Consider the following 85,680-nt stretch of genomic DNA (forward strand, 5'->3'; position numbering starts at 1 on the left):
GTCTTTAATACTGAGCGCAAATTTTATATGATTGTCTATAGGGTTCACGGTTTTCTCATATCCTTTCAAATGATACTGTAGTGGGTGGATTTTTTGGATGAGGGCTGTGAGCTCTTTTTCTGTCCTTAAATTGTAAATTCAAAGGCACAAAAAATCCTGTTAATAGTTTACCATTTGTAAACTATCAACAGGAAAAAGTATAGAGCCACACTTGCTAGATTTGACCATAAAAAAAGCCCACCACAATGTGGTAGGCTTTTTTCTCGTCAAGATTACAATAATTGGTTATAGTATTCAACGACAAGGGTTTCATTGATATCTGGTTCAAGTTCTTCACGTTCTGGAAGACGTGTTAATGAACCTTCAAGCTTGTCAGCGTCAAAGCTTACAAAAGCAGGACGACCAACAACAGCTTCAATGGCACCTTGGATAATAACTAAGTTCTTTGATTTTTCGCGAACAGAGATAACTTGGCCAACTTCAACTCGGTATGAAGGAATATCAACGCGTTTGCCATCAACCAAAATATGGCCGTGGTTAACTAATTGACGTGCTTGTGGACGAGTTGTTGCTAAGCCTAAACGGAAAACCATATTGTCTAAACGACGTTCAAGCAAGATCATGAAGTTAACACCTTGTTTACCTTCTTTAATCTTACCAGCGGCCTCAAATAAGTTTGAGAATTGGCGTTCGTTTAAACCGTACATGAAACGTAATTTTTGCTTTTCACGTAATTGAACACCATATTCAGATAACTTACGACGATTGTTAGGACCATGATCGCCAGGGGCATATGGTCGACGAGATAATTCTTTACCAGTGCCAGAAAGGGAGATTCCCAAACGGCGTGATTGTTTCCACTTTGGACCTGTATAACGAGACATAAATGTAATCCTCCAATAAATAGTTTTGGAGTAAAATAAGCTGAGTGCAAGCTCAGTATACGTGCAGTTTATTTTGCAATTTTCACCATTTGCAGCCGTAGGTTACTTATTGAACGAAGAGTAATAAACTGTTGACGTGTTTACCGCTTGCTGCTGCGTATTTTACACAAAGACCAGTATAGCTTAGCTGCTCAGTTAAAGTCAATGCTAATTGTTTAAATAGTGAGATGTGCCACTAAGGCGTGAGCGAATTCTTCTAAATCATTCTGGTCTTTAGAACTAAAACGGTCGAATTCTAAAGAATCAAGGTCTAACACACCGATTGGTTGGCCCTTTTTAATTAAAGGGACAACCATTTCAGAATTAGTCGCAGAATCACAAGCAATGTGACCCGCGAATTGGTGAACATCAGGGACAATTTGCGTTTGTTGTGTTGAAAAAGCAGTTCCGCAAACGCCCTTACCGAGAGCAATGTGCATGCAGGCTACTTTGCCAGCAAAGGGACCTAAATAAAGGTCATTTTGCTCTTGATCGTATAAATAAAAGCCGGCCCAACTGATATTTGGCAAGCTATCCTTCAATAACGCGGCGGCATTAGCCAAGTTAGAAACGTTGTGAGTTTCGTGATATAAGAGGGCGTCAACTTGTTGAGCAATGAGTGCTGTTTGGTGTTTTTCTGACATTTTATCTGTCCTTTCGTAAGGTAACTGTTCGAAAATTTTGCAATAGTAGTGAAGCGACCCCTTCACTATGCTATAATTTAGATTAGATTTTAGCCATAATTATTGGCAAATGCAAGACAAATAACTTTAATGGCGAAACGTGACGGGGGTTTTATTGATGGAGTATATCTTGATAGGCATTATTATTATTGCGCTACTGGCTTACGTCAGTGTTATTTTATACCAGCGCCGTAATTCAAAAGCCATCGATCAATTACAAACAAAGGAACAGTCATTAAATGATATTCCGGTGAAACAAACACTTAATGAAGTGCGCAAGATGAAGCTTGCAGGTCAGAGTATGACGGCTTTCCAGAAGTGGGAAAAGGCTTATCAGAAGCTTAGTCACGATTCGATTGCAAAAATGGATCAGAAATTATTGGCTGCTGAAACGGCCAATAATCACTACCACTTTTTTGAGGCACAAAAATTAATTAATGGTTTGAAACAAGAGCTTGATGATCTGCGGCAGCAACTTAATGAAATCTTAGCAGGTTTCCAACAATTAAAGAAGCGCCAAGAAAAGAATCAAGAGCAAGAAAAGACGCTTGAGGCAACTTACCAAAAATTACGCAAACAATTGTTAACCAAGAGTTTTGCGTTTGGAACGGCGACCGAACAGTTGGAAGCTAAATTAAGTTATTTGGAAAATGCACATAATAAGTTTGCTAAATTAGCCAAGCATGGCGATCATGTTGAGGCTGAGGGCGTTTTGAAACAACTAGACAAAGATACGACTGAGCTTAATGATTTAATGACTCGTATTCCCCCGCGCTATAAAGAGATCAAGACAGAATTTCCCGATCAGCTTCGCGAATTAAGAAATGGTTACGAACAGCTTGCCCAACAGCGTTACGCTTTTTATGATATTAATATTCCCGATGAATTGGATCAGCTAGATCATGATATCAGTGCAACGAATGATGATTTTGCGACCTTAGATTTAACTAAGATTGAGGCCGGTAATAAGGCAATTGAACAACGAATTGATCACCTTTATGATGTAATTGAGGCCGAAATGTCCGCGCGGCAGCAAGTGGAGAAAGATCAAGCCGATTTAGAAGAATTTATAATGCACGCCAAACGGCAGAGCCACGCATTACTAATTGAATTGGATCATTTGGATCAAAGTTATCATTTAACCCACAATGAAATTACTGACGCAGAAGAACTAAAGAAGCAAATTGATGAGATTGAGGTCAATTTTGCTGAAAACAGTCAAAAAATTTCCGATCATAAGGCCGTTTACTCAATGGTTGCGGATGACTTCAAAAATGCCTTTACGGTTCTAACTAACATTGAAGAGAAACAAAAGTCGATTAATACCAGTGTTCAGGGATTACGTAAAGGAGAGCAGGAAGCTCAAAAAAGTTTACAGTCCTTTGAATTTGAAATTAGAAATATTAAACGGCAAGTTGAAAAATTACGTTTGCCTGGGTTAGCAAAACCATACTTAGACTTTTTCTTTGTTGTAACGGATGAAATAAATCAATTGGCCGATGACCTTAATCAGGTCAAAATCAATTTAGATGATATTACAAAACAATTAATTGCAACGCAAGAGGATCTTAATAAATTAAAAGAAGAAACTAACGATTTGATCGATAGTGCACTACTTACGGAACAACTTTTACAATATTCAAATCGTTACCGCCATAGTCATGCCGAAGTTGCTCAGGCGGGTGACCAAGCATTTCAGATTTTTAATCAGCAGTATGAGTACAAGCAGGCCTTGGAGACGATTGCAACTGAGTTAGAAAAAGTTGAGCCTGGTAGCTACAAGAAAGTTGAAGATAGTTATTACAGTAGCAAACAGGACGATTTATTAGATTAAATAATGTGGGATAAGGAATAATTTTTGAGTGGGACTCATCAATTTATTCTTTATCTCATATTTTAATTGCCCATTTATCACTGCGGATAAGTGCCTTAATGAATTACTTATTTTTAGTTAGCCGTTGTGCTTTAGGTTAATTCTGCTATAATGGGAAAGAATTTTGTTAAAAAGGAAGAGTGGCAACATGATATATTTTGATAATAGTGCAACAACGGCGGCTGCACCGGAAGTTTTAAAAACTTATCAAACCGTAAGTGAAGATTTTTTCGGCAATCCATCAAGTTTGCATGCCATTGGCAATAAGGCTGATAATTTACTGACCCAATCGCGTAAACAAATCGCTAGTTTAATGAAAGTTAGGCCAGATGAAATATATTTCACTAGTGGTGGTACTGAAGGTGACAATTGGGTTGTTAAAGGAACTGCAATTGAAAAGCATCAATTTGGTAAGCATTTAATTACAACTGAGATTGAACATCCGGCCATTAAAAATTCAATGGCGCAATTAGAAAAATTAGGTTTTGAAGTTACCTATTTACCAGTAGATAAAAGGGGCTTTATTAATCCAGCTGATTTAAAAGCTGCTATTCGTTCTGATACTATTTTAGTGTCAATAATGGCAGTTAATAACGAAATTGGCAGCATTCAACCAATTAAAGAAGCGGCCACAATTTTGGAGGATTACCCTAATGTTCATTTTCATGTTGACGCCGTGCAATCAATTGGCAAAGGGCTAGAAGCATTATTGCAAACGCCGCGGATTGATTTCTTAACTTTTTCGGCACATAAATTTCATGGTCCGCGGGGAACTGGTTTTATTTACGCCAAGAAAGGCCGCATGATTGCACCATTACTAACTGGTGGTGGTCAAGAGAATAATTGGCGAAGTGGCACCGAAAATTTACCGGCAATTGCTGGAATGGCAAAGGCCTTACGCCTGTTACTAACTAATGAGGCGGCAAAGGTGGTCCAACAACGTGCGATTAAGGAAAAAATTTATCAGCACGTTAAGCAGTTACCGAAAGTGACGCTTTTTTCAGAAGATGCACAGGATTTTGCCCCACACATTCTTTGTTTTGGGATTGAGGGAGTTCGTGGCGAAACCGTTGTTCATGCTTTTGAGGATCATGATATTTATTTATCAACGACAAGCGCTTGCGCATCAAAAACCGGCGCCATTTCCGGCACATTGGCCGCAATGCACGTCCCAGAAAAGATTGCAACCAGCGCTGTTCGGGTTAGTTTGGATGAAAATAATACAATGGCGGAGGCCGACGCGTTTATTAAGGCCTTTGACCAAATCTATCATCGTTTTGAAATTATAAATTCTTAAAAGTCTGAAAGGAAGAACATTATGCAATATACAGAGATCATGGTTCGTTATGGCGAGTTGTCCACCAAAGGTAAAAACCGCCGTGATTTCATTAATCGGTTATTTGGTAACACGATGAAGGCACTTCAGGCATTTCCGGCATTACAAATTCACGCCAAACGTGATCGGCTACACATCATTTTGAATGGTGAAGATAGTCAGGCAGTTATGGCAAAATTGGGTTTAGTCTTTGGTATTCAAAATTATTCACCAACGATTCGTGTTGAACGTGATATGAATGCTGTTCGCCAGACGGCGATTGCCATGTTAAAAGAACAAGTACAGCAAGGTGCGACGTTTAAGGTTAACACGCGCCGGGCTGACCATAATTTTGAAATGGATACCAACGAAATTAATGCTGATTTAGGTGACATTATTTTAAACGCAATTCCTGAATTAACCGTGCAAATGCATAAACCAGATATTACCTTGCGCGTTGAAGTTCGACTTGATGGTATTTACCTTTCAAGTCAAACAATTCTTGGTGCCGGTGGTTTACCGGTTGGAACGGCCGGTCGTGGTATGTTAATGCTATCTGGGGGGATTGATTCACCAGTTGCAGGTTACTTAGCAATGAAGCGCGGTGTTGATTTACAAATGGTCCACTTCTTTAGCCCACCATATACAAGTGAAAAGGCGTTGGCCAAAGCAAAAGAACTAACCGCTAAAATTGCTCCTTATGCAGGAAGTATTCAGTTTATTGAGGTACCGTTTACTAAGATTCAAGAAGAAATCAAGAATAAGGTGCCCGAAGGTTATTTGATGACCATTCAGCGGCGAATGATGTTGCGGATTACGGACAAAATTCGTGAAATGCACCATGGCCTGGCCATCTTTAATGGTGAGTCATTAGGTCAAGTGGCCTCGCAAACAATGCAAAGTATGGCCGCAATTAATGATGTGACAACAACACCAATTTTACGGCCCGTTATTTCAATGGACAAAAATGAGATTATTAAGATTGCTGAGGACATTGACACTTTTGATTTGTCAGTTATGCCGTTTGAGGATTGCTGTACAATCTTTGCACCACCGGCACCAAAGACACACCCTAACATGGAAAAAACGAGAAACTATGAGAAATTAATCGATGTTGAAGGCTTGATGGCGGAATCAATTGCCGGAATTAAAACTAGTGAAATCAGACCTGATCAGCATTTCTTGGAACAAGATCAGGCAGAAATTGCTGATTTACTTTAGGCAAGTATGTGAATAAGCACAGAAAGTCGCTTTTTAAATGCGATTGGCCTAATTTGATTATGGAATACGAATCAAAATAGTTTTCCAACTCAGACTTATGGCTATTGACCTGCTCATTAATTTTTGCTACAGTAACATCAAAGCATTGAGCAAGAAAGTAACGTCTAAATTTGGGGCTAAGAGATAAAGTTCATTGGCTGAGAGAACTTTACCCACTTAAACGTGAAGGTAACTTGTGAGCTGTTAGACTGAAGTGAGTAGGTCTAGCCGGACAAGTAGTTCGTTAACGTGATGAAGTGGCGCAATAGCGCAATTTAGGTGGTACCGCGAATTTAAGCATTCGTCCTATTAATTAGGATGAATGCTTTTTTGTTTGAGTTTTTAATTATCGAGGAGATGATGGATTTGGCTGATAAAAAAGAAATGTCAACGAAGTATGATCCACAACAAGTTGAGCCCGGTCGGTACGATGAATGGCTCAGCGAAGATTTATTTAAACCATCTGGCAATCCAGATGCAAAACCTTACTCAATTGTCATTCCACCGCCAAATGTGACGGGAAAGCTACATCTTGGTCACGCTTGGGATACAACTTTGCAGGATATGATTATTCGCCAAAAGCGGATGCAAGGCTATGATGTGCTTTGGTTACCAGGAATGGATCACGCCGGGATTGCGACACAGGCTAAAGTAGAGGCCCATTTACGTGAAAAGGGTATCACCCGTTACGATCTTGGACGGGAAAAGTTTATTAAAGAAGTGTGGAACTGGGTTCATGAATATGGTGATATTATCCACCAACAGTGGGCCAAGTTAGGAATTTCCGTGGATTATTCCCGGGAACGTTTCACGCTGGATGACGGTTTATCCAAGGCCGTTCGTAAGGTCTTTGTTAATTTATATAAAAAGGGCCTAATTTATCGTGGGGAATACATCATCAATTGGGATCCTCAGGCGCGAACTGCGTTATCCGATATTGAAGTTATCCATAAGGATGATCAAGGGGCCTTTTACCACGTTAAGTACCCATTTGTTGACCCTGAGTACACTTTTGCTGGCAAACACTACATTGAAATTGCAACCACACGTCCAGAAACAATGTTTGGTGATACTGCGGTTGCTGTAAATCCTAAAGATGAACGGTACAAGGATTTGGTTGGTCGCGAAGTTGTTTTGCCATTACAAGGTCGGCACATTCCAATTATTGCTGATCAATACGTTGATATGGATTTTGGAACTGGGATGGTTAAAATCACACCGGCGCATGATCCTAATGATTTCTTGGTTGGTAATCGGCATGATTTAAAACGAATTAATACGATGAACGAAGATGCCAGTATGAATGAAAATGCTGGCAAGTATGAAGGCATGGATCGCTTTGAAGCGCGCAAGGCAATGGTGGCCGATCTAAAGGATCAAGACTACATGTTAAAAATTGACCCAATTGTTCATAGTGTTGGTCATTCAGAACGGACTGGTGTTCAAGTTGAGGCTCGTTTGTCCACGCAGTGGTTTGTTAAAATGAAACCATTAGCTGAAGCAGCTCTCAAGAATCAGGCCAGTGATCAGAAAGTTAATTTTGTTCCCGAACGATTTGAACATACCTTCACTCAGTGGATGGATAACGTTCACGATTGGGTCATCTCCCGCCAATTATGGTGGGGCCACCGAATTCCGGCCTGGTATAATAAGCAAACTGGTGAAACGTACGTTGGGATGGAAGCACCAGAAGATGCTGAAAATTGGGAACAAGATTCCGATGTTTTAGATACCTGGTTTAGTAGTGCTTTATGGCCATTTTCAACGATGGGCTGGCCGGATACAGATGCCGCCGATTTTAAACGTTATTTTCCAACTAGTACTTTAGTGACCGGCTACGACATTATCTTTTTCTGGGTTTCCCGGATGATTTTCCAAAGTCTCGAATTTACTGGTCAACGGCCATTTAAAAATGTTTTGATTCATGGCCTCATTCGTGATGAACAAGGTCGCAAGATGAGTAAATCATTAGGTAATGGGATTGATCCAATGGAAGTTATCGAGAAGTATGGTGCGGACGCCTTACGCTGGTTCTTAACCACTGGATCAACACCAGGCCAGGATATTCGTTTTTCTTACGACAAAATGGACGCGGCCTGGAACTTCATTAATAAGATTTGGAATGCAAGTCGTTTTGTAATCATGAACCTTGGTGAGATGACTGTGCCAAGTTTGCCGGATAAGGCTGATCGTGATTTGGCTGACCGCTGGATTTTAAGCCGGCTAAATTCAACCATTAAAGATGTGACACGACTATTTGACGATTTTGATTTTGGTGAGGCTGGTCGTTTGTTGTACAACTTTATTTGGAACGATCTTTGTGATTGGTATATTGAGATGAGTAAGGAAGTTCTTTACGGTACTGACGAGACAGCTAAATCTGCTAAACGGCACGCACTTGCTTATGTTCTCGACCAAACCTTAAAATTAATGCACCCAATCATGCCATTTGTGACTGAAGAATTATGGCAGAACATGCCACATGATGGTGAGTCAATTGTCACTGCGGCCTATCCAGTGGAACACGCTGATTTGGCTGATGAGGCGGCCGTTAGTGAAATGTCACGGTTAATTGATTTAATCCGATCGGTTCGAAATATCCGTTCAGAAGTGAATGCACCATTATCCAGCCCAATCGATGTCTTAATTAAGACCACCGATAAGGCCACGGAACAAACTTATCAGGCCAACCGTGAGTATATTGAGCGTTTTGTTCATCCAAAGGAATTACAAATTGGGGATGACGTTAAATCGCCTAAGTTAGCAATGTCTGCGGTTATAACTGGCGCCGAAATCTACGTGCCACTTGCAGAATTAATCGATCTTGATCAAGAAATTGTTCGATTACAAGGTGAGGCCAAAAAATTACAGGCCGAAGTTGATCGGGCTGATAAGAAATTAGGTAATGAGCGTTTCGTTCAAAGTGCTCCCGAAAAAGTTGTTAATGAACAACGAGAAAAACGTGCAGACTATTTGAATAAGTTAACTGCAACTAATGAGCGAATTAATGAATTGAAAGCAAACAAATAATGATCCTAATTTAAAGTCGAAGATAAAATTAACATTTCATCTGCGGCTTTTTATGTTTTTCAAAATAACCTTCAATTATTTTTGCGGCTAACTGCTGTTAAATTTATGAGGGAGTGAGGCAAAGGTCGGCTTTTAGTTTACTGCGTAACGTAGACCAGTCCAGTAATCGTACTGTGGTTATTGGAAGGTACGTGAACCCAGACCTTTGGTGCGCGTTTTAAAGTGATGCTCGGAAATAGTAAGCGGCTAGGACTTTTGCCCCGGCCGCGTGTTAAACTAAACTTAATTCGGAATTAGAGGAGCCAAAATAATGTACGCAGAAACATACGAAGCCGCCTTAACCATAATTCACAATCGACCAAAAATGCATAAAGAAGGCAGCCTAAAGCGGATTAAACGTGCTGTGGCCGCCTTTCAGCATCCTGAAAAAAAACTACGAGTGATCCACGTTGCCGGAACAAACGGTAAAGGGTCAGTTGTTAATGATTTACGTTGTCTTTTAGAGGAACAAGGATTAACGGTTGGAACTTTTACATCACCATTTCTAATGCGTTTTAATGAACGAATCAGTCTCAACGGTCAACCAATTAGTGATAAAGCACTTTTAGATTTGGTTAATTTGGTTGGTCCTAAAATAACTGAACTAGATGCCGTTGATCCAACCAATCAAATCACCGAATTTGAGTTTATTACGCTATTAATGCTAGTTTATTTTGCTGAAAAACAACCCGATGTTGCGATTATCGAAGTTGGTATCGGCGGTCTGACGGATGCAACTAATGTTGTTACACCAATTGTTTCAGTGATTACAACAATTGGTTATGACCACATGGCGTTGCTGGGCGATACACTTCCCAAAATTGCTAAGCATAAGGCTGGGATTATAAAAGAACGGCGGCCAGTCGTTGTTGGTGATATTGCGGCCGAACCGTTGGCAGTTATTAAGCAAAAAGCAGCTAGTTTGGCCAGCCCCATAAGTTGTTTGGGTGGTGACTTTAAAGCAATTAATCGCAACACACTACCAACCTGGGCGGAATCCTTTGACTTTATTAGCGATCAACAAGTAATCAAAAATTTAGTGTTGCCAATGCTAGGTGATTATCAAATTGATAATGCAGCAGTGGCAATTGCCGCATTTTTGATTTTTGCTAAAGAAACTAGTTTAAAAGTGACTGAACGTAGTGTGCGTCACGGGTTGGCTAAATCGATCTGGGCCGGCCGTTTGGAAAAAATTAATGATGAACCGTTAATTATTTTAGATGGTGCTCACAATGAACCTGCAGTGCGTGCCCTAGCTGCAACTTTACGGCAGGATTTTACACAGCAAGAAATTTATTTGATTTTTGCTGCGTTAAAAGATAAAGATACGGTAACGATGCTTAAATTGTTGGAAGGACTACCAAACGTTCACCTTGTTTTAACGCAATTTCAAGGTGCAAGAGTTGAAAGCGTGGCTGAATTGGCTGCGGATAGTGCCAAAAAAATACCGATTTTTGAACACTGGCAGGAGGCCTTTCAAGCGGTAGTTCAACAATCATCCACGGAGGACGTTATTTTATTGACTGGCTCACTGTATTTTGTTTCAGAAGTTCGCCAGTACTTTAAGGCTTAAGGGAGGTTATTATGGTAGTTCACGGAATTATTTTTGATATGGATGGTCTAATGTTTGATTCGGAAAAGCTCTATAACCAAGCAAATATTGAAGCGGCCAAGGAAATGAAGTTACCATTTCCTGATGATTATTACCAGCGGTTTATCGGAGCGTCGGATGATGACATGATGGCGTTTTTTGATGAGGCCTTTGGCGGCAAAGAACAGACCGAACGTTTTATGGAGTTAACGTATCAAAGAATAAATGAATTAGTTCGCACAGGACATTTAAAGAAAAAACCAGGTCTAGATGACTTACTTGATTATTTGGATCAACAGAGAATTGCTAAAATTATTGCCTCCAGTAACTTTAAATCTAAAATTACTGAGTTTTTAGTTGCTGGTGGCATTAGTGATCGCTTTTCAAAGATTGTTTCCGTTGATAAAGTTAAAGCTGGCAAACCTGCACCAGATTTATTTTTGCGGGCCCAAACTGAATTAGCACTTCCTAAAGAACAAGTTTTGATCTTGGAAGATTCACCGAATGGATTGTTAGCGGCTAAGGCGGCAAACATTAATTGTTTGATTGTTCCTGATTTAATTCAACCAACTGATGAAATGCGGCAACAAGCCCTAGCAGTGTTACCTAATTTAGGTGCGGTAAAAGATTACCTTGAAAAAATAAATCACTAAGATTGCGTACTTTACCTTTGTAGAAGGAGCGTGATCGAGTGTTAGTACAAACAGAATTAGAAGTTAGACCGCGAGAACAACTCTTACAAACTAGCGCGGCTACTTTGTCCAACCAACAGTTATTGGCAATCTTATTAGGGACAGGGACGAAACAGCAGCCAGTGATGATGGTTGCCGCGACACTTTTAAGTCGTTACCCTAACTTAACCAATCTAACGTTGGCCACTCCGGCTGAATTGCAGACGGTTACGGGTGTCGGGGTAACAAAGGCAGTTTTATTAAAGGCGGCAATTGAGCTTGGCCAGCGGGTCTGTCAGGCGGCAACCTTTCGCTATGGGGTCATTGTTTCCAGCAGACAAATTGGTGAATTGATGATTAAAAAATTAGCGGGAATGACGCAAGAACGACTGATTGTTTTGTATTTAGATACTAAGAATCAAATCTTGTTAGAAAAAACAATTTTTACGGGAACTTTAAATTCATCAGTTGCTCATCCACGGGAAATCATGGCACCAGCGCTTGATGTTTCTGCGGCTCGTTTTATTTTAGTACATAATCATCCCAGCGGGCAGACGGAACCGTCCAGTTACGATATTAAGTTTAGCCAGCGAATGGCCCATTGTGGTCAATTAATGGGAATTGAGTTACTTGATCACCTCATTGTTGGGAAAGATTATTTAAGTCTGAAAGAACGCGGAGATCTTTAGTCGTGTTCGCTTGTTATTGTAAATTTGGCATGGTAAAATTACTTTGTATTCTTATTAGGTAGTGGATCGAAGTTTCATTAGTAGGGCTTTCCCCATCGTACCAATCGGAATTACAAATTTATAGTGTCTTATTGGCACGAGGAGGATTTTATACTATGGAACACGGTACAGTTAAATGGTTCAATCCCGAGAAGGGCTTTGGTTTTATTTCACGAGAAGACGGCAGCGATGTATTCGTTCATTTCTCCGCAATTCAAGATGAAGGTTTTAAGACACTTGATGAAGGTCAGGCAGTAACTTTTGATGTTGAAGAAAGCGATCGCGGCCCACAAGCAGTTAATGTTGTTAAAGCTTAATGATGATTAGATTAAGAGTTTGGGGGTAAGCCCTAGACTCTTATTTTTTTGAGGTGAAATTGCAAGTCGATTTCTACAAGTAGTACTAATTTTTAATCAATTTTTAAATGGTAACGTTTGCTTTATCTAAAAAAGCTTTAAGTTTTGAAAAGGGCTTATCATTCTTACTAATATTCGGTATGATAGACCATAGGTGAAGAACCAATCGGTGGTTGAAGTGTGTTATAATGCCACTAACTTATACTAAATTGATAATAATGAATGCACTAATTAAGCGATCATTGAAGGAGAGAATATTGTGTTCGGATTAGGAACAAAAAATCTAGGGATCGACCTTGGTACTGCCAATACATTAGTTTACATTGACGGTAAAGGAATCGTACTCCGTGAACCGTCAGTCGTTGCCAAGAATACAAAAACAGGTGACGTTGTTGCCGTTGGTACGGAAGCACGTGATATGATCGGTAGAACACCGGGCAGCATTGTTGCCATTCGGCCGATGAAAGATGGCGTTATTGCTGATTACGATACAACCGCGGCCATGATGAAATACTTTATGGAAAAGGCTTTAGGGCGCTCAAATGGTAAACCTTACGTGATGGTTTGTGTGCCGAGTGGCGTAACCGAGGTTGAAAAGCGGGCGGTTATCGATGCAACTCGCGTGGCTGGTGCACGTGATGCTTACGTAATCGAAGAACCATTTGCTGCTGCAATCGGGGCCGGGCTACCCGTAATGGATCCAACTGGTAGCATGGTTGTTGATATCGGCGGTGGGACAACGGATGTTGCCACGATTTCTTTAGGCGGCATTGTTTCAAGTCGTTCGATTCGAATGGCTGGCGATAAAATTGATGAGGCCGTTATTTATTATATTCGCCAAAACTTTAATTTATTAGTTGGTGAACGCACTGCCGAAGATGTCAAGGTCCAGGTCGGTTCGGCTTCCGTTGAGAAGGCTGCTAAGGGCGATAATATTACCGTTCGTGGTCGTGATCTGATTTCTGGTTTACCCAAGACAGTTGAAGTGAGCGCTGTTGATATTGCTAAGGCGATTCAAGAAGTTGTGGCAGAGATTATTGTGGCAATTAAAGAAACCTTAGAAGAGACTTCACCAGAAATTGCGGCGGATGTCATTGACCACGGAATTGTATTAACTGGTGGTGGCGCTCTGTTGAAGCACCTACCAGAGGTTATTGCTGATGAAACTAAAGTACCAGTCTTTATTGCGCAAGACCCATTGGATTGTGTTGCAATTGGAACCGGTGAATCACTTAAGAATATTGATGTGATGAAGAAACGTTAGCCGATACTAGGCCATGTTTGGAAAATACGGTCCAGGCTGCAATTCGGGCCTTGGTCTATCTTAGTCCGATCAACATCGTCGATGAGGCCAGTAATAGTCCTCAAGTGCGAAGTAGAACCTGAACGCTTTTCCAAACACTCTCTAGGCGGGAAAAGATTCCCGCCTTCTTCATGTCGATTTTATGGGGGTAAACCAATGCAGAAGTTTTTTTCAAACCGAAAATTAATTATTGTCATGATTGCAATCATTATCAGTATGGGCCTCATGGCGTATTCGGTTACTGTTCGTAATAATCAGAAGACGCCACCCCTGGTTCAACAATTTGGGAATGATGTTGTTGGTGTTTTGGACCACGTTGTCGCGGTTCCAACTAATGGAATCAAGGACGGATTTACTTCGGTGGGAACATTAATTAATACTTATCAGGAAAATGCGCAATTAAAAACGCAAGTTGATGATTTAGCGCAAACCAAAATTCAAAACCAAACGTTACAACACGAAAATAAAGAACTAAAAAAGCAGCTGAAACTTAATAAAACTTTGACGGATTATAGCCAAATTTCCGCCGCCGTTTTAACACGTTCGCCAGCAAGTTGGCAAAACTACGTTATTATAAATCGTGGTCAAATTAATGGGATAAAAAAAGATATGCCAGTAATGGCGGGCTCAGGATTAATCGGTCGGGTAGTCGAAGTCAATAAAACCAATTCTAAGGTTCAACTGATTAGTACTGATAGTCAGACTTCTAATCGTTTTGCAGCTGAAATTACGACTAAAAATGGCGGGACAGTTAACGGTGTTATTTCTGGTTATAATGGTCGAACAAGACAAATTACGATGACCCAGTTGAATTCCAACGCAAAAGTCGCCAAGGGTGATACTGTCGAGACTTCTGGCTTAGGTGGTTTAACACCACGGGGGCTTTTCATTGGGAAAGTTAATTTGATTAAGCATGATGATTATGGTCTAGCTTTGTCTGTTGGGATTGAACCAGCTACTAATTTAAATAATTTCACGGTTGTTACGGTTATTAATCGCCAGATTAAGGGGGATTAATAATGCGATCAAAAATTCAGATTTGGGTACCAGTACTGCTTTTTGGATTGATGTTATTTGATGGTAGTTTGAGTACTATTTTTACTAGCCATTTTTATAATTACCCAGATGTTATGATTAGTCGGTTGGTATTATTAGGTTTAGTGTTAGTTTCCTTTTTCTTGCCGGATATGAAACATTTATTATTATGGGCGTTTATTATCGGTTTGTTCTATGATAGTTTCTATACTGGTATTTTAGGTGTATATACGTTTTTATTTCCTTTAATTGTCTATCTAACACGACAAATTCGGGTTTATTTTACACCTACAGCGATCGCAATTGGGGCTATTTATTTAATTGAACTAACGATTTTAGAAAGCTTTGTTTACGGTATGAACCGTTTCATGGGACTAACAACGGCTACTTTGGCTAACTTTATTCCGGATGTTTTAGGTCCAACTTTACTGCTAAATTTAGTGTACTTTGTAATTCTCTATTTTCCTTTAAGACAGTTATTGCTAAAATTAGGTGGAACAACAGTTTAAAGTTAAATTTGGAATTATTTGAAATTAAGAAAATTGTTTTAAAATGGGGAGTGGCAGGATGCAAGATGTCATTTTAAAAGGCCGTCAGGATGGTTATCAGATTACGTTAAAACAAGATAGCGCAATTTCAGGGATTATGACGGAATTGACTGATTTATTTGTTCGTTTAAATCAGGAAAAAAAGGTACCAGGTAATAAAATTATAAATTTTACGATTAAAACCGAGAATCGGTTGTTAACGGAAAAGCAGCAACAGCAAATTTACGCCTTGATTGAACAGTACCCTCAATTTCAAGTAACAACAATTGAGGCCAGTGTTATGACGCACCAGGCTGCACAAAATTGGAAACAACAAGATAACGTGCATTTAAATCGTGCAATTATTCGTAGTGGTCAAGAAATTGACGTTGAAGGTGACGTGCTCTTTATTGGTCAGATACATAATGGCGGTATTTTAAAAGCAACTGGCAGTGTTTTCCTGTTGGGTGTTTGTGAAGGTGTTGTTCAGGCGGGGTTCCCAGATAATGAAGATGCTTTGATTGTCGGAGATTTAACTGATGCTTTTCAGGTTCGTATTTCTGGTAGTGTGGGCATTATTGCGGATGAAGAACGACATTTTGACGGTCGTTCGGTTGCGTACATTAATGATTTACATTTGTTGGACTATTCAACCTTGGATAATCTGAAAGCAATTCGACCACGACTGTACAATAAGATTGGGGAGGCATAATTATGGGAACGGCAATTGTAATCACATCAGGCAAAGGTGGTGTGGGTAAAACAACTTCCAGTGCTAATATCGGAACTGCTTTAGCATTGTTAGACAAGCGTGTTTGTTTAATGGATTTAGATATTGGGTTACGTAACCTAGATGTTGTTTTGGGCCTAGAAAACCGAATTATTTATGATATTGTTGACGTTGCCCGTGGTCGTGCAAAGCTCCACCAGGCTTTAGTTAAGGATAAACGGTTTGAGGATAATTTATATTTATTACCGGCCGCTCAAAACACGGATAAGGATGCATTATTACCCGATGAAGTTAAAGCAATAGTCGATGAATTAAAGGATGAGTTTGATTTCATTATTCTAGATTGCCCAGCCGGTATTGAACAGGGATTCCAAAATGCTATTGCCGGGGCTGATGGTGCCATTGTCGTAACGACTCCCGAGATTTCGGCCGTGCGTGATGCTGATCGTGTGGTTGGCTTGTTGGAGCAAAAGGAAATGAAACAAGAACCACGGTTGATTATCAATCGAATTCGGACACACATGATGGACGATGGAGAAGTTATGGATATTGATGAAATCACCAAACATTTATCAATTTCACTATTAGGAATTGTACTTGACGATGATGGTGTCATTTCTAGCTCTAATCACGGGGACCCAGTTGTTTTAGATCCTAAGAATTTGGCCAGCAAGGGGTACCGCAATATTGCCCGGCGAATTTTAGGGGAGACTGTTCCTTTGATGTCCATCAAAGAAGAGAAAGTTGGCTTCTGGCAACGATTATTTGGTCATAAAAAAAGTCACAATTAATATTTTGAGTTGACAGTTAGATTAAATACTGCTAATGTTATTCTCATAATATAAAAACAGTGAACGGATAAGTAACCCTGATAGTTCTGTAGAGAGTTTCTGGTTGGTGTAAAGAAATGACTATTGGTGGTGAAAACACATCTGGGAGTTTACCTGCTGAAGATAGTAAGCAAGTACGGGATAAGCCCGTTATAGCTGTAGTTACTAATAAACTACTTGAGGTAACTGGTGTGAGCTAGTTACGAACTTGAGGTGGAACCGCGATAATTTTCGTCCTCTTAGCATCGTTTGATGTTAAGGGGACTTTTTTATTTTTTAGTGTTTATTGGCAACTATTTGAGGTGATTATTGTGAAGTAATCACGAATTGGGGTGGAACCGCGTTAACTCGTCCTCGAAAGCAGAGACTGTTTTCGAGGACTTTTTTATTACCGTTAATTATGAGGAGGGAATATTATGAATTTAGCTGGTCAGTGGCACTACGCAATGCAAATCATGCCATCATTATTGTCAGGCGTTCAAATGACGTTATCAATTTTTATTTTTACCTTAATTGGGGCCATTCCGTTGGGGATTATTGTTGGATTAGGGCGTGCTTCTCACTTTAAACCACTAAAGGATTTACTGGGAATTTACGTTTGGATTATGCGGGGGACGCCGTTGTTATTACAGTTAATCGTTGTTTTCTACGGCCTACCAATTATTGGAATTGTTTTTCAACGTTACAACGCGGCCTTATTCGCTTTTATCATTAATTACGCTGCCTACTTTGCCGAAATCTTTCGTGGTGGCCTTCAATCGATTGATCGTGGGCAGTATGAAAGCGCACGGGTTTTAAGGCTAACTTACTGGCAAACAATTCGAAAAATTGTCTTACCCCAAGTTATGAAGATTGTTTTACCATCTATTGGTAATGAAGTCATTAATTTAGTGAAAGATTCTTCGTTAGTTTACGTGATTGGACTGGGTGATTTACTCCGAGCAGGTAATGTTGCAACGTCGCGGGATGTTACCTTGTTACCGTTGCTTTTAGTTGGCATTATTTACTTATTGTTGACGGCGGTTTTAACGTTTATCCAACAACGAGTCGAGAATCACTACAGTTATTTTAAATAGGGGGTGGCCGAAATGTTAGAGCTTAAACAAGTATCAAAACGTTATGGACGAAAAACAATTTTAAATGATTTTAATTTAACGGTTAATCAAGGCGAAATCTTAGCAATTGTTGGTCCATCAGGTGCTGGTAAAACGACACTTTTACGTTGTATTAGTGGCCTAGAACGAATTGATTCTGGTGAAATACAGTTGGATGGTAAGCCATTTGATCCCTACATCAATCGTGACAATGACAGTGTTACTGGGGTTGTTTTTCAGGACTTTCAGCTTTTCCCGAATTTAAACGTTTTAGAAAATATTACTTTGGCACCAATGCTGGCCTTAAAAAAGGATAAGGATGCAGCACGTAAACAGGCATTGGACTTGTTGAAGCGCTTGGGGTTGGACGGTAAAGAGCAGCTTTATCCTTATCAGTTATCTGGTGGCCAAAAACAACGAGTTGCGTTAGCACGAGCATTAGCAATGCAACCTCGAATTCTTTGTTATGATGAACCAACAAGTGCCTTGGATCCTGATTTACGGCAAGAAGTCGAAAAGATGATTTTAGGATTGAAGGCCGACGGAATGACTCAGTTAGTGGTTACCCATGATTTGGACTTTGCCAAACAAATTGCTGATAATATTAAACGGGTTGAAGCACTATAGGAGGTAAGCGATATGCGTAAACGAGTAAGTTTAATTATTCTGAGTCTCCTGATGCTTTTTTCGTTGGCTGGTTTAAGTGGGTGTTCCCAAAAGAAAATGACATCTGATAGTTGGTCAACCATTAAACAAAACAAGCGCGTTGTTGTGGGGCTTGATGATAGTTTTGTACCAATGGGTTTTCGGGCCAAGGATGGTCAATTAAAAGGATTTGATATTGATTTAGCCCGGGCAGTTTTCAAACGTTACGGAATCAAAGTTGATTTTCAAACAATTGATTGGTCAATGAACGCTACTGAATTACGGAACCACACCATTGATTTAATTTGGAATGGTTATACCGTTACGCCAGAGCGTAAACGTGTGGTGCGTTTTTCCGATGATTATTTGCAAAACAAGCAAATTCTTGTGACCTTAAAGAAAAATAACATCAATAGTTTTCAACAAATGCAGGGAAAAGAATTGGGTGTTCAAACGGGCTCATCGGGTTATAGCAGTCTTGAAAGTAATCCTAAACTGTTAAAGCAGTACATCCATAAGCAAACACCAGTTTTGTACGATACCTTTAACGAGGCCTTTATTGATCTAAATGCTGGCCGAATTCAAGGGATGCTAATTGACCGCGTTTACGCCAATTATTATATTGCCCACCAAGCAAACCGCAAAGATTATCAAGTCACACAAGGCAATTTTGCGCCAGAAAACTTTGCGGTAGGAATGCGTAAGTCTGATAAAACGATGCAAAAGAGAATTAATGCGTCGCTGCGAGCTTTATATAAGGATGGGACAATCGCTAAGATTAGTCGTAAGTGGTTTGGCGAGGATGACACCATTAACCCCGCTAATTACGGCAATTAAAAAACGACTGAGTTGGTTTGCCAATTAAAAAGTGACCCTAAGGCTGAAATAAACAGTCTTAGGGTCACTTTTTAATTGCTTTTATTTATCTGCTTTAAAGAATGTTTTGTACAAGCCGCGAACGGTGTTTTGGGCGTCTTTTTCACGAACACCGAACATAATTGAAACGGGTGAAGCACCGTGGTCAAGCGTAACGATAGAGACCCCCGATTGAGCGATACTATTGGTTGCCTTGGCCATCATTCCAATATGATCTTGAATACCTTCACCGACAATCATAACTAAAGCGTAGTTATGAATGATTCGCAGATCGTCTGGATGAATGGCCTCACGAATATCATGCAGTACTTTTGGTTCGAGCTCAGGTGTCAGCTCACTTTCACGAATGATGACGGTGAGATCATCAATTCCGGAAGGGATATGTTCAAAACTGACGTGATGTTTAGCCAAGATTTGCAAAATAGTTGCAACAAAGCCAACTTGTTTATTCATGAGGTATTTGCGAATATAAATACCTAAAAATCCGGCGTCACTTGCAATTCCAGAAATCGGTTTTTTGGCATCGTAGATTTTACGTGCGGAGATTAGCGTACCAGGTTTTGTTGGCTGATTCGTATTTTTCACGCGGACAGAGATTCCACCTTCAATAGCAGGAATTAATGCTTCATCATGAAAAACAGAGAAGCCAGCGTAAGATAGTTCACGCATTTCACGGAAAGTTAGGTGATCAATTGGTTCAGGATTCGGGACAATGTGGGGATCCGCGGCATAAATTGCGTTAACGTCCGTAAAATTCTCGTACAATTCAGCCTTAAAGGCACGACTGAAAATGGCACCGGTAATATCGGAACCACCACGTGAAAAAGTACAGATATCACCGTTTTCGGTGTAGCCAAAAAATCCGGGAATGACAAGGATTTTTTTACTCTTTTTAAAGGTAGCGAGTTTTGCGTAACTTTCTTCTAGTACTTGGGCATCGCCGGGGTGATCGCTAACAACTAGGCCAGATTCGCTTGGGCTAAGGTAGTGACTAGGCACACCAAGGTGATTTAAAATTGCGGCAATTAATTTGGCGTTATTATCTTCACCAGCCGCTTTAAAAGCATCCAACAAGTAGGCATCATTTTTATAAGTTTGGTTAGGTAAATTTAAGATATGTTCACTAATTGGTTGAAACTCACTTGCGGGTAAGTCAAAGCCGGTGGCAATTTCCTGATAGCGGGCCAAGATTTGTTGCTGAACCTCTGTAACAGGTTCTTTTGCGAGTACCAATTGTGCGTATTTAATTAATAGATCGGTTACTTTTTGGTCACCGGAAAAACGTTTACCAGGCGCCGAAACAATAATTGCCTTTCGTTTACTATCTGCCCGGATGATCTTAATGACTTTTTGGAGCTGCGTACTTGTGGCTAGCGAACTACCCCCAAATTTTGCGACTTTCACAACCAATCCACTTCTTTCCCTAAGGTTAAAATAAAATTAGTATTAGCATAGCAAAAACTCATAAGAAACGCAATTGGGATTAGAATACGATTAGTTATTTTAGTTGACAAATGGCCAGCTAAGCAATATCATAAAAGCGGTTTAATAATTAAATAAAGCAACACCACAGAGGGGAGCCTTTTTGGCTGAGAGTGATTCGTTCAGACCCTTAGAACCTGTTATGTTAGTACATGCGAAGGAATTTGTGGCTAGTTAGTGTTTCCCCTCTTGTGGTTTGTTTTTAGTCTAAGGGAGGATTTTTTTATGTCAGATCGACGGTTACATATTTGGGTAGAAGGTGCAATCATTGCTGCAATGGCGATGGCCTTAGAGTATTTTCCACATTCAATTGGACCTTGGATTAATTTATCGTACGGTGTAATTCCAGTTGCAATTTTTAGCCTGCGGCGCGGGGCCAAAGCGGGACTGGCAACCGGGTTAGTTTGGGGATTGTTAGATTTATTTTTACGTGGCTTTGGTGATGGTGGATTTTTGAACCCACTACAAGGCGTTTTGGAATATCCAGTTGCTTTTAGTGTTGTTGGCCTGATTGGTCTCGGAGCGGCACCACTGCGACGTGCTATTACGGCTCAGGCACATAATCGTATTATCGGTATTGCACTGGGGTACACATTACTAGGCGTAATCGTTAAGTATTTCTGTCATTTCTTGGCCGGTGTCATCTACTGGGGATCATACGCACCTAAAGGAATGAATCCTTGGCTTTATTCCCTGGCCGTTAACGGTGGGAGTGCTTTGGCCAACACAATTCTGTCAGGTGTTTTAATTGTTCTATTAGCCAGAGCTTCGGCACGATTATTTTCACCACGAGATACCTTTAAAGCTTTTACAGGCACTAATTAACAGTTATCGTGGATTCTTTGTAATTATAAAATATTTGAAGACATAAAATTAAGGGATTACAGCAAACGCTAGTGTTTGCTGTAATCCCTTTAATGTACTGCATAAATTATGATTTTCAATCAGATAGCCTAAAAGCCAATTATAATAAGCCTAGTGAACCGACCGCGCCAAGAACAACACCGCCAACGGTTGCAAAAAGCATGATCCAAATAATAACTTTCGTCAACTTTGTAAATGTACTGGTTTCCTTTTTCATTTAGGTTCCACCTCATAGCTTAATTTTACCAACAGTTTAACGTGTTTAACCTTAGAATGCAATGGATTAAAAGAAATTTCGCTTTCGTAGCCAATAGCCCGATAGCCAGCAAATAATCAAGGTGATAAGCATGATTAGGCTAAAGGCGTGGGCTAATGCGGCGCCAGGAAGTCTAACGTTCATCCCGTAAATACCCCCGATTATCGTTGGAATTGTTAAGATGATTGTGATCGATGTTAAAACTTTCATAATAATATTGAGGTTATTGGAGACGACTGAGGATACCATATTATTGTATTCATCGAGAATGGATTTTTGCCGGAAAGTCATCGTTTGGGCCTGGTCGCTTTCAATCATAACGTCTTGGAGTAACGCTGAAAATGGATCACTTTCAAAATAGAATTCGGTTGTTTGTAGTTCATTTAATAAATGTTGATTTCGTTTTAAGGCAATTTGAAATTGAATCAGACTTTTTTGCATGGCAGTTAGTTGATAAAGCTCATTGTTACCACTGGCAACTGATAAAGATTTCTCAAGGTGTGCCATTTCGCTGCCGATTTGTTCTAAGTAACTAACGTAACTATGACAAATATACCATAACAAATGTAACGCAAAATTTTCGTGTTCATTAGTGTTAACGTGATGTTCCTTGCGAACAATAAAATCCTGAACAAATAGTGCCGGACGGTTAGTTACGGTAATTAGTGCTTGCGGTGTTAAAATGATCGCAAAAGGGTAGGTTGTTAGTTCGCGATAACCTAAGGGACTAATCGTTTCATGGGGAAAATGAAGTAAGATCAAGGCCGGCTTTTCATCGGTGGCTTGTTCGATACCCTCAGCACGTGGATTTTCACGGTCATCCAAAACGGCGGTTAAGTAGTCGCGGGGGACAGCAAAATGGTCAACTAGACTTTCAATCTCTGCAGGTGTTGGTGCCTCAACGTGTAGCCAGCAGTTTTTTTGTAAGGTGGTGGTTGGTCTTAGTGTACCATCAGTGGCTGTATAAAAACGTTCAATCATTGGTAACCCTCCTTGTTTCTTTTTACCATTATAACTAACTATTCAAGAAAAGACTTTACGTTAAGAAAAACAACGGTAAAATTATAGCTAGAAAGTAGGTTGATGATGGTAACAATAATTTTTCTTATTTTGCCGGAAGTTGTCTTGATTCTCGGTTTAGTTGTTCACCACTTATTACCACGGGTACGGATTAACCCGATTGATTTAATGACACCTTTCTTGTTAATTGCCTGTGACCGAGCGATTAAGCTACAGCTAAATTACACTGCCACTAGCTTAATTGTCATCTTGGTCATGTTAGTCGGTATCTTTGCAGCAATCTTTTTGGCCATTCAGCGTGGCGAAATTATTTACCGTACCTTTTTTAAACTTTGGTGGCGGTTGGTGTTCATTTTAGGCTTCATTGGTTATTTAGGCTGTCTATTGTTATTTTTAAGGTGAAGCGTGTTCAAATAGGATTCCCGCTGCTTTTAGCGGGGGTCCTATTTTTTTAGGCGTTCGCTAATTACGGGGGCAATAATTAAGTTTGCTAATTATTACTTAAATTTATTTAAAAGGGGTTTTGGTTTAGCTAAAAATGCGGGTAAAACCCTATTAACACTAGATTTAACAATTTTAGGTATGGGTATGGTAGAAAGTGGGGGGATGTGGTAGACTAAATTTGTGCACAAATAGAGGTGAAGGCAATGTTCATGGGCGAATTTCACCATACGATTGATCAAAAGGGACGATTAATTATTCCGGCGAAATTTCGTGATGGTTTAGGGACAAATTTCATTCTTACACGTGGTATGGATGGTTGCCTATTTGGGTACCCAATGGATGAATGGCAGATTTTAGAAGGAAAATTAGGAAAGTTGCCATTAACTAAGAAAGATGCCCGTGCCTTTGTCCGTTTCCTCTATTCAGCAGCAACGGAATGTACACTTGATAAACAAGGCCGAATTAATATTCCGCAGGCGTTGACCAAGCACGCAGGTCTAACTAAAGCATGTGTTCTAATTGGTGTTTCTAACCGAATTGAAGTTTGGGATGAAGCCAAGTGGGAACAGTTTAGCGATGACGCCGAAGAGAATTTTGATGATATTGCCGAGAATTTATTGGATTTTGACTTTTAATTTTTAGGAGTAATTAGAATGGCCTTTACGCACGAAACAGTTTTATTAAACGAAACGGTTGCTAGCCTGCAGCTTAAGCCCAATGGCGTTTACGTTGACGCAACATTAGGTGGCGGTGGACATAGTGAATTGATTCTTTCTAAGTTAGCTAAGAATGGTCATTTATTTGCTTTTGATCAGGATGAAGAGGCAATTACCAATGGAAAAAAGCGATTGGCGCCTTATGTTAATAGTGGTCAGGTAACTTTTATTAAGGATAATTTTCGTAATTTAAGTCAGGCTTTGGCCCAACACCAAGTAAATCAGATTGATGGTATCATCTATGATTTAGGTGTTTCTTCACCACAGTTTGATGAGGCTGCGCGTGGGTTTAGCTATAAGCTAACGGCGCCGTTAGATATGCGGATGGATCAAAGTGCCGCTTTAACGGCCCGCGAGATTGTTAATGATTGGCCTTACGCCGACTTGGAACGGATTCTTTATCGTTACGGTGAGGATAAGTTTGCTAAGCGAGTTGCACGAGCGATTGAGCGTGATCGAGCAGTGACACCAATTGAAACGACAACTCAGTTGGCAGAAACTGTGAAACACGCAATTCCAGCGGCTGCCCGGCGAAAGGGTGGTCATCCAGCCAAACGGACATTTCAGGCAATTCGAATTGCCGTTAATGATGAGCTGGGTGCCGCTGAAGAATCACTTGAAGCGGCAATTAAGCTATTAAACGTTAATGGTCGAATTGCGGTTATTACGTTCCAATCGTTAGAGGATCGTTTGGTCAGGACCATTTTTCGTGATCACGCGCGGACACCAGAAATTCCTCGTGGGTTGCCAATTATGGGTGCCGGGGAACAGGCTGAGCTTAAAATCATTACCAAAAAGCCCATCTTACCGACGGCTACGGAAATAGAAAAGAATCGGCGTTCAAGAAGTGCACAGTTGCGTGTAGCAGAAAAACAAGTACAAAAATAAACGAATTTGAATCAAGGATGTGGATGAGTATGGCAGATGAAAGTGCAGCAAGAGATTTCTCTTCATTAGCGGACCCGGTAGCCCCAAGTGTGACCCAACCAGATATACATATACAAGAAACACCACAGGTACAGCCAGTTGCAACGCCAGCGAGTCACGTCGCCATTTCCGCTTTTGAGCGGACTTTGATGGTTACGTTAGGCATTGTCTTGGTATCGCTTTGTACGATGATTGTTTCTAGTAAAATTGCGGTGTCTTCAGCACAACAACACCTGCAAGATATTGGTCAGTCGGTTACGGCACTCCAATTACAAAATACGAATTATAAGCAAGAAATTAATGAGTTGATGCAGTCTAATCATTTAAACGATGTCGCTGCACGTGATGGTTTGTCCTTAAATGAAGCAAATATAAGGAATGTTAAATAGATGAAGTCTTCCAAAAATAAACGATTGATAAATAAAAGGAATCCACGCCGCAACCGCCAAATCATTGGTGGTGCGTTTCTTTTCGCCGTGGTAGCCATCTTCCTTTTATTTATCTTTCGTTTTTCTTATATCGTAGCAAGCGGCAAAATTGATGACCAGAATTTAACTAAAAAGGCTGAAGCTCTTTACCAAGATGACAGTGTCCTCAAGGCAAATCGCGGGACTATTTTTGATGCCATGGGAAACCCGATTGCGGAGGATTCAACCTCTTATTCGATCTATGCCGTTATTGATCACCGGTATACGGGGTCAAATGATAAGAAGTTGTATGTAACCGATAAGAATAAAGTAGCAACTGTTTTAAGCCAGTACTTACCCATGAGTAAAAAAGATATTTTAAAAACTTTGAATCCACAAAATAAAAAAACGTTCCAAGTGGAGTTTGGGACTGCTGGTCAGGGGTTATCCTTGGCCATTAAGCAAGAAATTGAAAATCATAACTTGCGGGGCGTTTATTTTACCGAAACACCGGCACGTCTATACCCTAATGGCACCTTTGCGTCGCACCAAATTGGATTGGCCCAGCAAAGTACAACCAGTAAGGCGGGGACTAGTACGACCGCCTTAACTGGTGTAATGGGGATCGAAAAAAGTTATAATAAAATTCTTAGTGGTACAAATGGGGTTAAACAAGTTAAGAAGGATTCTTATGGCTACCAGCTGCCTAATACAAAAGTTAAACAAAAGGCCGCCAAGAATGGTAGTGACGTCTATTTAACAATTGATTCACGTTTGCAATCATATTTGGAAACACTATTGACTAAAGCACAAACTAAATATGATGCTAAGGGTTTTAACGCCATTTTAATGAATCCCAAAACTGGTCAGATTTTGGCTGCTTCCCAACGACCAACGTTTAATCCACAAACGGGTGCTAGTCTGGGAAGTTTTTGGCGGGATACGCTTACTGAGGATGCCTACGAACCTGGCTCAGTTATGAAGGTCTTTACACTGGCGTCGATTATTGATGCCGGTAAATATCCACCTAATTCGTACTATACTTCTGGTCAAGTACAAGTCGGTGGTAGTACCATCCATGATTGGAACACAACTGGTTGGGGATCAATCCCTTACGCCCAGGCATTTCCACGTTCTAGTAACGTTGGCTTTGTTCATCTAGAACAAATTCTTGGAGAAAAAGAGTGGTTGGAGTACATTAAGAAATTTAAGTTCTTACAATCAACTAATTCTGGCTTGTCCGGTGAATCTTCAGGCAGTATTCAATTTAAGAGTGCCTCTGATCAAGCAATCACATCATTTGGTCAAGGAATTAATGTAACGGCGATGCAAATGATGCAAGGTTATTCGGCAATTGCTAATGATGGTAAAGAAATGAAACCACAGATAATCGACAAGGTTGTTAATCCGACGACCGGTAAAACGACGAAGTATAAGCCAGTAACGGTTGGTCATCCAGTTAAAAAGAGTACCACAAAGCAAGTTTTAAAGGATATGCAGGATGTTGTTTATAAGAATTATGGGACGGGTGCAGTTTATAAAATTCCTGGTTACCGAATCGCGGCAAAAACTGGGACCGCTCAAATTAGTACGGCCAATGGTGGTGGCTACTTAACGGGAGATAATAACTACATTTTTTCCGTTGTTGGTATGGCGCCGGCAAAAAATCCGCAATATGTCCTTTACATTACGATGAAACAGCCGCAAAATATGACAGAGTCACCTGAAAAAATTCTATCGGAAATCTTTAATCCAATGATGAAACGAGCATTGGAATATAATCAAGGCAAGACAACTAAAACGGATCAGGCGACAATGCCAAAAATTAGTGGGGAAGCCGTAAACGATAGTGTGTCTACTTTGACCAAGGCGCAATTAAAACCGGTTCAGATTGGTACCGGGAATACGGTTGTTCAACAATTACCACAAGCAGGTGAAAAGGTTCTGAGCAATCAGCATGTTTTTGTTATGACTAATGGTGCTATGACAATGCCAGACATGACCGGCTGGTCTAAGAGTGATGTTCTAAAATTTGCGGAAATTACGGGTAAATCGGTAAAAATCAGTGGAACAGGCTACGTTACAAAGCAAGATCTAGCCGCAAAAAGTCTACTAGATTCAACCAAGGAAATTACAGTTACACTACAACCATGATAAATTAGGGAGTTTTAAAACGTATGCAATTTACAAAGATGTTAATACCAGTTGTTAGTAGTTTTGCGTTAACTTTCATTGTAATGCCGTTATTTATTGGCTATTTTAGAATGAAAAAAGAAGGGCAAGTTATTCGAGAAGAGGGCCCTTCTTGGCACGAAAAAAAATCAGGGACACCAACTATGGGTGGCCTTGTTTTCTTAATTGCAAGTGTTATTTCAACTATTTGGGTTAGTTTATGGCAGCATCAAATGACCCTGAGTAGCTGGATTACCTTGTTTATTCTTGTTTTATATGGCGGTCTGGGCTTTATGGATGATTCAATTAAGCTATTTGAAAAGCGTAATCTAGGGTTGCGTGCTTGGCAAAAGCTATTGGGTCAGATTATTGGTGGCGTTATTTTTCTTATTGTCTACGTTCACGAAGGTTTTCCACTCGCAATAAATGTTCCTGGCCTTGGATCATTGCACTTAGGCGTTTTATACTTATTCTTCGTCTTATTCTGGTTGGTTGGGTTTTCGAACGCGGTTAATTTAACTGATGGTCTAGATGGCCTAGTGGCTGGTACAGCGGCGATTGCCTTTGCAACTTACGCAATTATTGCACAGCATGAAGGCCGGACGGATATCTTGATTTTCTGCTTAACAATTTTAGGTGGTCTAATTGCGTTTTTCTGGTTTAATCATAAGCCGGCCAAGATATTTATGGGGGATGTTGGCTCACTAGCATTGGGTGGTGCACTTGCTGCTGTATCAATCTTACTGCACCGTGAACTGTCCTTGCTTCTTATTGGTCTGATCTTTGTGATTGAAACGGCAAGCGTGATGATTCAGGTCTCCGTCTTTCATTTAACGGGTAAGCGCGTCTTTAAAATGACGCCCATTCATCATCATTTTGAAATGCTAGGTTGGTCAGAATGGCGTGTTGTTTTGACGTTCTGGGCTTTTAGTCTAGTTTGTTCAATTATATACTTAAGTTTGTTCTTATAATTAAAATGTAAAAGGGAGTCTTAATTTTGAAACGTGTAACGGACTATAAAAATAAAAAAGTCCTTGTCTTAGGATTGGCCAAAAGTGGGGTTAATGCAGCACGCTTGTTAGCTAAACTAGGCGCGTTAGTCACCGTTAATGATAAAAAAAAGTTTGATGATAATCCTGACGCCCAATCCTTATTAGCAGAAGGAATTCGGGTTATTACGGGGAGTCACCCATTAGCCTTATTAGATGAAGACTTCGTACTGATGGTAAAAAATCCTGGTATTCCGTACACTAACCCGTTAGTCGCTGGTGCCATTAAAAAGAATATTCCGATTATTACTGAACCTGAACTTGCCTATGAGGTTTCCGAGGCGCCATTAATTGGTGTTACGGGGACAAATGGTAAAACAACAACAACGACAATGATTTCATTGATGCTGAATTACGGCCGCCAAAAGGGACAAGCCTATGTTGCTGGTAATATTGGTGTTCCAGCAAGTGCGGTTGCACAAAAAGTAACGCCAGATGATGTGATGGTGACCGAGCTTTCAAGCTTTATGTTGATGGGAATTACTAAATTACGCCCGCAGATTGCTGTTTTGACTAATATTTATACTGCCCACATTGATTACCACGGTAGCCGTGCTAACTACGTCAAAGCAAAAATGCGAATTGTAATGAACCAAACTGCCGCCGACTTCTTTGTTGTCAATTGGGATAACCCCGAGTGGCGAGAATTAAGCAAACAAACAAAGGCACAAGTAGTACCGTTTTCACGTCAGGATCTTAGTGAAGATGGTGCCTATGAAAAAGACGGGGTTCTTTATTTTCGTGGCGAAGCAATTCTAAAGGCTAGTGAAATCAAGGTCCCTGGTGAACACAATGTTGAAAACGCACTGGCGTCTTTGGCAGTTGCTAAGTTGATGGGTCAAAGTAATGAGGCAATCGCTGAAGTTTTACGAACCTTTAGTGGTGTTAAGCATCGCTTACAATTTTTAACTGAATGGCAGGGTCGTCGTTTCTATAATGATTCTAAGGCAACTGACATTGAGGCAACTCAAATGGCCTTAAATGGTTTTAAGCAGCCCGTTGTGTTATTGGCCGGCGGACTTGACCGTGGTTTTAGTTTTGATCGACTAGTTCCGGAACTCAAAGAGCACGTTAAGGCAATGGTTCTTTTTGGCGAAACCGCGGAGTTGTTGAAAACTGCTGGTGAGCAGGCGGGGATTAAAAACATTAAGTTAGTTCACGATGTTGAAACTGCATTGCCAGTTGCTTACGCGCAGAGTCAACCTGGTGATATCGTATTGCTTTCTCCAGCTAATGCTAGTTGGGATCAATACCCTAACTTTGAGGTGCGTGGACAACTATTTATAGATGGTGTGACCAAATTGATTAAAGAAAATGGAGGACACTAAGATGCGAGTTATTTTCTCCGGTGGCGGCACAGGCGGCCACATCTATCCTGCCCTAGCCGTCATTGAGCGAATGAAAGAACGTCATTTAATTGATGAATTATTATACGTTGGTACAAAAAAAGGCTTAGAGAGTAAAATTGTACCTCAAAAAGGAATTCCCTTTACGGCAATTGAATTACAAGGCTTTAAGCGTTCGTTGTCACTAGATAACATTAAAACAATCACCTTATTTTTAAAGAGCGTTCGGACGGCCAAAAAGCTGATTCGCCAGTTTAAGCCTGATGTTGTTGTTGGCACAGGCGGCTACGTTTCAAGTGCCGTATTATATGCGGCGGCGCGGTTACATATTCCGACGGTTATTAACGAGCAAAATAGTGTTGCTGGTATTACCAATCGTTTTTTAGGTCACTTTGTTGATAAAGTATCAATTTCATTCCAAGCGGTTGCTGATCAGTTCCCGGCCACCAAGATTGTATTGACGGGTAATCCGCGGGGACAACAAGTTGCTGGCATTAAGCCTAATGATCGTTTGAAAGATTTTGGTTTACAACAAGCACCAACGTTGCTGATTTTTGGTGGTAGTCGTGGTGCCGAGCGAATCAACCAGGCATTTTTAAGTGCGTTACCACAATTGAATGAAAAAAAATATCAAGTGCTGTTTGTTTCTGGACAAGTACATTTTGCCAAAATTCAGGCGAGTTTGAAGGGTAAGCAGGTCAATTCAAATATTGCAATTGTCCCTTACATTGATGATATGCCCACTATTTTGCCTGATGTAGCGGTAATACTTGGTCGGGCAGGGGCAACTTCACTGGCCGAAATTACGGCACTTGGTATTCCTTCGATTTTAGTTCCAAGTCCTTACGTGACAAATGATCACCAGACTAAAAATGCTCAAAGTCTAGTTGACAAAAACGCAGCACGTCTGGTGACTGAAGAACAATTAACGGGGGAAACATTAGTGACGGTTAGTGATGATTTAATGCAAAATGAAGCTAAACGTCAAGAAATGGGACAGAATGCTAAAGCGATTGGTGTACCAGATGCGGCCGATCGTTTTATTAAGGTTATGCAAGATCTAATTTAAGGATGTGATGCAGATGAGGAAAAAATGGCTAAAAAAGAATAAGCAAAAAAAGACACCAGATGATCCAGCATCTGCATTAACACCCTGGGAAACTTACCAAAAAAAGCAGAAACAGCAATCTAAAAAAACAAATACAATCGAAAGTAAATTACCACGATTGAAGGAGCTGCGCCACCATCATTTAGTCAATCGCTTAGTAGCGTTGCTCGTTACTTTTATCATTATCATATTGATTGCTGCTTACTTTGCATCACCGATAAGCAAAGTTGGAAATTTACAAGTTGCTAATAGCGGTAAAACAACCCTTTCAACGCAAAGTGTTATTGACGCAAGTGGGATTAAGTCAAGTGATCTTGTTATTAATACTCTGCTACATCAAACCAAAATTAGTCAGCGGGCTAAGCAGGCAGAACCAAAAATAAAACAATTCAGTTTGTCAATAGCTGGGCTGCATAGTGTTACGTTGCACGTTACAGAATATAAAACGGTTGGGATCTTATTAAAGAACAATCGGTATTACCCAATCTTGGCAAATGGGCGCGTAGCAAGTTCAGGCAGTGGCCATCAGATTGCGGGTAATTATTCCGTTTATAGTAATTTTCAACATAAGCAAACTTTACAGAAGATGGTTCAGCAATATAATCGATTGCCAAGTGATGTTCAAAATGGAATTTCCGAAATTCATTTTGCTCCAACTAAGTTAAATCCAAAACGAATTCATTTATACATGAACGATGGTAATCAAGTTTATGCGACCCTAGAAAGCTTTAGTAAAAAAATGCGCTATTATCCTTCAATTGCCAAGCAAATGAAGAAAAAGGGTGTTGTTAATTTAGAGGTCGGTGCTTATTCATACCCGTTTAAATAAAGAAACGTTTTAACACGCATGCTAACGCGAAATAGGACTTTTAAAAAGCGGTTTAAATGTGTTAAAATTTAACTATATAGTATAAATTAAATAAATTTGAAAGTAATTAATTTCAAGGAGGTTCCACAACTTATGGGAAACACTGGCATATATGTTGGGCTTGACATTGGAACCACCTCAATAAAGGTCATTGTCGCAGAGTATATTAAAGGGCAAATGAATGTTATTGGTGTGGGGAGTGAACGCTCCGAAGGCTTGAGTCGAGGTGTTGTAGTAGACATCGATAAGGCCGTAACCGCCATTCAAAAAGCTGTAAAGCAAGCCGAACAAAAAGCAAATATTGATATTCATGAAGTAACGGCTGGCATTCCAGCCAACCTATTAGAGATCGAGCCCTGTCAAGGTATGATCGCGGTAGCAGATGAATCAAAAGAAATTAATGATAGTGATGTTAAAAATGTGGCGGCCGCTGCATTAGTTCGTAACTTACCACCTGAACGCGAGATCTTAACGGTTTTGCCGGATGAATTTGTGGTTGACGGTTTTGATGGAATTAAGGATCCACGGGGAATGCTAGGCGTGCGGTTAGAGATGCATGGCATGTTATTAACGGCACCTAAGACCGTTATACATAATATGCGTAAATGTATCGAACGAGCTGGTTTAACGCTGGTGCAGTTAGTTGTTAATCCACTGAGTTTGGGCCGGTTGGCACTTAGTGATGGGGAACAAGATTTTGGAACTGTCTTAGTTGATCTTGGTGGTGGTCAAAGTACAGCTGCTGTTATTCATGATCACAAGTTAAAATATACTTATGTTGATCAAAAAGGCGGCGACTACATTACCAAAGATATTTCGGTCGTTTTAAACACTTCCTTTGATAGTGCTGAAAAAATCAAGCGGGATTATGGCTACGCGGATTCATTGCAGGCTTCTGAGGGGGAATCATTTCCGATTGAAGTTGTCGGTCAGGATGCACCAGTTACGATAAGTGAAAAATATTTGGCAGAAATTATTGAGGCCCGTTTGACTCAAGTTTTTGAGCGAATGAATAAGGCACTAGAAAAGATTGGCGCGTTTGATTTACCTGGTGGTATCGTTATGACTGGTGGCGTGACGGCGTTACCTGGCATTGCCGAATTGGCTAGCGATATTTTCAAGCATAACGTTAAACTCTATATTCCTGATGAGATGGGGTTACGTCACCCCTCTTTTGCACAGGCTTTGAGTCTGATCAGTTATACGGCAAACCTCAGCGAAATTGATTTGCTTGCACAAAGTGCTTTAGGTGGTAATCTAAAGGCAGTAACAAAAACAACAGTGAAAAAACAGGAAGAGCCGGTTGTGGAAACGACAACAACTGAAAAACAAACGACGGAAAAGAAAGAAAGCTTTTCTGGTATTCGTAAGTTTTTAAGCAATTTCTTTGAGTAGATGACAGCAGAACCTTATAGGAGGAACAATTTATGGAATTTTCTTTAGATTCAAATCAAAATACAGGCGCCATAATTAAAGTCATTGGCGTTGGTGGTGCCGGTGGCAATGCTGTCAACCGGATGATCTCAGAGGATGTCAAGGGCGTTGAATTCATTACGGCTAATACTGATGTTCAGGCGTTGGATAGTGCTGATGCCGAAACAAAAATTCAATTAGGACCGAAACTAACGCGGGGACTTGGCGCAGGCTCAACACCTGAAATCGGCCAAAAGGCTGCCGAAGAAAGCGAAGAATCATTAGCGGAAGCTCTAAAAGGTGCAGATATGATTTTCGTTACCGCTGGTATGGGTGGTGGTACCGGAACTGGTGCGGCTCCAATTATTGCTAAAACGGCTAAAGATTTAGGCGCTTTGACAGTTGGTGTTGTAACGCGACCATTTAGTTTTGAAGGACCAAAACGGGCTAAAAATGCCGCTGAGGGAATCGCTGAAATGAAGCAACACGTTGATACTTTAGTCATTATTTCTAATAATCGATTACTAGAAATTGTTGATAAAAAGACACCTATGTTGGAGGCTTTCCATGAAGCCGATAACGTATTGCGTCAAGGTGTTCAAGGTATCTCTGATTTAATCACATCACCTGGCTACGTTAATTTGGATTTTGCTGATGTTAAAACGGTTATGCAAAATCAAGGATCTGCACTGATGGGGATTGGTTCGGCAACCGGTGAAAATCGTACGGCTGAGGCAACTAAAAAGGCTATTTCATCACCATTATTGGAAGTTTCAATTGATGGTGCTGAACAAGTATTATTAAATATTACCGGTGGCCCAGATTTATCATTATTTGAGGCGCAGGATGCTTCCGATATTGTTTCACAGGCTTCAACAAGTGACGTCAATATCATTTTTGGGACTTCAATTAATGAAAATCTTGGTGATGAGGTCGTAGTTACTGTCATTGCAACTGGGATTGATACCAATAAAATTCAAGGAAATCGTCGTGGAGAACAGCGGTCTGAACAGGCTTTACGGTCAACGAATAATTCAACTGATAAACAAACCCCATCAGAACAAAATAAGACCCAAACAACTCGAAGTCGCCAAACATCAAGTAAAAGTGATGATCCGTTTGGTAACTGGGATATTCGTCAGGAACCAACACGGCGGCAGTCAACTAATAATGATGACAGTCTAAATGATGCACAAAAACCAGATTTTGATGTTTTCCGGCGGACGGATACAGCAAATGATGATCAAGACAACTCTAAGGATGATGGTAATGGTCTAGATACACCACCATTCTTCAAGCGGCGGCGCAATTAGATAAAATTTGGATTATTTAAGGTTTAGCCAGATTTAATTTTGTTCTCAGTAATAAGGGATGAGTTTCATGACAATTAGCAAAAATATCATGGCAGTTAAGAAATCAATTGATCGGGCAATGGCGGTGGCTAACCGGCAAGATCAAGTTACTCTAATTGGTGTAACAAAATATCATTCGGTTAGTGAGGCCCAACAGGTAGTTGCCGCCGGAGTAACCAATCTTGCTGAGAACCGGCCGGAAGGTTTGGCTGAAAAACAATTGGCCTTTAAAGAAAACCACGATTTAAAGTGGCACTTCATTGGTTCGTTACAAAAACGTAAGGTTAAAAAGGTTATTAATCAGATTGATTATTTGCATTCACTTGATCGCCTGGAACTGGCAACAGAAATTCAGAAACGGGCAAATCAACCCGTCAAATGTTTTATTGAGGTCAATGTATCTGGGGAAGAGAGTAAATCTGGTGTTTCGTTGGCTAACGTTGTACCATTAGTGCAGGAAGTCAAGGTAGATGACAAGGTTCTAGTTGTCGGTTTAATGACAATGGCTCCCAAGGATGCGAATGATGAGCAGTTACATCAACTTTTTCATCAACTTAAGTTAAAACGGGATGAAGTGCAAGCTTTAGAATTGCCAACTGCGCCTTGTCGTGAGTTAAGTATGGGGATGAGCCATGATTATCAGATTGCAATTCTTGAGGGTGCAACTTTTGTCCGTGTTGGCACGGCTTTATTTGATGCATAAACTCACTATTTAACTAAAATTGGGGAGGAACCGCGATGGCTAGTAAATTTAATTTAAGTAAGTTTTTTGGAATGACGGATGATGCAGATGATTATATCGCACCAGCACCCAAAACGACTGTTAGTACCAAAACTAATCAAGCACTTCAGCCCCAAACGCCGAATTTACGGACAACTAATAAGCAAAAGGTCGTTCCAATTACAGCTGGACCGGCCAAAGCAAGTAAAATAGTTATTTTTGAGCCCCGAATTTATTCGGACGTTAAGGAAGTTGCGACACATTTAATGAGTAATCGAGCAGTTGTACTGAATTTTAAACGAATTGATCAGGCACAAGCAAAACGGATTGTTGATTTCTTAAATGGAACTGTATTTGCAATTAATGGTGAAATCGAGCGGGTTGGTGAAGAGATTTTTCTTTGTACTCCGGCTAATTTTGAAGTTGATGGCAATCTGTCCGATGTGTTACGCCAAGATGGTTTAAGTTAGTATGCTCCTCAGGCTAAATTAAAGGAGGAACAGAATTGGTAGCTTTCATTAGCGGACTTTATTATATCTTGGATCGGGCAATTTACCTATATATGATCCTTTTAATGATTTATGTTTTAATGTCTTGGTTCCCGGGCGCTTATCAATCACGCTTAGGCCAACTAATGGGGCGGATATGTGAGCCCTTTTTAAACATTTTTTACCGTATTATTCCGTCAATTGGTGGGATTAGTTTTGCTCCTTGGGCCGCTTTCATTGTACTTTGGCTGGTCCAACGAGGGTTATATTTTTTGGCAGTTGTTTTGATGCGACTTTTCACGTAAGAGAAGGGGTTGAAAAAGATGGATAGCGTGGTCTATCAGCATTTTCGTAAAGAAGAGGCACCATTCATTGACCAGGTTGCCAGTTGGGTGCAAGACGTTGAAGATCAGTACCGGCCCTATTTATCTAATTTTTTAGATCCACGACAACAATTTATTGTTGAGTCGCTAATTAGTGTCAAAAGTGATTTGCGTTACCAATTTGAGGGTGGCTACACCGATGCCGAGCGTAAGCGGGTTCTAATTTATCCGGATTATTTCGAACCCACAAGTGATGATTTTGAAATTCAATTATTTGAAATTCGTTATCCACAAAAATTTACGCAACTTTCTCACGGAAAAATATTAGGGACTTTAGTCAATGCCGGTATCAGTCGTGATGTCTTTGGCGATATCATGACGGATGGTGTTCGGTGGCAGTTTTTTGTTGAAAAGAGCATGGTGGATTACGTAACGCTTCAGATTACTAAGATTGGTCGCGTGACTGTTCATTTGGAGACCGAGGATTACACGGAATTATTGATTCCAAAGGATGCTTGGCAAATCGAACAGGTAACAACTAGTTCTTTACGAATTGATGCTTTAATTTCGTCAGTCTATAATATTTCACGACAGCGTTCGAAAGAATTAGTAGAAAATGGTAAAATAAAACTGAATTGGCAAGCCTTTGAACGGCCTGATTTTGAACTTGGTTTACTAGATATTATTTCCGTACGTGGATTTGGACGAATTCAGTTACGTGAAATTGAAGGTAAAACTAAAAAAGAGAAATACCGTTTACAACTTGGCATTTTAAGAAAATAGTTTTTTTGGAGGTATTTTTTATGGCATTAACCCCGTTAGATATTCACAATAAAGAATTCAATGTTAAAATGCGCGGCTACGATCAAGATCAAGTTAATGATTTTCTTGATCAAATTATTAAAGATTATGAGGCAGCGTTGAAGCAAAAGGATGATCTGGAAACTGCCTTAAAGGCTAGTGAAGAGAAAGTCACTTACTTTAATCAATTAAAAGATGCCTTGAATCAATCAATTATTGTTGCCCAAGAAGCAGCGGATAAAGTTAAAACAAATGCGCAAAAAGAAGCCGACATTATTAACCAAGAAGCACAAAAAAATTCGCAAAATCTACTTAATGAATCGACAGAAAAATCTAACCGGATTTTGGCCGATGCCTCACAAAAAGCTAAGCAGATTACGGCAGAAACCGAAGATCTTAAGAAACAAACTCGTGTATTCCGGCAACGATTACAAGTTATGTTGGAATCGCAGTTGGAGATCGTTAAGAGTAAGGATTGGGACGAACTCTTGGCGCATGAGGATATGCCAGTACGTAACACACGCGTAAATGCACACCAACCTGCGCTTGACAAAAAACAGGCTAGTAGCGTAAACTCAAATCATTCACAAAAAGCAGCTACTAATGATGTACCAGCAACTGCGGCTAAACAACAAGATTCTGGAGAAACAATGATTATTTTTCCAAATGATGAAAAACAACCAGTTACTAAAGATGGTGCACCAGCTTTAAATACCACCGTAGCCGAGGCAACTAAGCAAAAGAATACGGATAAATAATATTTTTATTGAGAACAGCAAGTTTATTAACAACACAAAAGCGAGTTAGTAGTAGGTGAAAGACTAACAGTGCGCTATTAATAAACAGATCATCTCGATTTCTGCACCTCTGAATATTTAGTAAGAGGCGTCGGTTTTATGACCGTTATCATAAGTTGAGGAGAACACTGTTTCTCAAAACTGGGTGGTACCACGACGACTTCGTCCCAATAGGAACGAGGTCTTTTTTTATACTCATTTTTAAAGTTCGAGTGTGTTTGTAAATAACAAAAAGGAGTGTTGGATAGATGCGAGTTAAAGATACTTTGAATTTAGGAAAGACCAAGTTTCCAATGCGTGGTAATTTACCAGTTCGTGAAGCACAATGGCAAAAGGCTTGGGAAGAAAATAAATTATATGAAAAACGGCAAGAATTAAACGAAGGTAAGCCAACCTTTATTTTACATGACGGGCCACCATACGCAAACGGTAATATTCATATCGGGCATGCGCTAAACAAAATTAGTAAAGATATTATTGTACGTTTTAAATCAATGTCAGGTTACCGTGCGCCATACGTACCTGGTTGGGATACGCATGGCCTCCCAATTGAACAGCAATTAACGAAGCAAGGCTATGATCGTAAAAAAATGTCAACGACTGAATTTCGTGAATTATGCCGTAAATATGCGTTAGAACAGGTTGAAAAACAAAAGACTGACTTTAAACGTCTCGGTGTTTCCGGTGAGTGGGATAATCCTTACGTAACACTGGCACCAGAATTTGAAGCCCAGGAGGTTCGTGTCTTCGGTGAGATGGCCAAAAAAGGTTATATTTATCGTGGCAACAAACCAATTCACTGGTCACCATCCTCTGAATCTGCTTTGGCTGAGGCTGAATTAGAGTATAAGGATATTGAATCACCTTCGGCCTACTTTGCTGAACAAATTATTGATGGTAAGGGACTTTTGGATAACAATACTTATTTTGTTGTTTGGACAACAACACCATGGACTATTCCTGCTAGTGAAGGGGTTGTTGTTGCGGCTGACTATGATTATTCGGTTGTTCAACCTGCTGGCGAAACACGCCAATTTGTTGTTGCTACAGAGTTAGTGGCAACAGTTGCTGAAAAGGCCGGCTGGGAAGACGTTCAAACGGTTAAAACTATTAAGGGTAAGGATATGGAACGGATGACTGCTCGCCATCCATTTTATGATCGTGAATTATTAGTTATGTTAGGTGATTATGTCACTTTAGATTCTGGTACTGGTTTAGTTCATACGGCGCCTGGATTAGGTGATGATGACTATAACACTGGTAAACGTTATGGTCTTGATATCTTGTCGCCAGTTGATGCTCAAGGTAAGTTAACTGCAGAAGCACCTGGTTTTGAAGGCTTATTTTACGAAGAGGCCAACAAATTAGCACTTAAAAAGGTTAGTGATGCCGGTCTGCTTTTAAAACAAGAACCATATTTGCATAGTTACCCAATGGATTGGCGCACTAAAAAACCGGTTATTTTCCGTTCAACACCCCAGTGGTTTGCTTCCGTTGATGCTTTCCGGGACCAAATTTTAGCCGCAATTAAAGAGGTTAAGTTCTTGCCTGGTTGGGGTGAAACACGACTCTATAATATGATTCGCGACCGTGGTGACTGGGTTATTTCGCGACAGCGTGTTTGGGGCGTGCCGTTACCAATTTTTTACGCGGAAGATGGGACAGCAATCATTACGCCAGAAACAACTAACCACGTCGCGGATTTATTTGCTAAATATGGGTCAAACATCTGGTTTGATCGTGAGGCTAAAGATTTATTACCAGAGGGATTCACCGATGAACATTCGCCTAATGGTCAGTTTACTAAGGAAACCGATATTATGGATGTCTGGTTTGATTCCGGTTCATCCCATCAAGGTGTCTTAGCTGAACGTGATTATTTAACTTATCCTGCTGATCTTTACCTAGAAGGTTCTGATCAGTATCGCGGTTGGTTCAATTCTAGCTTAATTACAAGTGTGGCCGTTTCTGGGCACGCACCGTATAAACAAGTTATTTCACAGGGCTTTACCATGGATAAAAATGGTAAGAAGATGAGTAAGTCACTTGGTAACGTTATTTCACCAGAAAAAGTCATTAAACAAATGGGTGCCGAAATTATTCGTTTGTGGGTATCAACCGTTGATACCTCTGCTGATGTGCGGGTTTCAATGGATGGTTTTAAGCAGGTTTCGGATAGTTACCGTAAGATTCGTAATACGTTACGTTTTATGTTAGCCAATACGACTGATTATGATCCAAAAGCAAATGAAGTTGCTTACAAGGACCTACAATCCGTTGATAAGTACCTCTTGGTTCGCCTGAATCAATTAAAAGAAACCGTTTTGAAGGCGTACAATAACTATGACTTTGCAACTGTTTATAAAGTGGTTAATGGTTTTATTATTGCTGATTTATCAGCCCTTTACTTAGATTTTGCTAAAGATGTTATCTATATTGAGGCTGAGAATGATCCTAAACGCCGTTCAATGCAAACGGTAATGTACCAGGTTTTAGTTGTCCTCGCCAAATTATTAACCCCAATTTTGCCGCATACAATGGAAGAGGTTTGGTCATACCTAAAGGAAAATGACGAATACGTGCAATTAGCGGAAATGCCCGAAGTTGATCATTTTCCTAATAAGGCTGCGCTATTAGACCATTGGGAGAGCTTTATGGCGGTTCGATCGGACGTTTTAAAGGCCTTAGAAGAAGCCCGGGATGCAAAAGTAATTGGTAAGTCATTAGAGGCTAAGGTCATCTTGTACCCAACAGAACCAGTCAAGACTTTGCTGAATGAATTAGATGCCAATATTATGCAAATCTTGATTGTTTCTGGTCTAGAAGTTAAAGGTGACAAGGCTACCGCACCAACTGATGCTGCAGTCTTTGATGATGTAGCTGTCGTTGTGGCGCACGCGCCAGGTGAGGTCTGCCCACGTTGTCGGATGACACGAACAGATATTGGGGTTGATGCCAAATTACCTCGCTTCTGTGGTCGTTGTGCTAAAATTGTTGAAACGCACTATCCAGAAGCAGTTAGTGAAGGATTTGACGATTAACCAAATAATACTATTAAGAATCGTAATGGTCTGCGGGCTATTACGATTTTTTTGTAGGCTTTGTTAATAGTTTTCTCAGAGAAATTGTGCTAAACTATAATTTAAATTTAACGATGGGTGGCAGAAAAATGAACGTAACTTTAACCAAAGTACACGGCTCAGAAAATGACTTTTTTATTCTTGACCAAACACAACTCGATCGGCAACTAACTGAAAATGAATTAAAACAAGTAACGCAAAATGTTGCTAAACGTTCAGGCGGTTTAGTTGGTGGTGCCGATGGTGTTCTTTCGGTTACGCAATCTGAACATCCTGGTGTAGCAGGAAAGATGCGGGTTATTAACGCTGATGGCAGCGAGGCGTCAATGTGTGGTAACGGTATTCGAACAGTTGCACGTTATTTAGGGGAAAAGCAACAACAGGAAACTTTTAAAATCGAAACGATGTACGCCGATTTGATGGTTAAGCATGCACCTAGTTTGGCCCCGGGAATTGCGACTTATCAGGCTGAAATCTCACCAGTTAGTTTTGCCGCTGCGGATTTAAAGATGCATGTGGCGGATCTTTCTGAATTACATCACAAAAAAATTCCGGCACTTTCACAGCAGCTTTATTTTACTGCCGTTGCCGTTCCTAATCCTCATTTAATCGGTTTTGTTGATCATACTACCTTACTTGGACCAGAATTAGGTAGAATTGCTAGTTATTTAAATGATGGGGCCAACCCGTATTTTCCGGATGGGGTTAACGTTAGTTTTGTTGAGGTATTGGGCCAAAATCATATTTTTGTACGAACTTACGAACGAGGAGTAGGGTTTACCAACGCCTGTGGAACGGGGATGTCGGCGGCAAGTTTAATTACTGTCCTGGAACAGGGTGCTGATTTTGAAAGTCCAATTACGGTTCGCAACCCAGGTGGTGTCGTTAAAACGTTGGTCCATGACCGATCAGCAGCACAGAATTATTGGATGGAACTTATTGGTAACGCAACTTTCACCGGGGTGGTGACACTTTCTTTGGCTGATCTATTAGCAGCTAATTTTGCGGATGTTGAGTTACAAAAAACGGATGAGCAAACGGCCTATCAAAATTTTGTTGCTAATTTATAAGTAATTTAGTTGTTTAAGTTTCACATAAAAGGTAGTTAATGACAAAGTGAATCCTCGTCGTTAACTACTTTTTACGTGAAATTAAACGCATAATTAATTTCTAGCTGATGAAAGGAATAAGCCGTTTTCAGAAAAGAGAGTATAATAAAGGTTATTTATCTGAATACTTACTTTAAATTATTAAAAGGAGATTAAAAATGGCAAAGGCCACAGTAGTTTCATTTAGTCAGAATCCAACTGTTCAAAAAAATCGTTGGTGGATCTTAATCGCCGTCGGAATGTTCACTTTTATGTCAACGCTGGATGCTAGTATTGTTAATATTGCATTGCCAGTGATGAGCCACGATTTACATATTCCAATGAATCAGGCCGAATGGGTTGTTTCAATCTATTTGATTGTTATTTGTGCCTTGTTACTATTATTTGGGCGAATTGGTGATGCTTATGGTAAAATAAAGGTTTTTCGAATTGGGACGATACTCTTTGTTGTTGGTTCATTTCTTTGCGGATTCAACCATAGTTTGGTGTTTTTGTTAGTTGCTCGCGTTATTCAAGCATTTGGTGCCAGTATGACAATGAGTACTAATAACGGGATTATAACAGAAATATTTCCTTTAAATGAACGGGGTAAGGCACTAGGTTTTATTGGTTCTTTTGTTTCCTTAGGTTCAATTGCTGGGCCAGGAATAGGTGGGATGTTGTTGTCAGTTTTGCCGTGGGGCTATATTTTTTGGTTAAATGTTCCAATTGGAATTTTAACAATAATAATTGGACAGCGTATTTTACCCAAGGATTTGATCAAAACACACAGCAAAATTGATTATCCTGGATTTTGTATTTTCGCTTTTTTTATAATGAGTTTATTTCTCGGTATTTTTTGGGGTCAACAAATTGGTTTTACACAGCCAATTATTTTAGTACTCTTCGCAATTGCAATTCTTAGTTTTATTGGTTTTTGTTACTTTGAACCAAGGCAAGTTAATGCATTGTTATCGTTTAAACTATTTAAGAACGGCCAGTTTACGTTAAGTTTGTTATGTGGCTTTCTCATTTTTATCACCAATTTTTTCTTTAACGTTATTTCACCATTTTATTTGGAAAACGCGCGGGGATTGGCGCCTAATCTAGCTGGCTATATTTTAATGATTTTCCCAATTTTTCAAGTTGCGGTTGCACCAATTTCTGGTGCCGTTTCCGATCGAATTGGGCCTGAAAGATTGACTTTCTTTGGTCTGTGCTTGATATCAATTAGTCAAGTGGGGTACCTATTAACAAACTTGACAACACCGATTTGGTTATTCATGCTTTTCATTGGATTGGTTGGTTTTGGTAATGGGGTCTTCCAAGCGCCTAATAATACGATGGTGATGAGCGCCGTGGAGCCACGTGACCTAGGTATTGCTGGTGGGATTAATGCACTAGCCCGAAATTTAGGTATGGTTTTTGGTATTTCGGCATCGACCACCGTACTATACGCGGCCATGAGCCACAAGTATGGTCAACACGTTACGACTGATCTTACAAAGCGACCAGATGTGTTTATTTACGGGATGCACGTTAGTTTTTTGATAGCATTGATTATTTGTTTGATTGCGACTGCGTTGACGGGTTACCGGTTATTTAAACACCAGCAGATAGCTGCATAAAATGTAATCTAATTTAATAAAATGTGATAAAAAAGACGCCATACCAGTTTAAATAATAGTATAGCGTCTTTTAGTTATGCATCAGGATTTTGGTGTTGATTGGTTAACGCAAGGAGTTGATCACGTAAATTATTCTCCATGGTCGATAATTCTAATTCAGCATTTTGCCGTTTTTCCCGGCCTTCTTGCTGAATTTTAAGGGTTTCTTGCAAGGTTTCAACGAGGTCGTTTTGTGTTTTTTGTAAGGTTTCAATGTCAACGACGCCGCGTTCATTTTCCTTAGCCGTTTCAATGGATGAAACTTTTAACATTTCACTATTCTTTTTTAGCAGATCGTTAGTCGTTTCTGAAACCTGCCGCTGAGCCGTTACTGCATCACGTTGCCGGAGTAGGGTGAGTGCAACGGCCACTTGATTTTTCCAAAGTGGAATGGCCGTATTAATTGAAGACTGAATTTTTTCGGCCAAAACTTGATTGGTATTTTGAATTAAACGAATTTGTGGTGCCTGTTGAATCGTAATTTCCCGGGCCAACTTGAGGTCGTAAATTCGTTTATCCAAGCGCTCATCAAATTGAGTCAGATCATTGACAGCCTGAACGTCCATTTGGTTTCCACTTGTTTGGGCCTTTTTATTTGCGGCAGGGAGTAAGGTGGTTTTAGTTTCGTTCAATTTAAGTTCGCCGGCGGCAATATAAATATTTAGCGCATCAAAATAATCCTTATTTTTTGTGTAAAGTTGTTCCAAGAGGCGGTTATCGTTGGTAAGGTTATTTTTTTGCTTATCTAATTTAACGGCGATTTGATCAATTTGGGCACCGATTTTTTGATATTTAGCCTGTGTTTCGTAGATTGATTTTTTGACACGACCAAACATACGCTTAAAAACGTTGCTGTCACCGGATTTTAATTCTTCAGGGCTTGATTCATTTAAACGATACATCAAGTCGCTCAGTGCATCACCAATTGCACCAGTATCTTGGCTTTGAACTTTGCTTAGCATACCCTGTGAAAATTCGCCAAGCTTTTTTTGCGCCTGAGCACCATAATTCATAATTGATTGCACGTCATCAACACTAATTTGTTGGGCCAACTTTTGAGCCTCTTGCTGTTGCTCTTCAGGTAACCGATCAACTAATTGATTTGCTTGTTCAGGTTGTGCCTGACTAACTTCATTAGTCGGTGTTTCTAAAGGGTTTTGTAGCAGATTTTCAAGGAGATCAGTTTTTTCAGCGTTTTTGGTAGGCTTTTTTTCTATATCACTCATCTAAGTTGGATTCCTTTCCCGCGGTCTTTGCTTTTTCTAAGGCCTTCTTAGCTAGGCTCATATCGACGTCCAAATCTTCCAGGTCGTCGGCTACGATTGCCGCGTAGTCTTTTTTTAATTGTTGTGCTAAATCAGTAATGAGAGTGGCACTTTTATCCAACACGACGTAGGTATCTTTGTCCTTCACTTCATGCTGACTAATTTGAATATATTTAGTTGTTAGATCAACTAAAGTTGGTAAATGCCGGTAAAGAAAATCGGCGGCTAAGTGAAGTTTTGCTGGTTTGGCAACTAACGCCTTAAACGTTGCTTGACTGACTTTAACTGGTTCATCGTGTAGTTCGATTGCTTTAAGCTTTGGAACACGTTGCATATTTTTGGCAAGTTGATCAATTTGTGCTTTGGCGTCCGCCATTGTTCCCCGGAAGAAGTCGATATCCCGTTCTGACATGCCGCTTTTTTTGTAATGTGCCATCAATTGATCACTAGGGACACTTTTGTTGCTTACTTTTCGAGCACGTTTTGGCTGCAGTGACACAATGACTGCTGTGATGAGTAGTGCACCAATTAAACTAATCCAACCCTTGAAGTTAAGTAGTTCATTTAATAAAAAATAACTGGCAATTAAGCTAAAAAAATCAATTAGTAACCAGAAATAACGGGTGCTTTTCTTTCGATTATTCATAGTAGGTCAACTCCATTCATGGATCACTTTTGTAGCTTTATTTTAACACATCGGAATTTACTGTTACTAAGTCTAAAGGTTGAATTTTAAGTAATCCTAACTATTGACTAAACAAATGTCAATTGAAATTCGCATGAAATGTCAGTATGATTAAATAAATAACTTGAATTGGAGTCGCTAAATGAAATTTGAAGAAAAAGTTTTGACAACTAAAAAGTTGTTTCATGGTGTAATGCTTGATTTGGAAATCGAAGAAGTTCAATTACCTAACCAACAAAAGGCAACCCGAGAGATCATTCGGCACCCCGGTGCGGCCGCAATTATGCCGTTTACTAGTGACGGGCGAATGATTTTCGTGGAACAGTGGCGTGAACCATTACGACGAGTCACTTATGAAATTCCGGCCGGTAAATTAGATCAACGTGATGCAACAGCTGAAGATGCCGCTTGGCGCGAACTAAATGAAGAAACTGGCTTTACTTCCGATCAATTAACGCTGGTTTGCCAATTCTTTTCTTCGCCAGGTTTTGCGGATGAACAATTATGGCTTTACCGAGCGGATAATATTCGACCTGTAGAAAAGCAATTACCACAAGATCAGGATGAATTTTTACGGCTACACCCATTAACGTTGCAAGAGGCCAAGACCAAACAGCAAGAAGGAAAGATTTGTGATGCAAAAACGGTCATTGCGTTACAACAGTGGGAACTTGCTGTAATAAATAATAAATAGAAAGAAGCGAATTTATGGCGGATAATAAGCAACCACAAAGTCGTGAAGCATACCGCAGACAACAAACTAAACAAGATGAGCAACCCGAACCGAGTTCAGCACCCAAAAAAAGTAGGAGCAAGCGCCAACCAGTGGGTGATCAACGAGTTGGACGCTTAAAACATCGCTTAAATTGGGCAATTATTATTGTCTTAATCTTGATTATTCTCACTTATTTAGTTTTATTTTTTGTTTAAGTTTAATTAATTTAGAAGGAGTTTTTGTAATGAAAATTGGAATTATTGGTGCTATGGAGGAAGAAGTTAAGTTATTACAAAGTAAAATGGACAACCTAACGCACCGTACGATTGCTGGGGTTGATTTTTATAATGGGGTTATCGCCGACCAAACAGTCATTCTTGTTCGTTCTGGAATTGGTAAAGTTCAAGCTGGCATGACCACTGGTTTATTGTTGGACCATTACGCGCCGGATGTTGTTATAAATACTGGTTCTGCCGGTGGGATTGGTAGCGGACTTAAGATTGGTGACGTCGTTATCTCCAGTGAATTAGCTTATCATGATGTGGATGCCACAGCCTTTGGTTACGTGATTGGTCAATTACCGCAACAGGCGGCCCGGTTTAGTGCGGACAAAGCGTGGGTTCGGCGCGTAGCAGCAGCGGCCCAACAAGTGGCCTTAACGACACACGTTGGTTTGATTGTTTCGGGAGATCAATTTATTGCTGGTAAGGCAGCAACGGATAAAATTCTGGCCAATTTTCCGGATGCACTGGCAAGTGAAATGGAAGGTGCTGCGATTGCTCAAGTTGCAACTCAATTTAAGGTACCTTTTGTTGTCATTCGAGCGATGAGTGACGTTGGTGATGAAAATGCCGGTGTTAACTTCGATGATTTTATTATTGATGCTGGTAAGCAATCTGCCCAGATGGTACTAGCTTTAATCGATCAAGTTGCTAGTGTTTAAAGGCTAGTTTCTTGCTTGTTACCGGAAGTATGCTAAACTTTAACCTGCTTACTTTTGAAAAGGGGATTGAAATTAAAATGAAACACGTTTATTTAGATAATGCCGCGACAACACCAATGGCGCCTGAGGTTATCCAGGTAATGACGGAGCAAATGCAGCATAATTTTGGTAATGCTTCCAACATCCATTACTTTGGTCGCGCTGCGCGAAAGGTTTTGGATGATAGCCGACAAATTTTTGCCAAAAGTATCAATGCTAACGAAAACGAAATCATGTTAACGAGTGGTGGTACTGAAAGCGATAATACGGCTGTTATGCAAACTGCTTTCAAACGGCAGAATCTAGGCAAACACATTATTACGACTGCAATTGAACACGAGGCCATTTTAAAGCCACTGCAGTTTTTGGAAACACAGGGCTTTGAGGTGACTTATTTGCCCGTTGATGAGGCTGGCCAGATTTCTTTAACGGATTTTAAGCGAGCCTTACGTCCAGATACTATTCTAGTAACAATTATGACGGGAAACAATGAGGTTGGTAGTCATATGCCAATTCACGAAATTGGTGAAATTCTAAAGGATCATCAGGCCTGGTTCCATACAGATGCAGTTCAGGCCTATGGGCTATTAGATATTGATGTCCAACGTGACCACATTGATTTACTTTCAGTTTCGGCACATAAGCTTAATGGTCCTAAGTTATTAGGCTTTTTGTACCGGCGGGAGGGCATTAATTTTCCTAGTTTTATTAAAGGCGGCGATCAAGAAGATAAACGCCGGGCTGGTACTGAGAATATTCCGGCGATTGCGGGCTTTGCGAAGGCTGTTCAATTAGATACGCCGGCTGAAAAACAAGAACGTCAAGAGCGCTATGTTGGTTTTAAACAACAGATTATTACGGGGCTAAAGCAGAACCAAGTAGCGTTTGCTGTCAATGGTAGTTTGGAGTCAACAAACTTACAGCACGTTTTAAATTTATGGATTAAGGGCGTTTCAACTTACGTTTTACAAATGAACTTGGACCTTGCCGGGTTTGCCATTTCTGGTGGTTCAGCTTGTACTGCGGGCAGCCTTGAACCATCTCACGTTTTGACGGCGATGTACGGAAAGGCAAGTCCCCGTGTTGAAGAATCGATTCGAATTAGCTTTGGTAAGGACAATACGCCAGCAGAAATTGATGCATTTGTTACAACTTTAGTCAAAATTGTTGCGCGGGTGAAGCAAGAACCAAAAGTAGCAACAAATTAGTGGTAAGGGTTTTTCGTTTCTAGGACGCAAAAAGAATCCTAGAGAACCCTAGGTGTACCATGTTTCACCTGCGTAAATTTTGCACTAGGAGCATGGTCATCAACTGTAAGCAGAATTTTTGTGTTTACGAAAAAAGTACCATTGCGAACTTAGGAGGTTATTTAAATGGCTTTTATGAAAACTGATAGTGTAAAGGGCGACTCAACAGTTTATGAGTTAAGCTCGGAAGTTAAGCGGTATACATTAAGGGACGTTGGCTTCATGGAAAAGAAGAACGGCAGTTTTACTTTTGCCCGGCCGTTAGATCCAACTGCGCCGGTTAAACAAGCAATTAAATTAAAAATAACCGTGGCGAAGGATTTGAGTGGTTTTACGATGTCCGTCACCACTGCTAATGGCTTGCAGCCAGTTGATATTTTTAAACGTCAGGATAGTGCGGAAAAAGTGGAACAATTCAATTTTATTGTTGCTGATTTAATTGAACGTAAAGTTATTCAGAAAAAAGTTTAATCAATTATTTTAACTATAAGTAGTTACTAGTGATGAGCAAAAATAGTTATCACTAGTAATTACTTATTTTTTGTTAGCTTCTTGCAATCTAGCGGTGGGTTGTTATAATAAAAGTTACTGAATTAAGCGACCTTCAAATCGTGGATTTTCAGAATCTATTTGAAATGATGGTGATCTAATGAGCGAAAACGCAAACGCTAATACGCGCGTTGTCGTCGGTTTATCTGGCGGTGTTGACTCCTCAGTAGCGGCACTCCTCTTAAAGGAGCAAGGCTATGATGTTGTTGGTGTCTTTATGAAAAACTGGGACGATACCGATGAAAACGGCGTCTGTACTGCCACCGAAGATTACAAGGATGTCACCAAAGTGGCCAATGAGATCGGAATTCCGTACTACTCCGTTAATTTTGAGAAGGAGTACTGGGATCGAGTCTTTGAATATTTCTTGGATGAGTATCGCCACGGACGGACACCAAATCCAGACGTTATTTGTAATAAAGAAATTAAATTCAAGGCATTCTTGGATTATGCTTTAGAATTAGGCGCAGACTACATTGCAACGGGGCATTACGCTCGAGTAACAAAGGATACTAATGGTACCGTGCATATGTTGCGCGGTGTTGACGGTAATAAGGACCAAACTTACTTCTTGAGTCAGCTTTCTCAGGATCAGTTACAGAAGGTTATGTTCCCACTTGGTGATATGACAAAGCCAGAGGTTCGGAAGGTAGCGGCTAAGTATGGTCTGGCTACAGCTGAAAAGAAGGATTCGATGGGAATCTGCTTTATTGGTGAGAAGAACTTTAAGCAGTTCTTAGGTCAATATTTACCGGCTCAACCAGGTAAGATGATGACAGTTGATGGTGAAGTTAAGGGTACGCATGATGGGTTAATGTACTATACCATTGGCCAGCGTCAAGGTTTAGGAATTGGTGGCAACGGTAAGAGTAATGATCCGTGGTTCGTTATTGGTAAGGACCTAAAGACTAATACACTTTACGTTGGTCAGGGTTTTCACAACGAGCACCTATACGCAACCCACTTAGAGGCCTCTAAGTTTGCCTTTACTTCTAAGCTTGATCGGGGGACTACTTTCCACGTAACCGCTAAGTTCCGTTACCGACAGAAGGATACTGGGGTTACTGTCCATTTAAACGCTGATCAAACGGCCTTAATTGAATTTGATGAGCCAGTTCGGGCAATTACACCGGGACAGGCAGTTGTACTCTATGACGGCGATGAGTGCTTGGGCAGTGGCACCATTAATGCTGCTTATAATGATGATCGTGTTTTACAGTACGTTTAATTTGCGGAAGAGTTGGGACTAAATGCCCAGCTCTTTTTTATTTTGCAAACGGACTTCCCCTTGAATTTACAGGCCTAATTAAGCATAATGTAGGAAAGGTAGTTAAGGAGTCCGAAAATTGACTAAATTATATTTTATTCGTCATGGTAAAACGCAGTGGAATTTAGAGGGACGTTATCAAGGAGCGCACGGCGATTCGCCATTACTCAAAGAAAGTTATACTGGAATTAAGGATTTAGCGGGATTTTTAACCCCACTTCATTTTAATCGAATTTATAGTAGTCCGTTGTTACGTGCGAAGACAACGGCTTTAGAACTGGATCGTCTTTTGCCGGGTAATATTCCAGTTACGATAGACGATCGGTTACGTGAATTTAATTTAGGACAAATGGAGGGGATGCAGTTTACGGAGGTTGAAAAGCAATTTCCCCGTGAATTACACGCGTTCCGGTATGCGCCGGCAGATTATAATCCAGAAAATATTGCCGGTGAGAATTTTCCAGATTTAATTAAGCGAATGCGGCCAGCTATTTGTGAGATTGTTGCGCAAGATAATGGTCACGGACAATACCTAATTGTTAGTCACGGGGCCGCTTTAACGGCGCTGATTCAATCATTATTAGGAACACCAATTGCCGATATGCGTAAAAATGGTGGTTTATCAAATACTAGCGTCACAACAATTGAAACAACGGATAGTGGTGAGTCATACCAGTTGCTTAAGTGGAACGATACGCACTATCTTCAAAAGGAATTAGATCCAACTGATACAATTTAGGTGATTAAATGAATAAAAAAATTAAAGCATTATGGCAAAAAGGAGATCAGCAAGGCGCAGTTAAGGCCCTTGTTGCAGCAATTGATCATGATCCGACCAACGTTGATAATTATTTACAGTTGGCCGCCTTTTTGGTTATTTTAAAGGACTATACGCAGGCCGAAAAGTTAATTTTAACTGCTCTGCAGCGTTTTCCGGATAATCAGGATTTAAAATATAGTTTAGGAACAATTTATTATTCTGCAGGTAAGTATGACCAGGCTTTAAAACAATTTCAGCATTTAACTCTGAAACGCCTAAAAAACGATCAGTTATATATGCTGGCGTTGACTTATCAGGCTAAGCAAGATTATGCCCGGGCGTTGGCGTTTGCACTAACGGCGCAGCAGGCACAGCCAAAGCAAACGGATACCAATTTGTTAGTTGGGGATTTATGGCTGGCCTTAGGTAAATTTAAGCAGGCCGAAACCTACTATAAAAAAGCGTTAGTAAGTGCACCAGAAGATGCTGCCGCTAATTTTAAGAATGGTCTGGCCGCGTTGGCCCTTGGTGATTCGGAGAATAATGCTTATTTTATTAAGGCCAAAGAATTAGATGCTGCTTATTTTGCAAAAGAAAAGCACCAATTAATTGATATTGAACGTTATTTAACCGCAAATAAAGAACAGAAATAGTAGGAGGCAATATGGCTGAGGAGTTAGCACTTTTTGATGAAGATGAAAAACCGAATATTGTTGGTAAGGTGAGTGCCATCTTTTTCCAAAATGCCACGAATTTTTTCAAGGTTTTACTAGTCAAAGTAACTGAGGCTAATTTTGATTGGCACGAGGATGAAATTGTTGTTACTGGTAGTTTCGGTGAAATTAAAGAGGAAGAAACTTACCAATTTTTTGGGAAGCTAGTGACCCACCCGAAGTACGGTCAACAATTTCAGGCCGAAAATTACCAATTGAATAAACCTACGACTAAAGAAGGGCTGATTGCCTATTTGTCTAGTGATCATTTTGCTGGCATCGGCAAAAAAACGGCTGAAAAAATTGTCACAACTTTGGGGACTGACGCAATTAACAAAATTTTACAAGATAGTTCAGTTTTGACACCATTAGGTCTGAACCAAAAGAAAATTACTGCGTTAGTGACGGAATTATCCGAAAATAACGGGATGGATCAGATTATTATTGGCCTTAATGGTTATGGTTTTGGTAGTCAGCTTGCCTATTCAATTTATGAACGTTACCAGCAAGATACCTTGAAAATTATTACGGAAAACCCATACCAATTAGTTGCGGATATTGCCGGAATTGGTTTTAAAAAGGCCGACAACATTGCGGCTAAGCAAGGCTTTGCCGCAGATGCACCTGAACGTATTCAAGCGGCCATTTTACAGGAAATTACGGAATTGGCACAAACTAATGGGGATACTTATACGACAGCAGAGCCACTGTTGACGGCTAGTTTGCGGTTACTTGAAGAAAGTCGTCATCAATCAATTGATCCTGAAGCAATCGCTCAACAGTTGGTTGAATTGGCCAATCAAGGAAAAATTGTTGGTGAAGAAAATCGAATTTACTTAAAGTCACTTTACAACGCTGAGTGGCAAATTGCAGAACACCTATTAAAGCTTGAGAAAAAGCAGGACCCAATTAGCTACCCCGGTCGTGACTTAGATAAAGAAATTCGCCGGATTGAAAAATTATTTGGAATTCAGTATGGTGATTCCCAGATTGCAACGATTAAAAAGGCGTTGACTAACCGCGTCTTCTTACTAACCGGTGGCCCTGGGACGGGTAAAACAACCATTATTAATGCGATTGTCACGTTGTTTGGTGAGTTGAATGGGCTATCGTTGGATCAGGCCGATTATAAGGATAAACCATTTCCCGTCTTATTGGCGGCCCCAACCGGGCGTGCTGCCAAAAGAATGAGTGAAACGACTGATCTACCAGCCAGCACAATCCATCGATTATTGGGTCTAAATGGTCGTGAAACTAATCCTGATGTCGCAACTAAGGATTTAGAAGGTGGGTTATTAATTATTGACGAAATGTCAATGGTGGACACCTATCTTTTTCGACTGTTGATTCATGCTGTCCCCAGTACGATGCAGGTTATTTTGGTTGGTGATAAAGATCAGTTACCCTCAGTAGGTCCTGGACAAGTTTTCTATGATTTATTGACTAGCGGCGTTTTACCAGCAAATGAATTAACCGAAATTTACCGGCAGGATGACCAGTCATCGATTATACCTTTGGCCCATGCCATTAAAGAGGGCAAGTTGCCCACTGATTTTTCTGAAAATAAGGTTGATCGTTCTTTCATCGCCTGTAACGCTTATCAAGTTGATTCCGTCATTTCACAGGTCGTTACTAGGGCTAAAACTAAGGGGTTTACAACTAAGGATATTCAAGTTTTGGCACCGATGTACCGCGGGGCTGCCGGAATTAATAAATTGAATATTGATGTTCAAAAAATTCTAAATCCAATTACTAAAAATCATAAAAAAGAAGTTAGTTTTCGTGATCAAACTTTTCGAATTGGGGATAAGGTTTTACACTTAGTCAATAGTCCGGAACAAAATGTTTTTAATGGTGATATTGGTGAGGTTGTCAGTATTCAATACGCAAAAGATAAAGGTAACGAAGATAAGACTGATAAAATGACAATTCAGTTTGATGCAACAGAAGTAACGTACGGTCGCAACGATTGGAGTAAATTGACCTTAGCCTTTTGTACGTCAATTCATAAGGCACAAGGTAGTGAATTTACTATGGTTATTTTACCAATGGTTCACCAGTACCAGCGGATGTTACAGCGTAATTTACTGTATACCGCAGTTACGCGGGCAGAAAAGCTATTAATTTTGGTTGGGGAAAAGCAGGCCTTTTTAGATAGTGTCGCTCATGAATCAATTAATCGAAAGACGACACTGGCTAAGCGGCTGGAAGTTACGTTTGAGGGTACCGAAGTACCTTATGCTAAAGCTGACCTCATTAAGGATCATTCAACTGATTATCAACATGAGGTTCCAACTGACCAATCTGAACCGGTTAAAGCTAAGTTACCGCAGGCAAAAGCATCAGAGACCGATTATCATTTAACGCCACAGTTAGTTGCTAGTGGTCAGATTGACCCGATGATTGGGATGAATGATGTGACGCCACAAATGTTTATGAATAATTAATGCTATTAAAATACGAGTTAAGCCTCACTACGCATCTTATTGATATGGAAGGTGTGTAATAAGTGCTTAACTCGTATTTTTAGCATAAAAAGCGTTGGTGGTGGACATCGAAGGTAATATCAAACGCGCGCTTGCCCATATTTTCACCATCGGCCTGCCCAAATTCGGGACTGGCGGTTTGAATGCGTAATTCTTCCGCCTTAAAATGGTGTACTGCTTTAAAATGCGTGTGTAAATGAAGAAACATCATGATGAATAAAAAGATGAAGTAAAGTGTGTTAACGCGTTCCATAACAACGAGGTCTAATTTGTGATCATGCATTGAAGCAGAAGGCATGATCGGAACTCCGCCACCAAAGTAGGGATGATTAGTCGTTGTGACTAAGAAGGCCCGTTTAAATTCGGTGGTTGTTTGCTGACTGGTAATTTTAACTGGAAAGGCTTGTTGCCGAAAGAAAGTACCGACAAGGGAAACAATGTAGGCTAATGAACCTAAATGATATTTATTTAGGTAACGTTTTGAAGGGGCCCGATTAGTTGCGTGAACAACGGCCGCATCAAAACCAATGCCAATATTATTCATGAAAAAGCCATGTTCATGCGCCAAGGCCTCTTGATAATGGCCAACATCAAAAGTACGTGGTTGCCGCACCTTTAACAGTTGTTCTAATGCGGTCAATGGTTGGCGGGAAATACCAGCACCGCGAGCAAAATCATTACCAGAACCACAAGGAATGTAAGCTAAAATAATTGTGTTCTTAGGAATCTGTTGGAGACCATTGAGTGCCTCATGAAGGGTCCCATCGCCGCCAACAACAATTAAAATTGTGTCGGCAGGAGCTTCTTGTGCCAATTTATAGGCCAATTTAGTTGCGTGGCCAGGATATTCAGTTCGGTATAATTGATAATTAATTAAATGCTGATTTAAACGTTGTGCGAGTTTTGGCCAGGCCGCTTTACTTTGGCCGCCACCAGCAAACTCATTCAATAAAACAACGTAATTTTTCGTGCTGGGCACTACGAATCACTCCTTAATAAGCAATAAGTCTATTATATCGGTGTTATTTAAATTAACAAGCAAAAGTTGTGTGTTTACTCAAAGTTATTTTTTTAACGGAAAAAAAGACAAAAAAAGTGTGATACAGGGGATAATTAGTCTCATCCCGCGCACCACGCCTTTTAGTTTAGACGGTAACCAACATTGGTAAGATCATTGGGTGTCGTTCAGTTTTTTCAAATAAGAATTCTTGTAGATCATCCGTAATGGCTTCGCGAAGCATATTTTCAGTAACAGTATCGTTATTATTAAAAACGTTCTTCATTACGTGGAAAATACGTTTTTGGCCTTGATTGATCAATTCACCAGATTCACGCATATAAACAAAACCACGGGATAAGATATCTGGACCGGCCAAGATTTCTTGTTTCTTTAAATTGATTGTCGCAACAACAATCACAATGCCTTCTTCTGAAAGGACTTGGCGATCGTGTAAAACAACATTACCAATATCACCAACACCACTACCATCAACGTAAACGTCACCCGCATTAAAGTGACCAGCAATTCGTGCCGAATCGCTAGTTAGCGCAAGCACATCACCATTTTGAAGGATGTAAGTATGATCCTTAGGGACGTGGGTTTGTTGGGCTAGTTCAGTGTGGATTTTTTGCATTCGGTATTCACCGTGGACTGGCATAAAGAATTTCGGTTTCATGAGGCGTAACATTAATTTCTGATCTTCCTGGCCACCATGACCAGAAGTATGAACATTATTAACCTTGCCGTGGATAACAGTAGCGCCAGCCTCAGACAATTCGTTAATAACGTGATTGACGCTAAGTGTGTTACCAGGAATTGGATTACTGGAAAAGACGACTGTATCGCCAGGTTGAATGGAGATTTGCCGGTGGGTACCGTTAGCAATCCGACTTAAAGCAGCCATTGGTTCACCTTGCGAGCCGGTGCAAAGAATCATAAGTTCACTGGCAGGTAGTTGGTTGATTTGGTTACCTTCAACGAGAACATCATCAGGAATATCTAAATAACCCAGGTCAGTTCCGTTGACAATGGCATTTTGCATTGAACGGCCAAAAACAGCAATTTTCCGACCGTTTTTCATGGCAGCATCCGCTGCTTCTTTAATTCGTGAAATGTTTGAAGCAAAAGTAGCAAATATAATTCGCCCATCAATTTGATCAAAGATATGCCGAATTGATGTTTCTACAAACCGTTCGGATTTAGTGAAACTAGGAACCTCAGCGTTGGTGCTGTCGGACATTAAACATAAAACACCGTCGCCACCAAGCTTAGCCATTTTTTGAAAATTCGGTGCAGGCTGATCACCAACTGGTGTTAGATCAAACTTGAAATCACCAGTTTCAACGATTGTTCCTTGCGGTGTTTTGACTGCAACACCGAGGGTATCCGGAATTGAATGCGTTGTTCGGAAGAAAGAGACACTTGTCTTACGGAATTTTAGAACGGTATCTTCATCGATTTCGTGTAGGTCCGCATCTTTTAATAAGCCACGTTCTTCTAATTTACCCCGAATTAAAGCAAGTGCTAATGGTCCAGCATAAATTGGGACGTTGATTTGTTGTAACAAGAAGGGAATGCCACCAATGTGATCTTCGTGACCATGGGTGATGACCAACGCCTTAATTTTAGGTAAATTAGCAATTGCGTACGAAAAATCAGGAATAACGTAATCAATTCCTAATAATTCATCTTCCGGAAATTTAATACCGCAATCGACCAAAATAATCTCGTCTTGAAATTGAATACCGTACATGTTTTTACCAATTTCGCCTAGGCCCCCCATGGCAAAAACGGCGGTTTCGTTATTCTTGACGTTCAGTTTTTTCATTTACAGAAAACTCCGTTAATTTATAATTGGCACTTTTTTGTTCGTAATCTAAATGATTACCATTGAGTTCCTGAATGAATTCAATGTTGTAGGGGGTATTACGTTCAATAATTGCACGTGCAGCAACAGCGCTATCGGCCTCTAAGTACAGTGTTTCTGTACTTTCACGGCGCAGTGCGATGTCTTTGTCTTTTTGATACAATACTTTGTAAATCATAGAAATGATTCGCTCCTTTAAAATGTATTGGCTCTATTAAAAAGCCCACATTGCGGTGGGGTTTTTAACGGCGATTTAATTGTCTAAATGACCGAACAAATGGTTGTAGAAACAACATGTGACCTAAGTTTAGCATAATTCACTTTATAAGTATACAAACCACGCACGCTGATTTTTTAGCGGACTTGTTTGTGGTAAAGTTAACTATAATAACTAAACTAATGAAAGAGGTTTCGTAAATGAATATTATCGTTATAGTAGTTTTTATTGTGCTTATCCTATTACTAGGCGGTGGACTCTTTGTATTACGTCGTTTGCGGCGAAATCGTGCATTACGAATACTGCAAGCAAATGGTCAGCAAACAACTGATGAAGTTGTTACGGTTAGTTTAGCGCAGTTACAAAATAAAGAACAAGTGGCGCTTCAATTCGATCCTCAAACGCAACGGGCTAGTTCGGAACTTGCGGCCGATATTTGGGGCCGGGGTGTTCTTTTATTTGAATATCATTTTGAAGTGGAACAGTTAAAGAAAGACCAACTGGCCTCAATTAGTGAACAATTTGAAGCCGATTTAAACGAAATTGCTCAGGCAGAAGGATTAAAGGCCATTGACACGCGTTATCCCGTTTTCGTTGTGTCGGATATGTGGTTATTCAAAGGGCAATTACACTTTGATATTGCCTATTTGATTAACCAAGGAACCGTGAACTACATTAAAGATATGCGCAAACTAAGTGTCGAAAAAGGGACTAATTAATTAAAACGTTATTTAAGCGCGGTTAAATAATAAAAGCGGGGCCACACCATAATCTACTTATGGCAACAGCCCCACTTTTATTTCAAACATAGAATTGATCGTTACTGCTGGTTATTCAATGATTAAATCATCATCTTCCATTGAGAATGGTTCCTGTTTGTTAATGTGATCATAAAAAAGCGTACCGTGAAGATGATCAATTTCGTGTTGACAAACAATTGCGGGATAATTTTTTAGGCGAATTTTATGTTGCTCGCCATTGGTGTCATAATAACGCAGTGTAATGCGGTCATGGCGGACCACATAGCCGGGAACATCCCGGTCTACGGAAAGACAACCCTCACCCTCAGATAAAGCGGCACCCTGAACGGAGTGGCTGATAATTACTGGATTAATAATGACGTCTTTAAAGCTAGGGTCCTCACCTTCAGGTCCAGGAACCAAAACGGCAGCCACGTTAAGCGGTACATCAACTTGTGGGGCGGCAAGACCGACACCAGCACGCAAATGATATTTTTCCGCAATCTTTTGGTCTTGGCTATTTTCAAGGAAAGTCATCATATCCTGAGCCAATTTCTTGTTATCTGCTGATAACGGAAAGGCGACATCTTTTGATTGAGAGCGCAATGTGTCGTTACCTTCCCGGATAATATTTTTCATGGTAATCAATTTACTATTCCTCCGCTTCACGCAATTTATGAGAATAGTTTAGCATATTTTTTTAGTAAAATGGCAACTTTTAAACTTAACCTTTTATTTTCGTTACTGACAGGCTTAAAATAGAAACCAATTAAGTTGTTTTTTGGGGGGACTTATTTTTGAAAAAACGGATTGTGGTATGTGGTGGTATGAATAGTGTCTACGAGACGGTATTTTCTTGTTTATTAGCTAACTTTCCAATTGAAATCGCTTTGATTAAGGATGATTTGTTTGATCAAGCTACCTTTGATCAGTTGGCCAGTGCGGCCGATTTGCAGACACATGTCGATTTAATAAGTGGCGATGCAAGTCTGTTAAAGACGGCCGACCTGCTGATACTCACTGACATTATGCCGCAGCAGGAAAAACAATCTAAGGCCGATTATGTGGCAGCGGCTTTACCTCATTTTCGTGCTTTAATTGGTACAGCCATGAGTCAGGGGTTTGCGGGTAAATTATGTTTACTCCAGACTTATGATGATATTTTTACTTACTTAGCATGGAAATTTTCTGGGTTACCAAAGGCCAATATTTTTGGCCTAGGAACTTTTACTGATACTCTGATTTTGGAGCGCTTATTACAGAAACGGCTACGAGTTGGCCGCCATGATGTTCGGGCCTATGTGGTAGGTAATTCAGATCATAAAATTATTGCTTGGAGTCGAGCATACCTAGGTGCATCGCCGCTTTTAAGCTTGGTGGCCAGTGATACAACTGATTTTGATACCGATCAAATGCAGCAATTGGAACAACAGTTGACGCTAATTGCTGATTCCAAGCAAATGGCGACCCAGACGCTTAGTTTACAGTTGGTTATTCGGGCGCTATTTTTTGAAGATGGCCTCATTTCAACATTTACTGCTTTACACCATTTTGATGATAAACAACAAGTTGCTTACAGTACTCCGATTTACCTTAGTGACGCTGGTGTTAGAATGCTAACCACGGTGTCACTGGCCGAAGATGAGGCTAGTGAGTTGACGGCTGTTAAGCAAGCGACCCGTGATTTTTTGACCAAAATTGAAACGGGACAGATAGGAGCTTAGATGAAACAGAATTATCAATACCCACTTGATGACCAGTGGACAACGGCGGAAATTATTCGCGTAACCAATTTTTTCCGCCAAGTAGAAGATGCTTACGAAAAGGGAACTGATCGAACGGAATTCTTAAAAACCTATGCAGCATTTAAAGAGGTTGTCCCGGCCATGGCGGAGGAAAAGCGCTTGGGCCGAGAGTTTGAGGCAGCAACAGATTACTCGCTGTATCAGGCCGTGAAATTGGCGCGGTCTTTACGGACAAAACGCTTTAAGATGGCGTTAAAGTAGAGGTGTTTTAAAATGGAAGAAAAAGCGGTTCGAGCAATTAATACTTTAGCACTTAAATGGATGGATGAGGCCGCCACTAACATTAAGCAGCACATGAATGAACAGTTAAATATCCAAACTAAATCAGGCCGGACTGATTTAGTCACTAATTTGGATAAAGAGACAGAGCGTTTTCTGGTTAGTCAGATTCAGGCAACTTTTCCAGCCGATCAGATTATTAGTGAGGAAGGATTTGGCGATCAAGTTACTTCAATGACCGGCCGGGTTTGGTTTGTTGATCCAATTGATGGCACAATTAACTTTGTTAAACAACGAGATAATTTTGCAATGATGTTGGCGTTATATGAAGATGGCAGGCCAGTTTACGGTAATATTTTAGCAGTTATGGATAATCGGTTTATTTTTGGTGGTCCGCAAATGGGCGTTTATCTGAATGATCATTTGTTACCTGCACCAGACGCACAACCTTTGGCCAAAGGCTTATTCGGTGTCAATGGGCCCATGTTTGCTAGAAACATTGATCACGTACAGGAAATTGGGCTTGCCAGTTCAGGTACGCGAATACTTGGAAGTGCGGGTATCGAGTTTCAACAAGTGCTTTTAGGAAATGAAGTGGGTTATATTTCGCATTTAGCACCTTGGGATATGGCAGCCGGGCGAGTACTAGCAGAAAGTTTGAATTTATTAGTTACGAGAATTGACGGCAGTCCGGTTGATATGTTAAAATCTGGAACAGTGTTAGTAACGAATAAGAATGCGTTACAAACGATTGAAGAATTTCAAAACAATTAATGAAGCTGAAGTTTCAAAACTGTGGCGAACGTCACAGTTTTTTTATGCTGTGAGTTTTCTGAAAAAAATCACGCATAGCTTGTATTTTCTGTTATAATTAACAGCTGAGTGCAATTTTACCTGAAACCTTGACTTTGAAAGGAAGAGTACAGTGAATCGTAGAGATGATATTCGCAATATTGCCATTATTGCCCACGTCGATCATGGTAAGACCACATTGGTCAACGAAATGTTAAAACAGTCTGATACTTTAGATGAACATATTAATTTGGAGGATCGGGCGATGGATACTAATCCCATCGAAAGAGAACGTGGGATTACAATTTTATCTAAGAATACGGCCGTTGATTATCAAGGGACTAAAATTAATATTTTAGATACACCAGGACACGCGGACTTCGGTGGCGAAGTTGAACGAATTATGAAGATGGTTGATGGTGTGTTACTTGTTGTTGATGCCTTTGAAGGAACAATGCCACAAACGCGGTTCGTTCTTAAAAAAGCGTTGGAACAACATTTGACACCAATCGTTGTCATTAATAAAATTGATCGTCCCGGTGCTCGTCCTGAAGAAGTTGTTGATGAAGTACTTGATTTATTCATCGAACTTGGTGCCGATGACGACCAATTAGAATTTCCAGTTGTTTATGCTAGTGCAATCAACGGAACTTCTAGTTTGGAATCAGATCCAGAAGCTCAAAAGCACACAATGAATCCTTTATTTGACACAATTGTTAAAACAATTCCAGCACCAATTGATAATTCCGATGAACCATTACAATTCCAAGTTGCTTTGTTGGATTATAATGAATACGTTGGTCGAATTGGTATTGGACGTGTTTTCCGCGGTAAAATTAAGGTTGGCGATCAGGTTTCAGTTATGAAGCTCGATGGTTCAGTTAAGAATTTCCGTGTGACTAAGCTTTTTGGTTTCTTCGGTTTAAAGCGAGTTGAAATTGACGAAGCTAAGGCCGGTGATTTGATTGCCGTTTCCGGGATGGAAGATATTTTCGTTGGTGAAACAGTTACACCAATCGATCATCAAGAAGCCTTACCAATTTTACGGATTGATGAACCAACATTGCAGATGCAATTTGTTGCAAATGATTCCCCATTTGCGGGTAAAGAAGGTAAATTCGTTACCGCCCGTAAATTAGAAGATCGTTTAAAAACACAACTGCATACAGATGTTTCATTACGGGTAGAAGATACTGATTCAGCAAGTGCTTGGACGGTATCTGGACGTGGTGAATTACATTTATCAATTTTGGTTGAATCATTACGTCGTGAAGGTTATGAATTACAATTATCACGGCCACAAGTTATTTACCGTAAAGTTGACGATGTAATGTGCGAACCTTTTGAATCTGTTGTGATTGACACACCTGAACAATATACAGGTACGATTATTGATTCACTTTCACAACGCAAAGGCGAGATGCAAAATATGGAAAGTGAAGGCAACGGCCAAACGCGCCTAACTTTCTTAGCACCTTCACGTGGTTTAATTGGTTATTCATCTGAATTCTTATCACAAACTGGTGGTTATGGCATCATGAACCATACTTATGCTAAGTACTTACCAGTTATTAAGAATTGGGAACCAGGTCGGCGTAATGGCGCCTTAGTTTCAATCAATGCTGGTAAAACAACCACTTATAGCCTTGAAGGCATTGAAAGTCGTGGTGAATTATTCCTAGGTGCAGCAATTGATATTTATGAAGGTCAGATTGTTGGTCAAAGTAATCGTGAAACTGATATTTCAGTTAACGTAACTAGGGGTAAAAAGCAAACCAATACACGTGCTTCTGGTAAAGATCATTCATCTGCCATTGCGATTCCACGCAAAATGACACTTGAAGAATCAATCGAATTTTTAAACGAAGATGAATACTGTGAAGTAACACCGAAGAGTATTCGTTTGCGGAAGAAAATTTTAGATACTAGTGAACGTGAACGGACTGCAAAGCACAAAAAAATTGCCTCCAAAAAAGCGTAATTAAATAATGAACAGGGTAGTCCAAGTGATTTGGATTACCCTGTTTTTAGTTAGTGAAATTTTTAAAAATGGTAAAGCTTCAATTTTGGTTTTGTCCCCACCTCATTTTTATTGTAAACTAGAAAAAGCAGCATACGATTTCTGCCAATCTAACTGGTTTGCTATGCTATAATAAAGTATTAAAAAGGGGGAATAGTGAATGGCCGATTTATCTGAGCGCCAAAACGCACTGAAAACACTGGAAGATGATGCTGAGAATATTATTCGGCTTGTTGGTAAACAACAGGTTTCACTTTGCTTGAGTCAGTGTCCAGCGTTTGAAGAGGTTGTGGATACACAGATGTTTGGTTACTCCAAGGAAGTTACCTTTGCTATTCGGACGAGTATGGTCGACCCAAAGACCGGGCACAATTTAGTTCGTGACTTAGAGAAACGGCTAAATGAGATTTATAATGAAAGCTTTGAAAAGCAAAGGCAAAAGAAATGACAGGAAGCAGGATCTTAAGTGCGAAAAAAGTTACAGTTAATTGATTATTATATTTTAATCCCTTACTTACTACTTTGTGGTGTAGGTGTGGTTATGGTTTATAGTGCTAGCTCCAATTTGGTTGGTCAAAATCCGCTATCATATTTAGTTAAGCAGATTAGTTGGACCATCGTTGGGCTGATATTGGCCGCGTTCGTTTACGCGATGAAATTAAAGGTGCTCCGAAATCGGCGTTTGATTATGCTGGCGTTAATTGTCGTTTTCCTTATGTTAGGTTATTTAATTTTTTTCGGCCATTCTGTTAATGGAGCTGCCGCATGGATTAACATCGGGCCAATAAATATTCAACCTGGTGAATTTGCTAAATTGGTGTTGATTTGGTATTTTGCGTACATACTTAGTCGGCGTGAACGAAGAATGGTCGAATCACAACTTAGCGAAGTTATTCGTGCGTTAGTTGGGCCGATTATCATTGCTGCCGTTATGATGTGGATGGTTCTCGTTTCCCCAGATATGGGCGGCATGGCTATTCTTTTATCCATTGCAATAATGTTAATTTTAACTAGTGGTTTATCTTACCGAATTGGGCTAACGCTCATTGCACTATTAGGGACTAGTGTTGGGGCGGTGTTTTATTTTTTAACCCACCACATAATAAAATCACTAGAAAATAATTACCAATACCAACGAATTCTGTCGTTTATTAATCCGTTTGAGTTGGCCAATAAGGGTGGTAAACAATTGGTTAATTCTTACTACGCCATTAATAATGGTGGTTGGTTTGGTGTTGGTCTAGGCAATAGTATTCAAAAACGTGGCTATTTGCCGGAACCAAATACTGACTTCATTATTTCGATAACAGCTGAGGAGCTAGGTTTTGTCATGGTTGCCTTACTGATCTTTTTGATCTTTTTTTTGGCAGCAAGAATTATTTTAGTTGGCGTTCGATCTAAGGATCCTTTTAGTGCGTTGTTATGTATTGGAATTGGTACCATGATTGTTGTTCAAACGTCGTTTAATCTTGGCGGGGTTTGCGGAATGTTGCCAATAACTGGGGTCACATTTCCGTTTATCAGTTATGGGGGTTCCTCAATGTTGGTTTTGGCGCTTTCAATGGGAGTTGCCCTAAACATCAGTGCAACGGAAAAGAAAACTAGTTTAGTTAAAAACAAGTAGTTTTGGTTATTTAATTGATTTGAAAATGAGAAAGGTGCTGAGAGCATGAAAAAAGTATTAATCGCAAATCGCGGGGAGATTGCGGTCCGAATTATTCGTGCGTGTCAAGAACTAGGTTTGAAAACGGTAGGAATTTATGCTAAAGAGGATGAATATTCAATTCATCGCTTTAAGGCTGACGAGGCCTACGTTGTTGGCAAGGGGAAACAACCAATTGCGGCTTATTTAGACATTGAGGATATTATTCGTGTGGCAAAAATGAGTGGGGCCGATGCAATTCACCCTGGCTATGGCTTTTTGTCGGAAAATGCACAGTTTGCCCGACGTTGTCAAGAAGAAGGCATTACTTTTGTTGGACCAACACCCGAGTTATTAGAAATGTTTGGTGATAAAGTGGCTGCTAAACGTGCGGCCAAAGAGGCCAACGTTCAGGCAATTCCAGGTGTAGATGAACCAATTAAGGATCTATCCGAATTACAAGCCTTCGGTGATAAATATGGTTATCCGTTGATGATTAAGGCGGCCATGGGTGGTGGCGGCCGCGGAATGCGTGTTGTTTCTCGTCCTGAAGATCTATCTGAAAGTTATGATCGTGCCCGAAGTGAGTCCATGCAGTCCTTTGGTAGTGACGAAATTTACGTTGAGCGCTTTATTAAATCCGCCAAACATATTGAAGTTCAAGTGCTGGCAGATCAACACGGCAATGTTGTCCATCTTTTTGAACGGGATTGTTCGGTTCAGCGCCGTAATCAAAAAGTAATTGAAGTTGCCCCTTGTGTTATTTTAACGGCAGAACAACGGGAACGTGTAACGAGTGCGGCGGTTCGTTTTATGGCACACGTTAACTATCAAAACGCCGCAACAATTGAATTTTTATTCGAGCCAGAACAAGATCAGTTTTACTTTATTGAAGTAAATCCACGAGTTCAGGTCGAACATACTATTACTGAGATGATTACTGGAATTGATATTGTTCAAACGCAGTTAAAAATCGCCCAGGGCTTAGATTTATTTAAGGATATCGGTTTACCGCAACAAAAGGACATTAAATTTCATGGTGCCGCGCTACAATGTCGGGTAACAACTGAAGATCCATTGAATAATTTTATGCCGGATACAGGCACCATCGAAACTTACCGTTCTCCAGGTGGTAATGGTGTCCGCTTGGATGGTGGTAATGCATATGCTGGTGCTGTAATTACCCCTTACTTTGATTCATTATTAGTTAAGGTTTGTACCCACGCTTATACATTTGAAAAGGCCGTAAAAAAGATGCAACGTGTGCTTCATGAATTTAAAATTCGCGGTGTAAAAACAAATATTGCCTTTATGGAAAATGTTATTCAACACCCAACTTTCCTTTCTGGTGAGGCCGAAACAACCTTTATTGATCACACACCGGCTCTTTTTCAGGTTGCTAAACGAGTTGATAATAGCTCGCAAAAAATGCAATATATTGGCGATATTACGGTTAATGGCTATGACGATGTGGAAAGTCACGAGAAGAAATATTATCCCGAAGGCCATTACCGGGAACAATTTAAGCCTTTCCCTAAGAAGCTAGTTACAGCCAAGACGATATTGGATGCCAAGGGACCACTAGCAGTTAATGATTGGTTGAACCAACAGTCTGAGGTTTTATTAACCGATACAACGTTACGCGATGCCCACCAAAGTCTTTTTGCAACGCGGATGCGAACCCACGATATGGTTAAGATTGCTGATTCAATGCAACGGGCAATGCCCAATCTATTTTCTTATGAGATGTGGGGTGGTGCAACGTTTGATGTTGCCTATCGCTTTTTAGTCGAAGATCCTTGGACACGTTTAAAGTTATTGCGGCAAAAAATGCCCCATACGTTATTACAAATGTTGTTCCGTGGTAGTAATGCTGTTGGGTACAAAAACTATCCGGATAATATGTTGGTTGCGTTCATTAAACAGGCCGCAACTGATGGAATTGATGTTTTCCGAATTTTTGATAGTTTAAATTGGGTGCCCCAGCTTGAAAAGAGCATCCAGGCTGTTCGTGATAATAATAAGATTGCCGAGGCTGCCATTTGTTATACCGGTGATATTCTTGATCCAGATAAGCAAAAATATAATTTGAAGTACTACTTAGATTTGGCTAAAGAACTTCAGGCCGCTGGCGCAACGATCATTGGAATTAAAGATATGGCTGGTCTATTAAAGCCTGAAGCTGCCTATGAATTGGTTAGTTCTTTAAAGGATAAGGTTGATTTACCAATTCATTTGCACACACATGATACAACTGGTAATGGGGTTATGACCTATCAACGTGCGATTGCTGCAGGAGTTGACGTTGTTGATGTGGCGCAAAGTGCGTTGTCTGGAACAACAAGTCAGCCAAGTATGCAAAGCCTTTATTATGCGTTAGATGGTAATGTACGCCAACCTCAATTGGATGTTAAAGCAACAGAACGGTTAAATCACTACTTTGAAGGTATTCGCCCGTTCTATGATGATTTTGCTAATGGTTTAAATGCACCTTTACCAGATAACTATTCCGCGCAAATGCCAGGTGGCCAATACTCCAATTTACGGCAGCAAGCCCACGCAATGGGGCTAGGTAATCGGTGGGAAGAAGTTAAATTAATGTACGCGACAGTTAACAGCATGTTTGGTGACATTGTTAAAGTAACGCCGTCTTCAAAGGTAGTTGGTGATATGGCCTTATTTATGGTCCAACACGATTTAACGGAAGAGGATGTCTACCACGATGGTGCAACAATTGATTTCCCTGATTCGGTTATTAATTTCTTCATGGGTGATTTAGGCCAGCCAGTTGGTGGGTTCCCAGAAAAATTACAGCAGATTATTTTAAAGGGAAAGAAACCTTTAACCGTGAGACCGGGGAGTTTAGCAAAGCCAGTTGACTTTGCGGCGGTTAAGCAAGAACTGACCACTAAGATGAATTCTGAACCAACGCAAGAGGATGTTTTAAGTTATATTTTATATCCAGATGTCTTTTTAGACTATACACGTCGTGAGTCTGAGTACGGGAATGTTTCAATGCTAGATACGCCGACCTTCTTCCAAGGAATGCGATTAGGCGAACGGGTCGAGGTACAATTACGGCCAGGTAAAATTTTAATTTTAATCTTAAATGAGGTTGGCGAACCTGATATTGAAGGCAACCGAACACTTTACTTTACGGTTAACGGTCAACGAAGCGAAGTTGTCGTTAAGGATAAAAACGCTAAACAGTCTGATGTCGTCAGTCAGAAGGCAGAACCAACAAATCAAGAACAAATTGGTGCTTCAATGACAGGGACTGTTTTAAACGTCTTGGTTGAAACGGATCAGGTTGTCCAACAAGGTGATCCGTTGTTGGTTACAGAGGCCATGAAGATGGAAACAACGATTCAGGCGCCATTTACTGGTCGTATCAGTCATCTTTACGTTCAAGAGGGTGACCGGGTTGATACCAACGATTTATTGTTAGAATTAAAACCGGAATGATGACTGGGGTTTAAAAATTGATAATTACTGAAAATTTACTAGAAGTTACGGATCAAGTTGATACGTTGGCCGCTTCGTTAAAGCAAAGTGACGTTTATAAAACTTATTTGGCCGCTAAAGCCAACTTGGCGGTAGATACAGCGGCAGAAAAAAAGATTCAAGGTTTTCGGGAAGCAAGTGAAAAATTTGACCTAATTAAGGATTATGGGTCTTACGCGCCTGATTTTAAAAAGCTTCGTCGTACGGCTCGTCACGCCAAGCGGCAAGTTGATTTGGATCCAACTGTAGCACATTTTCGGCGTTCAGAAATGGATTTGCAAACTATTTTGGACGAAATTGGACTTGCAATTGCAAATAGTGTTTCCAAGGACGTTAAGGTGGCGACTGGTAATCCATTTTTTACCACTGGTCGTCCAGGAAAGCATTGCCAAGTGAAAGGATGACATTATGGCATTTGAAGTAACGCCACGCCAAGGAATTGTGGTTTGGTTATACAGTATGAAACAGATTAAGCAATTACGTCGTTTTGGTATTATTTACTACAGTTCACGAAAAATGAAGTACGTTTATTTATATGTTGATCAGGCCATAGCAGAACAGACTTTGCAGCAGTTAAAAAAGCTACATTTTGTTAAACGGGCAGAAGTTTCCCACCGACCAGAATTAGATATGAATTTTGGTGATCGGGTGGGTAAATTGGATGATTTCGAGACTTCTAATCGAGAAACAAATGAAACCCGGGTTTTACTGACAACACAAGATTTACGTAAAGAAAATAAGATTTAAAAGAGGATATTAGTTAATGCGAATTATTTCTGGCAATTTTGGTGGTCGAAAATTAAAAGCAGTACCCGGTCGTGCTACACGGCCAACAACGGATAAAGTAAAGGAATCAATCTTCAATATGATTGGGCCTTACTTTGCCGGTGGCAATTGTTTAGACTTATTTTCTGGCAGCGGTGCACTGGGTATTGAGGCTGTTTCCCGGGGGATGGCTAGCGCGACTTTAGTCGATCGCCAATTTGCGGCAATTAAGGTTATTCACGAAAATATTGAACTAACTAAGGCCGAAAAACAATTTACTGTTTTGAAAATGAGTGCCCAGAATGCCCTGCAAAAATTGGCGGGTCAACACTGTAAATTTAATTTAATTTTGTTAGATCCACCGTACGCAAAACAACAAATCACTTCTGATTTACGCGAAATGGCCGAGCTGGGTTTAATTGAAAATGAGGCCGTGATTGTTTGCGAAACGGATAGTACGATTGTTTTACCAGAAAATTTAGCTAATTTTAAGCAAACACGACGCCAAACGTACGGCTTAACTGCTGTTACGCTATACCATTATCAGGAGGCGGCAGAAGTATGACACAGCGAATTGCGATTTTTCCCGGGAGCTTTGATCCGTTTACTAACGGACATTTAGAAACGGTTAGGCGGGCGAGCCATTTATTTGATAAATTAATTATCGCCGTTATGACTAACACTTCCAAACAACCGTTATTTACTAATGATGAAAAATTAACTTTGATTAGGACAGCAGTTGCTGAACTACCCAACGTTAGCGTTGTTGCCCAAGATGCCAAATTAACTGTCCGTTTTGCCGAAAAACTAGGGGCACAATTTATATTACGTGGCATTCGAAACGTTCGTGATTTCGAATATGAAGAAGATATTGCGGCGATGAATAAAATCCAAGCGCCGCAGATTGAGACCGTCTTCTTATTGGCAGCAAAGAAGTACGCCTTTCTCTCATCTAGTTTAATTAAAGAAGTTGCTAAGTTTGGTGGTAATATTGAAGATTTGGTACCACCGGCAGTTGCGTGTGAGTTAAGAAAGAAATATAAGGCGGAAGAAGGCTAACTATGAAGAAACGCTGGTCTAAATGGCTAGTTTTAGTTGGTGTTTTAGTCCTTATCATTGGTTTGTTTTTACCGTTACCCTTTTATCTGGAGACGCCAGGAACAGCAGAGAACTTGAGTAATTTTGTTAGGGTTGACCACAAAAAAGATCAACGGGCCGGCAAATATATGCTAACAACAGTGGCCTTACAGCAAGCACGGCCAATAACGTATTTGTGGAGTAAGACTCAGCCGTTTTCAGAGACAATCAGCAAAGATGACCTGATGGGTAATGATAGCAGTGAAACGTTTAAAACTACAAACTTACGAAATGCAATCAGCAATTAACGATGCGATTCAGGTTGCCTATAAAAAGGCCGGGCGTAGTTACCAGCGGAAGTATCTGGGTATTTATGTGATGTCGTTGATGAAGCGATCACAGTTTAACGGAAAACTGGCGATTGGTGATACTGTAACAATGATTGACGGTCATCATTTCAAAAGTTCTACGGCATTTATTAATTACGTCAAGGATAAGCCAGTCGGTACAAAAGTAACTATCACTTATCAGCATAAAGGTCAGACCAAGAAAACGACGCAGAGTTTAATTCATTTACCAAATACAAAGCGATCCGGTTTGGGTATTACCCTAGTGGATCATTCAACGATTAAAACAAAAACACCGGTTAAGGTAACCGTTAGTGATATCGGAGGTCCTTCTGCAGGGCTAATGTTCACAACGGCCATTTATGACCAGCTAACAGGTGGACACCTACGTAAAGGACGTAAAATAGCTGGAACAGGCACGATGGCTTCCAATGGAGCCGTTGGACCAATCGGTGGGATCGATAAAAAGGTTGTGGCTGCCAATCATGAAGGAGCAACAATTTTCTTTGCACCAGATATTCCGGCTACGGCCGCGATGAAGAAAGCTGATCCAGGCTATCAAAATAACTATCAGGTTGCTAAAAAGGCGGCTAAAAAGATTCATAGTCATATGAAGATTGTGCCAGTTAAGAATTTTACTGACGCAGTAAATTATTTGGCCAAATAATAATTAATAAGCGCCAACTGATACTGAATGGTTACTAATTTTAAAGTTAGTAACTTTTCAAAAGTATTGGTTGGCTTTTTTTGCGGATTTTATTAATGTGGCGAAAGGAGGAATGAGGAATGTCTACTGATTGGTTGAGCCTGATTAAACGTTATTGGTATTGCGGTGTGATTGGTCTGTTGCTTGTAATTATAGGTATCGTTGGTTATCAGGCGATGTTTCAACGGCCAGTTACTAAAAATGAAGCTGTTTTTTCAAACTCAAGTGTTATTCAAAATAGCTCGACCAGTGCACAATATCAGAACACAGCGACTGAGGCACAACAAACTGGTCAAACGGTACAAAAAGGTTTCGTTGATGTTAAAGGAGCAGTAAAAAAACCAGGCATTTATGTGGTGACTGACAATACTCGTTTATTTGATGTTATTCGTAAGGCCGGGGGATTGGCCGAGGATGCCGATCAAAAACAGGTAAATCTTGCTCAACAGGTAAGTGATCAACAAATTATTTTTATCCCTAAAGTTGGAGAAGAGGTCCCAGCAGAATTAGGTCTGGCGGAACAGCAGCCAACACCGGCCGAAAGTGGCAGTATTATTGCAACAACTAGCTCGGCTGACGGGCAGCAAGCAACCGGTCAAACTAATTTGAATACAGCAACGGCAGAGGAATTACAACAATTAACTGGAATTGGGCAGAAGAAGGCCGAATTAATTATTAATTTTCGTACTGAACAAGGTGGGTTTAAACAGATTGAAGATTTAAAGAAGGTTTCGGGAATTGGTGAAAAGACCTTTGAAAGTTTAAAGGACAGCATTACAGTCTAACTTTTTACCTGATTTAAAGTCTGTTATACTGATAGGCAAATGATTTAAGGAAGTTGAGGTATTATGGAAAAAATAAAAACACAGCGTTTACCGTGGGATCAATACTTTATGCTCCAGGCTGTTTTATTATCACTACGTAGTACCTGTCCAAGAGCGACTGTTGGGGCGGCGATAGTTCGTGATCAGCGTGTAATTGCCGGAGGGTATAATGGTTCCGTTTCTGGGGATGATCATTGTATTGATGTTGGTTGTTACTTAGTTGACGGCCATTGTTTACGGACGATTCATGCTGAGATGAACGCCATTTTGCAATGCGCTAAATTCGGAGTTGCAACGACTGGTGCGGAGATTTATGTGACTCATTTTCCTTGTTTGCAGTGTACGAAAATGTTAATTCAGGCCGGTATTAAAACAATTCATTATTTGAAAGATTACCGCGATGATGATTATGCGTTAAAATTGATTAAAAAGTCAGGAGTTACGTTGGATCAAGTTAAATTAAATCCAGATTACTTTAACCAATTTAACCTAAAAGATTTATTTAATCTGAATTTAGAGTAGTTATTCAACGCGATGAAAGATAGAGTGATTTTTGTCGCGTTAATTGTTGTAGCCCTTAGCTTTGTTGTTTTTATTGGTAATCTGATGAGTTGGTTATTTCTGGTTGTTGCTATTGTGAGGTTGATCTGGACACGACAACCTAAATTAATCTTAGGTACAGTTATAGTTTGTTGTTTTGTAGGTTCATTTTTGGGGGTCGAAAAACAACGACCAGTAAAAAGGCCGATAAATTATCAACGAATATTAGTTTGGCCAGATGCCTTCAAGCTAAACGGTGATTCACTTCAATTTGAAGGAAAATTAGCCGATAAGACACGTGTTTTAGCCGTTTATTATTTACAGACAAAAGCGGAACAGGCCTATTTTCAACACCTGACACACCCAGTTATTTTACAAGTTAGTGGGACCTGTAGTCGTCCTGAACACGCAACTAATCAAAATGAATTTGATTATGCAACTTACTTAAAGCAACAACGCCGCATTAATTACATTGTACAGATTGAACAAATTAGGCAAATTGAGGCCCAAAAGTGGTCGCTAGTTGGTTGGTTACATCATGCTCGCCAAGTGCTGAGTTGTCGAGCTGATCATTACCCACCGTTACTTAGGCAGTATTTCAAATGTTTAGTTTTGGGTATTCAAACTAATTCATTTCAGGATACTGCACAACAATTTAAGCGTTTAGGATTGATTCATTTGTTTAGTCTATCCGGCCTACACGTTTTTTACTTTGTTGGACTATTTTCCCAATTGTTATTGCGATTACATTTAACGAAAGAAACTCGTGATTGGTTGTTGTTACTGCTATTGCCAGCCTACGTTATTTTTGCGGGTTCCAGCGTTAGTTTAATTCGTGCGGTTAGCTTATGCTGGTTACGTGTTTTAAATCGGCGTTTTAGTTTTCAAATCTCGGCGTTAGATTGTTTTGGTTGGGTTTTATTATTTAATTTTGCAGTTCAACCGTACGTTCTCTTGGGACTTGGCGGTCAATTATCTTATTTATTATCATTTTTATTATTATTTTTACGAGATAAAAATGCTGTTTTTAAAACGTTATGGTTAAATCTGTTTAGCTTGCCAATTTTACTACATCACGTTTATGAATGGCACTATTTACTGGTTTTACTTAATTTATTGGTAATGCCGTTATTTTCTTACGCCGTTTTACCGTTAACGCTAATTGGGGCAGGGTGTTTTTCATTTCTACCAGGGTTCAGTTGGTTAATTAATTGGGGATTAGCCGCTTTTCAAACGAGTCTTCTTTACTTGGCAAGGCCGCAATGGATGATCGTTTTTGGTCGTTTGACTGGAACAATAACCCTGATCCTACTTATTTTGACCGCAATCATGTTAACTGTATCTAAAAAATATCGTATTTCAATGGGACTTTTTTTAGGTAGTATCTATTTGACCATCTTTTTACTAATTCATTATCCATTAGTCGACCGGGTTATCTTTTTTGATATTGGTCAAGGTGATAGTATTTTAATCGAAAGTCGGCTACATAAACGGATAACATTAATTGATACAGGAGGACGATTAACGTTTAATCAAGCTGAGTGGCGTAAGCAGAAGCGAAGCGCCCGGGCAGAGCGAGTAACAATCAATTACTTGAAAAGTCGGGGAATAAAAAGAATTGATCGAATTTGTCTCAGTCATCAAGATGCTGATCATATTGGTGATTTGGCCGTTTTATTAGAAGAAATGACCGTTAAAGAAGTTGCTTTTCCAGCTGGAATGGAGAATAATCCCCAGTTTCGGCATCGAATCTGGCCTTACCGACAACAAATTAGGTGGCGTCCACTACAGACAGGAGCAAAAATCCAAGTAACACCGCAGGAAGAGTTACAGGTATTACACCCTGAGAGGCCAGGCCTGGGGACTAATGAAGACTCCTTAGTTCTCTATGGTCAAATTGGGGGTAAGACGTGGTTGTTTACAGGAGATCTGGATGCGGCCAATGAAGTTACTCTTTGTGAGCGGCAACGGTTAAAGGCGGATTTTTTAAAGGCCGGCCATCACGGCAGTCGAACTGCTTCAGCACAAACATTTTTAGAAACCGTTCAACCGGAGCGTATTTTGATCTCTTCTGGTCGGAATAATCGATATGGTCATCCCCATTCAGATGTCATTCAACGCTATCAGGATTTACAGATACCATTTTATAATACGGCCGAAAATGGAATGTTGCTCTGGTCATCAACTGACGGGTGGCAAACTTTTCGACACAAGGAGTAATGATATGGATGTAGCAGCGTTACAGAAACAATTAAAACATGGAGAAATTGCCCCAGTCTATTTAGTTCAGGGTCAAGAAGCTTATTTAGTTGCACAAGTAAAAAAAGCCTTCCGCCAATTATTATCGGAGGAAGAGTTAACAATGAATTTTGGTGCTTATGATATGACGGTGACCCCTTTAGCAGTTGCGCTAAATGATGCTATGTCGGCGCCGTTTTTTGGTGAGCGGCGGGTAGTATTTGTTGAAAATAGTATTTTTTTGACTGCAGAAGCAAAAAAATCGAAGGTAGAACATGATGTTGCCAGTCTTTTAACTTACCTAGGAAACCCACTTGATTCGACCCAGTTAGTTATTTTTGCGCCATACGCCAAATTAGATGAACGAAAAAAAGTAACCAAACAATTAAAGCGAGTTGCCCAGCAAGTTGATGTTAAGCCATTGACTCAACAACGTGCGCAAAGTTATGTAACTGATTATTTAAAGCGCCAGCAGTTAACGATGGCACCACAAGCAATGGCATTGTTTTTACAACGAACGGAGGCTAATTTATCGATTATGATGGATGAATTGCCTAAGTTGCGACTTTATGCGCTGGAAGATCATGAAATTTCACAAAAAGCAGTAGATCAATTAGTCGCCCAGAGCCTAGAGCAAAATGTTTTTTTATTGGTAGATGCTGTGATGGCGCAAAATGTAGCCCAGGCCGTCCAGCTTTATAGCGATTTATTATTGCAAAAAGAAGAACCACTCAAAATTAACGCCATTTTGTTAGGGCAATTTCGTTTATTACTACAAATTAAGATTTTACAAAAAAATGGTTATAGCCAAGGAAGTTTAGCCCAAGTTTTAAAAGTTCATCCGTACCGAGTAAAGTTAGCAATTGGTCAGGCGCGTCATTTTCAGCAGGAAGCATTACGCGCGGCCTATTTAGGTCTAGTGGACATGGAATATAAAATGAAGTCAACGCAAGAAAAACCAGAATTACTTTTCCAATTATTTGTCATGCAGTTCGTTGATAAGGCCATTGTTAGTTGAATGTGCTTAGTTTTCAATATTGTGGAACGAAAAAAAGAGTGTTAAGGCATTTGCCTTAACACTCTTTTTTTGAAATAAACTTATTTAGCCAATAATTTGGATAAGCGTGATTTATCTCGGGCAGCTTTGTTTGCGTGAACAAGGCCTTTTGATTTGGCCATGTCGATTGAGCGAACAGCAGCGCGGTATAATTCTTCTGAGTTATCAGCGCCACCAGCAGCTTGTGCTTTTTCAAATTGTTTAACAGTTGAACGCATTGCACTGATTTGTGAAACATTATGTGCATTGGCTTTTTCGTTATTACGAGCACGTTTGATTGCGGATTTTAAGTTAGGCATTGAATTTCACCTCCAAGTTAAGCAAATTAAATAAATTGCTATTTGTTTTCAACGTTGTTTATTATACAGAAGACCTAGAAACATTGCAATAAAAACTTGTAAAGCTATTTTTCTTGATAGTCTGTACGTCTGACTTATTATTAGATAGGTCTTGCAATTTATAAAAGAATCACGTAAAGTAATAGTTGTGCTTAAGCACGAACCTGTCACTTGGTTTAGCGAATCACCAACGTTTTACTCAGTCACAGGCACTTTAAGATAGTGGAAGGGTGTGAAATATTTTGGCAATTTCTAAAGAACGTAAAAATGAAGTCATTAAAGACTTTGCACGTCAAGATGGAGATACTGGTTCAACTGAAGTACAAGTTGCAGTATTAACGGAAGAGATTAACCTTTTAAATGAACATATTCGTGTTCATAAGAAGGATTATCATTCATATCGTGGCTTAATGAAAAAAATTGGTCATCGTCGTAACTTACTTGCTTACTTACGCAAGACTGATATTAAACGTTACCGTGACCTTATTCAACGCTTAGGTTTACGTCGTTAATAACGTTAAAAGACATGATTCTTTTGAATCACGTCTTTTTTTTACGGTCATTTTTTGGCTTTTTACAGTTATATGTTAAAGCCTATTTTTTTGTGGTATCATAAAATAAAGCAGAAACCTTAATCAGTTAATTAGCCAATGTTTGTATTAGCTTTTATTTAAGGGTACGGATGAGTTTTTGAATGAATTTAATACAGGAGGGGCTTCATGAGTTTCTTAAATAATGTTTCATTAGTCACAGCAATGGTGACACCCTTTGATGATTATGGCCAAGTCAGTTATGAACGCTTAGCAACGCTGATTGACCACCTATTGGCGACTGGTACGGAAACTATTTTAGTTGGTGGGACGACTGGCGAAGGTCCAACCTTATCAGCTTCAGAAAAACTTAATTTATTTGAAGAGACAGTTAAGTTAGTTGGTGGGCGTGTACCAATTATTGCGAATACTGGTTCCAACAATACGGCGCAAACCATTGAATTTACACAGCAAGTTGCTAAAATTCAAGGTATTGCCGCTGCGTTAATCGTTGTACCTTATTACAATAAGCCAGATCAGCGTGGTATGTATGCACATTATAAACTGGTGAGCGAACAGGCTGGATTACCAATTATAATTTATAATATACCTGGTCGGACCGGCGTGACAATGTTAGTTAAAACTGCCATTCAGTTATCTTTATTACCAAATATTATTGGAATAAAAGACTGCACAGGTGCAACTAATTTAGGGCAAATTGTCGAAGGTACAAAGGAAAATGATTTTGCTGTCTTCACAGGTGAAGATGAAGATGCTTTTGCTGCGAAAACAATTGGTGCGCAGGGGGTTATTTCTGTTAGCAGCCATTTATTTGGTCAACAGATTAAAAAAATGTATCAATTAATTGACGAGAATAAAGTGGCCGCGGCCGCGGAAATTATGCGGCAATTAACACCAAAGGGTAAACAACTTTTCGCACAACCGTCTCCAGGACCGGTGAAGGCCGCGTTAAAACAAATTGGTATTCCGGTTGGTGGGGTTCGTTTACCGTTATTGATGCCAACAAAGGCAGAAACAGAGTTATTATTAAATATTCTTGATCTTTAAGAAAAAGAGGTGAATTAAGTGAGTAGTCGAATTAAAATAATGCCATTAGGCGGCGTTCGTGAAAATGGAAAAAACATGTACGTTGTTGAAGTGGATGATGAAATTTATATTTTAGATTGTGGTTTAATGTACCCGGAAAATGAATTGTTAGGTATTGATATTGTGATTCCTGATTTCACTTACTTGGAGGAAAATATTGATCGCGTTGTTGGCGTATTTTTAACGCATGGTCATGCTGATGCTATTGGGGCCTTGCCTTATTTCGTTAGTAAATTTGATGTCCCGGTTTTTGGTTCAGAATTGACGATTGCACTAGCTAAATTAAGCGTAAATGGTTACACGGCATCTAAAAAGTTTAAGGATTTTCACGTCATTAATAAGGACACTGAGATTGATTTTAATCACGCAACAGTTTCCTTCTTTAAGACAACCCATTCAATTCCCGATTCATTAGGAATTGTTTTGAAGACTGATGCTGGACAAATTGTTTATACCGGTGATTTTAAGTTTGATCAATCCGCAACGCCAGAATACCAAACTGATTTTGCGCGTTTAGCAGAAATCGGTCAAAAGGGTGTCTTAGCGTTGATTAGTGATTCGGCCAATGCAGAATCACCGTATACGATGGCCAGTGAGCGGGCAATTGCTGCCTACATTTTGGATACCTTTAAATATCATGAGGGCCGAATTATTGTTGCATCGGTTGCGTCAAATATTGCGCGGGTGCAACAAGTTATTGATGCTGCTTATCGTTCCGGACGAAAAGTTGTTTTAACTGGCCGCGACCTTGAAAAGATTGTTCGAACAGCAATGCGTTTAAATCGGCTAACTTTGCCTAGTGAAGATATTTTAGTTGCAACTAAAGATCTCAAAACGTTAGCACCTGAAGAGACGGTTATTTTAGAGACTGGTAAGATGGGTGAACCGATTAAGGCTTTGCAGCGGATGGCAACAAGTCGTCACCGTTTGATTAGCATTAAAGAAGGCGATCTTGTCTTTATTACGACAACACCATCGCACGCTATGGAAACAACGGTTGCTAAAACAAAAGATATGATCTATCGAGCTGGTGGCGAAGTTAAGGCCGTTGGCGATGATATTCATGCTTCTGGGCACGGGAATAAGAACGATTTGCAACTGATGATTAATTTAACCAAGCCACAATACTTTATTCCAGTTCAGGGGGAATACCGTTTATTGGCTGCACACGCTGATATTGCACACGAAACGGGAATCTCTTACGAAAACATCTTTATCACTGGTAAAGGTGACGTTTTGGAGTACCAAAATAAGCGGATGCGCATGGCCAACCAGGTTGAGGTTGGCAATACCATGATTGATGGCATTGGTGTCGGTGATATTGGTAATATTGTATTACGTGATCGAAAAGTTTTATCTGAGGATGGTATTTTTATTGCCGTTGTCACAATCAATCGCAAAAAGCGGATGATCGTTTCACGGCCAAAAATTACGACCCGCGGTTTTGTTTACGTTAAGGCTAGTCGTGATTTGATGCATGAGAGTGCTGATATTGTGACCAAAACAGTTCAAAATAATTTGGATAATAAAGAATTTGATTGGGGCCACTTAAAACAAGATATTCGTGAAGGTTTAAGTGGGTACCTATTTGAGCAAACTAAACGGCGTCCGGTTATCTTACCAGTTATCATGGAAGTTAATCAGAATCGACGGCATAGTTAATTAGTATTGCGGATTGAGGAAGTTAGGCCATTGCCTGGCTTCCTTTTTTTCTAAAAAAGTAAAAATTTCAATATACGCAAGTATTTGAGAAATAAAGGTTTAGTCGTTAAAATAAAATTAATTTTAAAGCTGCAAAGGAGACGTGATTTAGTGGGTGAGCAAATTCCCTTTCCAAAAAATTTTGATCGTTTTATCATGCTTGGAAAGGCAGCGGCCAAGAAAGAAGATTGGAAAGTAGCGGCAGATAATTTTTCTGCTGCCTACCAAACCAAACAAGACTTTAATACTAATTTGTTATTGGCAACAGCATTAATGGAATCAGGCCAATACTTGGTGGCCCGTCAAGTTGCCGGTGAGTATGAGAATGATTATCAGGCATCATTGAGTTTAATTTCGTTTTATATTTCACTTTTGTTAACAGCACATGATTTTGTAAAGGCAACACAAATTTGTGATCAACATTTGGCAAAAGCAAAGGCGGCCGACATTCATTTTTGGATGGAAACCCAAAAGCATATCAAAGGCGCTGAAAACAAGTACCGCCACGAGGAAGCTGCACACTTAAAGGAGCTACAAAAGGCGTTATATAATTTAAGCGATCGTTCCATTTATGAACAAATGGACCTTTTGAAACAGGCAAACCAATTACCGAAAGAAGAATTTACAGTGACGGCTAAGTGGCTTTTACGGAATCCATTTGTTCACCCGTTATTAAAGGCGAACGTTCTTGCGGATCTTCAAAAAATGCGGGTTAGTGATGAAGTATCCTTGCTTTGGTTAGATAATAAAGAATATCAAGTTATACCTGAGCGCCTATTACCCATTATGGAATATAAAAGTATTATCACTTTGAAGCAATTATTGGCAGAAAAAGTTGGTAATGATGATCCAATTGTCTACCAAAACCTAACTGAAGAAATTAATTTGCATGCGGCTTATCTTTACCCGTTTGCTGATAAAGTGGTTAAGGATCCAACTTTGTGGTTAGCTGTTTATTTGGATTTTTACACAACAGATAAATTGAATAAGAAACAAATTGATAGTGAAAATCTAACCCAGATCCAGCAATGGCAGGAGAAGCTTAGAGAAACAACTAACATTTTAACCTTATAGGTTTTAAACATTTTTTTGAAAAATGGTTAAATATTTGGGCAAAGCTATTTACAAAGTTCACAGAAGTCTATATAATATCTAAATGGATTCTTCCTTGGTTGAGAACAGGTACTGTGCTTGGCTTTTAGCTAGGGAAGTTGTATAATAACTAGTAAAGGATTGCTGGCATTAGCTTTGTCTAATTGCTGGATTATTCTTGCGAAAAATACAGGAGGTTTCATTTAATGGCAAAAGAACATTATGAACGAACAAAACCCCATGTTAATATTGGTACGATCGGCCATATTGATCACGGGAAAACAACTTTAACGGCAGCAATTACAAAGGTATTAGCTGCTAAGGGCTTAGCTAAAGCCGAAGATTACGCAACAATTGATTCAGCTCCCGAAGAACGTGAACGTGGTATTACTATCAACACTGCACACGTTGAATACGAAACTGAAAAACGTCATTATGCTCATATTGATGCTCCAGGACATGCTGATTACATCAAGAACATGATCACTGGTGCCGCTCAAATGGATGGTGCCATCTTAGTTGTTGCTGCAACAGATGGTCCTATGCCTCAGACACGTGAACATATTTTACTTGCTCGTCAGGTTGGTGTTGAATACATCGTTGTTTTCTTAAACAAGACTGATTTAGTTGATGATCCAGAATTAACTGACTTAGTTGAAATGGAAACACGTGAATTATTATCAGAATACGATTATCCTGGTGATGATATTCCATTTATCCGTGGTTCTGCTTTGAAGGCTCTTGAAGGCGACAAAGACGAAGAAGCACACATTATGGAATTATTGGATGCTGTCGATGACTACATCCCAACTCCAGAACGTAACAATGAATTACCATTCTTGATGCCCGTTGAAGATGTATTTACGATCACTGGTCGTGGTACAGTTGCTTCTGGTCGTATTGATCGTGGTATGGTTAAAGTTGGCGATGAAGTTGAAATTCTTGGCTTAGAACCAGAAGTTCTTAAATCTACTGTTACAGGACTTGAAATGTTCCGTAAGACATTGGATTATGGTGAAGCTGGCGATAACGTTGGTGTCTTGCTTCGTGGTGTTAACCGTGAACAAGTTGTCCGTGGTCAAGTATTAGCTAAACCAGGTTCAATCAAGGTTCATGATAAATTTAAGGGCCAAGCTTATATCTTAAGCAAAGAAGAAGGCGGTCGTCATACACCATTCTTCTCAAACTATCGTCCTCAGTTCTATTTCCATACAACTGATGTTACTGGTGTTATTACTTTGCCAGAAAACGTTGAGATGGTTATGCCTGGCGATAACGTTGAATTCTCAGTTGATTTAATTGCACCAGTTGCAGTTGAAAAAGGGACTAAGTTTACTGTTCGTGAAGGCGGACGTACTGTTGGTGCCGGTGTCGTAACTGAAATCGACGAATAGATTTTAAATTTTTGGCACGGAAATTTTTTCCGTGTCTTTTTTTTATCAAAAAATAAGTAAATTAGCGATAAAACGGTGCTTTTTTGGTTAGAATGATTTACAAGACTGGTGAATTACGTTAAAATCATAGAGTATGCAATTGATAGCTAATTGTTAAAATAAGAATTTCGGAGGAAAACTAATGGCAGCAAAATGGGAAAAAAAGGACGCCACTACTGGCGAATTAACTTTTGAAATTGATCAAGAAAAAATTAACGAAGGTCTAAACAAAGCATTTGATCGCGTTAAGAAAAATTTAAACGTACCTGGTTTTCGTAAAGGCAAGGTATCACGCCAAGTCTTTAATCATATGTATGGTGAAGCAGCTTTATATGAAGATGCTTTAAACATCTTACTACCTGATGTTTATCAACAGGCCGTTGATGAAGCAAAAATCGAACCTGTTGATCAACCAAAAGTTGACGTTAAGAGTATGGATGCAGGCAAGCCTTGGGTAATTACTGCTCAGGTAACTGTCAAACCAGAAGTTACTTTAGGCAACTACAAAGGTTTAGCTGTTCCAGAACAGGACCGGACAGTAACCGATGATGATGTTGAAAAGGATCTTGAAAGTAAGCAACAACAACAAGCTGAATTAGTCTTAAAAGAAGATAAGCCAGCTGAATCAGGTGATACGGTTGTTATTGATTATAAAGGGACTGTTGATGGCGAAGCATTTGACGGTGGTTCAGCCGATAACTATTCGTTAGAATTAGGTTCTAACTCATTCATCCCTGGTTTCGAAGATCAATTAGTTGGTCATAAGGCTGGCGAAGACGTCAACGTTAAAGTTACTTTCCCTGAAGATTATCAAGCAAAGGATCTTGCCGGCAAGGATGCAATTTTTGCAACTAAACTTCATGAAGTTAAGGCAAAGGAATTACCTGCACTTGATGATGAATTCGCTAAGGATGTTGACGAAGACGTTGATACTTTAGATGAATTAAAGGCTAAAATTAAAAAGGATTTACAAGAAAAGAAGGATGATTCTGCTACTGAGGCCATTCAGGATGCTGCTATTAAGCAGGCAGTTGATAATTCTGAAATTCAGGATGTTCCTGAAGCAATGGTTAACGAAGAAGTTCAACGCCAGATGGACCAGTATCTTGGCAATATGCAACGTCAGGGCATTGACCCTAAGATGTATTATCAGTTGACAGGAACTTCTGAAGACGACTTAAAGAAACAATTTAGTTCAGATGCCGAAACACGGGTTAAAACTAATCTTGTTCTTGAGGCAGTTGTTGCGGCTGAAAAGATTGAACCAACCGAAGATCAAATTAACGATGAAATTAAAGATTTGGCCAGTGAATACAGTATGGAAGAAAAACAAGTTCGTAGTTCTTTAACTGATGATATGCTAAAACACGATATTGCGGTTAAACAGGCAATCGAATTGATTACTGATTCTGCTAAGGAATCAAAAGATGTTAAGGCACCAGTTGATGATGAAAAAGCAGATAAATAAGTTTTAGTTTAAAGCGGGGCTTGCCCCGCTTTTTATTAACAGTAATATTCTTAGGCCGGCAGTAGCAATCAAGGTCGAAGATATTTAGGCGATCCAAGCAAAGGAAAATTCTAAGTAAGCTATTTTCTTTACCCTTGGCTCAGATTATGCTAAAGTTTATCAGTGTTCAGCGAATAATTTAATTCGTGAATGTTGCGCTAAAATATAAATAGAAACGAATAGGGGTTGATAAATGTGTTTGATAATACAGAAACCGAAGGCCCTGTTAATTGTTCTTTTTGTGGAAAATCACAAGACCAAGTTAAAAAAATTGTAGCAGGTCCAGGTGTCTATATTTGTAACGAGTGTATTGATTTATGTAAAGAAATTATTGATGAGGAATTTCAGGATGAGGCGTACAGTGATCTACTTGAGGTTCCAAAACCAGTTGAAATTTTATCTATTTTAAATCAATACGTTATTGGTCAAAATGAAGCAAAAAAAGCCTTAGCAGTTGCTGTTTATAATCACTACAAGCGAGTTAATCAAATGGAAGTTGCCGAAGAAGGCGATACTGAACTACAAAAGAGTAACATTTCGCTTATTGGACCAACTGGTTCTGGTAAAACTTTCTTGGCGCAAACATTGGCTAAAATCTTAAATGTTCCTTTTGCGATTGCCGATGCAACGACCTTAACTGAAGCTGGTTACGTTGGTGAAGATGTTGAGAACATTTTATTGAAACTTTTGCAGAATGCTGATTATGACGTTGATAAAGCACAAAAAGGAATCATCTATATTGATGAAATCGATAAAATAGCCAAAAAATCTGAAAATGTTTCAATTACCCGGGATGTTTCTGGTGAAGGGGTGCAGCAAGCGCTCTTGAAAATTCTTGAGGGTACAATCGCGAACGTACCACCCCAGGGCGGTCGAAAGCATCCGCAACAAGAATTTATTCAAGTTGATACAACCAATATTTTATTTATCGTTGGTGGTGCCTTTGACGGAATTGAAAATATCGTTAAGGAACGTTTAGGTGATAAAGTAATTGGTTTCGGCGGTCAGGATGCACAAAACTTTGATGAATCAAAAAGTCTGATGCAACAAGTTATTCCTGAAGATTTAATGAAATTTGGCTTAATTCCTGAATTTATTGGCCGAATTCCGATTATGGCAGCTTTAGAGAAGTTGACCGAGAATGATTTGGTTAAAATTCTGACTGAACCAAAGAACGCTTTAGTTAAGCAGTACACTAAGCTATTGTCTTTAGATAAAGTTCAGTTAGAATTTAAGCCTGACGCGCTACACGCAATTGCCCACGAAGCAATTGAACGTAATACTGGAGCGCGGGGGTTACGCTCAATTATTGAAGAGGTCATGATGGATATCATGTTTGACCTACCTAGTCGTGATGACGTTTCTAAAGTTATTATTACCAAGGATACAGTTAATGGTTCCGGAAAACCACAGTTGGTTTTAGCGGATGATCAAAAGGCCTCTTAATGCTGCTTAGGACGTGTTTTAAAGGACAGTTGATGATTGAAATAGTGCACCAATTTAGTCAATTGAATACTGGCAGAACCGTTATGTATAGCCAGCACTAGAAAAAATGTGGTCCAAAGACTAATTTTATGGGCAGGGTGTCTTACTTATTAGACACCACCGATAAAGTTCTGAAGTCTTTTGGGCTGCTTTTTTTGGGTCTCTGTCAAATCGTATTGGTGGAGATTTTGAACGGCACATTCACTTCGGTGAATGTGCTTTTTGTTTACTCATGAATTAAACTAATCCGGATAAAGAAGTTGTCAATATTTCGAAAACCAAAACAGTTACGCTTTAATGCCTTGATTTTACGATTAAGTCCTTCAATTGGACCGTTGGAAAATGGATAACGACAACTATTTAGAAGGGCTGAACCATTTTTGATAAACGTGTTGATCGTTATGTCCATTTGATTACTAGTGGGTTGGTAGTTAGTAAGTAAGGATTGGAACGCATTAGCATCCTTTTGGTGTATGGCACTTAAGATACCTTGATAGGTTTGATACACAGATCTAAATCTGGGAAAAGCGTCTAGAGCTAAATCAATGGCGTTTTGTTGC

83 protein-coding genes, 1 riboswitch and 2 other annotated features are annotated in these 85,680 nt (G+C 39.9%); of the genes, 70 read left to right on the forward strand and 13 right to left on the reverse strand.

Annotated elements, in window-relative coordinates; all coding sequences use genetic code 11:
* Positions 1-272: 272 nt before the first annotated feature.
* Positions 273-884 (reverse strand): 30S ribosomal protein S4, encoded by a 612-nt coding sequence (gene rpsD, locus EKM61_RS01425; RefSeq protein ID WP_068224904.1) that lies wholly within the window; start codon positions 882-884, stop codon positions 273-275.
* Between the two features lie 215 nt (positions 885-1,099).
* The gene (locus EKM61_RS01430; RefSeq protein WP_068224901.1) at positions 1,100-1,567 is read right to left on the reverse strand and encodes a GAF domain-containing protein; all 468 of its coding nucleotides are present in this window, start codon (positions 1,565-1,567) and stop codon (positions 1,100-1,102) included.
* Between the two features lie 157 nt (positions 1,568-1,724).
* On the opposite strand from EKM61_RS01430, the gene ezrA reads away from it, so the two are divergent.
* The 16 genes from ezrA (at position 1,725) to EKM61_RS01510 (ending at position 19,470) form a co-directional block, all read left to right on the forward strand.
* Positions 1,725-3,440, forward strand: coding sequence for a septation ring formation regulator EzrA (ezrA, locus tag EKM61_RS01435; RefSeq protein WP_068224899.1), 1,716 nt, complete (start codon positions 1,725-1,727; stop codon positions 3,438-3,440).
* A gap of 187 nt (positions 3,441-3,627) precedes the next feature.
* Positions 3,628-4,776 carry a cysteine desulfurase family protein gene (locus EKM61_RS01440; protein ID WP_068224897.1) on the forward strand — a complete coding sequence of 383 codons (1,149 nt, stop codon included), beginning with the start codon at positions 3,628-3,630 and terminating at the stop codon, positions 4,774-4,776.
* A gap of 21 nt (positions 4,777-4,797) precedes the next feature.
* Positions 4,798-6,015, forward strand: a complete 1,218-nt coding sequence (thiI, locus tag EKM61_RS01445; RefSeq protein ID WP_068224895.1) for a tRNA uracil 4-sulfurtransferase ThiI — start codon at positions 4,798-4,800, stop codon at positions 6,013-6,015.
* 136 nt (positions 6,016-6,151) lie between these two features.
* Positions 6,152-6,366 (forward strand) — a binding site (T-box leader).
* Positions 6,367-6,414: 48 nt separating this feature from the next.
* Positions 6,415-9,084, forward strand: coding sequence for a valine--tRNA ligase (locus EKM61_RS01450; RefSeq protein ID WP_404802794.1), 2,670 nt, complete (start codon positions 6,415-6,417; stop codon positions 9,082-9,084).
* Positions 9,085-9,394: 310 nt separating this feature from the next.
* Entirely contained in the window at positions 9,395-10,696 is a 1,302-nt protein-coding gene (locus EKM61_RS01455) for a bifunctional folylpolyglutamate synthase/dihydrofolate synthase (RefSeq protein ID WP_068224893.1), read from the forward strand.
* A gap of 11 nt (positions 10,697-10,707) precedes the next feature.
* On the forward strand, positions 10,708-11,367 hold the full coding sequence (locus EKM61_RS01460; RefSeq protein WP_068224891.1) for an HAD family hydrolase: 660 nt from the start codon (positions 10,708-10,710) through the stop codon (positions 11,365-11,367).
* A gap of 38 nt (positions 11,368-11,405) precedes the next feature.
* Positions 11,406-12,074, forward strand: coding sequence for a RadC family protein (gene radC / locus EKM61_RS01465; protein ID WP_068224888.1), 669 nt, complete (start codon positions 11,406-11,408; stop codon positions 12,072-12,074).
* Positions 12,075-12,229: 155 nt separating this feature from the next.
* Positions 12,230-12,430: a cold-shock protein gene (locus EKM61_RS01470; RefSeq protein ID WP_068224886.1), complete on the forward strand. Its 201-nt coding sequence runs from the start codon at positions 12,230-12,232 to the stop codon at positions 12,428-12,430.
* A gap of 298 nt (positions 12,431-12,728) precedes the next feature.
* Entirely contained in the window at positions 12,729-13,733 is a 1,005-nt protein-coding gene (locus EKM61_RS01475; RefSeq protein ID WP_068224884.1) for a rod shape-determining protein, read from the forward strand.
* Between the two features lie 195 nt (positions 13,734-13,928).
* Positions 13,929-14,789: a rod shape-determining protein MreC gene (gene mreC / locus EKM61_RS01480; RefSeq protein WP_068224883.1), complete on the forward strand. Its 861-nt coding sequence runs from the start codon at positions 13,929-13,931 to the stop codon at positions 14,787-14,789.
* A gap of 2 nt (positions 14,790-14,791) precedes the next feature.
* Positions 14,792-15,316 carry a rod shape-determining protein MreD gene (gene mreD / locus EKM61_RS01485; protein ID WP_068224882.1) on the forward strand — a complete coding sequence of 175 codons (525 nt, stop codon included), beginning with the start codon at positions 14,792-14,794 and terminating at the stop codon, positions 15,314-15,316.
* Between the two features lie 58 nt (positions 15,317-15,374).
* Complete coding sequence (locus tag EKM61_RS01490) at positions 15,375-16,046, forward strand: septum site-determining protein MinC (RefSeq protein ID WP_068224880.1); 672 nt, start codon at positions 15,375-15,377, stop codon at positions 16,044-16,046.
* 2 nt (positions 16,047-16,048) lie between these two features.
* Positions 16,049-16,855: a septum site-determining protein MinD gene (gene minD, locus EKM61_RS01495; protein ID WP_068224878.1), complete on the forward strand. Its 807-nt coding sequence runs from the start codon at positions 16,049-16,051 to the stop codon at positions 16,853-16,855.
* A gap of 50 nt (positions 16,856-16,905) precedes the next feature.
* Positions 16,906-17,136, forward strand: a binding site (T-box leader).
* 174 nt (positions 17,137-17,310) lie between these two features.
* Positions 17,311-17,970 (forward strand): amino acid ABC transporter permease, encoded by a 660-nt coding sequence (locus EKM61_RS01500; protein ID WP_068224876.1) that lies wholly within the window; start codon positions 17,311-17,313, stop codon positions 17,968-17,970.
* A gap of 12 nt (positions 17,971-17,982) precedes the next feature.
* A complete protein-coding gene (locus EKM61_RS01505) occupies positions 17,983-18,615 on the forward strand; it encodes an amino acid ABC transporter ATP-binding protein (protein ID WP_068224874.1) in 633 nt (210 codons plus the stop codon).
* 12 nt (positions 18,616-18,627) lie between these two features.
* Positions 18,628-19,470 carry an amino acid ABC transporter substrate-binding protein gene (locus tag EKM61_RS01510; RefSeq protein ID WP_068224872.1) on the forward strand — a complete coding sequence of 281 codons (843 nt, stop codon included), beginning with the start codon at positions 18,628-18,630 and terminating at the stop codon, positions 19,468-19,470.
* A gap of 81 nt (positions 19,471-19,551) precedes the next feature.
* On the opposite strand, the gene EKM61_RS01515 is transcribed toward EKM61_RS01510, so the two are convergent.
* Positions 19,552-20,913, reverse strand: coding sequence for an aspartate kinase (locus EKM61_RS01515; RefSeq protein ID WP_068224870.1), 1,362 nt, complete (start codon positions 20,911-20,913; stop codon positions 19,552-19,554).
* A 159-nt stretch (positions 20,914-21,072) separates the two neighbouring features.
* Positions 21,073-21,172: riboswitch (TPP riboswitch) on the forward strand.
* Positions 21,173-21,216: 44 nt separating this feature from the next.
* Between EKM61_RS01515 and thiT the strand changes: the two genes are divergently transcribed.
* The gene (gene thiT, locus EKM61_RS01520; protein ID WP_068224868.1) at positions 21,217-21,816 is read left to right on the forward strand and encodes an energy-coupled thiamine transporter ThiT; all 600 of its coding nucleotides are present in this window, start codon (positions 21,217-21,219) and stop codon (positions 21,814-21,816) included.
* Between the two features lie 139 nt (positions 21,817-21,955).
* Here the strand turns inward: thiT and EKM61_RS01525 are convergent, their stop codons facing one another.
* Both EKM61_RS01525 and EKM61_RS01530 read right to left on the reverse strand, forming a co-directional pair.
* Positions 21,956-22,072 carry a DUF4044 domain-containing protein gene (locus EKM61_RS01525; protein ID WP_075168894.1) on the reverse strand — a complete coding sequence of 39 codons (117 nt, stop codon included), beginning with the start codon at positions 22,070-22,072 and terminating at the stop codon, positions 21,956-21,958.
* Positions 22,073-22,138: 66 nt separating this feature from the next.
* Positions 22,139-23,092 carry a magnesium transporter CorA family protein gene (locus tag EKM61_RS01530; RefSeq protein WP_068224866.1) on the reverse strand — a complete coding sequence of 318 codons (954 nt, stop codon included), beginning with the start codon at positions 23,090-23,092 and terminating at the stop codon, positions 22,139-22,141.
* A 102-nt stretch (positions 23,093-23,194) separates the two neighbouring features.
* On the opposite strand from EKM61_RS01530, the gene EKM61_RS01535 reads away from it, so the two are divergent.
* From EKM61_RS01535 to EKM61_RS01625, 19 genes are all read left to right on the forward strand, one after another.
* Positions 23,195-23,533, forward strand: a complete 339-nt coding sequence (locus EKM61_RS01535; RefSeq protein ID WP_082918505.1) for a DUF3397 family protein — start codon at positions 23,195-23,197, stop codon at positions 23,531-23,533.
* A 245-nt stretch (positions 23,534-23,778) separates the two neighbouring features.
* Positions 23,779-24,210 carry a division/cell wall cluster transcriptional repressor MraZ gene (gene mraZ / locus EKM61_RS01540; protein ID WP_068224864.1) on the forward strand — a complete coding sequence of 144 codons (432 nt, stop codon included), beginning with the start codon at positions 23,779-23,781 and terminating at the stop codon, positions 24,208-24,210.
* A gap of 18 nt (positions 24,211-24,228) precedes the next feature.
* Complete coding sequence (gene rsmH, locus EKM61_RS01545) at positions 24,229-25,179, forward strand: 16S rRNA (cytosine(1402)-N(4))-methyltransferase RsmH (protein ID WP_068224862.1); 951 nt, start codon at positions 24,229-24,231, stop codon at positions 25,177-25,179.
* 29 nt (positions 25,180-25,208) lie between these two features.
* A complete protein-coding gene (gene ftsL, locus EKM61_RS01550; RefSeq protein ID WP_068224860.1) occupies positions 25,209-25,607 on the forward strand; it encodes a cell division protein FtsL in 399 nt (132 codons plus the stop codon).
* Positions 25,608-27,779 carry a penicillin-binding protein gene (locus tag EKM61_RS01555; RefSeq protein WP_068224858.1) on the forward strand — a complete coding sequence of 724 codons (2,172 nt, stop codon included), beginning with the start codon at positions 25,608-25,610 and terminating at the stop codon, positions 27,777-27,779. It begins immediately after the preceding gene.
* A 23-nt stretch (positions 27,780-27,802) separates the two neighbouring features.
* Positions 27,803-28,768 carry a phospho-N-acetylmuramoyl-pentapeptide-transferase gene (gene mraY / locus EKM61_RS01560; RefSeq protein ID WP_068224855.1) on the forward strand — a complete coding sequence of 322 codons (966 nt, stop codon included), beginning with the start codon at positions 27,803-27,805 and terminating at the stop codon, positions 28,766-28,768.
* A 26-nt stretch (positions 28,769-28,794) separates the two neighbouring features.
* Positions 28,795-30,174 carry a UDP-N-acetylmuramoyl-L-alanine--D-glutamate ligase gene (murD, locus tag EKM61_RS01565; RefSeq protein ID WP_068224853.1) on the forward strand — a complete coding sequence of 460 codons (1,380 nt, stop codon included), beginning with the start codon at positions 28,795-28,797 and terminating at the stop codon, positions 30,172-30,174.
* Position 30,175: 1 nt separating this feature from the next.
* Positions 30,176-31,261: an undecaprenyldiphospho-muramoylpentapeptide beta-N-acetylglucosaminyltransferase gene (murG, locus tag EKM61_RS01570; protein WP_068224851.1), complete on the forward strand. Its 1,086-nt coding sequence runs from the start codon at positions 30,176-30,178 to the stop codon at positions 31,259-31,261.
* 13 nt (positions 31,262-31,274) lie between these two features.
* Complete coding sequence (locus EKM61_RS01575) at positions 31,275-32,129, forward strand: cell division protein FtsQ/DivIB (protein WP_068224849.1); 855 nt, start codon at positions 31,275-31,277, stop codon at positions 32,127-32,129.
* A gap of 132 nt (positions 32,130-32,261) precedes the next feature.
* Positions 32,262-33,563, forward strand: coding sequence for a cell division protein FtsA (gene ftsA / locus EKM61_RS01580; RefSeq protein ID WP_068224847.1), 1,302 nt, complete (start codon positions 32,262-32,264; stop codon positions 33,561-33,563).
* Between the two features lie 32 nt (positions 33,564-33,595).
* Entirely contained in the window at positions 33,596-34,894 is a 1,299-nt protein-coding gene (ftsZ, locus tag EKM61_RS01585) for a cell division protein FtsZ (RefSeq protein ID WP_068224845.1), read from the forward strand.
* A 67-nt stretch (positions 34,895-34,961) separates the two neighbouring features.
* Positions 34,962-35,636, forward strand: a complete 675-nt coding sequence (locus EKM61_RS01590) for a YggS family pyridoxal phosphate-dependent enzyme (RefSeq protein WP_068224843.1) — start codon at positions 34,962-34,964, stop codon at positions 35,634-35,636.
* Positions 35,637-35,671: 35 nt separating this feature from the next.
* Positions 35,672-36,124, forward strand: a complete 453-nt coding sequence (locus tag EKM61_RS01595; RefSeq protein WP_068280373.1) for a cell division protein SepF — start codon at positions 35,672-35,674, stop codon at positions 36,122-36,124.
* 35 nt (positions 36,125-36,159) lie between these two features.
* Complete coding sequence (locus EKM61_RS01600; RefSeq protein ID WP_100071314.1) at positions 36,160-36,447, forward strand: YggT family protein; 288 nt, start codon at positions 36,160-36,162, stop codon at positions 36,445-36,447.
* A gap of 18 nt (positions 36,448-36,465) precedes the next feature.
* Entirely contained in the window at positions 36,466-37,248 is a 783-nt protein-coding gene (locus EKM61_RS01605; RefSeq protein WP_068224839.1) for a YlmH family RNA-binding protein, read from the forward strand.
* 20 nt (positions 37,249-37,268) lie between these two features.
* The gene (locus EKM61_RS01610) at positions 37,269-38,024 is read left to right on the forward strand and encodes a DivIVA domain-containing protein (RefSeq protein ID WP_068224837.1); all 756 of its coding nucleotides are present in this window, start codon (positions 37,269-37,271) and stop codon (positions 38,022-38,024) included.
* A 287-nt stretch (positions 38,025-38,311) separates the two neighbouring features.
* Positions 38,312-41,104: an isoleucine--tRNA ligase gene (gene ileS / locus EKM61_RS01615; protein WP_068376774.1), complete on the forward strand. Its 2,793-nt coding sequence runs from the start codon at positions 38,312-38,314 to the stop codon at positions 41,102-41,104.
* A gap of 128 nt (positions 41,105-41,232) precedes the next feature.
* Positions 41,233-42,213 (forward strand): diaminopimelate epimerase, encoded by a 981-nt coding sequence (dapF, locus tag EKM61_RS01620; protein WP_068224833.1) that lies wholly within the window; start codon positions 41,233-41,235, stop codon positions 42,211-42,213.
* 197 nt (positions 42,214-42,410) lie between these two features.
* Positions 42,411-43,859 carry an MFS transporter gene (locus tag EKM61_RS01625; RefSeq protein WP_068224831.1) on the forward strand — a complete coding sequence of 483 codons (1,449 nt, stop codon included), beginning with the start codon at positions 42,411-42,413 and terminating at the stop codon, positions 43,857-43,859.
* A gap of 74 nt (positions 43,860-43,933) precedes the next feature.
* Here the strand turns inward: EKM61_RS01625 and EKM61_RS01630 are convergent, their stop codons facing one another.
* Positions 43,934-45,124, reverse strand: a complete 1,191-nt coding sequence (locus tag EKM61_RS01630; RefSeq protein WP_068224829.1) for a toxic anion resistance protein — start codon at positions 45,122-45,124, stop codon at positions 43,934-43,936.
* Positions 45,117-45,809, reverse strand: coding sequence for a 5-bromo-4-chloroindolyl phosphate hydrolysis family protein (locus EKM61_RS01635; protein ID WP_068224825.1), 693 nt, complete (start codon positions 45,807-45,809; stop codon positions 45,117-45,119). Before EKM61_RS01635 ends, EKM61_RS01630 begins: the two co-directional genes overlap by 8 nt.
* A gap of 181 nt (positions 45,810-45,990) precedes the next feature.
* Here EKM61_RS01635 and EKM61_RS01640 point away from each other — a divergent pair, with 181 nt between their 5' ends.
* From EKM61_RS01640 to recD2, 9 genes are all read left to right on the forward strand, one after another.
* Positions 45,991-46,542, forward strand: a complete 552-nt coding sequence (locus EKM61_RS01640) for an NUDIX hydrolase (RefSeq protein ID WP_068224823.1) — start codon at positions 45,991-45,993, stop codon at positions 46,540-46,542.
* A 14-nt stretch (positions 46,543-46,556) separates the two neighbouring features.
* Positions 46,557-46,778, forward strand: a complete 222-nt coding sequence (locus tag EKM61_RS01645) for a hypothetical protein (protein ID WP_068224819.1) — start codon at positions 46,557-46,559, stop codon at positions 46,776-46,778.
* Between the two features lie 29 nt (positions 46,779-46,807).
* Positions 46,808-47,506 carry a 5'-methylthioadenosine/adenosylhomocysteine nucleosidase gene (locus tag EKM61_RS01650; protein ID WP_068224818.1) on the forward strand — a complete coding sequence of 233 codons (699 nt, stop codon included), beginning with the start codon at positions 46,808-46,810 and terminating at the stop codon, positions 47,504-47,506.
* Positions 47,507-47,583: 77 nt separating this feature from the next.
* Positions 47,584-48,753, forward strand: coding sequence for a cysteine desulfurase family protein (locus tag EKM61_RS01655; RefSeq protein WP_068226227.1), 1,170 nt, complete (start codon positions 47,584-47,586; stop codon positions 48,751-48,753).
* A gap of 165 nt (positions 48,754-48,918) precedes the next feature.
* Positions 48,919-49,263: a DUF1831 domain-containing protein gene (locus EKM61_RS01660; RefSeq protein WP_068224816.1), complete on the forward strand. Its 345-nt coding sequence runs from the start codon at positions 48,919-48,921 to the stop codon at positions 49,261-49,263.
* A 178-nt stretch (positions 49,264-49,441) separates the two neighbouring features.
* On the forward strand, positions 49,442-50,569 hold the full coding sequence (mnmA, locus tag EKM61_RS01665) for a tRNA 2-thiouridine(34) synthase MnmA (protein WP_068224813.1): 1,128 nt from the start codon (positions 49,442-49,444) through the stop codon (positions 50,567-50,569).
* A gap of 118 nt (positions 50,570-50,687) precedes the next feature.
* The gene (locus EKM61_RS01670) at positions 50,688-51,347 is read left to right on the forward strand and encodes a histidine phosphatase family protein (protein WP_068224811.1); all 660 of its coding nucleotides are present in this window, start codon (positions 50,688-50,690) and stop codon (positions 51,345-51,347) included.
* 8 nt (positions 51,348-51,355) lie between these two features.
* Positions 51,356-52,021 carry a tetratricopeptide repeat protein gene (locus EKM61_RS01675; protein WP_068224809.1) on the forward strand — a complete coding sequence of 222 codons (666 nt, stop codon included), beginning with the start codon at positions 51,356-51,358 and terminating at the stop codon, positions 52,019-52,021.
* Between the two features lie 11 nt (positions 52,022-52,032).
* A complete protein-coding gene (gene recD2 / locus EKM61_RS01680) occupies positions 52,033-54,528 on the forward strand; it encodes an SF1B family DNA helicase RecD2 (protein WP_068224805.1) in 2,496 nt (831 codons plus the stop codon).
* 79 nt (positions 54,529-54,607) lie between these two features.
* Here recD2 and EKM61_RS01685 read toward each other — a convergent pair whose 3' ends face one another.
* From EKM61_RS01685 to EKM61_RS01695, 3 genes are all read right to left on the reverse strand, one after another.
* A complete protein-coding gene (locus EKM61_RS01685; protein WP_068224802.1) occupies positions 54,608-55,546 on the reverse strand; it encodes a diacylglycerol/lipid kinase family protein in 939 nt (312 codons plus the stop codon).
* Positions 55,547-55,712: 166 nt separating this feature from the next.
* Complete coding sequence (gene rnjA / locus EKM61_RS01690; RefSeq protein ID WP_068224799.1) at positions 55,713-57,395, reverse strand: ribonuclease J1; 1,683 nt, start codon at positions 57,393-57,395, stop codon at positions 55,713-55,715.
* Positions 57,370-57,612 carry a DNA-dependent RNA polymerase subunit epsilon gene (locus EKM61_RS01695; protein WP_068376778.1) on the reverse strand — a complete coding sequence of 81 codons (243 nt, stop codon included), beginning with the start codon at positions 57,610-57,612 and terminating at the stop codon, positions 57,370-57,372. The genes rnjA and EKM61_RS01695 overlap by 26 nt, the downstream gene beginning before the upstream one ends.
* A gap of 239 nt (positions 57,613-57,851) precedes the next feature.
* On the opposite strand from EKM61_RS01695, the gene EKM61_RS01700 reads away from it, so the two are divergent.
* Positions 57,852-58,370, forward strand: a complete 519-nt coding sequence (locus EKM61_RS01700) for a hypothetical protein (protein ID WP_068224794.1) — start codon at positions 57,852-57,854, stop codon at positions 58,368-58,370.
* A 111-nt stretch (positions 58,371-58,481) separates the two neighbouring features.
* Here EKM61_RS01700 and def read toward each other — a convergent pair whose 3' ends face one another.
* A complete protein-coding gene (def, locus tag EKM61_RS01705) occupies positions 58,482-59,039 on the reverse strand; it encodes a peptide deformylase (protein ID WP_125636143.1) in 558 nt (185 codons plus the stop codon).
* Positions 59,040-59,188: 149 nt separating this feature from the next.
* On the opposite strand from def, the gene EKM61_RS01710 reads away from it, so the two are divergent.
* The 17 genes from EKM61_RS01710 to holA all read left to right on the forward strand — a co-directional run bounded on the left by EKM61_RS01710 (position 59,189) and on the right by holA (position 75,888).
* Positions 59,189-60,115 carry a Rossmann-fold NAD(P)-binding domain-containing protein gene (locus EKM61_RS01710; RefSeq protein WP_068224788.1) on the forward strand — a complete coding sequence of 309 codons (927 nt, stop codon included), beginning with the start codon at positions 59,189-59,191 and terminating at the stop codon, positions 60,113-60,115.
* Positions 60,116-60,397, forward strand: a complete 282-nt coding sequence (locus EKM61_RS01715) for a UPF0223 family protein (RefSeq protein ID WP_068224786.1) — start codon at positions 60,116-60,118, stop codon at positions 60,395-60,397.
* Between the two features lie 12 nt (positions 60,398-60,409).
* Positions 60,410-61,189 carry an inositol monophosphatase family protein gene (locus EKM61_RS01720; RefSeq protein WP_068224784.1) on the forward strand — a complete coding sequence of 260 codons (780 nt, stop codon included), beginning with the start codon at positions 60,410-60,412 and terminating at the stop codon, positions 61,187-61,189.
* Between the two features lie 151 nt (positions 61,190-61,340).
* Complete coding sequence (gene typA, locus EKM61_RS01725) at positions 61,341-63,188, forward strand: translational GTPase TypA (protein ID WP_068224781.1); 1,848 nt, start codon at positions 61,341-61,343, stop codon at positions 63,186-63,188.
* 199 nt (positions 63,189-63,387) lie between these two features.
* Entirely contained in the window at positions 63,388-63,675 is a 288-nt protein-coding gene (locus EKM61_RS01730) for a DUF1507 family protein (protein WP_068224779.1), read from the forward strand.
* 18 nt (positions 63,676-63,693) lie between these two features.
* Positions 63,694-64,851: an FtsW/RodA/SpoVE family cell cycle protein gene (locus tag EKM61_RS01735; protein WP_068224775.1), complete on the forward strand. Its 1,158-nt coding sequence runs from the start codon at positions 63,694-63,696 to the stop codon at positions 64,849-64,851.
* 45 nt (positions 64,852-64,896) lie between these two features.
* Entirely contained in the window at positions 64,897-68,334 is a 3,438-nt protein-coding gene (locus EKM61_RS01740; protein WP_068224773.1) for a pyruvate carboxylase, read from the forward strand.
* Positions 68,335-68,351: 17 nt separating this feature from the next.
* A complete protein-coding gene (locus EKM61_RS01745) occupies positions 68,352-68,777 on the forward strand; it encodes a YlbF family regulator (protein ID WP_068224771.1) in 426 nt (141 codons plus the stop codon).
* 4 nt (positions 68,778-68,781) lie between these two features.
* A complete protein-coding gene (locus EKM61_RS01750) occupies positions 68,782-69,120 on the forward strand; it encodes a YlbG family protein (RefSeq protein ID WP_068224768.1) in 339 nt (112 codons plus the stop codon).
* 16 nt (positions 69,121-69,136) lie between these two features.
* A complete protein-coding gene (rsmD, locus tag EKM61_RS01755; RefSeq protein ID WP_068224765.1) occupies positions 69,137-69,703 on the forward strand; it encodes a 16S rRNA (guanine(966)-N(2))-methyltransferase RsmD in 567 nt (188 codons plus the stop codon).
* Positions 69,700-70,197, forward strand: coding sequence for a pantetheine-phosphate adenylyltransferase (gene coaD / locus EKM61_RS01760; protein WP_068224763.1), 498 nt, complete (start codon positions 69,700-69,702; stop codon positions 70,195-70,197). The genes rsmD and coaD overlap by 4 nt, the downstream gene beginning before the upstream one ends.
* Positions 70,198-70,199: 2 nt before the next feature.
* The gene (locus EKM61_RS12315; RefSeq protein WP_318529164.1) at positions 70,200-70,523 is read left to right on the forward strand and encodes a hypothetical protein; all 324 of its coding nucleotides are present in this window, start codon (positions 70,200-70,202) and stop codon (positions 70,521-70,523) included.
* The gene (locus EKM61_RS01765; protein WP_318529165.1) at positions 70,477-71,229 is read left to right on the forward strand and encodes a SepM family pheromone-processing serine protease; all 753 of its coding nucleotides are present in this window, start codon (positions 70,477-70,479) and stop codon (positions 71,227-71,229) included. The genes EKM61_RS12315 and EKM61_RS01765 overlap by 47 nt, the downstream gene beginning before the upstream one ends.
* 119 nt (positions 71,230-71,348) lie before the next feature.
* On the forward strand, positions 71,349-72,053 hold the full coding sequence (locus tag EKM61_RS01770; RefSeq protein WP_068376781.1) for a helix-hairpin-helix domain-containing protein: 705 nt from the start codon (positions 71,349-71,351) through the stop codon (positions 72,051-72,053).
* A gap of 63 nt (positions 72,054-72,116) precedes the next feature.
* Entirely contained in the window at positions 72,117-72,614 is a 498-nt protein-coding gene (locus tag EKM61_RS01775; protein WP_068224757.1) for a ComE operon protein 2, read from the forward strand.
* Between the two features lie 189 nt (positions 72,615-72,803).
* On the forward strand, positions 72,804-74,852 hold the full coding sequence (locus EKM61_RS01780) for a DNA internalization-related competence protein ComEC/Rec2 (protein ID WP_158234216.1): 2,049 nt from the start codon (positions 72,804-72,806) through the stop codon (positions 74,850-74,852).
* 4 nt (positions 74,853-74,856) lie between these two features.
* Entirely contained in the window at positions 74,857-75,888 is a 1,032-nt protein-coding gene (holA, locus tag EKM61_RS01785) for a DNA polymerase III subunit delta (protein ID WP_068224752.1), read from the forward strand.
* An 80-nt stretch (positions 75,889-75,968) separates the two neighbouring features.
* Here the strand turns inward: holA and rpsT are convergent, their stop codons facing one another.
* Positions 75,969-76,226 carry a 30S ribosomal protein S20 gene (gene rpsT, locus EKM61_RS01790; protein ID WP_068224746.1) on the reverse strand — a complete coding sequence of 86 codons (258 nt, stop codon included), beginning with the start codon at positions 76,224-76,226 and terminating at the stop codon, positions 75,969-75,971.
* 281 nt (positions 76,227-76,507) lie between these two features.
* Here rpsT and rpsO point away from each other — a divergent pair, with 281 nt between their 5' ends.
* From rpsO to clpX, 7 genes are all read left to right on the forward strand, one after another.
* Positions 76,508-76,777 (forward strand): 30S ribosomal protein S15, encoded by a 270-nt coding sequence (rpsO, locus tag EKM61_RS01795; protein WP_068224744.1) that lies wholly within the window; start codon positions 76,508-76,510, stop codon positions 76,775-76,777.
* A gap of 207 nt (positions 76,778-76,984) precedes the next feature.
* Positions 76,985-77,863, forward strand: a complete 879-nt coding sequence (gene dapA / locus EKM61_RS01800) for a 4-hydroxy-tetrahydrodipicolinate synthase (protein ID WP_068224742.1) — start codon at positions 76,985-76,987, stop codon at positions 77,861-77,863.
* Positions 77,864-77,902: 39 nt separating this feature from the next.
* Positions 77,903-79,564, forward strand: coding sequence for a ribonuclease J (locus EKM61_RS01805; protein ID WP_068281269.1), 1,662 nt, complete (start codon positions 77,903-77,905; stop codon positions 79,562-79,564).
* 150 nt (positions 79,565-79,714) lie between these two features.
* On the forward strand, positions 79,715-80,677 hold the full coding sequence (locus EKM61_RS01810; protein ID WP_068224740.1) for a hypothetical protein: 963 nt from the start codon (positions 79,715-79,717) through the stop codon (positions 80,675-80,677).
* Between the two features lie 224 nt (positions 80,678-80,901).
* Entirely contained in the window at positions 80,902-82,089 is a 1,188-nt protein-coding gene (gene tuf / locus EKM61_RS01815; RefSeq protein WP_068224739.1) for an elongation factor Tu, read from the forward strand.
* 181 nt (positions 82,090-82,270) lie between these two features.
* A complete protein-coding gene (gene tig, locus EKM61_RS01820; RefSeq protein WP_068224736.1) occupies positions 82,271-83,596 on the forward strand; it encodes a trigger factor in 1,326 nt (441 codons plus the stop codon).
* Between the two features lie 234 nt (positions 83,597-83,830).
* Positions 83,831-85,081 (forward strand): ATP-dependent Clp protease ATP-binding subunit ClpX, encoded by a 1,251-nt coding sequence (clpX, locus tag EKM61_RS01825; RefSeq protein ID WP_068224733.1) that lies wholly within the window; start codon positions 83,831-83,833, stop codon positions 85,079-85,081.
* A 265-nt stretch (positions 85,082-85,346) separates the two neighbouring features.
* On the opposite strand, the gene EKM61_RS01830 is transcribed toward clpX, so the two are convergent.
* Positions 85,347-85,680, reverse strand: a 334-nt coding sequence (locus EKM61_RS01830) for a transposase (protein ID WP_164505758.1), incomplete at its 5' end; no start/stop codon positions are given.

The sequence above is a fragment of the Loigolactobacillus backii genome, from assembly GCF_003946275.1.
Lineage (GTDB): Bacteria > Bacillota > Bacilli > Lactobacillales > Lactobacillaceae > Loigolactobacillus > Loigolactobacillus backii.

Excerpts from the sequence above, each read along its gene's own strand:
- rpsD (WP_068224904.1), bottom strand. The coding sequence starts at position 884 with ATGTCTCGTTATACAGGTCCAAAGTGGAAACAATCACGCCGTTTGGGA.
- EKM61_RS01430 (WP_068224901.1), bottom strand. The coding sequence starts at position 1,567 with ATGTCAGAAAAACACCAAACAGCACTCATTGCTCAACAAGTTGACGCC.
- ezrA (WP_068224899.1), top strand. The coding sequence starts at position 1,725 with ATGGAGTATATCTTGATAGGCATTATTATTATTGCGCTACTGGCTTAC.
- EKM61_RS01440 (WP_068224897.1), top strand. The coding sequence starts at position 3,628 with ATGATATATTTTGATAATAGTGCAACAACGGCGGCTGCACCGGAAGTT.
- thiI (WP_068224895.1), top strand. The coding sequence starts at position 4,798 with ATGCAATATACAGAGATCATGGTTCGTTATGGCGAGTTGTCCACCAAA.
- EKM61_RS01450 (WP_404802794.1), top strand. The coding sequence starts at position 6,415 with ATGGATTTGGCTGATAAAAAAGAAATGTCAACGAAGTATGATCCACAA.
- EKM61_RS01455 (WP_068224893.1), top strand. The coding sequence starts at position 9,395 with ATGTACGCAGAAACATACGAAGCCGCCTTAACCATAATTCACAATCGA.
- EKM61_RS01460 (WP_068224891.1), top strand. The coding sequence starts at position 10,708 with ATGGTAGTTCACGGAATTATTTTTGATATGGATGGTCTAATGTTTGAT.
- EKM61_RS01470 (WP_068224886.1), top strand. The coding sequence starts at position 12,230 with ATGGAACACGGTACAGTTAAATGGTTCAATCCCGAGAAGGGCTTTGGT.
- mreC (WP_068224883.1), top strand. The coding sequence starts at position 13,929 with ATGCAGAAGTTTTTTTCAAACCGAAAATTAATTATTGTCATGATTGCA.
- mreD (WP_068224882.1), top strand. The coding sequence starts at position 14,792 with ATGCGATCAAAAATTCAGATTTGGGTACCAGTACTGCTTTTTGGATTG.
- EKM61_RS01490 (WP_068224880.1), top strand. The coding sequence starts at position 15,375 with ATGCAAGATGTCATTTTAAAAGGCCGTCAGGATGGTTATCAGATTACG.
- minD (WP_068224878.1), top strand. The coding sequence starts at position 16,049 with ATGGGAACGGCAATTGTAATCACATCAGGCAAAGGTGGTGTGGGTAAA.
- EKM61_RS01500 (WP_068224876.1), top strand. The coding sequence starts at position 17,311 with ATGAATTTAGCTGGTCAGTGGCACTACGCAATGCAAATCATGCCATCA.
- EKM61_RS01505 (WP_068224874.1), top strand. The coding sequence starts at position 17,983 with ATGTTAGAGCTTAAACAAGTATCAAAACGTTATGGACGAAAAACAATT.
- EKM61_RS01510 (WP_068224872.1), top strand. The coding sequence starts at position 18,628 with ATGCGTAAACGAGTAAGTTTAATTATTCTGAGTCTCCTGATGCTTTTT.
- thiT (WP_068224868.1), top strand. The coding sequence starts at position 21,217 with ATGTCAGATCGACGGTTACATATTTGGGTAGAAGGTGCAATCATTGCT.
- EKM61_RS01525 (WP_075168894.1), bottom strand. The coding sequence starts at position 22,072 with ATGAAAAAGGAAACCAGTACATTTACAAAGTTGACGAAAGTTATTATT.
- EKM61_RS01530 (WP_068224866.1), bottom strand. The coding sequence starts at position 23,092 with ATGATTGAACGTTTTTATACAGCCACTGATGGTACACTAAGACCAACC.
- EKM61_RS01535 (WP_082918505.1), top strand. The coding sequence starts at position 23,195 with ATGATGGTAACAATAATTTTTCTTATTTTGCCGGAAGTTGTCTTGATT.
- mraZ (WP_068224864.1), top strand. The coding sequence starts at position 23,779 with ATGTTCATGGGCGAATTTCACCATACGATTGATCAAAAGGGACGATTA.
- rsmH (WP_068224862.1), top strand. The coding sequence starts at position 24,229 with ATGGCCTTTACGCACGAAACAGTTTTATTAAACGAAACGGTTGCTAGC.
- ftsL (WP_068224860.1), top strand. The coding sequence starts at position 25,209 with ATGGCAGATGAAAGTGCAGCAAGAGATTTCTCTTCATTAGCGGACCCG.
- EKM61_RS01555 (WP_068224858.1), top strand. The coding sequence starts at position 25,608 with ATGAAGTCTTCCAAAAATAAACGATTGATAAATAAAAGGAATCCACGC.
- mraY (WP_068224855.1), top strand. The coding sequence starts at position 27,803 with ATGCAATTTACAAAGATGTTAATACCAGTTGTTAGTAGTTTTGCGTTA.
- murG (WP_068224851.1), top strand. The coding sequence starts at position 30,176 with ATGCGAGTTATTTTCTCCGGTGGCGGCACAGGCGGCCACATCTATCCT.
- EKM61_RS01575 (WP_068224849.1), top strand. The coding sequence starts at position 31,275 with ATGAGGAAAAAATGGCTAAAAAAGAATAAGCAAAAAAAGACACCAGAT.
- ftsA (WP_068224847.1), top strand. The coding sequence starts at position 32,262 with ATGGGAAACACTGGCATATATGTTGGGCTTGACATTGGAACCACCTCA.
- ftsZ (WP_068224845.1), top strand. The coding sequence starts at position 33,596 with ATGGAATTTTCTTTAGATTCAAATCAAAATACAGGCGCCATAATTAAA.
- EKM61_RS01590 (WP_068224843.1), top strand. The coding sequence starts at position 34,962 with ATGACAATTAGCAAAAATATCATGGCAGTTAAGAAATCAATTGATCGG.
- EKM61_RS01595 (WP_068280373.1), top strand. The coding sequence starts at position 35,672 with ATGGCTAGTAAATTTAATTTAAGTAAGTTTTTTGGAATGACGGATGAT.
- EKM61_RS01605 (WP_068224839.1), top strand. The coding sequence starts at position 36,466 with ATGGATAGCGTGGTCTATCAGCATTTTCGTAAAGAAGAGGCACCATTC.
- EKM61_RS01610 (WP_068224837.1), top strand. The coding sequence starts at position 37,269 with ATGGCATTAACCCCGTTAGATATTCACAATAAAGAATTCAATGTTAAA.
- ileS (WP_068376774.1), top strand. The coding sequence starts at position 38,312 with ATGCGAGTTAAAGATACTTTGAATTTAGGAAAGACCAAGTTTCCAATG.
- dapF (WP_068224833.1), top strand. The coding sequence starts at position 41,233 with ATGAACGTAACTTTAACCAAAGTACACGGCTCAGAAAATGACTTTTTT.
- EKM61_RS01625 (WP_068224831.1), top strand. The coding sequence starts at position 42,411 with ATGGCAAAGGCCACAGTAGTTTCATTTAGTCAGAATCCAACTGTTCAA.
- EKM61_RS01630 (WP_068224829.1), bottom strand. The coding sequence starts at position 45,124 with ATGAGTGATATAGAAAAAAAGCCTACCAAAAACGCTGAAAAAACTGAT.
- EKM61_RS01635 (WP_068224825.1), bottom strand. The coding sequence starts at position 45,809 with ATGAATAATCGAAAGAAAAGCACCCGTTATTTCTGGTTACTAATTGAT.
- EKM61_RS01640 (WP_068224823.1), top strand. The coding sequence starts at position 45,991 with ATGAAATTTGAAGAAAAAGTTTTGACAACTAAAAAGTTGTTTCATGGT.
- EKM61_RS01645 (WP_068224819.1), top strand. The coding sequence starts at position 46,557 with ATGGCGGATAATAAGCAACCACAAAGTCGTGAAGCATACCGCAGACAA.
- EKM61_RS01650 (WP_068224818.1), top strand. The coding sequence starts at position 46,808 with ATGAAAATTGGAATTATTGGTGCTATGGAGGAAGAAGTTAAGTTATTA.
- EKM61_RS01655 (WP_068226227.1), top strand. The coding sequence starts at position 47,584 with ATGAAACACGTTTATTTAGATAATGCCGCGACAACACCAATGGCGCCT.
- EKM61_RS01660 (WP_068224816.1), top strand. The coding sequence starts at position 48,919 with ATGGCTTTTATGAAAACTGATAGTGTAAAGGGCGACTCAACAGTTTAT.
- mnmA (WP_068224813.1), top strand. The coding sequence starts at position 49,442 with ATGAGCGAAAACGCAAACGCTAATACGCGCGTTGTCGTCGGTTTATCT.
- EKM61_RS01675 (WP_068224809.1), top strand. The coding sequence starts at position 51,356 with ATGAATAAAAAAATTAAAGCATTATGGCAAAAAGGAGATCAGCAAGGC.
- recD2 (WP_068224805.1), top strand. The coding sequence starts at position 52,033 with ATGGCTGAGGAGTTAGCACTTTTTGATGAAGATGAAAAACCGAATATT.
- rnjA (WP_068224799.1), bottom strand. The coding sequence starts at position 57,395 with ATGAAAAAACTGAACGTCAAGAATAACGAAACCGCCGTTTTTGCCATG.
- EKM61_RS01695 (WP_068376778.1), bottom strand. The coding sequence starts at position 57,612 with ATGATTTACAAAGTATTGTATCAAAAAGACAAAGACATCGCACTGCGC.
- EKM61_RS01700 (WP_068224794.1), top strand. The coding sequence starts at position 57,852 with ATGAATATTATCGTTATAGTAGTTTTTATTGTGCTTATCCTATTACTA.
- EKM61_RS01715 (WP_068224786.1), top strand. The coding sequence starts at position 60,116 with ATGAAACAGAATTATCAATACCCACTTGATGACCAGTGGACAACGGCG.
- EKM61_RS01720 (WP_068224784.1), top strand. The coding sequence starts at position 60,410 with ATGGAAGAAAAAGCGGTTCGAGCAATTAATACTTTAGCACTTAAATGG.
- EKM61_RS01730 (WP_068224779.1), top strand. The coding sequence starts at position 63,388 with ATGGCCGATTTATCTGAGCGCCAAAACGCACTGAAAACACTGGAAGAT.
- EKM61_RS01740 (WP_068224773.1), top strand. The coding sequence starts at position 64,897 with ATGAAAAAAGTATTAATCGCAAATCGCGGGGAGATTGCGGTCCGAATT.
- EKM61_RS01750 (WP_068224768.1), top strand. The coding sequence starts at position 68,782 with ATGGCATTTGAAGTAACGCCACGCCAAGGAATTGTGGTTTGGTTATAC.
- rsmD (WP_068224765.1), top strand. The coding sequence starts at position 69,137 with ATGCGAATTATTTCTGGCAATTTTGGTGGTCGAAAATTAAAAGCAGTA.
- coaD (WP_068224763.1), top strand. The coding sequence starts at position 69,700 with ATGACACAGCGAATTGCGATTTTTCCCGGGAGCTTTGATCCGTTTACT.
- EKM61_RS12315 (WP_318529164.1), top strand. The coding sequence starts at position 70,200 with ATGAAGAAACGCTGGTCTAAATGGCTAGTTTTAGTTGGTGTTTTAGTC.
- EKM61_RS01770 (WP_068376781.1), top strand. The coding sequence starts at position 71,349 with ATGTCTACTGATTGGTTGAGCCTGATTAAACGTTATTGGTATTGCGGT.
- EKM61_RS01775 (WP_068224757.1), top strand. The coding sequence starts at position 72,117 with ATGGAAAAAATAAAAACACAGCGTTTACCGTGGGATCAATACTTTATG.
- holA (WP_068224752.1), top strand. The coding sequence starts at position 74,857 with ATGGATGTAGCAGCGTTACAGAAACAATTAAAACATGGAGAAATTGCC.
- rpsT (WP_068224746.1), bottom strand. The coding sequence starts at position 76,226 with ATGCCTAACTTAAAATCCGCAATCAAACGTGCTCGTAATAACGAAAAA.
- dapA (WP_068224742.1), top strand. The coding sequence starts at position 76,985 with ATGAGTTTCTTAAATAATGTTTCATTAGTCACAGCAATGGTGACACCC.
- EKM61_RS01805 (WP_068281269.1), top strand. The coding sequence starts at position 77,903 with ATGCCATTAGGCGGCGTTCGTGAAAATGGAAAAAACATGTACGTTGTT.
- tuf (WP_068224739.1), top strand. The coding sequence starts at position 80,902 with ATGGCAAAAGAACATTATGAACGAACAAAACCCCATGTTAATATTGGT.
- tig (WP_068224736.1), top strand. The coding sequence starts at position 82,271 with ATGGCAGCAAAATGGGAAAAAAAGGACGCCACTACTGGCGAATTAACT.